76 protein-coding genes (1 of these 76 cut by a window edge) are annotated in these 81,615 nt (G+C 73.4%); 40 read left to right on the forward strand and 36 right to left on the reverse strand.

The annotated features are described in order from the left end of the window. The 3 genes from AB0C78_RS06545 to AB0C78_RS06555 all read left to right on the forward strand — a co-directional run. Positions 1-369, forward strand: the final stretch of a protein-coding gene (locus AB0C78_RS06545) for a sensor histidine kinase (protein WP_360742634.1). Its footprint begins 768 nt before the window's first position; the window shows 369 of its 1,137 coding nt (coding positions 769-1,137); the start codon falls outside the window, past its left edge; the stop codon is at positions 367-369. A gap of 16 nt (positions 370-385) precedes the next feature. After that, positions 386-1,048: a response regulator transcription factor gene (locus AB0C78_RS06550; protein ID WP_151540375.1), complete on the forward strand. Its 663-nt coding sequence runs from the start codon at positions 386-388 to the stop codon at positions 1,046-1,048. 121 nt (positions 1,049-1,169) lie between these two features. Continuing rightward, positions 1,170-1,529, forward strand: a complete 360-nt coding sequence (locus tag AB0C78_RS06555; RefSeq protein ID WP_360742637.1) for a hypothetical protein — start codon at positions 1,170-1,172, stop codon at positions 1,527-1,529. Here AB0C78_RS06555 and AB0C78_RS06560 read toward each other — a convergent pair. Continuing rightward, on the reverse strand, positions 1,526-2,242 hold the full coding sequence (locus AB0C78_RS06560) for a hypothetical protein (RefSeq protein WP_360742640.1): 717 nt from the start codon (positions 2,240-2,242) through the stop codon (positions 1,526-1,528). The two genes, AB0C78_RS06555 and AB0C78_RS06560, sit on opposite strands and share 4 nt — an antisense overlap. A gap of 110 nt (positions 2,243-2,352) precedes the next feature. On the opposite strand from AB0C78_RS06560, the gene AB0C78_RS06565 reads away from it, so the two are divergent. From AB0C78_RS06565 to AB0C78_RS06575, 3 genes are all read left to right on the forward strand, one after another. Then, a complete protein-coding gene (locus AB0C78_RS06565) occupies positions 2,353-2,715 on the forward strand; it encodes a nuclear transport factor 2 family protein (protein ID WP_360742644.1) in 363 nt (120 codons plus the stop codon). A gap of 45 nt (positions 2,716-2,760) precedes the next feature. Further along, entirely contained in the window at positions 2,761-3,312 is a 552-nt protein-coding gene (locus AB0C78_RS06570; protein WP_360742647.1) for a flavoprotein, read from the forward strand. A gap of 195 nt (positions 3,313-3,507) precedes the next feature. Beyond that, a complete protein-coding gene (locus AB0C78_RS06575) occupies positions 3,508-5,187 on the forward strand; it encodes a hypothetical protein (RefSeq protein WP_360742650.1) in 1,680 nt (559 codons plus the stop codon). Positions 5,188-5,368: 181 nt separating this feature from the next. On the opposite strand, the gene AB0C78_RS06580 is transcribed toward AB0C78_RS06575, so the two are convergent. Beyond that, on the reverse strand, positions 5,369-7,870 hold the full coding sequence (locus AB0C78_RS06580; protein WP_360742653.1) for a DNA topoisomerase IV subunit A: 2,502 nt from the start codon (positions 7,868-7,870) through the stop codon (positions 5,369-5,371). Between the two features lie 175 nt (positions 7,871-8,045). Between AB0C78_RS06580 and AB0C78_RS06585 the strand changes: the two genes are divergently transcribed. Then, complete coding sequence (locus AB0C78_RS06585) at positions 8,046-9,212, forward strand: lactate 2-monooxygenase (protein ID WP_360742656.1); 1,167 nt, start codon at positions 8,046-8,048, stop codon at positions 9,210-9,212. Here AB0C78_RS06585 and AB0C78_RS06590 read toward each other — a convergent pair. Beyond that, positions 9,166-10,641 carry an FUSC family protein gene (locus AB0C78_RS06590; RefSeq protein WP_360742659.1) on the reverse strand — a complete coding sequence of 492 codons (1,476 nt, stop codon included), beginning with the start codon at positions 10,639-10,641 and terminating at the stop codon, positions 9,166-9,168. The two genes, AB0C78_RS06585 and AB0C78_RS06590, sit on opposite strands and share 47 nt — an antisense overlap. Positions 10,642-10,680: 39 nt before the next feature. Here AB0C78_RS06590 and AB0C78_RS06595 point away from each other — a divergent pair, with 39 nt between their 5' ends. The 5 genes from AB0C78_RS06595 to AB0C78_RS06615 all read left to right on the forward strand — a co-directional run bounded on the left by AB0C78_RS06595 (position 10,681) and on the right by AB0C78_RS06615 (position 15,123). Then, positions 10,681-11,115 carry a MarR family transcriptional regulator gene (locus AB0C78_RS06595; RefSeq protein ID WP_360742662.1) on the forward strand — a complete coding sequence of 145 codons (435 nt, stop codon included), beginning with the start codon at positions 10,681-10,683 and terminating at the stop codon, positions 11,113-11,115. A gap of 52 nt (positions 11,116-11,167) precedes the next feature. Continuing rightward, a complete protein-coding gene (locus AB0C78_RS06600) occupies positions 11,168-12,466 on the forward strand; it encodes an alpha-amylase family protein (RefSeq protein WP_360742665.1) in 1,299 nt (432 codons plus the stop codon). Between the two features lie 91 nt (positions 12,467-12,557). Continuing rightward, complete coding sequence (locus AB0C78_RS06605) at positions 12,558-13,244, forward strand: ATP-binding cassette domain-containing protein (protein ID WP_360742668.1); 687 nt, start codon at positions 12,558-12,560, stop codon at positions 13,242-13,244. A gap of 122 nt (positions 13,245-13,366) precedes the next feature. Beyond that, on the forward strand, positions 13,367-14,521 hold the full coding sequence (locus AB0C78_RS06610) for a histidine kinase (protein WP_360742671.1): 1,155 nt from the start codon (positions 13,367-13,369) through the stop codon (positions 14,519-14,521). Continuing rightward, on the forward strand, positions 14,518-15,123 hold the full coding sequence (locus AB0C78_RS06615) for a response regulator transcription factor (RefSeq protein ID WP_360742674.1): 606 nt from the start codon (positions 14,518-14,520) through the stop codon (positions 15,121-15,123). Before AB0C78_RS06610 ends, AB0C78_RS06615 begins: the two co-directional genes overlap by 4 nt. A gap of 34 nt (positions 15,124-15,157) precedes the next feature. On the opposite strand, the gene AB0C78_RS06620 is transcribed toward AB0C78_RS06615, so the two are convergent. The 5 genes from AB0C78_RS06620 to AB0C78_RS06640 all read right to left on the reverse strand — a co-directional run bounded on the left by AB0C78_RS06620 (position 15,158) and on the right by AB0C78_RS06640 (position 19,789). Beyond that, the gene (locus tag AB0C78_RS06620) at positions 15,158-15,847 is read right to left on the reverse strand and encodes a class I SAM-dependent methyltransferase (RefSeq protein ID WP_151540362.1); all 690 of its coding nucleotides are present in this window, start codon (positions 15,845-15,847) and stop codon (positions 15,158-15,160) included. 40 nt (positions 15,848-15,887) lie between these two features. Continuing rightward, positions 15,888-16,649, reverse strand: coding sequence for a glucose 1-dehydrogenase (locus AB0C78_RS06625; protein WP_360742677.1), 762 nt, complete (start codon positions 16,647-16,649; stop codon positions 15,888-15,890). 294 nt (positions 16,650-16,943) lie between these two features. Then, the gene (locus tag AB0C78_RS06630; protein WP_360742680.1) at positions 16,944-17,525 is read right to left on the reverse strand and encodes a TetR family transcriptional regulator; all 582 of its coding nucleotides are present in this window, start codon (positions 17,523-17,525) and stop codon (positions 16,944-16,946) included. Positions 17,526-17,564: 39 nt separating this feature from the next. Next, positions 17,565-18,137, reverse strand: coding sequence for a hypothetical protein (locus AB0C78_RS06635; RefSeq protein ID WP_360742683.1), 573 nt, complete (start codon positions 18,135-18,137; stop codon positions 17,565-17,567). Between the two features lie 1,028 nt (positions 18,138-19,165). After that, positions 19,166-19,789 carry a hypothetical protein gene (locus tag AB0C78_RS06640; protein WP_360742686.1) on the reverse strand — a complete coding sequence of 208 codons (624 nt, stop codon included), beginning with the start codon at positions 19,787-19,789 and terminating at the stop codon, positions 19,166-19,168. A gap of 173 nt (positions 19,790-19,962) precedes the next feature. Here AB0C78_RS06640 and AB0C78_RS06645 point away from each other — a divergent pair, with 173 nt between their 5' ends. The 12 genes from AB0C78_RS06645 to AB0C78_RS06700 all read left to right on the forward strand — a co-directional run bounded on the left by AB0C78_RS06645 (position 19,963) and on the right by AB0C78_RS06700 (position 31,827). Continuing rightward, a complete protein-coding gene (locus tag AB0C78_RS06645) occupies positions 19,963-21,234 on the forward strand; it encodes a histidine kinase (protein WP_360742689.1) in 1,272 nt (423 codons plus the stop codon). Then, the gene (locus AB0C78_RS06650) at positions 21,222-21,869 is read left to right on the forward strand and encodes a response regulator transcription factor (RefSeq protein WP_151540357.1); all 648 of its coding nucleotides are present in this window, start codon (positions 21,222-21,224) and stop codon (positions 21,867-21,869) included. Before AB0C78_RS06645 ends, AB0C78_RS06650 begins: the two co-directional genes overlap by 13 nt. Then, positions 21,866-22,834 (forward strand): DUF4097 family beta strand repeat-containing protein, encoded by a 969-nt coding sequence (locus tag AB0C78_RS06655; RefSeq protein WP_360742692.1) that lies wholly within the window; start codon positions 21,866-21,868, stop codon positions 22,832-22,834. The genes AB0C78_RS06650 and AB0C78_RS06655 overlap by 4 nt, the downstream gene beginning before the upstream one ends. 622 nt (positions 22,835-23,456) lie before the next feature. Next, positions 23,457-24,557 (forward strand): ATP-binding cassette domain-containing protein, encoded by a 1,101-nt coding sequence (locus AB0C78_RS06660; RefSeq protein ID WP_360742695.1) that lies wholly within the window; start codon positions 23,457-23,459, stop codon positions 24,555-24,557. Further along, positions 24,554-25,210: a methionine ABC transporter permease gene (locus AB0C78_RS06665; protein ID WP_151540354.1), complete on the forward strand. Its 657-nt coding sequence runs from the start codon at positions 24,554-24,556 to the stop codon at positions 25,208-25,210. The genes AB0C78_RS06660 and AB0C78_RS06665 overlap by 4 nt, the downstream gene beginning before the upstream one ends. A 32-nt stretch (positions 25,211-25,242) precedes the next feature. Continuing rightward, complete coding sequence (locus AB0C78_RS06670) at positions 25,243-26,058, forward strand: MetQ/NlpA family ABC transporter substrate-binding protein (RefSeq protein ID WP_360742699.1); 816 nt, start codon at positions 25,243-25,245, stop codon at positions 26,056-26,058. Between the two features lie 101 nt (positions 26,059-26,159). Beyond that, complete coding sequence (locus AB0C78_RS06675) at positions 26,160-27,131, forward strand: STM4015 family protein (RefSeq protein WP_360742701.1); 972 nt, start codon at positions 26,160-26,162, stop codon at positions 27,129-27,131. Between the two features lie 22 nt (positions 27,132-27,153). After that, the gene (locus tag AB0C78_RS06680; protein WP_360742704.1) at positions 27,154-28,239 is read left to right on the forward strand and encodes an STM4014 family protein; all 1,086 of its coding nucleotides are present in this window, start codon (positions 27,154-27,156) and stop codon (positions 28,237-28,239) included. After that, positions 28,227-29,027 carry an STM4013/SEN3800 family hydrolase gene (locus tag AB0C78_RS06685; protein ID WP_360742707.1) on the forward strand — a complete coding sequence of 267 codons (801 nt, stop codon included), beginning with the start codon at positions 28,227-28,229 and terminating at the stop codon, positions 29,025-29,027. Before AB0C78_RS06680 ends, AB0C78_RS06685 begins: the two co-directional genes overlap by 13 nt. Next, on the forward strand, positions 29,024-30,316 hold the full coding sequence (locus tag AB0C78_RS06690; protein ID WP_360742709.1) for an STM4012 family radical SAM protein: 1,293 nt from the start codon (positions 29,024-29,026) through the stop codon (positions 30,314-30,316). Before AB0C78_RS06685 ends, AB0C78_RS06690 begins: the two co-directional genes overlap by 4 nt. Further along, positions 30,316-31,170 carry an STM4011 family radical SAM protein gene (locus AB0C78_RS06695; RefSeq protein WP_360742712.1) on the forward strand — a complete coding sequence of 285 codons (855 nt, stop codon included), beginning with the start codon at positions 30,316-30,318 and terminating at the stop codon, positions 31,168-31,170. Before AB0C78_RS06690 ends, AB0C78_RS06695 begins: the two co-directional genes overlap by 1 nt. A 270-nt stretch (positions 31,171-31,440) precedes the next feature. Continuing rightward, entirely contained in the window at positions 31,441-31,827 is a 387-nt protein-coding gene (locus AB0C78_RS06700) for an ATP-binding protein (RefSeq protein WP_360742715.1), read from the forward strand. 115 nt (positions 31,828-31,942) lie between these two features. Here AB0C78_RS06700 and AB0C78_RS06705 read toward each other — a convergent pair whose 3' ends face one another. The 3 genes from AB0C78_RS06705 to AB0C78_RS06715 form a co-directional block, all read right to left on the reverse strand. Next, positions 31,943-33,094, reverse strand: a complete 1,152-nt coding sequence (locus tag AB0C78_RS06705; protein WP_360742718.1) for a DUF6745 domain-containing protein — start codon at positions 33,092-33,094, stop codon at positions 31,943-31,945. Between the two features lie 12 nt (positions 33,095-33,106). Further along, positions 33,107-33,433, reverse strand: coding sequence for a hypothetical protein (locus tag AB0C78_RS06710; protein WP_151540346.1), 327 nt, complete (start codon positions 33,431-33,433; stop codon positions 33,107-33,109). 102 nt (positions 33,434-33,535) lie between these two features. After that, on the reverse strand, positions 33,536-34,930 hold the full coding sequence (locus tag AB0C78_RS06715) for a threonine/serine exporter family protein (RefSeq protein ID WP_360742721.1): 1,395 nt from the start codon (positions 34,928-34,930) through the stop codon (positions 33,536-33,538). A gap of 126 nt (positions 34,931-35,056) precedes the next feature. On the opposite strand from AB0C78_RS06715, the gene AB0C78_RS06720 reads away from it, so the two are divergent. Further along, the gene (locus AB0C78_RS06720; protein WP_360742724.1) at positions 35,057-37,150 is read left to right on the forward strand and encodes a RecQ family ATP-dependent DNA helicase; all 2,094 of its coding nucleotides are present in this window, start codon (positions 35,057-35,059) and stop codon (positions 37,148-37,150) included. Between the two features lie 50 nt (positions 37,151-37,200). Here AB0C78_RS06720 and AB0C78_RS06725 read toward each other — a convergent pair whose 3' ends face one another. Together AB0C78_RS06725 and AB0C78_RS06730 are read right to left on the reverse strand one after the other, a co-directional pair. Continuing rightward, the gene (locus AB0C78_RS06725) at positions 37,201-38,106 is read right to left on the reverse strand and encodes an NADP-dependent oxidoreductase (protein ID WP_360742727.1); all 906 of its coding nucleotides are present in this window, start codon (positions 38,104-38,106) and stop codon (positions 37,201-37,203) included. 1,311 nt (positions 38,107-39,417) lie between these two features. Then, positions 39,418-39,612: a hypothetical protein gene (locus AB0C78_RS06730; RefSeq protein WP_360742730.1), complete on the reverse strand. Its 195-nt coding sequence runs from the start codon at positions 39,610-39,612 to the stop codon at positions 39,418-39,420. A gap of 171 nt (positions 39,613-39,783) precedes the next feature. Here AB0C78_RS06730 and AB0C78_RS06735 point away from each other — a divergent pair, with 171 nt between their 5' ends. Further along, entirely contained in the window at positions 39,784-40,821 is a 1,038-nt protein-coding gene (locus AB0C78_RS06735; RefSeq protein ID WP_360742734.1) for a LysR family transcriptional regulator, read from the forward strand. A 27-nt stretch (positions 40,822-40,848) separates the two neighbouring features. Here the strand turns inward: AB0C78_RS06735 and AB0C78_RS06740 are convergent, their stop codons facing one another. Further along, on the reverse strand, positions 40,849-41,772 hold the full coding sequence (locus AB0C78_RS06740) for a sugar kinase (protein WP_151540341.1): 924 nt from the start codon (positions 41,770-41,772) through the stop codon (positions 40,849-40,851). Between the two features lie 165 nt (positions 41,773-41,937). Between AB0C78_RS06740 and AB0C78_RS06745 the strand changes: the two genes are divergently transcribed. The 4 genes from AB0C78_RS06745 to AB0C78_RS06760 all read left to right on the forward strand — a co-directional run bounded on the left by AB0C78_RS06745 (position 41,938) and on the right by AB0C78_RS06760 (position 47,797). Continuing rightward, positions 41,938-44,391, forward strand: a complete 2,454-nt coding sequence (locus AB0C78_RS06745; protein WP_360742737.1) for a GNAT family N-acetyltransferase — start codon at positions 41,938-41,940, stop codon at positions 44,389-44,391. Between the two features lie 556 nt (positions 44,392-44,947). Then, complete coding sequence (locus tag AB0C78_RS06750; protein WP_151544098.1) at positions 44,948-45,529, forward strand: DUF5998 family protein; 582 nt, start codon at positions 44,948-44,950, stop codon at positions 45,527-45,529. A gap of 73 nt (positions 45,530-45,602) precedes the next feature. Further along, the gene (locus tag AB0C78_RS06755) at positions 45,603-46,727 is read left to right on the forward strand and encodes a nucleotide pyrophosphatase/phosphodiesterase family protein (protein WP_360742741.1); all 1,125 of its coding nucleotides are present in this window, start codon (positions 45,603-45,605) and stop codon (positions 46,725-46,727) included. 239 nt (positions 46,728-46,966) lie between these two features. After that, a complete protein-coding gene (locus tag AB0C78_RS06760) occupies positions 46,967-47,797 on the forward strand; it encodes a sulfurtransferase (RefSeq protein ID WP_225992149.1) in 831 nt (276 codons plus the stop codon). 52 nt (positions 47,798-47,849) lie between these two features. Here the strand turns inward: AB0C78_RS06760 and AB0C78_RS06765 are convergent, their stop codons facing one another. The 4 genes from AB0C78_RS06765 to AB0C78_RS06780 form a co-directional block, all read right to left on the reverse strand. Then, positions 47,850-50,444, reverse strand: coding sequence for a CHAT domain-containing protein (locus AB0C78_RS06765; RefSeq protein WP_360742745.1), 2,595 nt, complete (start codon positions 50,442-50,444; stop codon positions 47,850-47,852). Then, entirely contained in the window at positions 50,441-50,905 is a 465-nt protein-coding gene (locus tag AB0C78_RS06770; RefSeq protein ID WP_360742748.1) for a hypothetical protein, read from the reverse strand. Before AB0C78_RS06770 ends, AB0C78_RS06765 begins: the two co-directional genes overlap by 4 nt. Further along, complete coding sequence (locus tag AB0C78_RS06775) at positions 50,902-51,450, reverse strand: sigma-70 family RNA polymerase sigma factor (RefSeq protein ID WP_360742751.1); 549 nt, start codon at positions 51,448-51,450, stop codon at positions 50,902-50,904. The genes AB0C78_RS06770 and AB0C78_RS06775 overlap by 4 nt, the downstream gene beginning before the upstream one ends. A gap of 100 nt (positions 51,451-51,550) precedes the next feature. After that, positions 51,551-52,714, reverse strand: a complete 1,164-nt coding sequence (locus tag AB0C78_RS06780) for a S8/S53 family peptidase (protein ID WP_360742754.1) — start codon at positions 52,712-52,714, stop codon at positions 51,551-51,553. A 285-nt stretch (positions 52,715-52,999) separates the two neighbouring features. On the opposite strand from AB0C78_RS06780, the gene AB0C78_RS06785 reads away from it, so the two are divergent. Then, positions 53,000-53,494, forward strand: coding sequence for a DUF3145 domain-containing protein (locus AB0C78_RS06785; protein WP_151544103.1), 495 nt, complete (start codon positions 53,000-53,002; stop codon positions 53,492-53,494). 235 nt (positions 53,495-53,729) lie between these two features. On the opposite strand, the gene AB0C78_RS06790 is transcribed toward AB0C78_RS06785, so the two are convergent. The 10 genes from AB0C78_RS06790 to AB0C78_RS06835 form a co-directional block, all read right to left on the reverse strand. Continuing rightward, a complete protein-coding gene (locus AB0C78_RS06790; RefSeq protein WP_360742758.1) occupies positions 53,730-55,037 on the reverse strand; it encodes a beta-ketoacyl-[acyl-carrier-protein] synthase family protein in 1,308 nt (435 codons plus the stop codon). Positions 55,038-55,188: 151 nt separating this feature from the next. Then, positions 55,189-55,440 (reverse strand): acyl carrier protein, encoded by a 252-nt coding sequence (locus tag AB0C78_RS06795; protein ID WP_151544105.1) that lies wholly within the window; start codon positions 55,438-55,440, stop codon positions 55,189-55,191. 57 nt (positions 55,441-55,497) lie between these two features. Beyond that, positions 55,498-56,463, reverse strand: coding sequence for a beta-ketoacyl-ACP synthase III (locus tag AB0C78_RS06800; protein ID WP_360742762.1), 966 nt, complete (start codon positions 56,461-56,463; stop codon positions 55,498-55,500). Further along, the gene (locus tag AB0C78_RS06805; RefSeq protein WP_360742765.1) at positions 56,460-57,374 is read right to left on the reverse strand and encodes an ACP S-malonyltransferase; all 915 of its coding nucleotides are present in this window, start codon (positions 57,372-57,374) and stop codon (positions 56,460-56,462) included. The genes AB0C78_RS06800 and AB0C78_RS06805 overlap by 4 nt, the downstream gene beginning before the upstream one ends. A gap of 91 nt (positions 57,375-57,465) precedes the next feature. Further along, positions 57,466-58,647 (reverse strand): helix-turn-helix domain-containing protein, encoded by a 1,182-nt coding sequence (locus AB0C78_RS06810; RefSeq protein ID WP_151544107.1) that lies wholly within the window; start codon positions 58,645-58,647, stop codon positions 57,466-57,468. A gap of 56 nt (positions 58,648-58,703) precedes the next feature. Further along, the gene (locus AB0C78_RS06815; protein ID WP_360742769.1) at positions 58,704-59,639 is read right to left on the reverse strand and encodes an alpha/beta hydrolase; all 936 of its coding nucleotides are present in this window, start codon (positions 59,637-59,639) and stop codon (positions 58,704-58,706) included. A gap of 139 nt (positions 59,640-59,778) precedes the next feature. Continuing rightward, positions 59,779-60,933 (reverse strand): acyltransferase, encoded by a 1,155-nt coding sequence (locus AB0C78_RS06820; protein ID WP_360742773.1) that lies wholly within the window; start codon positions 60,931-60,933, stop codon positions 59,779-59,781. Further along, on the reverse strand, positions 60,930-61,898 hold the full coding sequence (locus AB0C78_RS06825) for an alpha/beta hydrolase (RefSeq protein ID WP_360742776.1): 969 nt from the start codon (positions 61,896-61,898) through the stop codon (positions 60,930-60,932). Before AB0C78_RS06825 ends, AB0C78_RS06820 begins: the two co-directional genes overlap by 4 nt. 142 nt (positions 61,899-62,040) lie before the next feature. Beyond that, positions 62,041-62,721 carry a response regulator transcription factor gene (locus AB0C78_RS06830; protein ID WP_360742779.1) on the reverse strand — a complete coding sequence of 227 codons (681 nt, stop codon included), beginning with the start codon at positions 62,719-62,721 and terminating at the stop codon, positions 62,041-62,043. Then, a complete protein-coding gene (locus AB0C78_RS06835; protein ID WP_360742782.1) occupies positions 62,718-64,031 on the reverse strand; it encodes a sensor histidine kinase in 1,314 nt (437 codons plus the stop codon). The genes AB0C78_RS06830 and AB0C78_RS06835 overlap by 4 nt, the downstream gene beginning before the upstream one ends. An 83-nt stretch (positions 64,032-64,114) precedes the next feature. Between AB0C78_RS06835 and AB0C78_RS06840 the strand changes: the two genes are divergently transcribed. After that, positions 64,115-65,140, forward strand: coding sequence for a PHP domain-containing protein (locus AB0C78_RS06840; RefSeq protein ID WP_360742785.1), 1,026 nt, complete (start codon positions 64,115-64,117; stop codon positions 65,138-65,140). 86 nt (positions 65,141-65,226) lie between these two features. Then, on the forward strand, positions 65,227-65,871 hold the full coding sequence (locus AB0C78_RS06845) for a hypothetical protein (protein WP_360742788.1): 645 nt from the start codon (positions 65,227-65,229) through the stop codon (positions 65,869-65,871). Between the two features lie 46 nt (positions 65,872-65,917). Here the strand turns inward: AB0C78_RS06845 and AB0C78_RS06850 are convergent, their stop codons facing one another. Next, a complete protein-coding gene (locus tag AB0C78_RS06850) occupies positions 65,918-67,282 on the reverse strand; it encodes a tannase/feruloyl esterase family alpha/beta hydrolase (protein WP_360742791.1) in 1,365 nt (454 codons plus the stop codon). Between the two features lie 269 nt (positions 67,283-67,551). Here AB0C78_RS06850 and AB0C78_RS06855 point away from each other — a divergent pair, with 269 nt between their 5' ends. The 5 genes from AB0C78_RS06855 to AB0C78_RS06875 are packed head-to-tail and all read left to right on the forward strand — an operon-like array spanning position 67,552 to position 72,167. Beyond that, on the forward strand, positions 67,552-68,337 hold the full coding sequence (locus AB0C78_RS06855) for an ABC transporter ATP-binding protein (RefSeq protein WP_360742794.1): 786 nt from the start codon (positions 67,552-67,554) through the stop codon (positions 68,335-68,337). Then, on the forward strand, positions 68,324-69,028 hold the full coding sequence (locus AB0C78_RS06860) for an ABC transporter ATP-binding protein (RefSeq protein ID WP_360742797.1): 705 nt from the start codon (positions 68,324-68,326) through the stop codon (positions 69,026-69,028). Before AB0C78_RS06855 ends, AB0C78_RS06860 begins: the two co-directional genes overlap by 14 nt. 49 nt (positions 69,029-69,077) lie before the next feature. After that, the gene (locus AB0C78_RS06865; RefSeq protein ID WP_360742800.1) at positions 69,078-70,316 is read left to right on the forward strand and encodes an ABC transporter substrate-binding protein; all 1,239 of its coding nucleotides are present in this window, start codon (positions 69,078-69,080) and stop codon (positions 70,314-70,316) included. Between the two features lie 10 nt (positions 70,317-70,326). After that, positions 70,327-71,187 (forward strand): branched-chain amino acid ABC transporter permease, encoded by an 861-nt coding sequence (locus AB0C78_RS06870; RefSeq protein WP_360742803.1) that lies wholly within the window; start codon positions 70,327-70,329, stop codon positions 71,185-71,187. After that, positions 71,184-72,167 carry a branched-chain amino acid ABC transporter permease gene (locus AB0C78_RS06875; RefSeq protein ID WP_360742806.1) on the forward strand — a complete coding sequence of 328 codons (984 nt, stop codon included), beginning with the start codon at positions 71,184-71,186 and terminating at the stop codon, positions 72,165-72,167. Before AB0C78_RS06870 ends, AB0C78_RS06875 begins: the two co-directional genes overlap by 4 nt. A gap of 54 nt (positions 72,168-72,221) precedes the next feature. On the opposite strand, the gene AB0C78_RS06880 is transcribed toward AB0C78_RS06875, so the two are convergent. The 3 genes from AB0C78_RS06880 to AB0C78_RS06890 form a co-directional block, all read right to left on the reverse strand. Further along, positions 72,222-74,105, reverse strand: coding sequence for a helix-turn-helix domain-containing protein (locus AB0C78_RS06880; RefSeq protein ID WP_360742809.1), 1,884 nt, complete (start codon positions 74,103-74,105; stop codon positions 72,222-72,224). A gap of 11 nt (positions 74,106-74,116) precedes the next feature. Further along, the gene (locus AB0C78_RS06885; protein WP_360742812.1) at positions 74,117-74,905 is read right to left on the reverse strand and encodes a 3-hydroxybutyrate dehydrogenase; all 789 of its coding nucleotides are present in this window, start codon (positions 74,903-74,905) and stop codon (positions 74,117-74,119) included. Positions 74,906-75,033: 128 nt separating this feature from the next. Next, positions 75,034-76,071 carry an SUKH-4 family immunity protein gene (locus AB0C78_RS06890; RefSeq protein ID WP_360742815.1) on the reverse strand — a complete coding sequence of 346 codons (1,038 nt, stop codon included), beginning with the start codon at positions 76,069-76,071 and terminating at the stop codon, positions 75,034-75,036. Positions 76,072-76,167: 96 nt separating this feature from the next. Between AB0C78_RS06890 and AB0C78_RS06895 the strand changes: the two genes are divergently transcribed. Beyond that, positions 76,168-77,118: an alpha/beta hydrolase gene (locus AB0C78_RS06895; RefSeq protein WP_360742818.1), complete on the forward strand. Its 951-nt coding sequence runs from the start codon at positions 76,168-76,170 to the stop codon at positions 77,116-77,118. Positions 77,119-77,122: 4 nt separating this feature from the next. Here AB0C78_RS06895 and AB0C78_RS06900 read toward each other — a convergent pair whose 3' ends face one another. The 3 genes from AB0C78_RS06900 to AB0C78_RS06910 are packed head-to-tail and all read right to left on the reverse strand — an operon-like array spanning position 77,123 to position 79,481. Continuing rightward, on the reverse strand, positions 77,123-77,902 hold the full coding sequence (locus tag AB0C78_RS06900; protein ID WP_360742821.1) for a MerR family DNA-binding transcriptional regulator: 780 nt from the start codon (positions 77,900-77,902) through the stop codon (positions 77,123-77,125). Between the two features lie 23 nt (positions 77,903-77,925). Next, the gene (locus tag AB0C78_RS06905) at positions 77,926-78,687 is read right to left on the reverse strand and encodes an ABC transporter permease (RefSeq protein WP_360742824.1); all 762 of its coding nucleotides are present in this window, start codon (positions 78,685-78,687) and stop codon (positions 77,926-77,928) included. Beyond that, positions 78,684-79,481, reverse strand: coding sequence for an ABC transporter ATP-binding protein (locus AB0C78_RS06910; RefSeq protein WP_360742827.1), 798 nt, complete (start codon positions 79,479-79,481; stop codon positions 78,684-78,686). Before AB0C78_RS06910 ends, AB0C78_RS06905 begins: the two co-directional genes overlap by 4 nt. Positions 79,482-79,825: 344 nt before the next feature. Here AB0C78_RS06910 and AB0C78_RS06915 point away from each other — a divergent pair, with 344 nt between their 5' ends. Beyond that, complete coding sequence (locus AB0C78_RS06915) at positions 79,826-80,533, forward strand: YafY family protein (protein ID WP_360742830.1); 708 nt, start codon at positions 79,826-79,828, stop codon at positions 80,531-80,533. Between the two features lie 2 nt (positions 80,534-80,535). Here AB0C78_RS06915 and AB0C78_RS06920 read toward each other — a convergent pair whose 3' ends face one another. Continuing rightward, positions 80,536-81,072: a hypothetical protein gene (locus AB0C78_RS06920; protein WP_360742833.1), complete on the reverse strand. Its 537-nt coding sequence runs from the start codon at positions 81,070-81,072 to the stop codon at positions 80,536-80,538. Between the last annotated feature and the right edge of the window lie 543 nt (positions 81,073-81,615).

Consider the following 81,615-nt stretch of genomic DNA (forward strand, 5'->3'; position numbering starts at 1 on the left):
GACGTCATCGCGGAGCTGGCGGAGGAGTTCTACGCCAGCACGGGGCGCCCCTGCGACGTCCAGGTGACCGGCGAACCGCGCGAGCTGCCCCCGCAGGCGGGGCTCGCCGTCGTCCGGACCGCCCAGGAGGCGCTCACCAACGTCCGCAAGCACGCGCCCGGCGCCCGCGCGCGCATCACGCTGCGCTACCTCGGCGGTGCCGTCGGGCTCGAGGTGACCGACACCGGCGCGACCGAGCCGGTCCTGGAGATCGAGGGCGGCGGCTACGGGCTGGTCGGCATGCGGGAGCGCGCGGAGCTGATCGGTGGGACCCTGGAGACCGGGCCGGAGGGCGGGGGATTCCGCGTCGCCCTCCGGGTGCCGGCGTGACACGGGACGGGGCGCGGTGAGCGACGAGACGAGGATCCTGGTCGTCGACGACCAGACGGTGGTGCGGGAGGGCCTGGTCCTGCTGCTGGAGCTGCTGCCTGGCATCGAGGTGGCCGGGTCGGCGGGCGACGGCGAGCAGGCCGTCGCCATGGTCGGCGAGCTGCGGCCCGACGTGGTGCTCATGGACCTGCGGATGCCGCGGGTGGACGGGGTGGAGGCGACCCGGCGGATCAAGCAGGCGCATCCGGACGTCGAGGTCGTCGTGCTGACCACCTACGCCGACGACGAGTCGATCTTCGCGGCGCTGCGCGCGGGGGCGCGCGGGTACCTGACCAAGGACGCCGGCGCCGACGAGATCGCCCGCGCGGTCGCCGCGGTGCGCGGCGGCGCGGCGCAGCTCGACCCGGCGATCCAGCGCCGGCTGGTCGAGGCGGTCGCCGCCGACCAGCGGCCCGTCCGCACCGCCCGCGGCGAGCTGCCCGACGGGCTGACCCGGCGCGAGGCCGAGGTGCTCGCGCTGATCGCGCAGGGCCGGTCGAACACCGAGATCGCCGGCGACCTGTTCATCAGCGAGGCGACGGTCAAGACCCACATCAACAACCTGTTCGCCAAGGCCGGGCTGCGGGACCGCGCGCAGGCCGTCACCTACGCCTTCCGGCACGGCCTGGCCGGGTCCTAGCCACCCGCGCGGGGCCGGGACGATCAATCGGTCAGCGGGCGGCAAGACCTCGGTCAAGGCGCCCGCCCGGCGGTGGAGCGGTCCCCAGCATGGGAGGTCCCGGAACCCGGAAGGACCTCGCGTGCACCGAACCGTGATGATCGCGGAGTACCTGCGCCCGTACGCGCAGTGGCGGATCGCCCGCCCCGACCCCGCCGACGACTGCCGCAACGCCCGCGCCGCGATCGGCCTCATCGACGCGGCCGCCTACGTGGCGCAGCTGGACGACTGCGACCGCGTGATCGTCCGGATGGCCGTCGCCGGCTGCTTCGCCAAGGGCCGCTTCGATCCCGGTGCCGAGGGCGAGGCCCTCGTCCGGCACTGGCACTACGACGAGGCCGTCGGCGGCCCGGCCGACCTCCTGGAGGGCCTGGCGGAGTGCGCCGAGCGCGCCGCGTCCGACGAGCACGCCGGGCGCGCGGCCGCCTTCAGCCTGCACTAGGGCGCCGGCGGTTCCCCGGCGGCCTCCTGGTGCCCGTCTCCGGCGGCCTGCTCGTCTCCGGGGGCCTGCTCGTCTCCGGCGGCCTCCTCGTGCTCGAGCGCGCGGACGAGCGCCGCGAACCCGGCCTCGACCCCGGCGGTGTCGCCGCTGATCAGCCGCTCCAGCAGGAAGCCGCGCAGCGTCGCGAGGATCATCTCGGCGACCTGGAGCTTGCGCGCCTCCGACCAGTCCGGCGGGCAGAAGGACCGCAGGATCGGGATGTACTGCCGGGACGCCCCGCGGCCGAGCTCGCCGTGCCGCTCCACGTCGTACATGGCGAGGCCCATGGCCTGGTCGAGGACCCGCCGCAGCCCCGGCTCCTCGTTCATCAGGGTCGGCCAGACGGCGCGCACCCGGTCCGCCAGCGTCCCGCCGCCGCGCTCCGCCGCGGCGACGGCGAGCGCGTTGCCGATGCGCCGGTCGCGCAGCTTGGCGATCGCCTGCCGGAGCAGGTCGTCGGCGCCGTCGAAGTGGTAGAGCAGCACCTTGTGCGTGGTGCCGGCCGCGCGGGCGGCGCGCCGCAGCGAGAAGTCGACGAGCCCGTTCACCGCGAGGTCGTCGGTGACGCGTTCGAGCAGCTCGCGCCGCCTCGCCTCGCCGCGCGGCGATCCCGCCGACCGCCGGTAGGCCGCCTTCTTCGGCGGCGTCCCGGCGGCCCGTGCGGCGTCCGTCATCGACCCCTCCCCGTTCGTCTCCGGCTTCCCCGTCACGCAGCAGCCTAGGGTCGGCGTTCCCGGCCCGGGGCCGATCGGAAGCCAAGCGTGCGCTTGGTAGCCTTTCTCGCATGCCGACCCAGGAACAGATGAAGAGCACCCTCCAGGCCTACGTCGACGGCTTCAACTCCGGCGACGCCGCGGCCGTGACCGGCCTGTTCGCCGATGACGCCGTCGTGGTCGACCCGGTCGGCAATCCGCCGATGGAGGGCCGCGCCGCGATCGACGAGTTCTACGGCAACGCCGTGTCCGCCGGCGCGAAGCTCTCGCTCGACGCCCCCATCCGCGGCTCGCACGGCGACCGCGCCGCGATGGCCTTCACCGTGACCGTCCCCGGCATGCGCGTCCGCGTCATCGACGTCATGACCTTCGGCGCCGACGGCAAGATCGTCCGCATGGAGGCGCACTGGGGACCCGACGACGTCGAGAGCTGACCGGGACGTGGCAGGCTGGTACCCGGTCGGAACCGAGGAGGTCGGGTGCCCGCACGTCCGGTGCTGTATGTGATCGCCTGCGGCGGGCGGCCCGCCGCCGACCTGCCGGCCTTCGCCGAACGGCTCCTCGGCGACGGCTGGACGGTCTGCGTCGTCGCGACGCCGTCCGGCACGAAGTTCGTCGACGCCGCCCGGCTGTCCGCGCTGACCGGCTTCCCCGTCCGCTCGGACTACAAGCGGCCCGAGGAGCCCGACGTCCTGCCGCCCGCCGACGCGTTCGCCGTCGCCCCGGCGACCTTCAACACCGTCAACAAGTGGGCGCACGGCATCAGCGACACGCTGGCGCTCGGCCTGCTCAACGAGGCCGTCGGGCTGGGCCGCCCGATCGTCGCCGCCCCGTGGCCGAACGCGGCGCTCGCCCGCCACCCGGCCTTCGTCCGCAGCGTCGACGAGCTCCGCGCCTGGGGCGTCACCGTCCTCCTCGACCCGGGCCGCCTCCCGAACCCCGACTCGGACGAACCGAGCGGCGCGACGTTCCCCTGGCCGGACCTGCGCGACCACCTGCGCTCGCTCCACGCCCGCCTGACAGCGGGCTGACTCCGGCGACGGGTCCGGCCGAAACCCGCACCGACCCGGCGCATGCCGCGCCCGCCGGTACGAACCCGCACGCCAGAGCCCCTTCGCCGCGGGACGATCCGGCGTAACGGGGCGCAACCGGCCCCGACACCCCGGAGAAACATCCCGTTCCTAGCTTCTGCGGTGCCCGCCGCCCCGCTAGGAAAGGAGCCGGGTTTGGATCTGGCAGAGAACCCGCAGATGGAGGACTACTCCCTGCGGTACACGCCCAGCGCGTTCCGCACCTGGTCGCCGTGGATGGTGTTCCTGAGCTGCCTGGTAGGCCTGTCCGCCATGGCGGGATACGCGCTGGACGCCGCGTTCGTCAACGAGTTCGGCTTCGGCAGCTCGCTGCTCGGATTCGCCGTCGCGAGCGTCGTCACGCTGCCGCTGACCGTCGTCATCGCGTTCGCCATCACCCGCAAGCACATCGACATCGACCTGCTCACCCGCGGTTCCGGGTTCGGTTACCTGGGCTCCACGGTGACCTCGCTGGTCTACGCCACCTACACGCTGATCTTCCTCGCCTACGAGGGCGCGATCATGGCGCAGGCGGTGACCGCGCTCTGCCACGTCGACGTCCACGTCTCGTACGTGATCGTCTCCGTCGTCATGGTGCCGCTCACGCTGTACGGGATGACCTTCAGCTCGAAGTTCCAGGCGTGGACGTGGCCGCTGTGGATCCTGCTGATCGGCTTCGCCCTGGTCATCGCGGCGACCTCGCCCTCCGCCGGCCACCACATGGTCCACCCGGTCACCGCGCACGGGGCGGCCGCCGTCGGCGGCCTCACGCTGACCGCGGTGTTCACCATCGCCGCCGCGCAGCTGTCGTTCGCGGTGCAGATCGGTGAACAGGGCGACTACCTGCGGCTGATGCCCGACCCGAAGGGCGCGGCGGGGCGCCGCAGATGGCGGCTGGCGGTGCTGATGGGCGGCCCGGGCCTGTCCCTGTTCGCCATCGTCATCTTCTTCGCGTCCACGCTGCTCGTCGGCTACGCCGGCACCGAGACGACGCCCGACCACGTCGCGGTCCCGGTCGACCTGTTCACCGTCGTGTACGAGCGCGCGGTCGGGAACCACACCGTGGCGCTCGTCCTCGCGGGGGTCCTGGTGCTGCTCTCGCAGATCAAGATCAACATCATGAACACCTACTCGGGCTCGCTGTCGTGGTCGAACTTCTTCTCCCGGCTGCTGCACCGGCATCCCGGCCGCGCGGTGTGGGTGGTCCTCCAGGTCGCGCTCGCGCTGGTCCTCATGGAGATCGACATCTTCGCCCACATCGTCACCGTGCTGGCCTGGTACGCCAACATCGGCATCGCCTGGATCGCAGCCATGGCGTCCGACCTGGTCATCAACAAGCGGTGGCTGCGCCTCAGCCCGCGTGAGGTGGAGTTCCGCCGCGCCCACCTGTACAACGTGAACCCGGTCGGCTTCGGCTCGATGGTCGCCGCCGCGGCCGTCTCGATCGTCGCCTACTACGGCGCGTTCGGCTCCACGGCCGCCGACCTGTCGCCCTTCATCGCCTTCGTCCTCGCGCTGGCGCTGCCGCCCCTCGTCGCGGCGGCCACCCGGGGCCGCTGGTACATCGCGCGGACGAGCGTCTTCCCCGACGGCGCGACCGAACTGCCCTGCGCGGTGTGCGGCGGGTCCTACGACGTCGCGGACATGGCCACCTGCCCGTTCCACCAGGGGCACATCTGCTCGCTGTGCTGCTCCACCGAGGGCTCCTGCCGGGACGCCTGCAAGCCCAGCGCGTGGCGCCCGCCCAAGGGGCCCGTCCTGCTCGGCATGCCCGGCACGACGCCGGCGCCGTCCGTCTCCGCCTCCCTCGAACAGGCCCCGGAGGCACTCCGATGACCAGCGTCCCTATCGTCGGGTTCGTCCACCCGGACAGGTCGCTCCTCAGCCTTGGGGTGGCCCTCGCCAGCAGCCGCCGCGCCATACGGCAGTGCGGCCTCTGGGTGTCACCACCGTGACCGGAGCCCTCGCCCCCTGACCATCGCGAGCCGGGCCCGCCGACCGCGGGCCCGGCTCACCGTCATGCCTCGTCGGTGTCAGCGTCGGCGTCGGAGTCCGGCGGGACGGGGCCGATCGGCCCGCTGATCGACACGATGCGGGTGCTGAGCCTCTCGCCGGAGCCGTCGCGGCGGCCGAGCGTCACGTTCAGCGTCGCGGGCTTGCCGTTCGCGCCGGCGGCGCGCAGCGGGGTCGGCGCCGCCCACGCCTGGAGCAGCACGTCCTCGCCCTTCAGGAACCGGTGCGCCCGGACGCCGCCGGTCGCGCGGCCCTTGGCCGGGAAGTCCGCGAAGTCGGCCAGCTTGATCGCGCCCGTCTGCGTGCCGGGCAGCGCCGACGACGACCCGGACACCGTGATCACCCGGGCCTCACGGCCGGGGTCGAGCGCGCCGAACCACAGCACCTGGGCGCCGGCGCCCAGCTTGATGCCGGCCATGCCGCCGGCGGCCCGGCCCTGCGGCCGCACGTTCGACGCGGCGAAGTGCAGCAGCTGCGCGTCGGTGGTGATGAACACCAGGTGCTGGTCCTCCGCGAGCAGCTGGACGGCGCCGACGACCCGGTCGCCGTCCTTGAGCCCGATGACCTCGAACTCGTCGCGGTTGGCGGGGAAGTCGGGGACGACCCGCTTGACCACGCCCTGCGCGGTGCCGAGGGCGAGCCCGCCGCCCTCGTCCGTCACGGCCGCCACGCCGACGACCGTCTCGTCCGGTTCCAGCTCGACGTACTCGGTCACCGGCGCGCCGCCCGCCAGGGACGGCGGCGTCGCCGACGGCGGCAGCGCCGGCAGGTCCAGGACGTCGATGCGGATCATCCGCCCGAGCGAGGTCACCGCGCCGACCTGGCCGCGGGCCGTCGCCGGGACGACCGAGACCAGCACGTCGTGGGGGGCGCGCGGGCCGCTGTCGGGCAGCGGCTCGGCGCCGTGCGTGCGGGCCAGCAGCCCGGTGGACGACAGCAGCACCGTGCACGGGTCGTCCGCCACCTCGAGGGGGACGGCGGCCGCGGCGGTGTGGCCGGAGGACTCCAGCAGGATCGTCCGGCGCGGGGTCGTGTACTCGGAGGCGACCTCGCCGAGCTCCTTGGACACCAGGCCGCGCAGCTTGCGCTCCGACTCCAGGATCGCGGTCAGCTTCGCGATCTCCTTGGCGAGCTGCTCCTTCTCCTTCTCCAGCTCGAGCCGGTCGTAGCGGGTGAGGCGGCGCAGCGGGGTGTCCAGGATGTACTGCGCCTGGATCTCCGACAGCTCGAAGATCTGCATCAGCCGCTGCTTGGCCTGCGCGGCGTCGTCGCTCTGCCGGATGACCTGGATGACCTCGTCGATGTTGAGCAGCGCGACCAGCAGGCCGTCGACGAGGTGGAGGCGGTCCTCGCGCTTCTTGCGGCGGAACATCGACCGGCGCCGCACGACCTCGATGCGGTGGTCGACGTACACCTGCAGCAGGTCGCGCAGGCCGAGCGTGCGCGGCCGGCCGTCGACGAGCGCGACGTTGTTGATGCCGAAGGTCTCCTCCATCGGGGTGAGCCGGTAGAGGTCCTGCAGGACGGCCTCGGGGTTGAAGCCGTTCTTGATCTCGATGACCAGGCGCAGGCCGACGTTGCGGTCGGTGAGGTCCTTCAGGTCGGCGATGCCCTGGATCTTCTTGGCGTTGACGAGTTCCTTGATCTTGGCCTTGACGCGCTCCGGGCCGACCGCGTACGGCAGCTCGCTGACCACGATGCCCTTGCGGCGCGGCGTGACGTTCTCGATCGTCGTGGTGGCGCGGGTGCGGAACGTCCCGCGGCCCTTCTCGTAGGCGTCGCGGATGCCGTCCAGGCCGACGATCATGCCGCCGGTGGGCAGGTCGGGGCCGGGGACGAAGCGCATCAGGTCGTCGAGGGTGGCGTCGGGGTGGTCGATCAGGTGCCGGGCCGCCGCGACCACCTCGCCGAGGTTGTGCGGGGCCATGTTGGTGGCCATCCCGACCGCGATCCCGGACGCGCCGTTCACCAGCAGGTTCGGGAACGCCGCGGGCAGCACCTCCGGCTCCTGCTCCTGGCCGTCGTAGTTCGGCCGGAAGTCGACGGTGTCCTCGTCGATGGAGGCGACCATCATCAGCGCCTCGCGGGACATGCGGGCCTCGGTGTACCGCATGGCGGCGGGCAGGTCGTCGCCGCCGAGCGAGCCGAAGTTGCCGTGCCCGTCGACCAGCGGCATCCGCATCGCCCACGGCTGGGCCATCCGCACCATCGCGTCGTAGATCGCGCTGTCGCCGTGCGGGTGCAGCTTGCCCATGACCTCGCCGACGACGCGCGCGCACTTGACGTGCCCGCGGTCGGGGCGCAGCCCCATCTCGTTCATCGAGTACAGGATCCGCCGCTGGACGGGCTTCAGCCCGTCGCGGGCGTCGGGAAGCGCCCGCTGGTAGATCACCGAGTAGGCGTACTCGAGGTAGCTGCCGCGCATCTCCTCGGAGACGTCGACGTCGACGATGTTCTCCTCGAAGTCCGGCGGCGGGGGAGGGGCTTGGGATCCGCGTCGTGCCATGCCCCACATTGTGGCCGGTCCCGCCGACATCTTTCGCCCGCCCCACCGGATGGACCGCGGATCGGTTCCCGGCGCCGGCGCGGCGCGCCATCCGGTCAGCGGTCGTGGCAGATTGGTCCCGGACGGTTCTCACCCCGCGGCCGCGCCCCGGCCGCGTCCCCCGTGGAGGTACCCGATGAGCGCGCTGGCCGACTTCCAGAACTCGATCTACCTGCAGGGACTCGGCGACGTGCGGCCTTCGCTGCCCACCGACCTGACGAGGCTGGAGGGGCTGGCCGAGGGCGTGCTGTCGGCGCAGGCGTTCGGGTACGTCGCGGGATCGGCCGGCAGCGAGGCGACCGCGCGCGCCAACCGCGACGCGTTCGACCGGTGGCGGATCGTCCCGCGATTCCTGCGGGACGTGGCGCACCGCGACCTGTCGGTGGACGTCCTCGGCACCGCTATGCCCTCGCCGGTCCTGCTCGCGCCGATCGGCGTGCAGTCGATCTTCCACCCGGACGGGGAGCTCGCCACCGCGCGCGCGGCGGGGGCCGAGGGGGTCACCATGGTGCTGAGCACCGCCTCGTCCCACTCCATCGAGGAGGTCGCGGAGGCCAACGGCGACGGCGCGCCCCGCTGGTACCAGCTCTACTGGCCGAAGGACCGGGACCTCGCCGTCAGCTTCCTGGAGCGGGCCAAGGCGGCGGGCTACACGGCGCTGGTCGTCACGCTCGACACGTTCACGCTGGCGTGGCGGCCCCGCGACCTGGACCAGGCGTACCTGCCGTTCCTGCGCGGCATCGGGGTCGCGAACTACTTCAGCGACCCCGTCTTCCAGAAGGCGGTCGGCGGGCCCGTCACCGACGCCAACCGCGACACCGCGCTCCTGCACTGGGTCGCCAACTTCGGCAACCCGTCCCTGACCTGGGACGATCTGGCCTTCCTGCGGGACCACTGGGACGGGCCGATCGCGCTGAAGGGCGTCCAGCACCCCGACGACGCGCGCCGCGCGGTGGACGCGGGCATGGACGGCGTGATCGTCTCCAACCACGGCGGACGGCAGGTCGACGGCGCCGTGGCGTCGCTGGACGCCCTGCCCGGCGTGGTCGACGCCGTGCGCGACCAGGCCACGGTGCTGTTCGACAGCGGGATCCGGACGGGATCGGACGTGGCGAAGGCGCTCGCGCTGGGCGCCAAGGCGGTGCTGCTCGCGCGCCCGTACGCCTACGGGCTGGCGCTCGGCGGGCAGGCCGGCGTCCAGCACGTCCTGCGCTGCATCCAGGCCGAACTGGAACTGACCATGGCGCTGTCCGGTGTCACCCGGCCGGACGAGCTTTCTCCGGAGATTCTGGTCCGCGCTTAGGTTCCCGCTTGGGTTCCTCTGTGGGCGGGGCGTAGATCTCGTATAGGCGGGCCAGTCCTGCGTCTATGGCGTGTGCGGTGGCGTCCTCTTCTGGCGGCAGCGGCCTGTAGGGAGTGCCGTCGTGTCGTCTGGCCACCGCGCGTCGCACGGCGCCCACGTTGGCGCGTAGTCCTTCGACGCCGGGCCTAAGTGCGCGGACGTGCGGCACGGTCTCGCGTAGGACGTCGACGACATCCGCTGGGTGCGGCTGCGCGCGCGTGACGAACCGGTGCAGCCGCAGCGGGCCGTATAGGTCGTCCATCTCGGCGACGGAGTTCTCGAACCGGGTGAGGGCGTGAGGTTCGCCCTTCAGGACATCGGTGAGGGCCGCCAAGGACTGCGATGTGCGGCGGCGCAGGACGTCCCTCGTGCGGAAGGGAAGAACGAACCATGCGGCGGCCGTGCCGATGACGGAGCCGACAAGGATCGCCTCTAGGCGTGTCTCCAGCAAGGGAGCGGCGGACTGGCCGAAGTACCCGTACAGCAGCGACAGCGCGGCCGTCACCCCGCCCGCCCAGTACGCGTAGCTCCGCTGCCGCAGCCATGCCGCGACGCCCAGCACCACGAAGATGAGAACGACCGCGTGAGGGTCGCGTGGTGCGAACAAGCCGGACGCCACGGCGGCCAGGACCGTCCCTCCGGCCGCGCCGAGCGCGCGCAGCAGACCCTTGTGGAGGGCGTCGCCACGTCCTCGCGCTCCATTGCAGACGATGAACGCCGTCAGGACGACCCACGACCAATGATCCGGGAACAGCAGGTGCCCGATGGCGAACGCGGCGCACAGGGCCGCACCCATCTGCGCCGCCATGCGGGTGCTGGCGGGCAGCCGTTTGCTGGGAGCGGGAGGCGGGGCGGCCTCCACATGGCCGCCGCGCCAAGGGCGTTCTACGGCGACCTGGACGGCCGTGACCCAGAAGTAGGGGATGAGCGCCACGACGGGTGCCCACAGCAGGTGCGTCGACGGCGCGCCGGGCGCGCCGTGGGGGATGACGAGCAGGGCGATCGCTGGGAGCATCATCAGCGTGCCGGCCTTGGTGAAGCGCGGCCCGAAGCGGCGGATCCAGACCCCGGACGTGACGAGGGCGGCGAACGCGGCGTCCCCCGCGAACGCGTCGTCGCGCATGAGGATGCCGAGGCCGACCGAGACGAGGGCGACGGCGGGCATGACGGCGAACCCGACCAGCCGGTCGGACGGGCGGGCGCCGCGATGCCCCCTGGACAGGGTGACGGACAGCACGACGGCCTGCATGACGGCGTCCGTGTGCAGGTGCGCCGCGTGCTCCAGCAGCAGCGCCGACCCGAAGGACGCCAGCATGGCGGCCACCGTGGTCGCGGCGACGGTGACCGGCGCCTTCGCGGCGCCGAGGCCCCGGATCGTGCCCGCCGCCATGGCCCACCTCCGATAGATAGTAAGGGATAGCGTAGCATTATGCGGAGCGATCGGCCCGAGGTGCCGAGGGAAGCGGTGGTGGAGATCCGCCGCGGGGTGATGCGGATGGCGCGCCGGATGCGCTCCTCGCGCTCCCCGGACGCGCTGAGCAGCAACAAGCTCGTCGTGCTCGGGCACCTGGCCCGCAACGGGCCCAGCTCGGCCGGCGAGGTGGCGGCGGCCGAGGGGCAGCGGCCGCAGTCGTTGACCAGGGTCTTCGCGGAACTCGAGGAGGCCGGCCTGATCGTCCGCACGCGCGACGAGCGGGACCGCAGGCAGGCCGTGCTGACCATCACCCGGGCCGGGGGCGAGGCGCTCAGGCGCGACCTCGACGAGCGCGACGCCTGGCTCGCCGGCGCGCTCGGCGGGCTCGGCGAGACCGAGCGCGAGGTGCTGAGGCTCGCCGCCCGACTGATGGAACGGCTGGCGGAATAGTTCGCTACTGCTTACTATTTTGGAAACGATGATCCCGGGTAAGGAGACGCGCATGCGCTGGCCCGATCACGCCATCTGGTGGCACGTCTACCCCCTCGGCTTCACCGGCGCCGAACGCGCCGCCCTCCCGCCCGGCGCCGGCGCCCCGCCCGCGCACCGCCTGGACCGGATCGCCGGATGGCTCGACCACCTGGTCGCGCTCGGCTGCAACGGCCTCGCCCTCGGGCCGGTGTTCGCGTCCGAGACGCACGGCTACGACACCGTCGACCACTTCCGCGTCGACCCGCGCCTCGGCGACGAGTCCGACCTGCTGCGGCTCGTCGAGGCGGCGTCGGGACGGGGCGTCCGGGTCCTGCTCGACGGGGTCTTCAACCACGTCGGGCGGGGCTTCCCGCGCTTCGCCGACGTCGAGGCGCAGGGCGGCGCGTCGCCGTACGCGGGATGGTTCGTCCCCGACGGCGACGGCGGCTTCCGCACGTTCGAAGGCCACCACAAGCTCGTCGCCCTCAACCATGACGAGCCGGCCGTCGCCGACTACACGGTCGAGGTCATGAGCCACTGGCTGGAGCGCGGCGTCGACGGTTGGCGGCTGGACGCCGCCTACGCCGTCCCCGCGGAGTTCTGGCGGACGGTGACCGACCGCGTCCGCGCGCGCTTCCCCGACGCATGGCTCCTGGGGGAGGTCATCCACGGCGACTATGCGGGGTTCGTCGAACGCAGCGGACTCGACTCCGTCACCCAGTACGAACTATGGAAGGCCATCTGGAGCTCGCTGAACGACCGCAACTTCTTCGAACTGGCCCATGCGCTCACCCGCCACGACGGGATGCTCCAGACGTTCGTGCCGCAGACCTTCCTCGGCAACCACGACGTGACGCGCATCGCCAGCCGCCTCGACGATGAGCGCCACCTCGCCCATGCGCTCGTCATCCTCCTGACCACCGCCGGCGTCCCGTCCATCTACGCCGGCGACGAGTTCGCCTTCCACGGCATCAAGGAGGAGCGCGAAGGCGGCGACGACGCCATACGTCCCGCCTTCCCTGAACGCCCCGACGAGACGCCCGGACACGGTGCTCCCTACCACCGCCTCCACCAAGACCTCATCGGCGTGAGGCGCCGCCACCCATGGCTCGTCCGCGCGCACACGCAGGTCGCCACCTTGACCAACACGGCGCTCTCCTACACAGTGGGGCAGGGCGAACAGCGCCTGGGCGTCGTCCTCAACGTGGCCGACGAGCCCGCCAAGGCCGACCTCCCCGCCGCCGGATGGACCTGCATCGCCGGGGACGCCGCCTTCCACGGCGAAGGCGCCCTGATACCGCCCCAAGGCTGGGCCATCGCGCACCCATGACAGATGTCATGGCCGACCCCTGCGAACCTCACGGCCCGCACCTGACGTTCATGACTGCACGCGGAGATCGCCCCTCGGCAGCATGGGACCCATGAAGGCACACGTGATCGAGGTACGCGACCTGCAGCTGAACGAGGCCGTGCGAGACGTCTCGTTCACCGTGGCGAAGGGCGAGGTGTACGCGCTGCTCGGCCGGTACGGCTCGGGCAAGACCACCCTGCTGGAGATGCTCGCCGGCCTGCGCCGCCCCACCGGCGGGACGGTCCGCGTCCGCGGCGCCGACCCCTACACCGACCGCGACGCCGCCCGGTCCGGGACCGTCTGGCGCGACGGCGGCCTGTTCCCCGGCCTCACCGTCGCCGAGATCATCGACACCTGGCGGCGCTGGACCCTCGACCCGATCACCCGCGACGAGGCGCTCCGCCTCGCCCGCCTCACCGGCCACGCCGACGTCCCGTTCGAGCGACTCGACCCCGGCCGCCGCCGCCTGCTCGACCTCGCGCTCGCCCTCATCGGCCGCTCCGACGTGCTGTTCCTCGACGAGCCCACCGCCGGGCTCGACGAGGACGCCGCCCGCGAGGTCTGGTCCGTCCTGCTCCTGCTGGCCGCGCACGGCAGCACCGTCGTGATCACCACCCGGGACACCGGCGAGGCCTGCCGCGCCGACCGGGTCGGCGTCCTCGACGAGGGCCGCCTCGTCACCGGACGCGCCTCCGCCCGGCTCGGCACCGCCGCCCGGCGCGCCCCCCACGCCCCTCACGCCCCGTTCGCCGCCTGACCGGCGCCGCACGCGTGGACGACGGCGGCCCCACCCCGCTCCTGCACGCCCTGGGCGGGATCGTCCCGGCGCACCTGCGGCGGCGGCGCCCGCATCCCTTGACGCCCGCATACTCTGGGCGCGTGCAGCCGAGGATCCCGCGCCCCACCGTCATCGCCGCGATCATCGTGGGGATGACGGCGGTCACCCTGGCCGGATTCCTCCTGCCCGCGCTCTGGTACGAGGCCTTCGACCGCCACGACCCGGCCCGCGTCGCGTTCTCCGCGGCCGGCGTCGCCACCGCGTTCGCGCTCTACGCCCGGATGCTGTGGCTCAACATGATGCGCCGCACCGCCCCCGGCCACCGCTTCGGGCTCGCCGCGATCGCCGCGATCTGCTGGACGCTGCCGCTCCTCGGCGTCGGCCACGGCTGGGGCAACGCCCTCCTCGTCCCCGCCGGGCTGATCGCCGTCGTCCTGCCGCTCCGCCAGGCGATCCCGGTGGCCGCCGCCGCGGCCGTCCTCACCCCCGTCTACGGCGTCCTCCTCGGCCTGCCCGCCTTGAGCGTCCTCTACGAGATGGTCGGCGTGCCGCTCGCCGCCTTCTCCGGATACGTCCAGGTATGGCTGTTCCACGTCGTCCAGGAACTGCGGGAGGCGCGCGCCGAGGTGGCCCGTTCCGCGGTCGGAGAGGAACGCCTCCGCTTCGCCCGCGACCTGCACGACGTCCTCGGCCACAGCCTCCAGGCCGTCGCGCTCCGCGCCGAGGTCGCCGAACGCTACCTCGACCGCGACCCCGGCCGCGTCCGCAAGGAGCTCACCGAGATCCAGACGATGGCGCGCGACTCCGTCCGCGACGTCCGCGAGGTCGTCCGCGGCTACCGCGCCACGTCCCTGCGCACCGAACTGGACGGCATGTCCGCCGTCCTGCGCGCCGCCGGCATCCGCTGCGACCGGCCCGAAGTGTCCCCCGAACTCCCCGCCCACGTGCACGAACCCCTCGGCTGGGTCGCCCGGGAGGCCGCCACCAACGTGCTCCGGCACTCCAGCGCCACCTGGTGCGAGATCACCGTCCGCACCGGCGGCGACCACGTCCACGTGGAGATCGTCAACGACGGCGCGCCGCGCCGCGCCGCCGGCGACTCCGGCAGCGGCCTCACCGGCCTCGCCGAGCGGATCGCCGCCGCCGGCGGCCGCTTCAGCGCCGGCCCGTCCGGCGACGGCACCTTCCGGGTGACCGCCGCGGTCCCGGCGAGCCCCGCCGTGCCTGCGGCCCCCGCGGCGAGGGGAGAGGCATGATCCGCGTCCTGCTGGCCGACGACCACCTGCTGATCAGGGAGGCCCTCGTTCTGCTGCTGGAGACCGAGGACGGCATCGAGGTCGCCGCCGACGTCGGCCGCGGCGACGAGGCCGTCGACCGCGCCCTCGTCCTCAAGCCCGACGTCGCCGTCCTCGACATCGACATGCCCGGCCTCGACGGCCTCGCCGCCGCCGAGCGCCTCTCCCGCGACCTCCCCGGCTGCCGGCTGGTGATCGTCACCGCGCACGGCCGGCCCGGCAACCTGCGCCGCGCGATGGCCGCCGGCGTCCGCGGCTTCCTCGGCAAGGACGCCCCCGGCGCCCAGCTCGCCCAGGTCATCCGCCAGGTCGCCGCCGGCGCCCGCTACATCGACCCGCAGCTCGCCGCCGACGCCCTCGCCGCCGAGGAATGCCCCCTCACGCCCCGCGAGCTCGACACCCTGCGCGCCTCCGCCGACGGCGCCCCCGTCTCCCGCATCGCCCGCACGCTCGGCCTGTCCGAGGGGACCGTCCGCAACTACCTGTCCGCCGCCGTCACCAAGCTCGGCGTCCACAACCGCCACGCCGCCGTCAGCACCGCCCGCGACCTCGGCTGGCTGTAGCCGCCGTTCCCTCGGCGCCCGCTTGGGACGCGGGTCAGCGGCGGGCCAGGAGGAGGGAGCCGCGCTTGGTCACCGGGAGCGGGGTCGGGAGCCGCGTCGCCGCCTCCGCGGCCTGCGGACGGGGGACGTGGCGGGCGATCAGGTAGTCCCGGATCGCGGCCCGGTCGGGGAGCGTGATCAGCGGGGCGTCCCACCGCTCCACCTCCACCTCGCCGAACACCTCGCAGACCCGCGCCGGCGCGTCCTCCGCGTCGAACGAGGACGGCTCGGGCCGCCAGACCGGCGCCAGCTCCGGGCTGTCGGTCCGGCAGATCGCCGAGACCAGCAGCGTCCCGCCCGGCGCGAGCACCCGCCGCGCCTCGCGCAGCGCGAGGCGCGGCTCGTCCAGGTGGTACAGCATGTTGACCGCGACGGCCGCGTCGAAGGCGCCGTCCCGGAACGGCAGGCGCAGCGCGTTCGCCCGCACCCGCGGCCCGGGGTGGGCGCCCAGCAGCGTCGCGGACGCGTCCAGCCCCACCAGCTTGAACGGCGGCGGGTCCGGGAGGGCGCGGCTGAGCGCGCCCTCCCCGCAGCCGATGTCCAGCACCCGGGACGCCCCGGCCGCGAGCAGCTTCGCGGCGATGTGGTCGTGCAGGCTCCGCGCCCCGATCAGGTACCGCCGGGTGACCTGCGCGGCGAGGCGGAACCGCTCCGGGTCGGCGTCGTAGTCGGGCGACAGGGCCATACACGTGAGTCTGCCCAGCGGGACGTGGGGGGATGCGTCGTCAGGCGGTGGTGCCGCCGTCCACGACCATGTCGTGACCGACCAGATAGGCCGACTCGTCGGACGCCAGCCACAGGACGGCGTCGGCGACCTCGGACGGGTCGCTCGGGCGCCCCGCGGGGATCGAGGCCTTCAACCGCGCGTCGCGCTCCGCCCTCGTCTCACCGGGCCGCAGCGACATCGGGGTGTCGCTGGCGCCCGGGCTGACCGCGTTGACGCGCACCCCGTCGGCGATGTGGTCGATCGCCGCGGTGCGGGTCAGGATGCTGACCCCCGCCTTGGACGCCGCGTACGCGCCCAGCCCGGGCCTGCGCCCGTGCACGCCGATGTTGGACGCGATGTTGACGATCGTGCCGCCGCCGTGCGTCCGCATGTGCGCGATCTCGTGCTTCATCGACAGGAACACACCCGTCAGGTTCACGTCGAGGACCGTGCGCCACGCGTCGTCATCGATGTCAGCGACCGGCCCGACCGCGCCGAACGTTCCGGCATTGTTGACCGCGACGTGCAGCCCGCCATGGCGGCCCACGACGGCGGCGACCATCGCGGCGGCGTCCCCGGGGACGGTCAGGTCGGCGACTACATGATCCGCACGCCCGCCTTTGGCCCGGATCTCCTCGACGGCCTCCACAAGGGCCTTCTCGTCCCGCCCGGCCAGCACCACGACGGCGCCCTCCTCGGCGAAGGCGCGTCCGGTGACCCGCCCGATCGCCCCCGCCCCACCAGTGACGAGCACGACCCGATCAACGAAGCGTTCCTTCATGACCTCTCCCATTTTCCAGAATGATCGATCTCGAATAAGCAAGGAATTCAACACCCCGCCCGTCCCAAGCCCAGAAAGCCGCCCCTCCGGCCGCCCAGTACCGGCGTTGATCAGCGTCGGCGTTGATCAGCGCCGGGGTTGTTCAACGGCGCTCGTTCAATGCGGGTTGTTCAGTACTGCAAGGCGATAGCCCGAGTGCGCACGCCCCTGGAAGCGTCGGTGCGAGCGCGTGGCCGGATGGCCGCTGCCTGCACAGGCGGTGCCCGCGCAGGGGACTGTCGGCACGGGCGGTGATCAAGGGAAGAGGGCTTGGGCTTGGCGGGCGGCGTCGCGGATGCGGGACTCCTCCGCTGGAGCACGGCCCAGGACGCGCATGCCCTGGAAGATCACCAGCAGCAGCCGGGCGAGCGCGCGCGGGTCGGCGTCGGCGGGCAGTTCGCCCTGCGCGCGGGCGCGGGTCAGCGCCGACGTCAGGGATGCCTCGAGGAAGTTCCAACTGGCCTCGACCAGCCGCGCCGCCTCGGCGTCACGGCCGGCCAGTTCGACCGCAGTGTTCACCACCAGGCAGCCGAGGCGCGGCCGCTCCCGGCCGGCCTCGTCGGCGTAGCGGTCGATCAGCGCCCGGACGGCCGGCAGGACCGGGCCGGGCTGCGACAGCGCTTCCGCGATCTTCGGGTCGGTCGTCTCGAGGTAGCGCTCGAGCGCCCGCAGGAACAGCTCGTGCTTGCCGCCGAACGTCGCGTAGACGCTCGCGCGGGCGATGCCGAGACGCTCGACGAGGTCGGCCATGGAGGTCGCCTCGTATCCGCGCTCCCAGAACAGTTCCAGCGCATGCTGCAACGCCGCGTCCGGATCGAACTCCTTGGTCCGTGCCATGGCTCGACCGTACGGCTATCGAGAACGATCGGTCAAATATCAGGCGTCCGAACGCGCCGGGACGGAAGGACGGTCGAGGTCCAGCGTGTCCAGCACCGAGCCGTCAGCCGCCAGCGCTTCGAGAACGGGGCCGCGCCGGGCGCCCCAGACCACGACGATGTGCCCGTGGGCGGGCACGTTCAGGAGCCGCTTGCCCACCCGGACCCGGGTCACCTCGGCCGAGGCGCGCAGCCGGGCCTCGTTCACCCACTTCGCGCCCCACGGCAGCAGCCGGTTGGCGTTCCGGACCGTCCGTCCCGTGCCGTACTTGTACAGGTAGCGGCCCATCTCGCCGGACGAGCGGCGCACCAGCGGCTCGTAGGGCGCCGAGCCGCCGCCTCCGCCCAGCCCCATCCATTCGCCGTCCCGCCGGTGGAACGTTCGACCCTCGATGAACGGGTCGACGCCGGCCCCGCTCCACTGGTGGAGGAACGTTACAACGGCGACGTCGCCGTCCATGTCGAGGCCGAGCGGAAGGAAGTCCCGTTCCTCGTCGAAGGTGTCGGGGGCGGGATCGGGCATGCCGTCCCGAAGGAGCCGCAGGCACTCCTCATGCACCTCGTGGTCGTTCATGTTCGGGGGACCTCTGATCGTGCAGGCAGGGCGAGGGGCCCTCCCGCGAGAGGGCCCCGACGTTCGACTCACTCTAGAGGTCCGGCTCGTCTGGTTTCACCCATCTGGCCTACTCCCGTCGATGCTTTGCCATCTGCCCTTCATCGCCCCGTCGCCTGCACCTCTCGCCCTCCCGCCGGCCCCGCATCCGCCGAGGTCCGAGCGCCCCGCCCCGTTCGCCCCGCCGCTCCCGCACGCTCCGCACACCTTCGAACACCGCCCCTCCCATTCCACGGCCCAGCCGCCCTCCACCCGCGCGCTCCCCGTGCCCCCATGGGCCTCCGCAGGCCTCCTCCGACCTACTCCTCGCGCACCACCACCGGCCTTCCCAGCCGCCCCCCACAGGCCACGCCCCCACGTGCTTCCCAACCGAGCTCCACCGTGCCCTCCGCCAGCGCTCCGCCAGCGCTCCTGACCGCGCCCCAACACGCTTCCGAGTCGCGCTCCAACATGCCTTCCGGGTGCTCCGACGCCTTCCCGGCCGCGCCCCGACGTGCTGCCCTACCGCCCTCCCCCGTGCTCACTGGCCGCAATCCGCAGCGCTGCACGACCGCTTTCCGCCTGGCTGTGCGGCCGCGCTCTGCAGCGCTTTCCGGCCGCACTCGGCAGTGCTGTCGCGGCGGTGCTCCCTCAGGCTTCTGGCCACGTTCCGTGGTGCCGTCCGACCGCGTCCTACCCAGCCCTCCGGCCGCGCTCTGCGAGCCTTCCCGCCGTGCCGCGCCATGCTGTCCAGCCGCGTTCCGTCGTGCTGTGCGGCTGCGCTCTGTCGTGATTCGAGCGCGTTCCTGGTGCGCTCCGGTCCGCGTTCGGCCGTGCTGTCGGGTTGTGCTCTGCGGGGCCTTCCGGGCGTGCCCCGTCGTGCTTTTGAGCGTTCCCTGTGCTGGCCGACCGCGTTCTGCCCTGCTGTCCGGCCGTGCTGTGCAGGGCCTTTCGGCCCTTCTCTGTCGTACTTCGCGCGCGTGCCGTGGTGCCAATTGCTCTTGTGCGAGTCAGGCGTTCGTCACCGCGGGGGTGATCTCGTCGGTCTCGGTGGGCTTGGCGGGCGCTGGCTGGGCGTCGTCGATTCCGGTCGGCTGGACGGATGCCGGGGCGGGGCGGAGGGCCCGGACGGCGAGGACCGTGCAGACGCATGCGAGCGGCAGCTCCAGCCCGGCGGCCATCGCCACGGCCAGGACGCGCTCCGCACCGGGGGCGGAGGTCAGGACGTCGAACCAGGCGTCCATGGTCAAGAGGGCGCCGGTGGCGGCGGCGGTCAGGCCGTGCCGCGGGTCGCGCCGCCTGAGCAGGACCCCGGTGCCGAGGAGCCCCGCGGCGATCAACGCGTCCAGCCCGACCCAGGCCATCGACCAGTTCGACACCTGGGTGCTGGACGGCAGCGCTCGGGCCAGGACGAACATCCACGGCACCATTACGACGCCGCCGGCGGCGAAGCCCAGGCCGATCCAGCGCTCCCACTGGCGCAACGTCCCCAGGCAGGACGTCCAGGGGCGGAACGCCGTGTCCCGGGGCGCCGCGGCAGGGGGCGCTGTGGGGCGGGAGCCGGCTCGCCGGAGCCGGGGTAGCGGCCGGGGGCGGCGGGCGGGGACGGGGAAGGGGACGGTGTTCGCGACCATGACTGGACTCCCTGGTGATCTCGCACCACTGACCGGGTGCCAGCTCAAGCCTGGCCGCGGACCGGCTCACGATCAGTAGCGCGCATATCCGACCAGGGGTGGCACCAGGTTCACCTCCGTACCGGATATTCGCTTCATGGCGACGCCCCAACTGGGGCAATACGGTTGCGTCCATGGCATCCATCTCTCCGGCCCGGCGTGCCCTCGCGCATGCTCCGTGGTCGTCGGCGGCGTGGCGCGACACCACGTTCGTCGCCTCGGGGGTGCCGCTGCAGTTCGCCGGCTGGGCCCTCCTGGGCTCGGTCTGGTCCTTCTGGGCGCCGGTGAACGCGACGCCGATCTTTCTCGTGCTGGCGGCGACGTGCGCCTTGACGCTGCTGGCGCTGCGCCCGCTGACGCGCTGGCAGCGCGAACGCTGCTGGGCGATGCTGGGGTTGCACATTCCGTCCATACCGGGCTTCGATGAAGGTCGCGCGTGGGAGGTGCTGCGCGGGCTCCGCAAGCCTGAGGTGTGGCGGGTGCTCCGGTACCACCTGATCGTCGGGCCGCTCCTGGCATTCGGTGGACTGGCCACCATCGCCGCCTGGGCCGGAGGGGCGATCCTCGCGTGCACCGGCGCGTACACCTGGGCGCTGCCCGATACGAGCCCGCTGAGCTCGGTGGACAAGGCGCACGCGGTCCGTGTCGGGATCCTGTCGGTCGTCGGTGTCCTGCTGCTGGTGGCGGCACCGTGGGTCGCCGCGGGCGTCCGGCGCCTGGACGCCCGCGCGGCGGTCGCGCTGCTCGGGCCGGACCGCGCCGCCGAACTGGAGCGGCGGGTCGAGGACCTGGCAGAGAAGCGTGCCAGCGTTGTGGACGCCGCCGACCTCGAACGCCGCCGCATCGAGCGCGACCTGCACGACGGCGCGCAGCAGCGGCTCGTCTCGCTCGCGCTGAACCTCGGGCTGGCCCGCGAGACCCTCACCGGCGTGCCCGACGACGCCATGCGGGTGATCGTCGAGGCGCACGAGGAGGCCAAGGAGGCGCTGACCGAGCTGCGCAACCTGATCCGCGGACTGCACCCGGCGGTGCTGGAGGACCGGGGCCTGGACGCGGCGCTGTCCGGCATCGCGGCCCGGGTGCCGCTGGAGGTCCGGTTGCGCGTCGAGGTGGAGCCGCGCGCCTCGTCCACCGTCGAAGCGGTCGCGTACTTCGTTGTCTCCGAGGCGCTCACCAACGTCGTCAAGCACGCCAGGGCGACCGCGGTGGACGTCGCGGCGATCCGCGAGGGCGCGCGGCTGCGCCTGACCGTCGCCGACGACGGCGTCGGCGGCGCGGACCCGTCCCGGGGGACGGGCCTGACCGGGCTCGCGCGGCGGGTCCGGTCGGTGGACGGTACCTTCCGGATCATCAGCCCCGCCGGGGGGCCGACGACCGTCACCGTGGAGTTGCCGTGCGCATTGTGATCGCCGAGGACTCGGTCCTGCTGCGGGCCGGGCTGATCAAGCTGCTGGAGACCTCGGGGTTCGAGGTGGCGGCGGCGGTCGGCGAGGCGGAGGGCCTGCTGGCGGCCGTCCGCGAGCACCGCCCGGACGCCGCGATCGTCGACGTGCGGATGCCGCCGGGCTTCACCGACGAGGGCGTGCGCGCCGCGCTGGTGATGCGGCGGGAGGCGCCCGAGGTCGCCGTGCTCCTGCTGTCGCAGTACGTCGAGGAGCGGTACGCGGCGGACCTGCTGTCGACCAGCACCAGCGGCATCGGGTACCTGCTGAAGGACCGGGTCGCGGACGTATCGGTCTTCCTGGACGCGCTGCGCCGGGTGGCCGCGGGCGGCACCGCGCTGGACCCGGAGGTCGTCTCGCAGCTGCTCCTGCGCCGTCATCGCGACCCCCTCGACCGGCTGACCCCTCGTGAGAAGGAGGTCCTGGCGCTGATGGCGGAGGGCCGCTCGAACGCCGGGATCGCCGGGGCTCTCGTGGTGAGCGAGAGCGCCGTCGCCAAGCACATCAACAACATCTTCGCCAAGCTCGACCTCCCGCACGCCGAGGGTGACCATCGCCGAGTGCTGGCCGTGCTCCGCTTCCTGGACGGCGAGACATGACCGCCCCGGGCAAGGGCGCCGGCGACCCCAAGGCCCCCGGAACGGGCGTCACCGGCCCGGGCGTCGCCGGGTTGGATGCCCCCGGGCAGGACGTCACCGGGTTGGGTGTTCCCGGGCAGGACGTCACCGGGCCAGGTGGCGCTGCGGCGCAGGTCGCCGTGGCGGGTGTGGTCGGGGAGGGGCGGGCGCGGCGTCGCGGTGTGTGGATCTTCCTCGCGGTCGCCACTGCCGTCGTCGTGGTCGTCCCCTTCTGCCTGGGGCTGGGCGGACGGGCGATGCGGCGGACCACGGAGGACGTCACCCCGTACCATCACGCGATCAAGGAGCTGCGGATCGAGGCCGGAAGCGCCGAGGTGTCGGTCGGGACGGGCCCGGCCGGCCAGGCGCGCGTCTTCAAGCGGCTGAAGTGGGTGTTGCGCAAGCCGGTCGTGACGGAGTCGCTCCATGGCGACGTGCTGTCCATCGTTTCGCGGTGCCCCGGCGAAGTCGAGCTCTACGGCGGCTGGGAATGCGGCGCCGACATCGACGTCCAGGTGCCGGCCGGGGTGCGCGTGTCGGCCGCGTCGGGCTCGGGGGAGATCACCGTCCGCGGCGTGAACGGCGACCTGGACCTGCGGACCGGGTCGGGGGAGATCTGGGTGGCCGGCTCGCACGGCGCGCTGCGGGCGCGGGTCGGCTCGGGGACGATCCGCGGCACGGGGCTGGCCTCGTCCGACACGGAGGCGGTGGTGGGCGCCGGGGAGCTCGACCTGCGCTACGCCGAGCCGCCGCGGACCGTGGACGTGTCGGCCGACTCCGGCTCGGTGAAGATCATCGTGCCCGCGGGCTCCCATTACCGGGTCCAGGGCTGGACCGGCTCGGGTGATACGCATCTCAACCGGGCGCTCGTCGACGACCGGTCGGACCGGTTGATCTCGGTTCGCAGCGGGTCGGGCTCGTCGTACCTCGACTACACCGACGACTGACGCGATCCCCCTGACAGTGCAGGGTGAGCGCCTCTCCGCCCGCCTGCCGGACGGCGGCCGGGCGCGCCGCGCGGGCCCGTCCCGCCGTGGTGTCCGGCATCGCGGAGGCGCGGCTGACCGGCGCGTTCGCGCCCGTCGCGCGATTTGCGTCATTTGTCGTTGGTTGGTTGACTGCTGACATGAGCCTCGTACGTCCGTGCCGTGAGCGCGGCCCGCTGAACCCGCGGGCCATGCGGCGTACGTGCTGCCGGCGAATGTGTGACCGCTGAGGGCCCCCGCCTGAGCCTCGCGCCCCGAAGCGAGCGAACTCCGAGACCCGAGTCGCGCATGAACATCCAACGCCATCTGCTGAGCCACGCCCCGTATCCCCCCGGTCGGACCTGACCGGCCGCCCGCCCGATCGAGCGCGAGGCCGCCTCCACCGGACCCGGCCGCCACGGCCGGACCCGTCGAGGACATCGTCGGCCGGCCGCCCGGGACGCGGAAGTGGAACCGCGTTCTGTGGATAACCGCCGGCGCCGCCCGGCCGCCGTCGCGCCTGATCGGGTGCGCCTCAGAGCAGCCCGTCCACCCCCGCACCGCCTCCGACCAGGGCGGCGCCCGTCCGCACGGATGATTCTCTGTGATTCAGATCGAAAAACTCAGGAAGGTGCACCGCTCCCGCGGGCGCGAGGTGACCGCCGTCGACGGCGTCGACCTCACCGTCCGCGAAGGCGAGGTCTTCGGCGTCCTCGGCCCGAGCGGCGCCGGCAAGAGCACGCTGCTGCGCTGCGTCAACCTGCTGGACCGACCGGACGAGGGCCGCATCGTGATCGGCGGGCGCGACATGCTCGCGCTGCGGGGCGCCGGGCTGCGCCGCGCCCGCCAGGGCATCGGCATGATCCACCAGCACTTCGGCCTGCTCGGCAGCCGCACGGTGGCCGGCAACGTCGCGTTCCCGCTGGAGGTCATGGGCGTCCCGCGGAGCGAGCGCGCCGCGCGGGTCGCCGAGCTGCTGGACCTGGTCGGGCTCACCGGCCACGCGAAGGCCTACCCGGCGCAGATCTCCGGCGGGCAGAAGCAGCGCGTCGGCATCGCGCGGGCGCTCGCCGGGCGTCCCAAGGTGCTGCTGTCCGACGAGGCGACCTCCGCGCTCGACCCGGAGACGACCGCGTCGATCCTCGAGCTGCTGCGGGACCTGAACCGCCGCCTCGGGCTGACCGTCCTGTTGATCACGCACGAGATGGACGTGGTCAAGCGGATCTGCGACTCGGCCGCGGTGATGCGCGACGGCCGGTTCACCGAGTCCGGCCCGGTGACCGAGCTGCTGGCGCGTCCCGGGTCCGAGCTGGCACGCGGGCTGTTCCCGCTGCCGGCCGCCGAGCCCCGCGACGGCACGACGCTCGTCGAGGTCACCTTCGTGGGCGGGGCGACCGACCAGCCGTTCGTGTCGGCGCTGGCCCGCAAGTACGCGCTGGACGTCAACATCCTCGGCGGCGCCGTCGAGACGGTCGGCGGCGAGCGGGTCGGGCGGCTCCAGCTCGAGCTGCCGGGCGACCCGTCGGTGAACGCCGCGCAGCTGGCGTTCCTGCGCGAGTCCGGCCTCGCCGTCGAGGTGCGGACGCGCACCTCCGCCCACGCCGCACCGACCACCCCCGCCGCCGCGCCCGCCGCACCGACCACCCCCGCCGCCGCGCCCGCCGCACTGACCACCGCCGCGCCCGCCGAGGAGGACGCCCGATGAGCTGGGACGAGGTCATGCCGCTGCTGTGGCCGGCCACCCGGGAGACCCTGTACATGACCGGCGTTGCGACGCTGTTCACGGCCGTGCTGGGGCTCGCGTTCGGCGTGCTGCTGGTGGTCACCGAACGCGGCGGCCTGCTGCCGGCCCCGCCGGTCAACAAGGTCCTCGGCGTGGTGGTGAACATCGGCCGGTCGCTGCCGTTCCTGATCCTGATGGTGGCGATCATCCCGTTCACCCGGATCGTGGTCGGCACCAGCATCGGCAACGCCGCCGCGATCGTCCCGCTGACCGTCGGCGCCATCCCGTTCTACGCCCGGCTCGTCGAGATCGCGCTGCGCGAGGTGGATCCCGGCGTGATCGCGGCGGCGGACGCGATGGGCGCGACCCGCCGCGAGATCGTCGGCAAGGTGCTGCTGCGCGAGGCCCGGCCCGGCCTGGTGTCCGGGCTGACCGTCACCGTGATCGCGCTGATCGGCTACACCGCGATGGCCGGCACGGTCGGCGGCGGCGGGCTCGGCAACCTCGCCGTCACCTACGGCTACGAGCGCTTCGAGACGAAGGTCATGGTCGCGACCGTGCTGCTGCTCGTCGTCCTCGTCCTGATCATCCAGGCCGTGGGGGACCTCGTCGCCCGCCGCCTGTCCCACAAGTGACACCGCTCTCACCGCACAGAAAGGCACTCTTCGTGCTTCGCAAGATCACCATCGCTCTCGCCTCCGTCGGCCTGATCGCGGGCCTGGCGGCCTGCGGCTCCTCGGAGGCGTCCGACGATCCGGACGCCCCGCTGAAGGTCGCGGTCAACCCCGTCCCGCACGGCGACATCCTGAAGTACGTCAAGGACAATCTGGCGGCCAAGGCCGGGCTGAAGCTGGACATCGTGACCTTCGACGACTACCAGCAGCCGAACACCGCGCTGAAGGAGAAGCAGGTCACCGCCAACTACTTCCAACACGTGCCCTTCATGGAGGAGTACGAGAAGAAGTCGGGCGCCAAGCTGACGTTCGTCGCGCCGGTGCACCTGGAGCCGCTGGGCGTGTACTCCAGCAAGGTGAAGAGCCTGCAGGCGATCCCGCAGAACGCGACCGTGGCGGTGCCCAACGACCCGGCGAACGAGGGACGGTCGCTGAAGCTGCTCGCCGACAACGGCCTGCTGACGCTGAAGCCGGGCGCGCCCACGAGCGCCACCGAGAAGGACATCGCGTCCAACCCGAAGCACCTGAAGTTCAAGCCGCTGAAGGCGGCGCAGCTGCCGCGCTCGCTCGACGACGTCGACGCGGCGGTCATCAACGGCAACTACGCGCTCGAGGCGAACCTGTCGCCGGCCAAGGACGCGCTCGTCGCGGAGAAGGCGGAGGGCAACCCGTACGCCAACGGCATCGTCACGCTGCCGGAGAACGCGAACGACCCGCGCGTGAAGAAGCTCGTTCAGCTCCTGCGTGGCCCCGAGGTGCGCAAGTACGTGCAGGACAAGTACAAGGGCTCGGTGCTGATGGCGTCCTAGCGGCTCCGGAGCGCCCGGGACGCGGCGGTGCGCCCAAAGTGCCACGGTTTGTCCTTCGGTCCTGATAGGACATGGTCCCGACGAACTTCCGAAAGGGACCCATGGGCGTTTATCAGCATCTAGAGGAGTACGCCGGCCTGCCGGTCGCCACCTTCGACTGCGAGACGGGGGTGGCGGACGAGGACGACGACGGTGCGGCCGGCGGGGAGGAGACCGGCGAGGATCTCCCGCCCGCCGGCGAGGCCGCCTGGTACGTCGGGACGATGTTCGACGAGGAGCCGTTCTCCGACACGTTCGCGCGGTTCCTGGAGACCGTCGACACCGCCGAGGTGACGGCGCTGATCATCGGCTACTGGGGCGCGTCCTACGACGAGAGCAAGTCCGACCCGGTAGCGCTGCTGACCGAGAACGCCGCGGCCTTCCCGAAGCTGAGGGCGCTGTTCCTCGGCGACATCACCGGGGAGGAGTCGGAGATCTCCTGGATCGAGCACGGGGACGTCTCGCCGCTGTTCACCGCGTTCCCGGAGCTGGAGCGCTTCGAGATCCGCGGCGCGCAGGGCCTCGTGCTGTCCCCGATCAAGAGCGCGCACCTGCGCGTGCTGCGGTTCGAGTCGGGCGGCCTCCCGGGGCACGTGGTCCGGGCCGTGGGGGCGAGCGAGCTGCCGAACCTGGAGCACCTCGACCTGTGGCTGGGGGAGGACAACTACGGCGGCGACGCCACCGTCGCGGACCTGGCGCCGCTGCTGTCCGGCGAGCGGCTGCCCGCGCTGCGCCACCTCGGCCTGGAGGACAGCCAGATCCAGGACGAGATCGCGGCGGCCGTCGCGGGCGCGCCCGTCGTGGCGCGGCTGGAGTCCCTGAGCCTGGCGATGGGCATCCTCACCGACCAGGGCGCGGAGGCGCTGCTGTCGGGGCAGCCCCTCACCCACCTGCGCAAGCTGGATCTGCACCACCATTTCCTGTCCGACGCCATGGTGGAACGGATGAAGGCCGCGTTCCCCGGGGTCGAGGTCGACCTGAGCGACCAGGAGAAGCCGGACGGGGACTGGCACTACATCGCGGTGTCGGAGTGAGCGTTCGCAACGCGGTGGGCCGATGAGGTTCGTCGTGGTCGGGACGCCGGGCGACCGGCGTCCCGCGCTGTTCGCGCAAGCGTGCCGGTCCCTCGGACTGCCCGAGCCGCGCCTCATCCCCTGGACGGACGTCCTCCGCGGCACTGATGTCGTGCTCGCCCAGGACGATGTGCTCCGCATCGACTCCCCAGGGGAGGACCCTGCGGCGGACGCGCTGTTGCGCGGTCCTGGGGACCCGTCCCGTGTGGGCGGGGGCGCGCGCTGGTATTCGACGTTCGTTGCCGCACTCGGCCGGATCCAGGACGCCGCCGCGCGCGCGGGCGCTCGTCTCCTCGGCGACGTCGAGGAGATCGCGGTCATGTTCGACAAGCGGCGGTCCCACGCGAGGCTGGCAGCGGACGGTGTACCGGTCCCGCAAGCGCTCCCACCGGTGCGCTCCTATGAGGAGTTGCGCGCGCATATGGACGAGATGGGGGAGCGGAGGGTCTTCGTCAAGCCTGCGCACGGCTCGTCGGCGTCCGGTGTGGTCGCCCTACAGACGGCACCGGGTGGCCGTGTAAGGGCAGTCACCTCGACGGCCATGAACGGAACGGGTCTGTTCAACTCGTTGCGTGTCCGCACATACGAGACGGAGAAGGAGGTCGCCGCGCTCGTCAATGCGCTCGCGCCCGATGGCCTGCATGTCGAGCGGTGGCTGCCCAAGGCGTCGCTCGGCGGGCGCGTGTTCGATCTGAGGGTCGTCGTCATAGGCGGGACGCCTACGCACGTTGTCGTGCGGACCAGCCGCAGCCCCATGACCAACCTGCATCTCGGTGGTGTGAGAGGTGATGTGGCGGCGGTGCGGCACGCGCTTGGGCGAGCCGGATGGCACCGGGCGCTCGACGTGTGCGCGCGGGCGGCCGCCTGTTTCCCGCAAAGCCCGATGGTGGGGGTGGACCTGCTCGTGCTTCAGGGCATGAGGCGGTTCGCCGTGTGCGAGGTCAACGCGTTCGGCGACCTGCTCCCCGGGCTCACGGGTCTGGCCGGAGGCCCGGCCGAGGGCCTGGACACCTACACTGCCCAGGTCAGAGCCGCTTTGCCGGAGATCGCCCCCGCATGTACGACATGAACGAGGTCATCGGCAGCCACGACGTGCTGCTGGTGACGCTCGACACGCTGCGCTACGACGTGGCCGCCGAACTGGCCGCCACTGGTGAGACGCCCACCTTGGCTTCGTTGCTTCCTGGGGGCCGCTGGGAACGCCGCCACACGCCGGGCAGCTTCACGTACGCCGCCCATGCCGCGATGCTTGCCGGCTTCCTGCCCACGCCCGCGTCCCCTGGCCCGCACCCGCGTCCGTTCGCGGGGGCGTTCCCGGGCAGCGAAACGACCGGCGCCGGAACGTGGACGTTCGACGCCGCAGACCTGCCCACCGGGCTCGCCGCAGCGGGCTATCACACGGTTTGTGTCGGCGGCGTCGGCTTCTTCAACAAGCTCACGCCGCTCGGCTCCGCGCTGCCGTCGCTGTTCGCCGAGAGCCACTGGGAGCCCGGGTTCGGAGTGACGGATCCGGCGTCGCTGCCCAACCAGCTCGACCGGATATCCGAGGTGATGGCCGCGCTGCCGGCAGATCGCCGCCTGTTCCTGCTTCTGAACGTCGCGTCCCTGCATCAACCCAATTGGTTCTACTTGGACGGCGCTACGCGCGCACACGGGGACACTCGCGCCAGCCACGCCGCCGCACTGCGCCATGTCGACGCTCATATAGGGCGCCTGTTCGATCTGATGCGCCGTCCCTGCTTCGTCATCGTCTGCTCCGACCACGGGACGGCGTACGGCGAGGACGGCCATACCGGTCACCGCATCGGCCATGAAGTCGTGTGGACCGTTCCGTACGGGGAGTTCGTTCTGTCGTGACCACCACCGGGCCGTACCAGGCGTACGTCTACGCCTACCCGCACAAGACCGCCTACCGTCCGCTGACGCCACAACCCGCATTGCGGCAGGTATGGGCGGCGGAACCGCTGGACGCGCTCTTCCTCTACATGCACGTGCCGTTCTGCGAGATGCGGTGCGGCTTCTGCAACCTCTTCACCCGCACGGGCGCACCCGAAGAGCTGACCGGCGCCTACCTGGACGCCCTCGACCGCCAGGCGACCGCCGTACTGGAAGCCCTGGGAGACGATGCGTCGTTCGCCACAGCGGCGTTCGGTGGTGGGACCCCTACGTACTTCACCGCGGCGGAACTGGAACGGCTTTGCGCCATCGCCGGCAGGTTCCCCGGATTCGGCGACATTTCGCTCGGCGTGGAGACGTCCCCGGCGACCGCGACCACCGACCGGCTGACCGTGCTCGCCGAACACGGCACCACCCGGGTGTCCATCGGGGTGCAGAGCTTCGTCGACGAGGAGGCCCGCGCCGCCGTGCGCCCGCAGAAGCGCGCGGAAGTGGAGGCGGCCCTCGACCGGATCCGAGCGGTGGGCTTCCCGACGCTCAACATCGACCTCATCTACGGCATCGACGGGCAGACTCCCGCCACGTGGCTGCATTCCCTGAACGCCGCACTGGAATGGCGCCCGGAAGAGCTCTACCTCTATCCGCTCTATGTGCGCCCTCTAACCGGTCTGGGGCGCCGCGCGCGGGACTGGGACGACGAGCGCCTCGCCCTCTACCGCCTCGGCAGGGACCATCTTCTGAGTGAAGGCTATGAGCAGGTCTCGATGCGCATGTTCCGGCGCCCTGACGGTGCGGCCGGTGGTACCGAGTACTGCTGCCAGACCGACGGGATGGTCGGCCTAGGGTGCGGAGCGCGTTCGTACACGGCCGGTTTGCATTACTCGTTCGAGTACGCGGTCGAGCAGCGGCACGTCCGGTCCATCATCGACGGCTACGTGCGCGAGAACGACTTCAGCACAGCGCGGGTCGGGTTCGAATTGGATGAGGGAGAGCGGCGCCGCCGCCATCTCCTCCAATCGCTCCTTCAGACGGACGGGCTCGACCGGGGCTCCTACAGCGCCCGCTTCGGCACCGACCCGTGCGCCGACTTCGCCGCCGAGCTGGCGCCGTTCGACGACCTCGGCTGGCTGGAGACCACGGAGACGACTCTCCGCCTCACACCCGAGGGCCTCGCCCATTCCGACGCCATCGGGCCCGGGCTGTTCTCCCCACACGTGAGGGAACTGATGGCCTCCTACCAGGCGCGCTGATGCAGCACCTCACGATTCTCTATCGGGGGCCGCTCGCCAGCTGCGATTACGACTGCCCCTACTGCCCGTTCGCCAAACGGCGGGACACACCGGAGCAACTGCGCGCGGACCGCGCGGCACTCGAACGCTTCACCGCCTGGGTGGCCGCGCAAGAGCATCGCGTGTCGGTCCTCTTCACGCCGTGGGGCGAAGGGCTCGTACGGTCCTGGTACCGGCGAGCGCTGACGGAACTGAGCCACCTGCCGCACGTCGAGCGGGTAGCGATCCAGACGAACCTCAGTCACCGGGTGTCGTGGACGTCCGAAGCGGACCTGTCCAAGCTCGCCCTCTGGGCCACCTACCATCCGGGACAGGTGCCCTATGACCGCTTCCTTGGGAAGTGCCGCGAGCTGACCGAACGCGGCGTCCGCCACAGCGTCGGGATCGTCGGCGAACCCGAGCACGTGGACGCGGCGCGCCGCCTGCGTGCCGAACTGCCGGCCGGCACCTACCTGTGGGTCAACGCCGCCGAAGGGCGCGCCTACAGTGACGAGGAGGCCGACGCCTGGACGGCGCTCGACCCGCTGTTCCCGCTCAGCCGGCACCCCCACGCCAGCCGGGGGCTCGCCTGCCGCACGGGCGAGACCGTCGTATCGGTCGACGGAGAGGGAACGGTCCGCCGCTGCCACTTCGTCCCCGCCGTCCTCGGCAACCTCTACGACGGCTCATTCCGCGACGCCCTCGCCCCCCGCCCTTGCCCGCTGGACAGGTGCGACTGTCACATCGGTTATGTCCACCTTGAGCCGCTCGGCCTCTACGACACCTTCGCCGGGGGTGTCCTGGAACGCATCCCCGCCTTGCTCGGCGGAATGTAACCGGAAGGTGACCCACCTCTGCGACCTGCGCCGGGGCCGGACGACGGTGGACGGGACGGGCATTCGCGAGCGTCTTGCAATTCTCCGTCCGTGCCGCCACGCTGTGGATGGTCCCGCATGGTCACCACACGGAGTTGAATGACTGCGAACAGTGAACGAATCAGGCGGTGGTCGAGCCGCGCGGACGGTCATGACATAGGGAGCGGATCCCGTGCACGACCGCCTTGGAGGGCGCATGCTGGCGATAGCAGGCGACCGTTAGGTGATGCCGTGGACTATCTCGAACGCCCCCACTTCGTCCTCGCGCTGAGGCCGGCGGACACGTCGGTGCGCGCGGCGCGCGACATAGTCCGCGCCGCGCTGGAGGGCTGGGACCGCCCGGACACCACGGGCGATGTCGAACTCATCGCCAGCGAACTCGTCACCAACGCGCTCCGTCACGCCAACACCGTCACCCTCGTGCTGTACCTGCCCGACGACAAAACGGCCATGGTGGAGGTGTGGGACGACAACCCCGAGGGGCCCGTCGAGCCCCCGCATGACATGCAGGCCGAGAGCGGGCGCGGGCTCTTCCTCGTCGGCGCCCTGTCCCGCTCGTGGGGCTGGCGGCCCGCCGGCGAGGGGAAGGTGACCTGGGCGCAGGCCGCGACCCCGTGAGCGCGGGATGGGAGCGGGCGGGCGCCCCTTGGTAATTGGGGAAGTGCTACCAAGGGGCTCCCGCCACGAGGACGGACGGTGCGGGCGCGCGCGCAGGAGGCCGCCGTCCGGGGGCTCAGGTCTGCTTCTGCGGTCGGTAGTCGGCCTCGTCGACGCCGAACGTCCACGCGACGCCCGCGCGCGCGGTGCGCGTGGACGGCGGGACCCGCAGGTAGTAGGTGCGGTGCGTGCCGTCCGGTTCGGGTGTGGAGTTGACCACCTCGACCATGACGACGGGCTCGTCTCCGGGCAGGTCGATGGACCACAGCACACCGGTCTCGTCCTGGTGCAGGGGGCGCGCGCCCGTCTCCGCCAGGTAGCGGTCGTAGCCGAAGATCTCCAGCATCACTCGGCGCAGCTCCGCGTTCTCCTCGGCGGAGATGCGGTCGGCCGTGAGGCCGGTGAGCGAGGCCACGAAATCGGGCGGGATCGGCATGCCCCGCCAGGCGTGCAGCGAGAACCCGTCGGGATAGGCGAGGGCCGGGCCGTCTCCGCGGTGCAGCCGCCCCGGTTCGTCGCGGTGCAGTTCGCAGGGACGCTCCGACATGATGACCAGCCGCTCGTAGGGCCACCACCAGCCGGACGAGCGGGCCACCTCGGCAAGGCCGGCCAACGGCCCGTCGAGCCGGCCCACCGACTCGAACAGCGCCAGCCACGGCGCGTCGTGCTGCCCCAGGACGGCGTCGAGCGTCGCGGCGCGCAGGATCCCCTCGGCGGCGTTCTCCTCCGGCGTCGGCAGCAGGTTCCCCGCCCTGGCGGACCGGCCCTGCGCCTGCTCGCCGATGGCGCCGCGCACGCGGGTGACCAGCGACTGGACCTGGTTCCACAGGAGGCCGCCGGTCTCGCCCCACGTCCGCGGCCACTGCTCCGGCCCCTGTTCGGAGCAGGCCGCGGTGCGTTCGGTCTCCCACGGGCGGGTCCGCACGTCCGCGAGGACGCTCGCTCCCGCCGGGCCTTCGCCGAGGTCGGCGTGGGCCTGCTCGAGCAGGTCGTCCAGGCCCGCCTTCCGCAACGCCGCTTCATGCCCGCCCAGCACGGCGGCCGCGACGGCCCCGCGCGCGGGGGAGGGCACCCACACGAAGCGCTCGGGCGCGGGCAGGCCGGCGCCCGCGTACGCGGCGGCCACACCCGCCTCGGCACGCGCACGGTCCGCGGGGTCGGTGCGGAAAGCGTCGGCCTGCCAGTCGCCGACCACGTAGTGGGTCTCGCGCCGCATCTCGGTGACCATCTGTGCCGCCCCTCAGTCCGCCACGACCCGGACGGCGCCCGGCACGTACTCGCGCTGCCGGATCACCCTGTACCAACCCTTCGGCAGCGTTATCGCCGCGTGCTCCTCGTGCACGAGGCGGCCACCGGACGGCAGGTGCAGGTGGTCGGGCGCGAGCGGGTCGGGGACCCGCAGCAGCGAACCCGGCGCCGTGAGCGCGTGCGCGTGGCCGGTGGCCTCGCCCAGCGCCAGCACCATGCGCCCCCGGCCGTCCCTCGGGGACGGCGGCAGGTCCCGCACGGACTGCGGTACCTCGTCCTCCGGCACGGGCAGGATCAGGATGTCTCCCTGTCGGTACATGCCGCGAAGGTAACGTCCGCCACCGACAGTTTCGGGAGGCGTGCAACGCCGGGCGGTCGAAAGCCCCGCGTCAGGCGGTCGGAAGCGCCTCGCCTCGGGCGGTCAGAAGCCGCGCGTCCGGCGCGCCGCCGGACGCGCCCAGCGGCCCCCTGCAGTGAGCCCGACGCGCTGGAACGCGCGCACGAGTTCGCCACCGAGGTTGACGCCGGCGCCCAGCGCCAGGGCCACCGACAGGGCGCCGATGAGGCTCAGCACGCCCGACTGGGGGGATCCCGTGTTCAGCTCCACCATGCCGCGGTAGAGCGCCGTCCCCGGCAGCAGGGGGCCGATCGCCGGCACCACGTACGGCATCACGGGCGCCCCGTGCCGGCGGGCCAGCCAGTTCGCCAGCACACCGACGACGATCGCCGCCATCGCCGAGGCCAGCACGGGCGGAACGTTCCATCCCCGGAGCAGCACGTAGATCGTCCAGATCAGCGCGCCGCCGAGGGCGGACGCCAGGAGCACGTCCCGCGGCGCCGCCAGCGACACCGCGAACGTCACCGACACGGCGGCAGCGGCCATCAGCTGCACGGGTTTCAGCGTCACCGGGGCCGTGGGCAGGTGGCTCACGTCGATCGGCACGTTCAGGTTCACCGCGATGTACACCACCGCCCCGAGGCCCGCGACGATGGCCGCGATCATGAAGAAGACCTCGAGCCCGCGCGCGGCTGCGCTGACGAGGTCGCCGGTGATGCCGTCCTGAATGCTGGCCACCAGGGGCCGTCCTGGCAGCAGCGCGAGGATCGCGCCGGTGACGATGGTCGAGGCGTGCTGCGGGTTGCCCGCCGCCACCACGATGGCGGCGCCGGAGGCACCGATGGCGGCGGCCACCGTCAGCTGGAAGAACTCCGCGATGCCGCGCCGGGCGAGGGCGGCGGCGGTCCGGTCGCCCAGCAGGGTGGCGACGAACGCCGTCCCCGCGACCAGCGGACCACCGCCAGAGAGCACACTGGCCGAGGCGGCGATCAGGCCCAGCGACGCGACGATGAGCCACGGCGGGTACGGGCCGCGCCCCCGCTTCATCTCCGCGAGCTGCTTGTGGGCCTCGTCCAGCTCCAGCATTCCGATGGACGCCTCCTGCACGAGGGCGTGCAGTCCGGTGAGGCGCCAGTAGGCGGGCGTACGGCGGCGGATGGCCCGCGACCCCGTCACCGGTGGCGCGCCCTTACCGGGGTGGGCGGACACCAGGATGCTGGTGAGCGTCACCTGCACCTCGCAGCGCGGAAGCTCATAGGCGACCGCGAGGCCAAGCATCGCCTCGTTCACGCGCTCGGTGGTCTCGCCGCTGGCCAGAAGGAGCTCGCCGACGCGCAGGACGAGGTCGACCGCGCGCGGATCGACGACCTCGCTCGGCTCGTCCTCGGGGGGCTCCGGCGGCGATCCGTCCCACAGGACATGCCACGTCCGCCGCAAGCGTTCCGCCGCGCCCATCCCCCGCCGCTGTCCTTCCGCCATGAAACCGATCTTCCACGCAGGCTACCCATGACGGCACTGAGCGTCACCGGTGGGTCGGCCCGGCGGGTTATCCACAGAACGTCGTTCTGGTGCGACTGCTCGGCCGCCGCTGGTACCAAAGGGGGCATGAGCACTCCCGACGGACTCCGCGACGATGCCGAGCGGTGCCTGCGCGCCCTCGCCGGAGAGCATGCCCGGCTCCGCGACGACCAGTGGACGGCGATCCGCGCCCTCGTCGTCGAACGGCGCCGCGCCCTCGTCGTGCAGCGCACCGGGTGGGGCAAGTCCGCCGTCTACTTCGTGGCGACGCGGCTGCTGCGCGAGCGCGGCGCCGGCCCCACCGTGATCGTCTCACCGCTGCTGGCGCTGATGCGCAACCAGATCGAGGCCGCCGACCGGGCCGGCATCCACGCCCGCACGATCAACTCCGCCAACACCGAGGACTGGCAGCGTGTCTTCGCCGAGGTCGAGGCCGGCGAGGTCGACGTCCTGCTGGTCAGCCCCGAACGGCTCAACAACCCCGACTTCCGCGACCTCGTCCTGCCGCGGCTGGCCGCCGGCGCCGGCCTCGTCGTGGTCGACGAGGCGCACTGCATCTCCGACTGGGGCCACGACTTCCGCCCCGACTACCGCCGGCTCCGCACCCTGCTCGCCGAGCTCCCGCCCGGCATCCCCGTCCTCGCCACCACCGCCACCGCCAACGCCCGCGTCACCCAGGACGTCGCCGAGCAGCTCGCCGGCGACGACGCCCTCGTCCTGCGGGGGCCGCTCGAACGCGACTCGCTCCGCCTCGCCGTCGTCGCCGTGCCCACCGCCGAGCAGCGCATCGCCTGGCTCGGCGAGCACCTCGCGTCGCTGCCGGGCTCGGGCATCATCTACACCCTCACCGTCGCCGCCGCCCACGAGATCACCGGCTACCTCCGCGACCGCGGCCACGAGGTCGCCGTCTACACCGGCCAGACCGAGCCCGCCGAGCGGCTCCAGGCCGAGCAGGACCTCCAGGCCAACCGGCTGAAGGCCCTCGTCGCCACCAGCGCCCTCGGGATGGGCTTCGACAAACCCGACCTCGGCTTCATCGTCCACGTCGGCGCGCCGCAGTCCCCGGTCGCCTACTACCAGCAGATCGGCCGCGCCGGGCGCGGCGTCGACCGCGCCGAGGTGATCCTGCTCCCCGGCCGCGAGGACCGCGAGATCTGGGCCTACTTCGCCGGCCTCGCGTTCCCGCCGGAGCCCGTGGTCCGCTCCACCTTGGAGGTCCTGGACGCCGCCGACCGCCCCCTGTCGACCGGCGCGCTGGAACCCCAGGTCGACCTCAGCCGCAACCGCCTGGAGATGATGCTGAAGGTCCTCGACGTCGACGGCGCGGTCCGCCGCGTCAAGGGCGGCTGGACGTCCACGGGCCTCCCGTGGGCCTACGACCGCGAGCGCTACGAGCGCGTCACGGCCGAGCGTCGCCGGGAGCAGCAGGCGATGCTCGACTACATCGTGACGGCGGACTGCCGCGAGGAGTTCCTCCGCAGGCAGCTGGACGACCCCGCCGCGGCACCCTGTGGACGCTGCGACAACTGCACCGGCGAGCACTGGCCCGCCGACGTCACCGCCGAAGGCGCCACCCAGGCCCGCGACCGCCTGCACCGGCCCGGCGTCGACGTCGCCCCGCGCCGCATGTGGCCCACCGGCGTCAAGGACGACCTCGGCGTCTCCGGCCGCATCAAACCCGACCTGCAGGCCGAGACGGGACGCGCCCTCGGCCGCCTCACCGACATCGGCTGGGGCAACCGGCTCCGCGAACTGTTCGCCGGCGGCGACACCGACGTCCCCGCCGACATGGTGGACGCCGTCGTCAAGGTTCTCGCCGCCTGGGACTGGCCCGCCCGCCCCGCCGGCGTCGTCACGATCGGTTCGCGTTCCCGGCCCCGCCTCGTCACCACCTTCGGCCACCGCATCGCCGAGATCGGCCGCCTGCCCTACCTCGGCGAACTGGTCCCCGTCGGCGAGCCCGTCCCGCGCCGGCACAACAGCGCGCAGCGCCTCCGCTCGGTCTGGACCTCGCTGACGCTGCCCGACCCCGTCGCCATCGCCGCCAAGGAGGCGGCCGGGCCCCTTCTCCTGATCGACGACCGAATCGAGACCGGATGGACCATGACCGTCGCCGCCCGCCTGCTGAAAGAGGCGGGCGCCCAGGCGATCCTCCCGCTCACCCTGGCCACCCCCAACTGACCCGGCCGCCCCGCGGCGGACCAGGGCCGGTGCCCGCGTCGGGAGGCGCGTCAGGGGAGCAGGACGATCTTCCCCGCGCCGCCCTTCTCCACCTGCTCGTGCGCCTGCACGACCTGGTCGAGCGCCATGCCGTGGGCGGCTGGCGGAGTGATCCGCCCCTGCGCCGCCGCCTCCAGCAGCGTGCGCAGCACCTCCGCCGTCTGGTCCTCCGGGCCGCCCGACAGGAACGGGACGCCGAGGTCGAAGGCGGCGGGGTCGGCGATCGTCACCACGCGGTCAACGCCGCCGCGCAGCGCGATCGCGTCCGGAAGGGCCCCGTGCCCGGCCGCGTCCAGGACCGCGTCCACCCCCTGCGGCGCCAGCTCCCGGACCCGGTCGGCCAGGCCGGGACCGTACGCGGTGGCCGCCGCGCCCAACGACCGCACGCGGTCCAGGTTCGCCGGGCCCGCCGTGCCGACGACCGTGACGCCGTCGGCCACGGCGATCTGCGTCGCGAGGGCGCCCACAGCGCCGGACGCGCCGTTGATCAGCAATGTCTCTCCGCGGCGGGTCTTGAGCGCGCGAAGCGACCGCAGCGCGGCCTCGCCCGCCACGGGCAGCACCGCGGCCTGCTCCCAGGTCAGCGCGTCCGGTTTCCTCGCGTAGACGGACATCAGCGCGTACTCGGCGTACCCGCCGCCGATGGGCCACCCCGCGACGGCGTCGCCCACCGCCACATCCGCGACCCCGTCTCCCACGGCGTCCACGACCCCGGAGACCTCCGAGCCCAGGGAACGGGGCGCCGCCAGGGGCTTGCCGCCCGACATGGACCCCGAGCGCACCTTGACGTCGATCGGGTTCACCCCGGCGGCCCGGACGGCCACCCGCACCTGCCCAGGCCCGAGCTCCGGCAGGCCGGTCTCCACGACCTTCAAGACGGACGGGACGCCGTACTCGGCGAATATGACAGCACGCATCGCGGCTCTCTCCTTCGGTCCTATGGGCGCGCCCGCCTCGGGCGCTCACCGCCGGCGTACATGGCAAGCCGGACGACACGTGCTCTGTTCCCCAGCAACCCCCAACATCCCACGCCCACCCCCTAACCCCCGCCACCCACCGCGCCCTCATCCGCCCACACCCACGCCCTGCTAGCCGCACCGCACCCGCTCGCCGCACCGCGCTCGCTCGCCGTGCCGCGCTCGCCGTGCCGCGCTCGCCGTGCCGCACCCGCTCGCCGCATCGCGCTCGCTTGTCGTGCCGCACCCGCTCGCCGTGCCGCACCCGCTCGCCGTGCCGCACCCGCTTGCCCGTGCCGTGCTTGCCCGTGCCGTGCTTGTAGTGTCGCGCCCGCCGTGCTGCACCCGCTTGCCGTGCCGCGCCGCTTGCCGTGCCGCGCCGCTTGCCGTGCCGCGCCCGCTTGTCGCGCCGCCGCCCCCGCTTGTCGTGCCGCGCTTGTCGTGCCGCGCCGCTTGCCGTGCGCCCCGTTTGCCGTGCCGCGCCCCGTTCGCGCTCCACCGGCGCCCCGATCGTGCGCTGATCGCGCGACCTGCTGCTCGCCGTAGCGTGCCGCGCCCGCGCCCATGTGCTGCTCGCCGTGCCCTGCTTGCCGTGCCGTGCCCGCTCGCCGTTCGCGCTTCACTAGCGCCCCGATCGCGTCACGTGCTACTCGCCGCGTCGTGCCATGCCCGCCGTGCCGGCCGTGCCGCGCTTGCCGTGCTGTGCCGCATTCGTGCCGTGTTCGTGCTCCGCCTGCGCGCCGATCGGGCCATGTGCTGCTCGCCGCGTCGTGTTGTCTCTGCTGCCCGTGCCGCGTCGCGTCCGCGCTCCGCCTGCGCGTCGATCGCGTCAGGTGCTGCTCGCCTTGCCGCGCGGCGCAGCACGGCCGTGCCGACGATCAGGCGTCGCGCCCTGCGCCGTCTCCGGGCGGGGAACCTCGCCGCCCCCACTCGCGCCGCCGCCGTTCACCACCTGCGGTGTCGTCGGCGGCCGGGCTTGGGTTTGGTGCGGGGCGCTGGAGGTTGTCGGCGTGGGGTGGGATGCGCTGCTGGTGGGGTGGCTGGGTTGCTCGGCTCCATGTTGGGGGGCAGGGGGTGGTTCGGGCTCTCGGGCGGCCGGGCCTGTGGGGGCGGGAGCGGCCCGGCCGTGACCGCGAGCGCCGCCCGCGCGCCCCTGTAGGCGCGGGCGGAGCGGTGGACCGGCCCGTGCGCGCGGCCCCGCGCACGGACCGGTGACCGGTCCGGGCGCCGCGGCGGAGAAGAGCCGCGGCGAACCGGGGTCAAGGACGGCCTCTAGGGGAGAACCCCCAGGCCCTCGGGGCGAGGCCGGTGGGTGTGCCGCCCGGCGGGCTCGTCCCGCACGGCCGAGTAGACGAGCAGGTCGCCCGGCTGCACCGGGACCGCCGAGGGCAGCACCGGCACGGCGATCTTCTCCGGCGGCCCGCCGCGGGTCGGCGGGACGGGGTGCGCGGGGGCGGTCGGGGTCACGGATCTGCTTCCTCGGGTACGGGTGGCGACGGGAAGAAAGTGTTCTAGAGGTTAGAAAACCCTGTCCAGCTGTTTGAGAGAACATCTTGAGATAAGTTGAGCGGGAAATGTCATCATTTCCCGCTCAAATGAACGGACGGCCATTTCAGCGGGGCGAAGGAGCAGGTAGTAATGTCCCTCCCCGTGTCATCGACCCTCGACGCGCTGCTCGACTGCCCTCCCGGCCTGCTGGACACCACGTTCGACCAGCTCCGCACGCTGCTGGTGGTGCACGAGACGGGGTCCGCGCTGCGCGCCGCGCGGGCGCTCGGGCGGGAGCAGTCCAGCGTCCAGAAGCAGCTCGACACCCTCAACCGCAACAGCCAGGCGCTGTGCGGGGAGGTGCTGACCGTCCGGCAGGGGCGCGGGAAGGACTTCCTGTTCACCCCGACGGGCGAGACGACGGTGGAGCTGGCGCGGACCACCATCGAGAACTGGCTGGAGTCGATCCACTGGAGCCGCCGCCGGCTCGGCCGGATGCTGACGGTCGGCACCACCGAGTTCACGCTGCCGATCGTGTCGCGGGCCTGGGCGCGGGTGTCGGAGGAGTTCCGCCAGCGGGAGGTCGAGTTCAAGGTCGCGCACGTCCGCACGAAGGACCTGTGGTCCCGGCTGGAGACCAAGCAGGTCGACCTGGTGTGCGGCAGCATCGTCAGCACGCCGGAGGGCGACCGGCGGCTGAAGGAGTACGAGGTCATCGAGTACGCGCGCGGGCAGGCGCTGCTGCTCACCAACCTGCCGGAGAGCGAGCTGCCCGACGGGCCGGTCCGCACCAGCCGGCTCGGCCGCGTCCCGCTGGTGCTGCCGCCCGCCGGCCTGGTCGCCGACCTGCTGGCCACCTGGTACGGCCCCGCGTTCCGGGACCGGCTGAACGTCGTCGCCGACATCGACGACGTGCACTACGGGCTGTCGCTGCTGCGCTCCGGCTTCGTCCGCGGCTGCATGATCGTCACCGGCTCGATCGGGCGCGGGATGGCGGGACGCGACGATCCGGCCGCCGTCCCGCTGCGCGCCATCGGCCTGCACGACGACCTGGAGCCGAAGGCCGAGCTGATGACCGGCGCGTTCGTCCGGCGCGCCGATCTGGAGCGCTACGACGCGGGCCACCCGCTGAACCGTCTCTGGGCGGCCGTCCGCGAGGACGTCCGCACCTACACGCCCCTGGCCTGAGCCAAGGGCGCTCGGGCGCCGCGTCCTCTACTTGATCTGGTTGTCGACCACGTCGAGGGACGGGCGGGCGCCGAGGTGCTGGGTGGCCTGGGCGGCGAGGCGGCAGCCGGCGGTGAGCGCGTCGGCGGGCTGCTTGCCGTCCAGCCAGGGCGGCAGGAACCCCGCGATGAACGCGTCACCGGCGCCGGTGCCGTCGACGACCTTCTCGACCGGCTCGGCGGCGACCGTGACGGGCTCGGGCCGGCCGTTGGTGTACCAGAGCGCGCCGTCCTCGCCGACCTTGATGACGACCTGCGGGTACCAGGCCGTGAGCACCTTGGCGGCGGCGGCCGGGTTCTCGCGGCCGGTGAGGATCTCGGCCTCCTTGGCGGTGACCACCAGGAGGCGGGCCCCCTGCGTCCACTCCAGGAACGGCTCGGCGCCCATCCGCTTGAGCGGGGAGGACGAGCCGCCGTCGACCGACACCGACATCTGCGCCTGGCGGGCGAGTTCGAGGGCGTGGATGGCGGCCTTGCGCGAGCCCTCGTTGATCAGCGAGTAGCCGGACATGTGCAGGTGGGTGCCCTGCGAGAACAGGTCCTTGCAGCGCTCGACGTCCTCGGGGAGGAGGGCGGCGTTGGCGCCCGGGTCGGACAGCATGGTGCGGTCGCCCTTGTGGGTGACCATGACCACGCAGGTCCCGGTGGGGCGCTCCTGGTCCATGACGAGGCGGGCGTCGACGCCGTACCCCATCAGCTCCATGTCCCGGTTGCGGCCGGCGATGTCGGAGCCGCGGCGGCCGACGAAGGCGACCTCGATCCCCTCCAGGGCGAGCCAGGACGCGACGTTGGCGCCCGAGCCTCCTCCATGGGTCGTCACGGCGGCGGGCGTGTCGCTGCCCTTCGCCAAAGGGTACGCGGCACGAGCCACGGTGTCTGTCATGAGATCGCCGACCACGACCACGCGCGTCATGGAGTCATCACCTCGATCAACACGGCCCGCGCGAGCGGCATTCAGGGCGTGGGACGACCGTAACAGCTCTCGGCCCCCGATTAGGTCTCGAACGCGCAGCGAAACCCGGGAACCCGGGTTTTTCCTCAGCGTGCCGCCGGCGCCGCGTGCCTTACGCTCGGGTACGTGACCGAGGGTTATCCGGATCAGTGGGAGGCCGACGTCGTCCTGAGCGACGGCGGGACGGCGCATCTGCGGCCCATCCGGAGCGAGGACGCCGATCTCCTGCGGGTCTTCTACGCGCGGCTGTCGCCGGAGTCGATCTACTACCGGTTCTTCTCGCCGCGCCCGTACCTCACGGACCGTGAGGTCGAGCACTTCACGGGAGTGGACTACGACCGGCGTGTCGCGCTGATCGCCACGATCGGCGAGGAGATGGTCGCGGTCGTCCGGTACGACATGCTGAGCGACCGGCCGGAGACGGCGGAGGTCGCGTTCCTGGTGGAGGACGCCCATCAGGGGCGGGGGCTGGGCGCGGTGCTGCTGGAGCACATCGCGGCGGCGGCGCGGGAGCGGGGCGTGCGCCGGTTCGTGGCGAGCGTGCTGCCGGACAACCGGCGGATGACGCGGGTGTTCCGGGAGGCGGGCTACCAGGCGGAGCAGCGGTTCGAGGAGGGCGTGATCGAGCTCGTCCTGGACCTGGAGCCGACGGAGACGTCGGTGGAGGTGATGGCGGCGCGCGAGCACCGGGCGGAGTCGCGGTCGATCCAGCGGCTGCTGTTCCCGTCGTCGGTCGCGGTGGTCGGGGCGAGCCGCGCGGAGCACAGCGTGGGGCAGACCGTCCTGCGGAACCTGCTGAGCGGGGACTTCAGCGGGCCGGTGTATCCGGTGCATCCGACGGCGACGGCGGTGGCGGGGGTGCGGGCCTACGCGTCCGTCCTGGACATTCCCGACGATGTGGACCTGGCGGTGGTCGCGGTCCGCGCGGACGCGGTCCGCGAGGTCGTGGAGCAGTGCGCGGGGAAGGGCGTGCGGGGCCTGGTCGTCGTGTCGTCGGGGTTCGGTGAGACGGGCCCGGAGGGACGAGCGGACCAGGAGGAGCTGGTGCGGCTGGCCCGCGCCTACGGGATGCGGGTGGTCGGCCCCAACTGCCTCGGCATCGCCAACACGGACCCGGACGTGCGGCTGAACGCGACGCTGGCGCCGACCATGCCGGGCCGTGGCCCGGTGGGCTTCTTCTCCCAGTCGGGCGCGCTCGGCATCGCGATCCTGCAGCGGACGGCGGAGCGCGGCCTTGGGTTGTCGACGTTCGTGTCGGCGGGGAACCGGGCGGACGTGTCCGGCAACGACCTGATGCAGTACTGGGAGGAGGACCCGGCGACCAAGGCCGTCCTGCTCTATCTGGAGTCGCTGGGGAATCCGCGCAAGTTCGCGCGGCTGGCGCGCAGGCTGGGCCGCCGTAAGCCGATCGTGGCGGTGAAGAGCGGCCGCAGCACGCAGGGCGTCCCGATCGGGCACGCGGCGCGCGCGCTGACGCTGCCCGACCACGCGGTGAGCGCGCTGTTCCAGCAGGCGGGCCTGATCCGGGTGGAGGACCTGGCCGAGCTGTTCGACGTGGCGCAGTTGCTGGCCTACCAGCCGCTGCCGTCCGGCGACCGGATCGCGATCATCGACAACTCCGACTCGCTGGGGCTGCTGGCGCAGGACGCGGCGGTCGCGCTGGGCCTGGAGGTCCGCCCGCGCGTCGACCTCGGGCCGCGCGCGGACGCCGACGACTACGAGGCGGCGCTGGCGGGCGCGCTGGCCGACGACTCCGTGGACGCGATCGTGGCGCTGTTCACCCCGCCCACGATCGGCGGGTACGACCTGCGCGTCCCGCAGAAGATCCTGCGGCTGGCGGCGGGCGGCAGCAAGCCGATCGTGGCGACGTACCTGGGGTCGGAGGGCATGCCGGCCGACCTGCGGATCACCGGGCCGGACGGGACGGCGGCGGAGGGCTCGGTGCCGTCCTATGCCGCGCCGGAGGACGCCGTCCGGGCCCTGGCCTACGTGGTCCAGTACGCGCAATGGCGACGGACCCCCGCAGGCCGCTTGCCCGAGCTCGACGGAACGGACCGCAAGCGCGCGCGGGCACTGGTCGAGGGCTGGCTCGGTTCGGGCGACCCGGTAGAGGCGACGCCGGAGCAGGCCGCCGAGCTGCTCGGCTGCTACGGCATCTCGATCTCCGCGGACGTCGCCGCCGGGGGAGTGCCGACACGGGTCGTGACCATGGAGGACCCGTCGTTCGGCGCCGTCGTCTCGTTCGGCCTCGCCGACGAGACCGCAGCCCTCCTCGACGACCGCGCCTACCGCCTGGGGCCCCTCACCGACGTGGAGGCCGCGGAGCTGATCCGCGCGATCCGGACGGCGCCGCTGCTGCTCGGCCATCGCGGCGCGCAGCCCGTGGACGTCGCGGCCCTGGAGGAGCTGCTGCTGCGGGTCTCGCGGCTCGGGTACGACCTGCCGGAGGTGGCGCGGCTCGAACTGAACCCGGTCATGGCGGACGTGTCCGGCGTCGCGGTGCGCGACGTCGCGCTCCGCCTGGCACGTCCGCTGGGCCCGCGCACGGAGCTGGGCCCCCGGCGCCTCCGGCAGTTCTAGGACGGCCCGGAGGCTATAGGGCCGACCGGGTCGGCTCTAGGAACAGGCCTGGCAGCTCTAGGGCCGACCGGGAGGCTTTAGGGACGGCCTGGAGGCGGCGGGGGGCTCGGCGCCGGGGTCGGCGGGACCGGGTCGGGCTCGGGGCCGGGCGGAACCGGGTCGGGGTCCGGCGTGGGCGGCGTGGGCTGCGGCGCCGGGCCCGGCGGGGTCGGCTCCGGCGGCGGGCCGGGCGGGACCGGGTCGGGCGCGGGCCCCGGCGGGACGGGTCGCGGCGGCTGGGGCCCGGGGCCCGGCATCGGGCCGGGCGGCGGCTCGGTCGGCGGGACCAGCGGTTCCGGTGCGGGGGCCGGGTCCGGTGTCGGCGGGGGCACCGGCCGCGGGGTGGGCAGCGGATCTCTCTCGTCCATGGGACCTCCGTACCCGCGTGCCCCTCGGGTACCCGTGCGGGCCGTGCTCCGGTCGGCGTGTCGGCCCGCCCCGGGCCGGCGCTCCGACCCGTGCCCGGGCCCGCGCCGGGCATGTGCGCGTCCGGCCCCGGACAGGGCAGGATAGGGGCATGAGGGAAACCCGAGCGACCGCTCACGGTTTGCGCACGGCGATCGAGCGCAGCGGCTACTACCCGGCCCTGGTCGCGGACGCGGTCGAGTCGGCCATAGGGGACGAGCGCGTCGTCGCGTACGTCGTGCACCACGAGGCGACGTTCGACCCCGCGATGGAGGTCCGGCGGCACGTGACCGTGCTGGTGCTGTCCGCGTCCCGGCTGCTGGTGTGCCACACCGACGAGCACCCGCCCGGCGAGGGCATGGAGCGCCCGCACGCGTCCACCACCACCGAGGCGGTGAAGCTGGAGCGCGTCCAGTCGGTCGCGGTGACGCGGGTCGTCCCGGACCCGGCCTCCTACGTGCCGGGGGTGCCGCCGACCGAGGTCGTCCTGACGATCGGGTGGGGCGCCATCGCGCACATCGACCTGGAGCCCGCGACCTGCGGCGACGAGAACTGCGAGGCCGACCACGGCTACACCGGCAGCGTCACCGCCGACGACCTGTCGCTGCGGGTGAGCGAGGCCGCCGACGGCGCCGACGCCGTCGCGCAGGTGCTGGCCTTCGCCGAGGAGCTGTCCGCGGCGACCGCCCGGTGAGCGTGCGGCGGCCGCCCGGTGCGCGGAGGCGCCCGGTGATCGCGCGATGAGCGGTGCGTCCGGTGATCGCCTGATGAGCGGGGCGCCGGTGCCGCCCGTGCCCCGGTACGGGACGGGCGCGCTCGCCGACGTCCCGGTGTCGGTGCTGGCGGCGCTGGGCGTCCCGGACGCGGTGAACGTGCTGGGCCTGCCGGTGCTGCCGCGCGCCTGCGTGCTGCTGGTCGACGGGCTCGGCTGGGAACAGCTGCGCGCCCATCCGGACGAGGCGCCGTACCTGACCGCGATGGGCGGCGGCCCGATCACCGCCGGGTTCCCCGCGACGACCGTCACCAGCCTCGGGTCGCTCGGCACCGGCCTGCCGCCCGGCGGGCACGGCCTGCTGGGCCTGCAGGTCGCCGTCCCGGGCACCGGGCGGCTGCTGAACTGCCTGCGCTGGCGGGACGACTCGGTCGACCCGGAGCATTTCCAGCCCGCGCCGACGATCTACCAGCGGGCCGTGGCGGCCGGTGTGGCGGCGGCCTACGTGTCCCTCGGCCTTTACCGGAACTCGCCGCTCAGCCGGGCCACGGCGCGCGGCGCCGACTACCTCGCGGCGGACAGCCTGGGCCAGCTCGTCGGGCGGGCCGAGCGGGCGCTGCGGCGCGGCGGCCGGTCCCTCGTGACCGTCTACCACCCGGACCTCGACTCGACCGGGCACAAGTTCGGGGTGGGCTCGGCGGAGTGGCGGCACCAGCTGCGGTTCGTGGACGTCCTCGTGCAGGAGCTCGCCGCGGTCCTGCCGCCGGGCTCGGCGCTGTACGTGACCGCCGACCACGGCATGGTCGACCCGACGGAGCGGATCGACGCCGACACGGTCCCGGAGCTGGGCGAGGGCGTGGCCCTGCTCGGCGGCGACGCGCGCTGCCGGTACGTCTACAGCGAGCCGGGCGCGCACGACGACGTCCTCGCCGCGTGGACGGCGATGGTCGGCGACCGGGCGTGGGTCGTGCCGCGCGAGAAGGCGGTGGCGGACGGCTGGTTCGGCCCGCTCGCCCCGGGGATGGCGGAGCGGGTCGGCGACGTGATCGCGGTCCCGCACGCGGATCTGGCGATCGTGGCGTCGGAGCGGGAGCCCTGGCTGAACGGGATGATCGGCATGCACGGCTCGCTCGTCACCGCCGAGCAGATCGTGCCGCTGCTGTCGGCGACCCGCCCCTGACCCGCGGCACCGTGCCGCCCCTGACCCGTGGCCCCGCCCCCGGGCCCGCGGCGCGCCGTCCCGCCTCCGGACCCGCGGCGCGCCGTCCCGGCCCCTCGACCTGGGTGCGCTGACCTGGGATGTCGCGGGATCCGTGCTGGTCACGGCGTGTCCCGGGGGCGGCGGTGCGTAGGCTGCCGGTCGTGACGAACCCCGCCGAGCCCCTCCTCAATCCGGGCGACGAAGGTCAAACTGGCGATGTGCACCCTCTCATCGAAGTGCCCGCGCTGGACCGGCTGCTCCGGCGGCAGACCCCCTTGGTCCTGCTGGACGTGCGTTGGCATCTGGCGGGGCCGCCGGGAATCGACTCCTACCGCAAGGGCCATCTCCCCGGGGCCGTGTTCGTCGACCTGGACCGGGACGTGGCCGGGCCGCCGGGGCCGGCGGGGCGCCATCCGCTGCCCGCGTCCGGTGACTTCGAGGCCGCGATGCGCCGCGCCGGCGTGTCGGGGGACCGGCTCGTCGTGGTCTACGACGACGCCGACTCCACGTCCGCCGCGCGCGTCTGGTGGTCGCTGCGCTATTTCGGCCACGACAAGGTCCGCGTGCTGAACGGCGGTTACCGGGCCTGGACGGAGGCGGGCCACGCGGTCACGACCGAGGAGCCGGACGTGAAGCCGGGCGACTTCTTCGCCCGTCCGGGCCGGCTGCCCGTGCTGGACGCCGAGGGGGCGGGGGCGCTCGCGACGGCCGGGGTGCTGCTGGACGCCCGCGCCGCCGAGCGGTACCGGGGTGAGACCGAGCCCGTCGACCCGGTGGCCGGGCACATCCCGGGCGCGCGGAACGCGCCGACGTCGGGGAACGTGGGGGTGGACGGCCGGTTCCTGCCGCCGGAGCTGCTGCGCGAGCGGTTCGCGCAGCTCGGCGCGACCGACGCGCTGGACGTCGGCGCCTACTGCGGCTCCGGGGTGACGGCGGCGCACGAGATCCTGGCGCTCAACCTCGCGGGCATCCCCGCGGCCCTCTACGTCGGGTCGTGGTCGAACTGGGTCGCCGACCCCGGCAATCCGGTCGCGACCGGCGATACCTGATCGGACGGGTCCGTGGCCGCGCGGGACGCTCCGGCGGCCACGGGCCCGTCCGTCATCCTGAGCCGAAGCAGAGGAATCCGGCGACGCCGGGCGCGCGCGGGACGGCGGCGAGCGCGCGCGACGGCGGCAGCCCCGACGCCAGCCCGGTGTGGAACGCCGACATGAACTCCGGGGTCGTGGCGTCCCGGACGGGCACGACGCTGGCGATCACGGTGGCGGTGCCGAGGGCGAGCAGCACGCCCGCCATCCCGACGGCGGCGTCGCCCTCGTCGGAGCGGCCGATGTCGCACGCCGACAGCACCACGACGCGGGGCGGCGCCGCGAGCGCGTCGAGGTCGTGGACGGTGAGCGGGCCGTCGGCGAGCCGCAGCCGCGAGAACAGCGCGTTGCCCTCGCGGAACTCGCCGTGGGCGGCGATGTGGGCGAGCGCGGCGCCGTCCAGCGCGTCGCGGACGGGTTCGGCGCGCGCGCTCGGGCCGTCCAGGACGAGCGCGCCGGGGTGGACGCCGCGCAACGCGGCGATCTCGCGCCCGGCATGGGCGAGGCCGGGGCCCGCGACCAGGACGGTACGACCACCGGACGGACGGTCCGCCCGGGCGCGCAGCCATGCCGCGGCCGACGGGACGACGGTGAACGGGCGCCCCACGAGCGACGGCAGCACCGCCCAGGGCAGGCCGTGCAGCGGCCCGACCGGGGCGATCACGAGGTCGCGATCGCCAGCGTCGGCCAGGACCGGCGCCAGCAGCAGCCGATCGAGCCGCTCGGCGGACTCGGCGACGGCCGCGAGCGCAGCGGGATCGTCGTCACCCGCGAGCCGGCCCAGCGCGTAGCGGATCAGCCCGGTCTCGCGGGCGATGGTGTCGTGGTTGCCGAGCCGGTGCCTGCGGATCCGGCCGCCGGCGACGGTCACCGCGTGCAGTTCGCCGCCGACGGCGACGAGTTCGACGAGCGCGCGGTCGCCGAGCGCCGCGGCGATCTCGGCGGGCTCCGGCGTTTCCGGACCGGGCGGCCCGCCCGGGCGGCGGCGGGTGTGCGCGCTGACCTTGGCCTCCAGGTCCGCCAGGTCGGCGGCCAGCACGGACGGGACGCCGCCGCGCGCGGCGTCGCAGGTGTGCGCGGCGCTGAGTGCCCGCAGCGCCGCGAGCGCCCCGGCCCGTTCGGGATCGGCGGGCGGCCGCAGCCGCGCCGGGCGGGCGATGGCGCGCCGCCGCTCCTCCAGGGCCAGCAGCTCCGCCGCGGACCCGGCGAGGCCGAGCCCGAGCGCGGCCAGCTCGCCCGCGAGTCCCGCAGCGCGGGCCCGCAGGTCCAGCGCGCCGAACGCCTCCGCGTGCCGCGCGGCCGCCTCCAGCCCGGCGCGGACGGCGCCGACCGCGCCGGGGACGTCGCCGCGCGCCGACCGTTCGAGCGCGGTCGCGTGCCAGCCGGCGATCCGGACCGCGGCGGGGCCGTCCGTGCCGTCGACTCCCGCGAGCAGGCGGCCGGGCGGCCTGCCGAGTGCCATCGCCACCCGTGCCGCGATGACGCGGGTCTCGGCGGCGGGTCCGGCCCAGCCGCCGTCGCCGAGCAGGTCCGCCGCGGCGGCGGCGTCCGCCAGCAGTGCCTCGGACCGCTCGCCGGACTCCCAGCGCGCCTTGATCAGCACCTGCTCCGCCAGCGGGATCCAGCCGGGACGCTCCTGCTCGGCGAACGCGTCCCGCGCCTGCGCGGCGCTCCCGGCGGCCTGCCCGGGATCGCCGTCCGCGAGTTCGGCATGCGCGCGCAGGAGGAGGGCGTCCGCGACGTCGCACCGGTAGCCGTGCGCCCTCGCCGCGTCCAGGGCCGCGTCGAGGAGCGGCCGGGCCTCCCTCGGCAGGCCCGCCATGATGAGGGTCTCCGCCTGGTCGAGGCGGCACTGCGCCAGCCGTTCTCCGGCCAGGAGCGGCTCGGCCTCCGCGTACAGCCGGAGCGCGCGCGGGACGTCCCCGCGCCGCGACACCGCGAACGCCAGGTTGCCTTTGGCCATCGCCGTCTGATGCCGCAGCCCGGCGGCCTCGCCGACCGCGACGGCCTCCGCGAGCGCCTTCTCGGCACCGCCGAAGTCGCCCTGCATCACCCGCGCGAGCCCGATGTTGGTCAACAGCCCGTTGAGCGCCGCCCGGTCATGCCCCTTCCGCAGTCCCGCGAGCGCGCGCTCGGCGACGTCGTGCGCTTCCGTGACCCGGCCTGCGCGGGCCAATGCGCAGGCCTTGTTGGCCGCCAGCCGGTCCGCGTCCTCGCCGTGCAGGACGGTCTTCGCTTCCTCCGCGTGTACCAGCGCCCCCGTGAGATCTCCGCGCGCGGCCAAGAGACCCACCAGGTTCATCCGGACCTTGGCGGCCGCGTACGGGTCTGGACGCGTGTCACCCGTCCACGAGTCTTCGTCGAAGACGGGCCATTCGCCCTCATCGGACGTCGCGGGGGTCGTCTCCCGCCCGGTCGCCAGATCGAGGGCCCGATACAAGAAGGCCAATCCCTCCTCCAAGTGACCCAGCTCCTTGCACGCCAGGCCCGCGATCCGCAGCGCGAGGATGTCGTCGCCCCGCTCCAGCAGCGCCGTCGCGCGGGCGTGCGCGGTCGCCGGGTCGATCGCCGCCAGCCACAGCAGCGCCCGCTCGTCCTCGCCGCTCATACGCGGACCCAGCTCGTGACGACCGACGCCCCGCCCGGCAGCCGGAACAGCAGGCTGACCAGCCCCTCCGGCACGTCCGGAAGGCAGAACATGCCGGTCGGCCCGGTCCGCCCCGCCGCGCGGCCCGCCGGGAGGTCACGGTGCCGGACGACGATCTCGGCGCTCGCCGGCGGGACGAGCCGTCCGGTGATCTCGCGGTGCCGCCCCTCGCCGGTGACCTCGATCTCCACCGCCGGCCCGGCCGCCGGCTCGGCCGCGCAGCCGAACGTCAGCGACCGTCCCGTCCCGCCCCGCACGCCCACCGCCGGACGCACTGCCCCGTCATGACGCAGCTCCGCCAGCGCCGCCGCCGGCGTCCGCCACGCGAGCGCCGAACGCGCCGCCGCGAGCACGCCATCCGGCACCGGGTCGAGGACGTCGAACGCCGCCCGCGCCCCCGCCATCAGCTCCTCGTCGTTCACGGGACGAGCCTCCGCAGCGCGGCCAGGCAGCGGGCCCGCGTCGGGCCGACGCTGCCGACCGGGATGCCCAGCGCCGCCGCCAGCTCCGCGTAGCTCGCGGCCTGCGCGAACAGCCGCAGCAGCGTCCGGCAGCGGCGGGGGAGCGCCTCCAGCGCGGCGCCGACCCGGCCGAGACGGTCCCGGACCGCCGCCACCTCGTCCGGCCCGGACGGGTGGCGCGCGCCGAACGGCACCGGCGCGAGGTCGCGGGTCCGCCGCCGCAGCAGCGCCCTGCACTCGTTGCGGGCCGTCGTCGCCAGCCAGCATCCCGCCGCCGACGGGTCGTCGAGCGCGTCGATCCGTTCCACCAGCCGCAGCCAGGACGTCTGCACCACATCGCCCGCGTCCGCGTCGCCCAGCCCGTGCGCGCGGGCGATCGACCACAGAAGCGGGGTGTACCGCTCGACCAGCCCCGCCCATGCGGCGCCGTCGCCGTCCCGGGCCCGCTCCACCAGCGCGCTCGTATCGTCGTCCTGCATAGTCCCGTCGTCCTGCAGAGTCGCCAAGAGGTCTCCCGCCACGTGATCGCCTGACATGAGCTGATCACCTTAAGTGGGAAATTGACGACGCTCCGTGCGCGGTTACCGCTTCGCCATCGGACCGTGCTCAAGAACTGATGAGTACGCCGAGGTCGGGAAGCGTGACGCAGCGCGCCGGATCGAGGACCCGGTCGGCCGCGGACGGCGCGTCCAGCCCCTCCGCCGCGGCGAGCCCCGCGATCCGTCCCGCCACCGCGGGTGCCGCGAACGATGTCCCGCTCCACGTCGCGTACCCCTCGAACCGGTCCGCATCGGTACCTCCGGAGGGGGCGCGCGGGCCGTCGAACCAGACGTGCGTGCTCGCGACGTCCACCCCCGGCGCGCAGGCGTCCACCCACCAGCCGTAGTTGGAGAACCAGGCCCGGTCGTCCCCGTCGAGCGCCGCGACGGCGATGACCGGCTTCATCGCGGCCGGCCAGAACGGGCGCTCGCTAGCGGTGTTCCCCGCGCACGCCACCACCACCGTCCGGCGGCCGAGCGCCGCGATCGCCCTCGCCAGCACGGGCGACGGGCGGTCGTCGAAGGTGTGGCAGCCGAGCGAGATGTTCACCACGTCCGCGCACCCCCAGGACGCGAGCCGGGTCAGCGCCCGGATGACGTCCAGTTCGTCGCCGACGCCGTCCCCGCCGATGACACGCAGCGCCCGCAGCCGCGCCGTCGGCGCGTGCCGCAGCACCACCCCCGCGATGAACGTGCCGTGCCCCGCCTGCGCGTCCAGTTCGAGGTCCAGGTCGGCGTCGAGGACCTCCGCCACCTCGTCGCGCTGCTCGCGGAACCACGCGGTGTCCTCGTACCAGGGGTGCGGCGACAGTCCCGTGTCCAGGATCGCGACCGTCACGTCCCGGCGCGCGCCCGCCGCGACCGGCGCGGGCAGCGGCGGCGCCGGCCGCGGCCGGTCGGCCGGACCGCTCCACCACATCGGCTGCCCGTGGACGAGATGGTTCGGCGACACGCTCAGCGTCCGATGGCGGCCACCACCGGACAGTTGCGCGGCCAGCTCGCACACGTCCACCTTCGCGGACGGCCGCAGCCGCAGCCGCGTCGCGCCCGGCTCGTCCTCCCGCGCGTCGCACCAGCGCCGCACGAGGCTCTGCGCGGCGCCGGCGTCCCGTCCGGAGACGAGTACCTGGTCGCGGCGCACCAGCGTCCGCCGCCCCGGCACCGGCTCCACCACCATCGCGTCACGGTGCCGCACCAGCAGCCGTTCCAGCCGCGCCTCCTTGTCGAGCATCGCCCATCCTCCCCCTACCACGGACCCGCCACTCATCGTGCCGGAGCGCGGACGGAAGGTGATGACCGAACGCGCCGAATCGGCGGCGCCGCGGCCGTGCGAGGGCCTACGCTGGTCGGCCGAGGCCGGTGAACGGTGCGCATCGTGTGGTCAAGGGTTCGGCAAACGGCCCACTCACGGTGGTGCGACCGGGGCCGATGATGCACAATGAGGGACGCGGACGCCGTCTTGGGACGTACGAGGCCGTAGGGGAAGACGAGCCTCGGTACAGATCCAGGAGGTCCGGTGACCGCACGTGGCGTTTTCTACGTCCACTCCGCGCCACCTGCGCTGAGCCCGCACATCGAGTGGGCCGCCGCAGGTGTTCTCGGCGTGCCCGTTTCCCTTGAGTGGGCTGATCAGGCGGCCGCGCCGGGGACGCTGCGCGCCGAGCTTCATTGGGAGGGCAGGCCGGGCACCGCGGCAGGGATCACCTCGGCCCTGCGCAACTGGAAACTGGTGCGGTTCGAGGCCACCGAGGATCCGACGCCGGGCAGCGACGGCGTCCGCTACAGCTTCACCCCGTCCCTCGGGGTGTTCAGCGGCGTCATCGGCGCCAACGGCGACATCATGGTGCCCGAGGACCGGCTGCGGTCCGTCATGGCCAACGCCGCCGTCGGCAAGACGACCCTGGAGCACGAGCTCGACCGGCTCCTCGGCACGCCCTGGGACAACGAGCTGGAGCCCTTCCGGCGCGCCGGAGACGGCGCCCCGGTCCGGTGGCTCCACGCCGCTGTTTAAGGCGCGGTGCCGCCAGGCGGCCCGCGCGCGGAGCGTGCCCGTCCCGCAACTCGCACGCTCCCGTCCAGGGCCGCCCCTCAGGGCTTCAAGGCGCCCGCACTCCGCGGAGCGTCCCGCACGGCTCCCCACCGAGCGCCCCGCGCGGACGCGGCGCCTTCACAGCAGGGCGCACAGCATGCGAAACGGCCCGGTGAGTCCGCGATTCGGACTCGCCGGGCCGTTGACGCGTGCGCGGTCAGAGAGCGCGCTGGAAGGCGACCGAGACGTTGTGGCCGCCGAAACCGAACGAGTTGTTGAGCGCCGCGGCGGGCCCGTCCGCGAGCTTGCGCGGCTCGTCCCGCACGATGTCCAGGTCGACGTCGTCGTCGAGGTCCTCCAGGTTCGCGACCGCCGGGACGAGGCCGTCCCGCAGCGCCAGGATCGTGAACACCGACTCCAGCGCGCCGGCGCCGCCCAGCAGGTGGCCGGTCATCGACTTGGTCGCGGTGATGGCGACCTTCGCGGCGGCCTCCTCGCCGAGACCCGCCTTGATGGAGTTCAGCTCCGCGACGTCGCCGGACGGGGTCGAGGTGGCGTGCGCGTTGATGTGCACGACGTCCTCGGGCCGCAGCCCGGCGTCGGCGAGCGCCCGCTGCATCGCCTTGGCCTGGCCGCCGCCGCTCGGGTCCGGCAGCACGATGTCGTAGGCGTCGTTGGAGTAGCCGCAGCCGGCGGCGACGCCCTGCACGCGGGCGCCGCGGGCCCGCGCGTGCTCCTCCGACTCCAGGATGATCATGGCGGCGCCCTCGCCGAGCACGAAGCCGTCGCGGTTCTTGTCGTACGGCCGGGACGCGCGCGCCGGCTCGTCGTTGCGGGTCGACATCGCGCGCATGCGGCCGAACGAGGCCATCTGCAGCGGGTGGATGCACGACTCGGTGCCGCCGCAGATGACGACGTCGGCGCGGCCCGCACGGATCATGTCGATGGCGTAGCCGACGGCCTCGCCGCTGGACGCGCACGCGCTGACCAGGGCGTGCGAGCCCGCGGTCGCGCCGAACTCGATGCCGACGTGCCCGGACGCGCCGTTCGGCATCAGCATCGGCACGGTGAACGGCGACACCCGCGACCAGCCCTGCTCGCGGAACACGTCGTAGCTGTTCAGCGCGGTGTGCAGGCCGCCGATGCCGCTGGAGACGACGACGCCCAGCCGGTCGCCGTCGACGACGAAGCCGCCGGGCACGCCGGCGGGCTCCTCGTTGCGCATGGTCTTGTTGCTGACCGCCGGCGCGAAACCGGCGTCGGTCCACGCCTCGCGCGCCGCGATCAGCGCGATCGCCTGGCTGCGGTCCAGCCGGCGCAGCGACTGCTTCGGCATCACCTCGGCCGGGTCCACCTTCAGCGTGGCGGCGAAACGCACCGGCAGGTCCTCGACGCCCTCCCAGTCCAGGCTGCGGATCCCGGACTCTCCGGCGAGCAGGGCGGACCAGGTCGACGGCAGGTCGCCGCCGAGAGGGGTCGTTGCACCGAGACCGGTCACCACGACTCTGGTCTGGCTCTTGCTCATAGATGCTCCTTGCGGACTGGAGGGGGAGTGGAGGCAGGGCGCGCCCGGCCCGGATCCCCGGCGGGACCCGTGCGGGCCCGTCCGGGCGGCCCGGCGGCGCGCCCTCCCTGCGGCCGGCCCGTGCGGTGCACGGCCCGGCCACCGGCCGGAACTAGCTCTGGAGCTTCTGGACGAAGTTGATGACGTCCTGGACGCTCTTCAGGTTGCGCAGCTCGTCGTCGGGGATCTCGACGCCGAAGCGGTCCTGCGCGGCCACCGCGATCTCCACCATCGACAGCGAGTCGATGTCGAGGTCGTCGATGAAGTTCTTCTCCGGGGTGACCTCGGACTTGTCGATGCCGACGATCTCGTCGATGATCTCGGCGAGGCCGTCCAGGATCTGCTGTTCGGTGGCGACTGCCATGGTTCTGAGTTCTCCTTCGATGGGGTTGGTCCAGAGCCTGCGAGCAGGCGTGACGGCCTACGGGATCTGGATGACTTGGGCAGCGTAGGACAGTCCGGCGCCGAACCCCACCAGGAGGGCGGGGGCGCCGGACGGCACGTCGCCGCGTTCGATCATGCGGGAGAGGGCCAGCGGGATGGAGGCCCCCGAGGTGTTGCCGGAGTGCACGATGTCGTCGGCCACCACGGCGTTGGTGGCCTTCATCTTCCGGGCGATGGCCTGGATGATCCGCAGGTTGGCCTGGTGCGGGACGACGGCGGCGAGGTCGCCGGGGGCGATCCCGGCGCGCTCGCACGCCTCCAGCGCGACCGGCGCGATGGCGGTGGTGGCCCAGCGGAACACCGCCTGGCCCTCCTGCCGGATGAACGAGTGCCGGTCGTCGATGATGATCTTGTCGTAGTTCTCGCCGGCGCTGCCCCACACGACCGGGCCGATGCCGGGCGACTCGCTGCCGGTGACGACCGCGGCGCCCGCCCCGTCGGCGAAGATGATGCTGGTGGAGCGGTCGGTCCAGTCGATCCACTGGGACATCTTCTCGGACCCGATCACCAGCACGTTGCGGGCGCTGCCGGCGCGGACGGCGGCGCTGGCGGTGCCGAGCGCGTAGCAGAAGCCGGCGCAGGCGGCGTTCAGGTCGAAGGCGCCGGGCGCGTCGATGCCGAGCCGGTGCGCGACCTGCGGCGCGTGCCCGGGCATCGGCGACTCCGCCGAGCAGGTCGCGAGGATCACCAGGTCGATGTCGGACGGGTCGAGGCCGCTGTTGGCGAGGGCCTTGCCGCCCGCGTGCACGCCGAGTTCGACGATGCCCTCGTCGTCGCCGGCGATCCGCCGCTCCTGGATGCCGACGCGGGTGCGGATCCACTCGTCGTTGGTGTCGACGGTCCGCGACAGCTCCTCGTTGGTGACGATCCGCGCGGGCCGGTAGTCGCCGAACGCGAGGATGCGGGCGCCCGCGGCCGCCTCGGGGATGCGCAGCCCGGTCATGCCGCGTCCGCCTTGATCAGCTCGCGGGCCTTCTCCAGGTCGCCGGGGGTCTTGAGGGCGACCAGCTCGACGCCCTTCAGCTCGCGCCGGGCGAGCCCGACGAGCGTCCCGGCCGGGGGCAGCTCGATGATGCCGGTGACGCCGATCTCGCGCATCGTCGCCATGCACGCGTCCCACCGGACGGGGGCGCTGACCTGCTCGACGAGGCGCGCGACGAAGTCGCGGCCGGACGCGACGACGGCGCCGTCGCGGTTCTGCAGCAGCTTCGTGCGGGGGTCGGCGACGGGGGCGCCGGGGGCGAGGCGGCGGAGGGTGTCGACGGCGGGGGCCATGTGCTCGGTGTGGAAGGCGCCGGCGACCGACAGCGGCCGCAGCCGTGCCTTCGCGGGGGGCTCGTCGGCGAACTTCGCCAGCTTCTCCATCGTCCCGGCGGCGACGACCTGGCCGGCGCCGTTGACGTTCGCGGGGGTGAGGCCCTGCTTGTCGATCGCGGCGAGCACCTCGTCGGCGTCGCCGCCGAGCACGGCCGTCATGCCGGTCTCGGTGACGGCGGCGGCCTCGGCCATGGCGCGGCCCCGCTCCCGGACGAGCACCAGCGCGGCCTCGGGGGACAGCACCCCGGCGATCGCGGCGGCGGCGAGCTCGCCGACGCTGTGCCCCGCGACGGCGCCGGGGACGCCGTCCTCGTAGAGCACCTCGTAGGCGGCGAGCGCGGCGGCGACCAGCAGCGGCTGCGCGACGGCGGTGTCGCGGATCTCCTCGGCGTCGGCGGTCGTCCCGTACCTGACCAGGTCCAGCCCGGTGACGGCCGACCACCAGGCCAGGCGGTCGGCGACTCCGGGTATCTCTAGCCATGGCTGAAGGAAGCCGGGGGTCTGGGCGCCCTGGCCGGGCGATGCGAGGAGAATCACGGCGTCCAGCCTTTCGCGAACGCCCCATTCCTCTCGATGCCGATCGCGACGAAGTTTGGTCCGGGCCCTTTGTACGACCCCTACAAGCCCGTTATGCGCGGGGCGGGCGGGCGGCGAAGCGGCCCAGGACCAGGGCGATGCGGAGCGTGAACGCGTTGCGTCCGTCGGTCGGCGCGAGGCCGGTGAGCTCCGTGACGCGACGCAGCCGGTAACGGACCGTGTTCGGGTGCACGAACAGCAGCCGGGCGGTCGCCTCCAGTGACGACCCCTGCTCCAGGTAGGTGGTGAGGGTGTCGAGCAGCGGGGCGCCGGCGGCGAGCATCGGGTTGTAGACACCCTCCACCAGGTACCGGCGGGCCTCGGCGTCGCCGTCGAGGGCCCGCTCGGGCAGCAGCTCGGTCGCCGGGACGGGCCGCGGCGCGTCCGGCCAGCCGGCCGCGGCGCGCAGCCCGGCGACGGCGGCCTGCGCGGACTTGGTCGAGTCGTACAGGTCGCCGACCTTCGGGCCGACCACGACGGGGCCCGGCCCGCACTTGGCGGCGATGGGGCGGGCCGCCTCCATCGGGTCGGCGTCGCCGCCGACCACCACGATGACCCGGTGGCCGTGCACGCCGGCGAGCACGTCGGCGCGGGCGCGCCGGGCGGCCAGCTGCATCTGGTCGATGGTGACCTCGGGCTCCTCGTCCTCCGGGGTGTACCCGGCGATCACCGTGACGGGCTTGGACGTCCAGCCGAGCGCCGCGGCCCAGGAGTGCATGCCGTCGTCGACCTCGCCGCGCAGCACCGCGTTGACGACGAGGGCCTCCAGGCGGGCGTCCCAGGCGGCGCGGGTCTCGGCGGCGCGCGCGTACACCTGCGCCGCGCCGAACGCCACGTCCCGGGTGTAGCGCAGGATGGCCTCGCGGAGCTGGGCCTCGCCGCCGGGCGCGGCCAGCTCGTCGAGGCGGGTCTCCACCACCTCGATGATCACCCGGATCATGTCGATGGTGTGGTGCAGCTTGATGGAGCGCAGCAGCTCGCGGGGCGCGGTGCCGAACACCTCGCCGGCGATCGCGGGCCGGGTCCTCTCGTTGCTCTTGAACCACTCGACGAACGCGGCGATGCCCGCCTGCGCGACCAGCCCGATCCAGGAGCGCTGGTCCGGCGGCATCCGCCGGAACCAGGGGAGCTGCTCCTCCATGCTGGTCAGCGCCGCGGTGCCGAACGTGCCCATCGCCTTCTCCAGGCGCTGGGTGGTCTGCTCGCGGATCTCGGCCTCGCTTGCGGTGTCCACCTCCCCAGAGTGCCATCGAACAGGCGATGATCCGTCCCCGAGTGAGGGATTGGCCGTCAGCCGCGCACCACCGCGGGGGCGTCGCCGAGGGCGATCTCGGTGAGGTTGCGCAGCGGGAGGGAGCCCGGGGCGAGGTAGTCGCTGTGGCCGCCGGAGCCCGCGGCGAACACCCGGGCGCCGAAGCCGCGGGAGACCGGGTCCGGTCCGAGCCCGAGGCCGAGGATCCGCACGTGCGGGACGTCCTCCATCCAGTCCGTCGCGCCGCGGCCGGCCCAGACGCGGGCGGTGCGGCTCAGGTCGGCGGCGGACCACGCGGTCGTGCCGGGGCTGCCGTAGAGGGCGATGTCGCTGACCTGCCGCCATGCGGCGGCGGTGCGGCCGGTGTGGTGGCCGAGGGCGGCGCGGCCGCAGACGACGGAGCCGTAGCTGTGGCAGAGCAGCGCGACGCGGGCGGCGGGGTTGACCCGGCGCATGCCGGCGAGGAAGTCGAGGAGCTCGCCGGCGCCCTCGCCGGCGCGCTGGTCGGTCAGGACGTCGCCGCTGAAGGTCTTGGGGGCGGCGTAGCCGAGCCACGCCACGACGGCGAGGCCCGGGTCGGCGGTGATCGACCGGGCCCGGGCGTAGACGGCCCGCGCGCCCCCGCCCGGTGTGGACCAGGGCTTGCCGCCTCGTCGGTCGAACGCGGTCAGCGTCGTGTCGGCCCCTGGGACGAGCACCGCGACACGGCGGGCGTGCGCGAGATCGCCGACGACCTCGATGGCCCGTCCACGGCCGCGAGGGTCGAAGTACAGGAAGCGGCGGCCCGGTGCCAGGAATGCGCCCAGCGCGCGCGCCCGCCCGTCGTCGCCGACGCTGCGCGCAGTCCGGAGCGCCTCCTCGATCGACCGGCGCTCGGTCGCGAAGCGGACGTCCAGCGTCGACGCCGCCATCGACGGGACGGCGGCGGGGGCCGCGTACGGGTCGGCGTGGCCGGTCCCGGCGGTGGTGAGCATGAGGGCCGAGATGGAAACGACGCAGGCCAGCGCCCGTCGTAGCCGTCGGGCGCGCCTCGGTGTCGTCTTGCGTGGCGGCGGCATCTTCGGCCTTTCTACCATCCGGGGCCGGCGGCGGTTTCCGGCCGGGCGGCTGCGTTCAGGAGGCTCGTGGTGAGATGCGCGGTGCCGCCGCGGAGTTCGCGCCGCCGCCGTCCGGGCGTGGCGCCGGGCGTTCGAAGCGGTGCGCGAGCGCGTGGAGCGCCGCCAGCGCGAGCGCGAACACCGGCAGCCAGAGCAGCCGTTCCGCGAGCCAGGACGGCCCGTCGGGCGCGGTGTGCAACCCGGCCAGGCTACCCACCGTGACGAGCGCCCCGACCGTGATGATCATCATGGCGGTCTGGTGCCAGAGGAAGATCGTCATCGCCGAGCGGCCGGCCGCCGCGACGCACGCGCGCACGCGGGGACGCCGCGTCCAGGCGGTGAGCGGGCCGTGCAGCAGCAGCGCGAGGCCGGTCTGGGCGAGGCCGAACGCGACCGCGGCGAGCGTCGGCGGGCTGAGGTTGGACACCGGCTCGCCCGGCACGCCGACCATGCTCGCCGGATAGCCGGCGAAGATCACCAGCAGCGTGGCCGCCGCGGCGCCGCCGGACAGCAGGACGAGCCCGGCGCGGCGGGAGCGCAGCGTGCCGTGCGCCCAGCCGGCGCCCAGGTAGAACGGCAGCAGCCAGCCCGTGAGGACGGTCGCCCAGCCGATCCATCCGGGCGCGCCGAGCCCGAACCGGCCGAGGTCGACGGCCGCGGTCGCGGCGACGAGCAGGAACGCGCCCCACAGGCCCAGGCGCCGCCAGGCCGCGACGACGAGCGGGGCCAGCGCGGTCAGCACCGCGTACACGCCCAGGAACCACAGCGGGCTGAGGACCAGCCCGATCAGGGTGGTCACCGAGCCGCTCGAGAACCCGGCCGCCCGCAGCCCGGCGACGACCGGGATCCAGGCCGCCGCCAGGACGGGCAGCGGACGCGCCAGCCGCGCGAGGCGCCGCCGCAGCCGCGCGTCCCACGGCTCGCCCGGCCGCAGGCCCTTCGCCGCCGAGTAGCCGCCGACCAGGAAGAACAGCGCGAGCGTCTGCAGCGCCCAGGACAGCGGCGCCAGCTCCGGCATCGCCTTCAGCGGGCTGGTGACGTGCAGGACGCGCCCGTCGCCGGACGCGACGAGGGCCGTCACGAGCCAGTGCCCGAGCACGACGCCGAGGATCGCGAAGGCGCGCAGCGCGTCCACCGCGCCGTCGCGGGGGAGCGCCGGGCGGGCCGTCACCGGGTCACCTCGGCGTCCCGGCCGAGCGCGATCAGCGCGAGGTTGCGGAGCGCGACGGTCCCGGGCTTCAGGTACGCGCTGTGCGGGCCGGATCCGGCGTCGAAGCGGCGCGCGCCGAAGCCCGGCGAGACCGGGTCGGCGCCGAACCCGATCCCGGCGAAGCTGACCTTCGGCACGTACTGCATCCAGTCGCCCGTGGACCGGCCCGCCCAGACGCGGGCGGACGTCCCGAGGTCGGACGCCCGGTGGGCGGTGACGCCGGGGCTCCCGAACAGGGCGATGTCGTCCACGGGCGCGGCATCCAGCCCGCCGGCGGCCTTCCCGCAGACCACGGACCCGTAGCTGTGGCACAGCAGCGCGATCCGCGCGCGCCCGTTGACGCGGTGGACGCCGGTGAGGAACCGGCCGAGCGCGCGGGCGCCGGCGGCGGCGCGGCCACCGGTCAGCACCTGGGGGCTGAGCGTCCGCGGCGTGCGGTAGCCGAGCCAGGCGACCACGGCGATCCGCGCGGCCGGGGCGTCGGCGCGCGCCTGCCGGTACAGGGCGCGGCTGCCGCCGCCGACGAACTTCGGCGAGTCGAAGTTGGTGAGCGCGGTGTCGGCGCCCGGCACCACGACCGCGATCCGGTCGGCGGAGGCGAGGTCCCCGAGGACCTCGACGGCCAGGCCGCGGCCGCGCGCGTCGAACGCCAGGAACCGGCGGCCGGGCGCGAGGAACGCCGACAGGGCCCGCGCCCGGTCGTGGTCGCGGACGCGCCGCGCCGTCGCCCAGGCCTGCGCGATCTCCGTGCCGGTCGCCTGGTAGCGGGCGTCCAGCGTCGCGGACGACAGGGCCGGGAGCGGCGCCGGGCCCGCGTACGCCTCGGCGTGCCCGGCGGCCGCGGTGGTCGAGGCGGCCACCGTCAGCACGGCGGCGGCCGTGACCGCCCTGGTGCGCCGGCCGAGGGCCGGGTGCCCGCTGCTCATCCGACGTCCTCCCTGGTCAGTGGTGAAGCACTGACCAGGACGCTAGGAATCGGACGCCGTCGCGCGGATCACCCGGCGGTGCCGTCCTGCGGCCTGCGACCCGGGTATGACGGGCGATACCTCGGAGGGCGCCCGGCGGGCGTCAGTCGCCGGGCCGGACCAGGCCGACCTCGTAGGCGTACACGATCGCCTGCGGCCGGTCGCGGAGCCCGAGCTTCATCAGGACGCGCCCGAAGTGCGTCTTGACGGTCTGCTCGGCGACGACGAGCTCCGCCGCGATCTCGCCGTTGGACAGGCCCCGCGCGACCAGCCCGAGCACCTCGGTCTCCCGCTCGGTCAGCTCCTCCAGCCGCTTGCGGGACGGGGCGCGCGGCCCGCCCAGCCGGGAGAACTCCGCGATCAGCCGCCGGGTGATCGACGGGGAGAGCAGCGCGTCGCCCGCCGCCACGATCCGGACGGCGTCCGCCAGCTCCGCCGCCGACGCGTCCTTCAGCAGGAACCCGCTGGCTCCGGCGCGCAGCGCCTCGTACACGTAGTCGTCCAGGTCGAACGTGGTCAGCATGAGCACCTTCGGCCGGTCGTCCTCGCCGCCGCCCCCGCCGGTGCCGTCGAGGAGCCGCCGGGTCGCCTCCAGGCCGTCCATCACCGGCATCCGCACGTCCATCAGGACGACGTCGGGCCGCAGTTCGGCGACGCGCCGCAGCCCCTCCTCGCCGTTCACCGCCTCCCCGACGACCTCGATGTCGGGCTGGGCGTTCAGCAGCACCCCGAACCCGGTGCGGACCATGCCCTGGTCGTCGACGATCACCACGCGGACCGTCACGTCGCGGCCCGCGCCTTCACCGGAAGGGTGGCGTTCACGGCGAATCCTCCGTCCGCGGTGGGCCGGGCCGACACCTCGCCGCCCAGCATGGCCGCCCGCTCGCGCATCCCCACCAGGCCGTGGCCGGTGCCCTCAGGAGAGGGGGTGGGGACGTGGCCGTCGCCTGGCGGGCCGTTGACGACGCCGAGCCGCAGTATGCCGTCCGCCCGGATCGCCGCGACCGCCACCTTCGATCCGGGCGCGTGCCGCATCGCGTTGCTCAGCGCCTCCTGCAGGATCCGGTACGCGGTGAGCCCGACGCCCGGCGGCAGCCCGTCGAGGTCGCCGGAGAGCCGCGTCGTGACGGTCAGACCTGCGCCGCGCGCGTGCGCGACCAGCTCGTCCAGCCGTTCCAGGCTCGGCTGCGGCGCGGTCTCGGCGCCGTCCTCGGAGCGCAGCACGCCGAGGATGCGCCGCATCTCGGTGAGCGCGTCCAGCGCGGTCGCGCGGATCTCCGACAGGTCGCGGCGGGTCTCGTCGGGGACGGACTCGACCTTGTACGGCGCGGCCTCCGCCTGGATCGCGATCATCGACATGTGGTGCGCGACCACGTCGTGCAGCTCCCGGGCGATCCGCTGCCGCTCGGTCAGCACCGCCTCGGCGGCCTGGTGGCGCTTCTCCTGCTCGACCAGCTCGCGGCGCTGCTCGGCCAGCTGCGTCCGCGCGGTGTTGCGGAGCCGGACGGTGTACCCGGCGACCAGGGCGAGCAGCAGGACGACGGTCGCGCCACCGGCGGTGTCGGCGTCCTTGACCCATACGCCGGCCAGCGACAGCAGGCCCACGCCGATGGTGATGTCCCGCGCGCACCGCACCGCGACCGTGTACAGGCACACGATCGCGGCGAACGTCCCGGCCGGGAGGTACGGGACGGTCAGCCAGTCGCCCGCCGGGATGACGGCCATCGCCACGAAGCTCAGCCGCCACGCCCCGAGCGGATGCCGGTCGCGCAGCGCGAGGGGCAGCGTCACCGCGATCGACGCGACGAGCCGTACGAGCGCGTCGATGTGCACGCCCGGCCGCGCCGGCTGCGGCGTCGCGAGCAGCGAGTTCGTCCCGGCGGCTAGGGCGATCGTGAGGCCGATGCCGACCACGTTGACCACGAGGCCGTACGGCAGCCGCCCGATCCCGACGAACCGCGTCCAGCGCAGCACCGCCGGCCACGGGCGGTCCGGCGGGACCGGATCGGCCTCGCCGGTCACGGCCGCGGCGAGGACGCCCCACAGGAGGCTGTTCGGCGCCGGGGACGCGCCGTCGGTGTTCTGCCCGGCCATGTGCCCAGGCTAGAGACACCGCGGCGGGACCCGTATGCCTCCACGGTGCGACGTGTCCGTCATACCTGGGTACCGTGGCGGGCGTGGAGTTCGTCGAAGCGCTGCGGCGCATCGCGTTCCTGCTGGAGCGCGCGCATGAGCCGACCTACCGCGTCCGGGCCTTCCGCAAGGCCGCCGACCTGGTCGAGGCGACGGCGCCGGACGCGCTGCGGGACCGGGCGCGCGACGGCACGCTGACCGACCTGCCCGGCATCGGGAAGGTCACCGCGCTGGTGATCGAGGAGGCGCTGCGCGGCGAGACCCCGGTCTACCTGCGCCGGCTGGAGGCCACCGAGGGCGAGCCGCTCGACGAGGCGACCGCCGCGCTGCGCTCGGCCCTGCGCGGCGACCTGCACACCCACAGCGACTGGTCGGACGGCGGTTCGCCGATCCGGGAGATGGCCGAGACGGCGCGCGCGCTCGGTCACGAGTACCTCGCCCTGACCGACCACTCGCCGCGGCTGACCGTCGCGAACGGCCTGTCCGCCGACCGTCTCCGCCGCCAGCTGGACGTGGTCGCGGAGCTGAACGAGGAGCTCGCGCCGTTCCGGATCCTCACCGGCATCGAGGTCGACATCCTCGACGACGGCGCCCTCGACCAGGACCCGGACCTCCTCGACCGGCTGGACGTCGTCGTCGCGAGCGTCCACTCCAAGCTCCGCATGGACCGGGTCGCCATGACGAAGCGGATGGTCGCGGCGATCGCGAACCCGCGCGTGAACGTGCTGGGGCACTGCACGGGGCGGATCGTGAAGGCGGGCGGGAAGCGCGGCGGGCTCCGGCCGGAGTCGGAGTTCGACGCGGCGCTGGTCTTCGACGCCTGCGCGGCCTACGACGTCGCGGTGGAGATCAACTCGCGTCCGGAGCGCCTCGACCCGCCGAAGCGGCTGCTCCGCCTCGCGGTCGAGGCCGGGTGCCGCTTCTCGATCGACTCCGACGCGCACGCGCCGGGGCAGCTCGACTGGCAGCACTTCGGCTGCGAGCGCGCCGCCCGCTGCGCCGTCCCGGCCGGCCGGGTGGTCAACACGCTGCCCGCCGGCGAGCTCCTCGGCTGGTCCCGCCGCGCCTGACGTGCCGACCGGCACGCCCCGCCGGTTGCGGGTGAACCGGATGTTGATGGTCAGACCGCCCCAAAAGGGGCGATATAACTTTGATCATGAAGTTCTCGTACTCCTACGCACTGGTCCTGGCCGCCTGCGCTCTGGCGGCCGGATGCGGCGGAGGGTCGTCCTCCGCGGGGAAGGAGAAGACCGCGACGCCGGAGCCGCCGAGCGGCCACCCGGTCTCGGCGCCGGCGCCCTCGGTGACGGCCTCGCCGCGCATCACGCCGTCCCCGCGCGACGGCGCCGGGCTGATCGAGCAGCTGAAGTACGACCTGCGGCTGAAGACGATCAAGATGGCCGGGACGCCCGGCCGCACCACGGCCGCCTGCGACCGGGCGACGCTGCCGGCGACCAAGGGCGCGAAGACCACCTGCACCGTCACCTACGAGGGCGTCAAGGTGGCCTGGCCGGTGACGATCACGGGACCGTCCATGGGCGGGCTGACGCTGTCGTACCAGGCCGAGCCGAGCACCGGCATCCTGACCGCGAAGGGCGCCGAGGCCGACTTCTACGCCAACAACCACGACTCCGGCACCGACCTCCGCTGCGACGACATGCCGGCGGTCAAGCAGGTGCCGCTCGGGCAGAAGACCGGCTACCGCTGCAGCTACCTGACCAAGTCCTCGATCGACGACGAGCCGCTGCGCGTGCCGCTGGACCTGATCGTGCGCTCCACCGGCCCGTACTTCCGCGCCTGAGGGAACGAGCCCGGCGGCAACGGACCCGGCGGTTATGAGGCGGCGGTTATGAGGCGGCCTCCAGCGAACACGTGTTGACGATGTCGCCGGACGCGGGACGAGGCAGGGTCGCGCTCTCAGGCGGCGACTGGTGACGCGTCGTCCACGCTTCCAGGGCCGTGAACGCGCTGCGCATGCACGGCAGCAGCGGGCGGAGCTTGTCGGGATAGGTGTCGTAGAGGCCGTCGACGTGGTTGGCGGCCTCTACGCGGTAGTACCGGTAGAGCGCGGAGCCGCGCGCGCGGACCATCTTGGCGTAGACGTCAGAGTCGGTGCTGATCGGCAGGAGCGAGTCGTAGGTGCCCTGCAACGTGATGAGCGGCTTGCGGATACGGCCGGTGAGGGCGACGCGGTCGACCGCCTTATGGACGGACCGGGGGCGCGCGGCGTAGTTGTAGTCCGCCTCGTCACCGGCATAGGACGGGTCGAACTCCATGCGGTAGATGGTCTGGGTGAGGCCCCAGTACACCTGGTCGTGGAACGGCCACAGGAACTCCGAGCCCGGCGCAAGACCGGTGTCGAGGAGCGCCTTGTGGGCGGACGGATCGCCGGTGGCCGCGTATGACGGGTACGCGCGCAGGATCGACGGAAGGTACGTGAACAGGTTCGGGCCGTCCGTGCGCCACAAGGTGCCTTCGGCGTCGATGCCGCCGTCGTACAGCTCGGGGTGGTTCTCCAACTGCCAGCGGACGAGATAGCCGCCGTTGGAGATGCCCGCGGCGAAGGTACGGCGCGGTGAGCGCCCGTAGTGGCGGGCCACGACCTTCTTGGCGGCGCGGGTGAGCTGGGTCAGCCGGTCGTTCCACTCGACCATCGCGTCCCCGGGGCGCTTCCCGTCCTTGTAGAACTCGGTGCCGCTGTTGCCCTTGTCGGTGGCGGCGTAGGCGTAGCCCTTGGCGAGCGCCCAGTCGGAGATGGTGAAGTCGTTGGCGTACTGGCGGCGGTTGCCGGGTGAGCCGGCGACGACGAGCCCGCCCGTCCAGTGCTCGGGCAGCCGGATGACGAACTGGGCGTCGTGGTTCCAGCCGTTGTTCGTGTTGAACGTCGAGGTGTCCGGGAAGTAGCCGTCGATCTGGACGCCCGGAACGTGCGCGGGGTTCCGCGTCGCGGTGGACTGCAGCCCCGCCCAGTCGGCGGGGACGGTGTGCCCGGACGCGACCGTCCCCGCGGTGGTGAGGTCGTCGAGGCACGCGGCGACCTGCTTCTCGGCGCCCGGAACCGTCACGCGCGGCGCACACGCACGGGCCTGCGCCTGCGCCGGGACGGCGGCGGTGAGCGCGGCGGCGGCCAGGGCGGTGCCGGTGAGGGCGGCGCCCGTGAGGGCGGCGCCGGTGCGGGCTCTGGCGGTCAGGAGGCTGCGGACTTTCGGCATCCCGGCTCCTTCGGCGGGTCCCCGGTGCGGGGACGGGTGCCGTCATGGTCGTGAGCGCCCGCGGGCGCGGCCACGTGCGCGGCCCACATATCCGGGTGCGGCGGCATGTGCCGGCGGCCGTGACCTGCACGTGATGTGGGTCACACCCGTATCGGGCCGCCGGAATGTGGGTGCGCCTCACATGGTCCGGCCTCCGGGCGCGATTTAGCGTTCCCGGTCACGGCGACCCGGTGTGGTCCGGGTCACCTCTAGGAACGCGAGGAGGGCGCATGGCCGGTCCCGTCCGAGGGGCCCCGGTTCTGGCGGCGCGCGGCCTGGTCAGGGAGTTCCGCGGCTTCCGGGCCGTGGACGGCGTCGACCTGGACGTCGCGGAGGGCTCGGTGCACGCGCTGGTCGGGCCGAACGGCGCGGGCAAGACCACGCTGTTCAACCTGCTCACCGGCTTCCTGAAGCCGACGGCGGGCAGCGTCCGGCTCGGCCCGCACGAGCTCGCCGGGCGCAGCCCCGAGCACGTCGCGCGGCTCGGCCTGGCCCGGTCGTTCCAGATCACCAGCCTGTTCGCCGAGCTCACCCCGCTCCAGCACGTCGAGCTGGCGCTCGCCGGCCGGACCGGGCTCGGCTGGCGGTTCTGGCGCTCGGACAAGGCGCTGCGCCGCTTCTCCGGCCGCGCCGCCGAGCTGCTCGAGCAGGTCGGCCTGGACGGCCACGGCACGACGCCCGCCGGCGCCCTCGCCTACGGCCGCAAGCGCGCGCTGGAGCTGGCGCTCGCCCTCGCGCTGGACCCGAAGGTGCTGCTGCTGGACGAGCCGACCGCCGGGATGGGCGTGGAGGACGTCGACCGCACCGTCCGGCTCATCCAGCGGGTCCGCGAGACCGCCGACCGGGCGCTGACCGTCGTGATGGTGGAGCACAACATGAGCGTCGTCTCCAGCCTCGCCGACCGGGTCACCGTGCTGCAGCAGGGCCGGGTGCTCGTCGAGGGCCCGTACGCCGAGATCCGCCACGACCCCCGCGTCGTCACCGCCTACCTCGGAGACTCCAATGCTGCGCATTGACGGACTGTCGGCCTGGTACGGCGAGGCGCAGGCACTGCGCGAGGTGTCGCTGCGGGTCGACGAGGGCGAGATCGTCACGCTGGTCGGCCGCAACGGCGCGGGCAAGACCACCCTCCTGCGCTGCCTGATGGGCCTCCACAAGGACGCCAAGGGCACCATCGAGTTCCTCGGCGACGACATCACCGCGCTCGGCCCGCACAAGAGGGCCCGCCGCGGGCTCGGCTACGTCCCGGACGACCGCGGCGTCTTCGCGACGCTCTCCGTCGAGGAGAACCTCACCCTCCCGCCCCTCGCCCGGCCGGACGGAGCCGCCGAGCCGTGGCCGCTGGAGCGGGTCTACGAGACGTTCCCGCGGCTGCGGGAGCGGCGCCGGTTCCCCGGGACGAAGCTGTCGGGCGGCGAGCAGCAGATGCTCGCCCTGGCCCGGGTGCTGCGGACCGGCGCCCGGCTGCTGCTGTGCGACGAGCCCACCGAGGGCCTGTCGCCGCTGATCGTCCAGCAGATCGGCGCGATCCTGCGCGAGGTCAAGGCCGCCGGCGTCACCGTCCTGCTCATCGAGCAGAACGTGCACTTCGCCGCGACCGTGGCCGACCGCCACCACCTGCTCGCGGAGGGCCGCGTCGTGGAGTCGCTGGACAACGACGAGGTCCGCGCCCGCGAGGGCGAACTCCTCGACTACCTCGGAATCTGACGACCACCTCGGAACCTCGAAATCTCGGAACACGGCAGGGAGAACCCCGATGACACTTGTGCGACGTTCGGCGGCGCTCGCCACCGCCGGAGCGCTGCTGGCCGGCTGCGCGGGCGGACCCGGCGGGGGCGGGGGCAAGATCAGTGACGGCAAGGTGGTCCTCGCCGTCCTCACCGACGAGTCCGGCGTCTACGCGGACCTGTCGGGCAAGAACGCCGTCGAGGCGGTGAAGATGGCGGTCGCCGACTACAAGGCGAAGTACGGCGGCAAGGCCGTCGCGAAGAAGATCGAGGTGGTGGACGCCGACCACCAGAACAAGCCGGACATCGCGAACTCCAAGGCGCAGGAGCTGTACGACCGGCAGAAGGCCGACCTGATCGTGGACGTGCCGACCTCGTCGGCCGCCCTGGCCGTCGCGACCGTCGCCAAGAACAAGAAGAAGCTGTTCATCGACGTCGGCGCCGCGTCCACCGCGCTGGAAGGCAAGCAGTGCAACAAGTACACCTTCCACTACGGCTACAACAGCTACATGCTGGCCCACGGGACCGGTAGCGAGGTCACCAAGGACGGCTCGAAGAACTGGTACATCGTCTACCCGGACTACGCGTTCGGGCAGGACATGCAGAAGACGTTCAGCTCGGCCGTGACGGAGACGGGCGGCACCGTCGTCAAGTCCGACCCGACGCCGTTCCCGAACGACAACTTCTCGACGTTCCTGCTGAAGGCGCCGGGGCTGAAGCCGAAGCCGCAGGTGCTCGGCGCCATGCAGGCGGGCGGCGACCTCGTCAACCTCGTGAAGCAGTACAACGAGTACAAGCTGCGGGACAAGGGCGTCGGGCTCGCGACGGGCCTGATGTTCCTCACCGACATCCACTCGCTCGGCCCGGACGCCCTCGCCGGGACGCGCTTCACCGACTTCTGGTACTGGAACGCCAACCAGGGCAACCGTGCCTGGGCGGACAAGTTCCAGGCCAAGACCGGCAAGCGCCCGACGGCCGTGCACGCCGCCGACTACTCCGCGGCCCTGCAGTACCTGGAGGCGGTGCAGCGCGGCGGCACCGACAAGTCCGACGACGTGGTGAAGCAGCTCGAAGGCCACCAGGTCAACGACGTGTTCACCGCCACCGGCACCATCCGGCCGCAGGACCACCTCCTCGTCCACGACGCCTACATCGCGCAGGTGAAGCCGGGCTCCGAGGTCAAGGAGCCATGGGACTACGAGAAGATCCTCAAGACGATCCCGGCGGCGCAGGCGTTCCAGCAGCCCGACCCCTCCTGCAAGCTTTAGGCGGCCCGGCGTGCTGCAACAGGCGTTCAACGGGCTGGTGAGCGGGGCGTTCTACGCCCTGCTCGCCCTCGGCCTGGCCGTCATCTTCGGGATGCTCGGCGTCGTCAACTTCGCGCACGGCGCGTTCTACATGCTGGGTGCGTTCGGCTCCTACGTCCTGCTCGACTCGTGGGGCGTGAACTTCTGGGTCGCGCTGCCGCTCGTCCCGGTCGTGCTGGGCGTGGCCGGGACGGTGCTGGAGCGGCTGTTCATCCGCCGCCTGGCGCCGCTCGACCCGCTCTACAACTTCCTGTTCACCTTCGGTCTCGCGCTGATCCTTCAGGACCTCGTCAAGCGGGAGTACGGCGTGCAGTCCCAGCCGTATCCGCGGCCGTCCGCGCTGGGCGGTTCGGTGAACCTCGGCCTGTTCACGTACCCGGCCTACCAGGTGTTCGTGCTGGCGGTGTCGGTCGTGGTGTGCGGAGCGGTGTGGGTCGTGCTGACCCGGACCCGGGTCGGCATGATCGTCCGGGCGGCGACCGAGCGGCCCGAGCTGACCCGCGCGCTCGGCATCGACGTGGCCCGCTGGGTCACGCCGGTGTTCGGGTTCGGCATCGCGTTCGCCGCGTTCGCCGGCGTGCTCGCCGCGCCGATGCGGGCGGTCAACCCGCTGATGGGCTCCGACCTGATCATCACGGTGTTCGCCGTGGTGGTGATCGGCGGCCTCGGCTCGGTGTTCGGGTCGGTCGCCGCGGGGTTCGCGGTCGGGATCGTCTCGGCGCTCGGCAACTACTACGTGCCGTCGCTGTCCCAGACGCTGGTGTTCATCCTGATGGCCGCCGTGCTGCTGTGGCGCCCGGCGGGCCTGTTCGGCAGGGAGGAGGCGCTGTGATCCTGTCCAGGCTGGCCGGACGGCCGGTGTTGCTGGTCATCGGGCTCGTCGCGGCGATCGTGCTGCCCTGGTTCGTCTACCCGCCCGTCGCGATGGACATCATCTGCTGGGCGCTGTTCGCCGCCGCCGTGGACCTGCTGCTCGGCTTCACCGGGCTGCTGTCGTTCGGGCACGCCGCGTTCTGGGGGTCCGCCGCCTACGCGACGGGCCTGATCGCGGTGCACTCCGGGCTGCCGTTCCCGGTCGCGGTCCTCGGCGGCGCGGCGTTCTCCGCGGTGTTGGCCGTCCCGATCGGGTATCTGTCGATCCGGCTGCGGGGCATCTACTTCGCAATGGTCACCCTTGCGTTCGCGCAGATGGTGTACTTCGTCGCGAACCAGTGGCGGGACGTGACGGGCGGCGAGAACGGCCTGCAGGGCATCCCGAGGGACTTCTTCGGCGTGGACCTGTCCGATCCGTTCTTCTTCTACTACGCGGGTCTGCCGTTCATCCTGGCCGGCCTGTTCGTCGCGTGGCGGATCGTCCGGTCGCCGTTCGGCCGGGTGCTGGTGTCCATCCGCGACAACTCGGCGCGTGCGCGCGCGCTGGGCTACAGCATCGACCGCTACAAGCTGCTGGTGTTCGTCTTGTCGGCGGCACTGTCCGGGCTGGGCGGTGGCCTGTTCGCCATAGGCCACGGCTTCGCGTCCCTGGACGGCGTCTACTGGACGACCTCCGGGCAGGCCGTGATGATGGTCGTCCTCGGCGGCATCGGCACCCTGTGGGGAGGCGCGATCGGCGCCGCGCTGATCGTGGAGCTGAACGACTATCTCGCCACGGCCGGCTTCCAGGAGACCGGGATCATCACCGGCGCGATCTTCATCGTGGTCGTGCTGGTGTTCCGCCGCGGCGTCTGGGGCACGGCCCGCGCCCTCCTCGCGAAGCGCACCACCCGCCGTCCCGCCGACCAGGCCCCGGCCAAGGTCACCACTCCTGCCTGATCCACGTGGCGTGTCGCCCTTATGCGGTCCCGCATGAGGGCGACACGCCACGACTCAACGAGAGAGACGGTGGAGGCGGAGGGCCAGCTGGAGTTCCAGGGCGCGTTCGGGGGACTGCCAGTCGTCGCCAAGGAGGCGGGAGATGCGGTCCAGGCGCTGGCTGACGGTGTTGACGTGGATGTGCAGGCGCTCCGCCGTCCGGGACAGGCTGCCGCCGCTGCCGAAGTAGGCGTCAAGGGTCTGCACGAGCGCCGTGCCGCGCCGCTCGTCATAGTCGAGGACGGGCCCGAGCGTGCCGCCGAGGAAGCCGGGGACGTCGCGCGCGTCGCCGATGAGCAGGCCGACGAAGCCCAGCTCGGACGCGCCGGCGCCGTCCCCGCGGCGGCCGAGGGCGAGCAGCGCGTCCGCGCAGCGCCGCGCCTCCAGGTGCGCCGCCGCGATCCCGTCCGGCCCGCGCACCGGGCCCGCCGCGCCGACGGTCGCCGGACGGCCGAGCGAGGCGCCGAGCTCCTTGGCGACGCGGCGCGCCGCGTCGCCCGCCCGCTCGCCCGGCAGCAGCAGGACGATCTCGTCGCCGCGCGCGGCGGCCAGGCCGTGCTCGACCGCCGCGAACGACGACGCCCAGAACGCGGCGCGCTGCCGGTGGTCGTGCGACTCGTACCGCGCGCACATCAGCACGTGCGGCGCGGTCAGGTCGACGTTCACCCGCCGGGCCCGGACGATCAGCGTGTCCGCGTCCGTCCGCCGGTCCGAGAGCAGGTCGTCGAGCAGCTCGCCGCGGACGCGCCCCTCCGCCTCCGTCACGCTCCGCTGGAACAGCACCAGCAGCGCGGTCACGAGCGCGGCGCGCTCCAGGATGCGCTGGTCGGCGCCGGACACCTCGTCGGCGGTACGGAGCACCAGCGTGCCGAGCATCTCGTCGCCGGTCGTCACCGAGGCGATCCACAGGTCGCCGCGCCGTACGGTGCGGCCCTGCGCGCGCGCTGAATGCGCCGACGCCATCACGCCGGACAGTTCCTCGTCGCTCAGCGACGCCGACTCGGCCCCCGTCGTGGCGAGGTGCCGGCCGTCGGCGTCCAGGACGTGCAGGGTCCCGCCCAGCAGCTCGGTGACGACGGCCGCGACGTCCTCGACGCCGCCCCCGCGGACCACCACCGCCGTCATCCGGTCGTGCGCGCGCGCCGCCTGCTCTACGGCCGCGCTGCGCGCCTTGATGACCTCGTTGGCGGCGCTCAGCTCCTCCAGCGCGGTCTGCGTCTCCTCCAGGAGGCGGGCGTTGTCGATCGCGACCGCCGCGTGCGCCGCCAGCGACCCCAGCAGCGCGACCTCCTCCTGGTCGAACGGGCGCTCGCTGCGGTTCGCCGCCGTCAGCACCCCGATCACGCGGCTGCCCAGCCGCATCGGCACGCCGAGGATCGCGACGATGCCCTCCTCCGCCACCGCCGAGTCGATGAACCCGCGGTGCCGGAACTGCTCGTCGCCGAGGTAGTGCGCGCTCGTGTACGGCATCGCCGTCTGCGCGACCAGGCCCACCAGGCCCGTCCCCATCGGCAGCCGCAGCCGCCGGAACGCCGCCGACACCGACCCGTCCGTGACCCGCATGTAGGTCTCGCCGCGCTCGTCGTCGTTCAGCGTCAGGTACGCGATGTCGGCGTTCAGCAGCCGCCGGGCGCGCCGCGTGATCGCCTCCAGCACCGCGTCGAGGTCGCGGAGCCCGGCGAGGTCGCCCGCGGTGTCGAACAGCGCCGCGAGCTCCGCCTCCCGGCGGGCGTGCCGCCGCATGATCGACCGGACCCGCAGCGCGGCGAGCTTCGCCGCCTCCAGTTCCGCCAGCACCGTCGCCGAGGCGCCCTGGGCCCGCGCCTGCACGAGCGGCCCCTCGAACTCGACGGGGGACGCCTCGCGGGCGAGCAGTTCGAGGAAGACGCCGCAGGTCATACGGGCCATTGTCAATGCGCCGTCCAGCCGCCGTCGAGTGCGAGGGACGCTCCGGTCACCATCGACGCGGCCGGGGAGCACAGGTAGCCGACCAGCGAGGCCACCTCGTCCGGCTCGATCAGCCGCTTCACCGCCGAATGCTCCAGCATGACGCGCTCGACGACCTCGTCCGGGGCCATGCCGTGCGCGCGCGCCTGGTCGGCTATCTGGCCCTCCACGAGCGGGGTGCGCACATAGGACGGGTTGACGCAGTTGGACGTCACGCCATGCGGGGCGCCCTCCAGCGCGATCACCTTGGACAGCCCTTCGAGCCCGTGCTTGGCCGTCACATAGGCCGCCTTGAACGGCGAGGCCCGCAGCCCGTGCACGGACGAGATGTTGACGATCCGCCCCCAGCCCCGCTCGTACATGCCGGGAAGCGCCTCGCGGACGAGCCGGAACGGCGCCTCCACCATCAGCCGCTGGATCCGCGCGAACACCTCCGGCGGGAACTCGTGGACCGGCGCCACATGCTGGACGCCCGCGTTGTTGACCAGGACGTCGACGTCCGTGGCGATCCCGTCCAGCGCGCCCATGTCGGACAGGTCGGCGAGCAGGGGGACCCCGCCGATCTCGTCCGCCGCCGCGCGCGCCGCGTCGCCGTCCACGTCCGCCACCACCACGCGGGCGCCCGCCCCGGCCAGCAGCCGGGCGCAGGCGCGGCCGATGCCGCTCGCGCCGCCGGTGACCAGGGCCCGTTTCCCCGACAGGTCCAGCGCCTCGGACGTCCAAGCGGCGGGCCGGGGTGTCACGCTCGTCATGCGCAGAACCTACGAAGTGCCGCAACCGGCTCCCATGTGGCCCCGACACACAATCCCATGACGAACCGTATGGACGGCCCTTACAGCGGTCGGCCATTACAGTGGTCCGTCCTTTCAGCGGCCCGTCCCTACAGCAGGCCGTTCCACATCTGCTCGACGACGAGCGACCACCAGCGGTCCTCGCCGTGGAAGGCGGGCGGGTCGACGGCGGCGAGCTGCTCCTGGATCCGCTCCACCATCGCGCCCGCCGCGTACGGGTCGAGGCCCCGCATCCGCTGCCGCCCGCGCGCGAGCAGGGTCAGCGACCGCGCGAGCTCCGCGGGCCCGGTGTTGACGAACCGGGTCGCCCCGGTGATCGGGTCCACGGCCCACACGCGGCCGATGATGTGCGGCGGGCCGTCGGTCATCACGCAGAGGAAGCAGTGCCCGTCGCCGCCGATGCTGACGAACGGGTCCAGGTTGGCCAGCGCCTGGCCCGACAGGGGGCTGCGCCGCGTCCGCAGCTGTTCGGCGATGGGCTTGGCGGCCCACGCCTGGAAGATGTGCGGCACCCGCGCGGGCAGGCCCGCCTCCGCGAGCGTCGCCGCCTGCCGCGCTGGGACGCGGACGCGCTCCAGCTCGTCCCGCTGGTGGCGGCGGACGCCGTCCGGGCCGAACGCCGACGCCAGGACCCGGCCGAGCTGCGCGTCGTCCAGCGGCGGCGCCTCCGCCACGGCGGGCACCGGCACCGGCGACGCCGCGGGCGGGACGGGCTGCCCCATCAGCTGCGCCATCATCGCCGCCTGCTCGGCGTTCGCCGCGACGGCGGCGTCCCGCTCCCGCCGGGTCTCCCCGTAGGGCCTCCCGCACGAGACGTCGGCCTGCGGGAAGGCGAAATCGCGGAGCAGGACGTCGCAGTAGCAGCCCGGCAGGCGGCACGGCTCGATCTCCGAGTACGCCGCAGACACGCTCTCCGGCGGCACGCCGATCCGCTGCAGCTCCTCCCACACCTGCCAGAACGGGCTCGGGAGCCCCGGCCCGGACACCTTGGCGAGGTAGGTCTCCTCGCCGCCCGGCGGCCGGTAGGTGACCGTCAGGGTGTTGCCCGCCCCCACCGCGGGCCGGCCCCGCCCCTCGGCGGCGGCGGGCCCGGCCGGCGCACCCTGCCCATGACTGCCGTCGTACATCCGCCCGCCGTCCCTTCGCCGCGCCCGTGTTCGTAATCGATCTTGCGGAGAGGCTAGCGTTGGGCCCGGCATCCGCTGGCGGGCGAGAGGGCTCCGATGACCGAGATCACACATCGTTTCGTCGACGCGCAGAGCGGCCTGCGGATGCACGTCGCCGAGGCGGGCGAGGGCCCGCTCGTCCTGCTCCTGCACGGCTTCCCCGAGTGCTGGTACTCCTGGCGGCACCAGCTCACGGCCCTCGCGGACGCCGGCTTCCACGCCGTCGCGCCCGACCAGCGCGGCTACGCCCGCACCGGCGGCCCGGCCGATCCCGCGGCCTACTCGATCCTGCACCTGGTGGGCGACGCCGTCGGGCTGATCAAGGCGCTCGGCGGCGAGCGCGCCGTCGTGGTCGGGCACGACTGGGGCGCCCCCGTCGCCTGGCACACCGCGCAGATGCGCCCCGACAAGGTCCGCGGCGTCGTCGGCATGTCGGTGCCGCACCGCCCCCGGACCTCCACGCCGCCGGTCGCGTCGATGCGGCGGATGTTCGGCGACGGCTTCTACATGGTCCGCTTCCAGGAGCCGGACGCGCCCGAGGCCGAGTTCGACCGCGACCGCGCCGCCGCGTTCCGCCGGATGCTGTACGCCGCGTCCGGCGACGGCCCCGGCACCGCGCTGATCGCGCCCGAGGGCGGCGGGGTCCTGGACGCCTGCCCCGAACCGGAGAAGCTCCCCGCCTGGCTCACCGAGGACGACATCGCCGCCTACGTCGCCGAGTACGCCGGCAGCGGCTTCACCGGGCCGATCAACTGGTACCGCAACCTCGACCGCAACTGGGACCTCACCGCCGCCTGGCACCGCGCCCAGATCAGCCCGCCCGCCCTGTACATCGCCGGCGACCGCGACCTCGTCGCGACCGGCGCGACCCGGGCGATCGAACACCTCTCCGACTTCGTCCCCAACCTCCGCGACACCGTCTGGCTGTCCGGATGCGGCCACTGGACGCAGCAGGAACGCCCCGCCGAGGTCAACGACGCCCTGATCGCCTTCCTGCGCGCCCTGTAGCGGGTCAGCGGGGGCGCTTGGGGAGCCGCTCCATCCGGGTCCAGCCGTTCCAGCCGCGCTCGCGCATCAGCTCCAGCATCCGCTCCGCCCGCGGATCCGCCTCGAGCGCGAGCGACTCCAGCAGGTCGAACGGCAGGTGGTCGCCGAGCGTCCCGCCGAACTCGGCCTGGCCGTCGGCATACGCCTGCTCGAACAGGCCGGCCATGATGTCGGCGGCCTCCACCAGGAGCCGGTCGTCGCCCGGATCGCCCTCGATGATCTCCGACAGCACCCGGTAGAGCCGGACGATGCGCGGATCCTCCAGCTGTGCGAACTTCCCGGGCATGAACGCGCGGACGCGGTCGGGCCAGCGGGCCGAGACGAGGATCCACCCGTCCCGCTCGCCCTCCACGATCCGCTCCGACACCCCGAGCTCCCGCAGCCGGTCGAGATAGGAGACGATCTCCGGCGGGAGCACCAGGCCGTCCCCGGCGGCGAGCCGCGCGATCTGCTCGCGGCTGGCCTCCAGCCGTGCGATCTCGTCGCGCAGGCGGTCGTCGATCCGCCGGACGCCCTCGGCGAACGACGCGGCGTCGGCCTCGAGCATGTGGCCGATCCGCGACAGCGGCACCCCCGCGTCGGCCAGCGTGCGGATCTTGATGAGGGACACCACCGCCGTCGCGCCGTACCGCCGGTACCCCGAGGCGTCCCGCTCCGGCTCGGGCAGCAGCCCGATCTGGTGGTAGTGCCGCACCGCGCGCACCGTCACACCGGCGTACGCGGCCAGTTGCCCGATCGTCAGCATGCTCCGATCCTCCCGCCGTCCCGTCAGGAGATCCTGCGGCGGTAGACGATGCCGGCGAACACGTAGGCGACGACGAGGATGCCGGCGCACCACGCCAGCGCCGTCCACAGGCCGCCGCCGACCGGACGCTGCGCGAGCAGCGCGCGGATCGTGTCGACGATGGACGTCACCGGCTGGTGCCGCGCGAACGCGCGCACCGGGCCGGGCATCGTGCCGGTCGGCACGAACGCCGAGCTGATGAACGGCAGGAAGACCAGCGGGTAGGAGAACGCGCCCGCGCCGTCCACGCTCTTTGCGGCGAGGCCGGGGATGACGGCGATCCAGGTCAGCGCGAGGGTGAACAGGACGAGGATGCCCGTCACCGCGAGCCAGGCTCCGACGCCCGCGCCCGACCGGAAGCCCATGAGCAGCGCGACGCCGATGACGGCCGCCACCGAGACCGCATTGGCCGCCAGCGAGGTCAGCACGTGCGCCCACAGCACCCCCGACCGCGCGATCGGCATCGACTGGAACCGCTCGAAGATCCCGCTCTGCATGTCCGTGAACAGGCGGAACGCCGTGTACGAGATGCCGGACGCGATCGTGATGAGCAGGATGCCGGGGAGCATGTAGTCCACGTACGACGCCGTGCCGGTGCGGATGGCGCCGCCGAACACGTAGACGAACAGCAGCATGATCGCGATCGGCGTGACCGCCGTCGTGATGACGGTGTCCAGGCTGCGGGTGACGTGCCGCAGGGTCCGTCCGGTGAGGACGGCGGTGTCGCCCAGGAAGTGCGCGGTCATCTCTGCTCCTCGTGCTCGGCGGTCCGGCCGTCCGCTCCGACGACCGCGAAGAAGATCTCCTCCAGGGAGGGCTGCTTCTCGACGTACTCGACCTTGGCGGGAGGCAGCAGCCGCCTGAGCCCGTCCAGGGTGTCCTCGACGACTATCCGGCCCTGGTGCAGGATCGCGATCCGGTCGGCGAGCTGCTCGGCCTCGTCCAGGTGCTGGGTGGTCAGCAGCACGGTCGTGCCGCCCGCGGCCAGCTCCCTGACGGCCTGCCACACCTCGATGCGCGCCTCCGGGTCCAGCCCGGTGGTCGGCTCGTCGAGGAAGACGACGGGCGGGTCCCCGATGAGGCTCATCGCGATGTCCAGGCGGCGCCGCATGCCGCCGGAATACGTCGCCGCTTTTCGGCCGCCTGCCTCCTCCAGCGAGAACCGCCTCAGCAGGCCGTCGGCGATCCCGCCCGGGTCCGCGAGATGCCTCAACCTGGCGACCAAGACGAGGTTCTCCCGCCCCGTGAGCACCCCGTCGACCGCGGCGAACTGCCCGGTGAGGCTGATGGACGCGCGCACCTCGGCGGCCTGCGCCGCGACGTCGAAGCCGTTGACCCGCACCGTCCCCGCGTCCGCCTTGAGCAGCGTGGACAGGATCCTCACCATCGTGGTCTTGCCCGCCCCGTTCGAGCCGAGCAGCGCGAAGACGCCGCCCCGCCGCACTTCGAGGTCCACGCCGCGCAGCACGCGCAGCTCCTTGTAGGACTTCTGCAAGCCCCGCACCTGGATCGCGGGCCCCTGGCCCTGATCGGTCGTCATGCCGGCCAGCCTGAAGGGTTGACGCTGCGTCAGGGTCAAGGCCGCCCGGAAGCGTAGGGGGCGGGGCGTCAGGGGCGAGGCGGCGTGGAGGTGTCGGGGGCGGGGCGTCAGGGGCAGGGCGGCGTGGAGGTGTCGGGGGGTGTGAGGGGCGAAGCGGCGTGGAGGTGTCGGGGGCAGCGCTTCGAGGTCAGGGCGGCGCGGAAATGTGGGGGGCTCGTCAGGGGCGAGGCCGCGCGGAAGTGTAGGGGCGGCGCGTCGGGGCGAGGCGGCGCGGAAGTGTCGGGGGCGGGGCGTCAGGGGCGAGGCGGCGTGGAAATGTCGGAGGCGGGGCGTACGGTCGCGGCGTGAACCGTACCGACCGTCTGTACGCCCTGGTTGAGGAGCTGCGGGCCTGCGCGCCGCGCCGGGTCAGCGCCCGCGAGCTGGCCGCGCGGTACGAGGTGAGCGTCCGCACGATCGAGCGCGACATCGGCGCGCTCCAGCAGGCCGGCGTGCCGATCTACGCCGACGTCGGCCGGGGTGGCGGCTACACCCTCGACAAGAGCCGCACCCTGCCGCCGTTGAACTTCACCCCCGCCGAGGCCGTCGCCGTCGCGATCACCCTCGCCCGCGCGGGCGGGTCGCCGTACTCCCGGTCCGCCCGCACCGCCCTGCACAAGATCGTCGCGGCGATGTCGGCGGAGCACAGCGCCTCCGCCCGCGAACTGGCGGCCCGCGTCCGGTTCCTGATCCCCGCCGGGGACGACGACCCGGCGTCCGTGCCCGCCGTGCTGGAGGAGGCCGTCCTGAGCCGCCGGGTCGTCCGCCTCACCTATATCGACCGGGCGGGCGCCGAAACCGTCCGCGACGTCGAGCCCGTGTCGTTCACCGCGTCGAGCAAGGGCTGGTACCTGACGGCCTGGTGCCGCAAGCGCGGCGGTCGTCGCGTCTTCCGCACCGACCGCGTCCGCCGCGCCGCCCTCCTGGACGAGACCGCCCCCGAACGCGTCGTCGAGGCCATGCACGAGGACGTCCCATCCGACTACATCGTCCGCCCCCTCGAATTCGTCTGAGCTCAATCCGCGCGGGGACCCCGGGAGTCGGCGCCCATCAGGGCACGCTCCGCCGCACGCATGAACCCGTAGTACCTCGCGCGGGCCTCCTTGAGGCCGCCGGAGACGTCGATCGACGCGGCATGCTCGGCGGCCTCGCCGTGCGCGTACGGATCGAGCATCCGGTGGACGTCGAGGATCTGCATGCGCAGGGCCTCCCCGGCCTCGACCACGGACCGGGGTCCGACGAGCGCCAAGCGGGAGCAGGACGTATAGAACTCCTCGAAGTCGCCGAACAGCTCCTTCATCCTCTCCGGAGAAGGGCGGCCATCGCGGTACGCCTCGTCCGCGACCGTCGACAGCAGCGGCGACAGATGGGCGTACGCGTCCGTCACCTCGCGGTAGGCGTCGTGCCGCACGCCCCGTCTCCACTGGTCGCGCTCCGCCTCCTGCTGGCGATGCGCCTGGTCGCGCGCCGTCTTGATGCTCAGCAGACCGGTGACGGCGGAACCCGCGAGCGCGGAGAAGGCTGCGATCAGGGCCGTCCAGGCTTGATCCATGCCCGGAGGCTAGCGCCGAGCCCGGCAGGCAGCCGCCGAGCGCGTCGTCGAGGCCGTGCACGAGGACGTCCCGTCCGACTGCATCGTCCGCCCCCTCGAATTCGTCTGACCGGAGAGGTTCTGGTCTGGCGCGTACGCGGTTGTATTCGGCGCTCGAAAATACCGACTGGATGCGAATCCTGTGAGTCTTCGCGCGGTCGAATGAGAGTGGCGAGCCTGGGTGATGGGTGATGGGTGAGGGTTCGAGTGGAGTAGTCGGGGGGGCGGAGTGGTGCGCGGCGCGGCGCGTGTGTTCCGTTGTCGGCCAACTGAGAACCACCCTCCCCGTATCTGCTAGTTCATCGTCTTCGGGACGACCGGATCGGCGGCGAACGGCGAGAGGGTGTTCGGGTGCATTGGCGGGCGGGGTTCTCGGGGAATCGCAAGAGGGGTGTTCGGGTGGTGGGGTGGCGCTTGCGTACGGGGCCGCCCCTCCAAAGTCAAGGGCGCCTTCGGCGTCGCTTCGCGATGGACTTCGTCCACCCTTGACTTTGGAGCCTCTGC

This window comes from Actinomadura sp. NPDC048394, from assembly GCF_040651755.1.
Classification (GTDB): domain Bacteria; phylum Actinomycetota; class Actinomycetes; order Streptosporangiales; family Streptosporangiaceae; genus Spirillospora; species Spirillospora montaniterrae.

What these genes read in the sequence shown, in the direction of transcription:
- AB0C78_RS06560 (WP_360742640.1), bottom strand. Translation starts at nt 2,242, where the DNA reads ATGACGGACGCCGCACGGGCCGCCGGGACGCCGCCGAAGAAGGCGGCC.
- AB0C78_RS06565 (WP_360742644.1), top strand. Translation starts at nt 2,353, where the DNA reads ATGCCGACCCAGGAACAGATGAAGAGCACCCTCCAGGCCTACGTCGAC.
- AB0C78_RS06580 (WP_360742653.1), bottom strand. Translation starts at nt 7,870, where the DNA reads ATGGCACGACGCGGATCCCAAGCCCCTCCCCCGCCGCCGGACTTCGAG.
- AB0C78_RS06585 (WP_360742656.1), top strand. Translation starts at nt 8,046, where the DNA reads ATGAGCGCGCTGGCCGACTTCCAGAACTCGATCTACCTGCAGGGACTC.
- AB0C78_RS06590 (WP_360742659.1), bottom strand. Translation starts at nt 10,641, where the DNA reads ATGGCGGCGGGCACGATCCGGGGCCTCGGCGCCGCGAAGGCGCCGGTC.
- AB0C78_RS06595 (WP_360742662.1), top strand. Translation starts at nt 10,681, where the DNA reads ATGCGGAGCGATCGGCCCGAGGTGCCGAGGGAAGCGGTGGTGGAGATC.
- AB0C78_RS06600 (WP_360742665.1), top strand. Translation starts at nt 11,168, where the DNA reads ATGCGCTGGCCCGATCACGCCATCTGGTGGCACGTCTACCCCCTCGGC.
- AB0C78_RS06605 (WP_360742668.1), top strand. Translation starts at nt 12,558, where the DNA reads ATGAAGGCACACGTGATCGAGGTACGCGACCTGCAGCTGAACGAGGCC.
- AB0C78_RS06615 (WP_360742674.1), top strand. Translation starts at nt 14,518, where the DNA reads ATGATCCGCGTCCTGCTGGCCGACGACCACCTGCTGATCAGGGAGGCC.
- AB0C78_RS06620 (WP_151540362.1), bottom strand. Translation starts at nt 15,847, where the DNA reads ATGGCCCTGTCGCCCGACTACGACGCCGACCCGGAGCGGTTCCGCCTC.
- AB0C78_RS06625 (WP_360742677.1), bottom strand. Translation starts at nt 16,649, where the DNA reads ATGAAGGAACGCTTCGTTGATCGGGTCGTGCTCGTCACTGGTGGGGCG.
- AB0C78_RS06630 (WP_360742680.1), bottom strand. Translation starts at nt 17,525, where the DNA reads ATGGCACGGACCAAGGAGTTCGATCCGGACGCGGCGTTGCAGCATGCG.
- AB0C78_RS06635 (WP_360742683.1), bottom strand. Translation starts at nt 18,137, where the DNA reads ATGAACGACCACGAGGTGCATGAGGAGTGCCTGCGGCTCCTTCGGGAC.
- AB0C78_RS06640 (WP_360742686.1), bottom strand. Translation starts at nt 19,789, where the DNA reads ATGGTCGCGAACACCGTCCCCTTCCCCGTCCCCGCCCGCCGCCCCCGG.
- AB0C78_RS06645 (WP_360742689.1), top strand. Translation starts at nt 19,963, where the DNA reads ATGGCATCCATCTCTCCGGCCCGGCGTGCCCTCGCGCATGCTCCGTGG.
- AB0C78_RS06655 (WP_360742692.1), top strand. Translation starts at nt 21,866, where the DNA reads ATGACCGCCCCGGGCAAGGGCGCCGGCGACCCCAAGGCCCCCGGAACG.
- AB0C78_RS06665 (WP_151540354.1), top strand. Translation starts at nt 24,554, where the DNA reads ATGAGCTGGGACGAGGTCATGCCGCTGCTGTGGCCGGCCACCCGGGAG.
- AB0C78_RS06675 (WP_360742701.1), top strand. Translation starts at nt 26,160, where the DNA reads ATGGGCGTTTATCAGCATCTAGAGGAGTACGCCGGCCTGCCGGTCGCC.
- AB0C78_RS06680 (WP_360742704.1), top strand. Translation starts at nt 27,154, where the DNA reads ATGAGGTTCGTCGTGGTCGGGACGCCGGGCGACCGGCGTCCCGCGCTG.
- AB0C78_RS06685 (WP_360742707.1), top strand. Translation starts at nt 28,227, where the DNA reads ATGTACGACATGAACGAGGTCATCGGCAGCCACGACGTGCTGCTGGTG.
- AB0C78_RS06695 (WP_360742712.1), top strand. Translation starts at nt 30,316, where the DNA reads ATGCAGCACCTCACGATTCTCTATCGGGGGCCGCTCGCCAGCTGCGAT.
- AB0C78_RS06705 (WP_360742718.1), bottom strand. Translation starts at nt 33,094, where the DNA reads ATGGTCACCGAGATGCGGCGCGAGACCCACTACGTGGTCGGCGACTGG.
- AB0C78_RS06710 (WP_151540346.1), bottom strand. Translation starts at nt 33,433, where the DNA reads ATGTACCGACAGGGAGACATCCTGATCCTGCCCGTGCCGGAGGACGAG.
- AB0C78_RS06715 (WP_360742721.1), bottom strand. Translation starts at nt 34,930, where the DNA reads ATGGCGGAAGGACAGCGGCGGGGGATGGGCGCGGCGGAACGCTTGCGG.
- AB0C78_RS06720 (WP_360742724.1), top strand. Translation starts at nt 35,057, where the DNA reads ATGAGCACTCCCGACGGACTCCGCGACGATGCCGAGCGGTGCCTGCGC.
- AB0C78_RS06725 (WP_360742727.1), bottom strand. Translation starts at nt 38,106, where the DNA reads ATGCGTGCTGTCATATTCGCCGAGTACGGCGTCCCGTCCGTCTTGAAG.
- AB0C78_RS06735 (WP_360742734.1), top strand. Translation starts at nt 39,784, where the DNA reads ATGTCCCTCCCCGTGTCATCGACCCTCGACGCGCTGCTCGACTGCCCT.
- AB0C78_RS06740 (WP_151540341.1), bottom strand. Translation starts at nt 41,772, where the DNA reads ATGACGCGCGTGGTCGTGGTCGGCGATCTCATGACAGACACCGTGGCT.
- AB0C78_RS06750 (WP_151544098.1), top strand. Translation starts at nt 44,948, where the DNA reads ATGAGGGAAACCCGAGCGACCGCTCACGGTTTGCGCACGGCGATCGAG.
- AB0C78_RS06755 (WP_360742741.1), top strand. Translation starts at nt 45,603, where the DNA reads ATGAGCGGGGCGCCGGTGCCGCCCGTGCCCCGGTACGGGACGGGCGCG.
- AB0C78_RS06765 (WP_360742745.1), bottom strand. Translation starts at nt 50,444, where the DNA reads ATGAGCGGCGAGGACGAGCGGGCGCTGCTGTGGCTGGCGGCGATCGAC.
- AB0C78_RS06780 (WP_360742754.1), bottom strand. Translation starts at nt 52,714, where the DNA reads ATGCTCGACAAGGAGGCGCGGCTGGAACGGCTGCTGGTGCGGCACCGT.
- AB0C78_RS06790 (WP_360742758.1), bottom strand. Translation starts at nt 55,037, where the DNA reads ATGAGCAAGAGCCAGACCAGAGTCGTGGTGACCGGTCTCGGTGCAACG.
- AB0C78_RS06795 (WP_151544105.1), bottom strand. Translation starts at nt 55,440, where the DNA reads ATGGCAGTCGCCACCGAACAGCAGATCCTGGACGGCCTCGCCGAGATC.
- AB0C78_RS06800 (WP_360742762.1), bottom strand. Translation starts at nt 56,463, where the DNA reads ATGACCGGGCTGCGCATCCCCGAGGCGGCCGCGGGCGCCCGCATCCTC.
- AB0C78_RS06815 (WP_360742769.1), bottom strand. Translation starts at nt 59,639, where the DNA reads ATGCTCACCACCGCCGGGACCGGCCACGCCGACCCGTACGCGGCCCCC.
- AB0C78_RS06825 (WP_360742776.1), bottom strand. Translation starts at nt 61,898, where the DNA reads ATGAGCAGCGGGCACCCGGCCCTCGGCCGGCGCACCAGGGCGGTCACG.
- AB0C78_RS06835 (WP_360742782.1), bottom strand. Translation starts at nt 64,031, where the DNA reads ATGGCCGGGCAGAACACCGACGGCGCGTCCCCGGCGCCGAACAGCCTC.
- AB0C78_RS06845 (WP_360742788.1), top strand. Translation starts at nt 65,227, where the DNA reads ATGAAGTTCTCGTACTCCTACGCACTGGTCCTGGCCGCCTGCGCTCTG.
- AB0C78_RS06850 (WP_360742791.1), bottom strand. Translation starts at nt 67,282, where the DNA reads ATGCCGAAAGTCCGCAGCCTCCTGACCGCCAGAGCCCGCACCGGCGCC.
- AB0C78_RS06855 (WP_360742794.1), top strand. Translation starts at nt 67,552, where the DNA reads ATGGCCGGTCCCGTCCGAGGGGCCCCGGTTCTGGCGGCGCGCGGCCTG.
- AB0C78_RS06860 (WP_360742797.1), top strand. Translation starts at nt 68,324, where the DNA reads ATGCTGCGCATTGACGGACTGTCGGCCTGGTACGGCGAGGCGCAGGCA.
- AB0C78_RS06865 (WP_360742800.1), top strand. Translation starts at nt 69,078, where the DNA reads ATGACACTTGTGCGACGTTCGGCGGCGCTCGCCACCGCCGGAGCGCTG.
- AB0C78_RS06880 (WP_360742809.1), bottom strand. Translation starts at nt 74,105, where the DNA reads ATGACCTGCGGCGTCTTCCTCGAACTGCTCGCCCGCGAGGCGTCCCCC.
- AB0C78_RS06885 (WP_360742812.1), bottom strand. Translation starts at nt 74,905, where the DNA reads ATGACGAGCGTGACACCCCGGCCCGCCGCTTGGACGTCCGAGGCGCTG.
- AB0C78_RS06890 (WP_360742815.1), bottom strand. Translation starts at nt 76,071, where the DNA reads ATGTACGACGGCAGTCATGGGCAGGGTGCGCCGGCCGGGCCCGCCGCC.
- AB0C78_RS06895 (WP_360742818.1), top strand. Translation starts at nt 76,168, where the DNA reads ATGACCGAGATCACACATCGTTTCGTCGACGCGCAGAGCGGCCTGCGG.
- AB0C78_RS06900 (WP_360742821.1), bottom strand. Translation starts at nt 77,902, where the DNA reads ATGCTGACGATCGGGCAACTGGCCGCGTACGCCGGTGTGACGGTGCGC.
- AB0C78_RS06905 (WP_360742824.1), bottom strand. Translation starts at nt 78,687, where the DNA reads ATGACCGCGCACTTCCTGGGCGACACCGCCGTCCTCACCGGACGGACC.
- AB0C78_RS06910 (WP_360742827.1), bottom strand. Translation starts at nt 79,481, where the DNA reads ATGACGACCGATCAGGGCCAGGGGCCCGCGATCCAGGTGCGGGGCTTG.
- AB0C78_RS06920 (WP_360742833.1), bottom strand. Translation starts at nt 81,072, where the DNA reads ATGGATCAAGCCTGGACGGCCCTGATCGCAGCCTTCTCCGCGCTCGCG.